Origin of the sequence: Halobacillus trueperi, assembly GCF_003386945.1 — a bacterium.
Lineage (GTDB): Bacteria > Bacillota > Bacilli > Bacillales > Halobacillaceae > Halobacillus > Halobacillus aidingensis.
Genome location: NZ_QUAE01000001.1, coordinates 342,549 through 457,891, shown reverse-complemented (window position 1 = coordinate 457,891; position 115,343 = coordinate 342,549). Strand labels below are relative to the sequence as shown.

Here is a 115,343-nt window from a genome sequence, read left to right as displayed (position 1 = left end):
TGCGGGGAATAGCTCGCTTTCCGCGGGAGCGCGGTGAGCCTCCTCGGATTGCGTCCTGTGGGGTCTCACCAAGCACTTTTTCCCCGCAGGAGTCTCCCTATTCCCCTCCGCCCCTTTATCAAATAAGTGTTTCGAAACCACTTCCGGTATAGGATGTTTTTACTGACAAGGAAAGTAGAGCTATATGAATTTCCATAACCGCTATTCTGGATAAAAAGCTTGCTATAGAGCGCTTAATTACTATAAATCAGGAATTGTGAAAGACATTCATCCTCGGGAAAGGGTTTCGTTTCACATATGCATCGAATGGGGTGGTTGGGAAGCTGCGAGACTCCCGTGGGAGAAAGGAGATAGGCGAGATCCCGCAGGACGAAGTACGAGGAAGCTTGCCACTCCCCCACAGGAAAGCGAGTAGCTTCCCAGCCACCCCTAACGCTCAACACGGCAAACGAACCCCGAAAAGTCTCGAAATCGAGTCTTCCGCAATCCTGCCATTTTCTTTAATAACGAGAAAAAGCATAGAGCCAGTGGGCTCCATGCTTTTTGCTTAGTTGAATTATTTTTTTCCTTTTACATAATCCGCGTCGAAAAGAAAGAGTCTCATTAATAGAATGAGAGATGGAATCAATAATAACAGTCCTGCGATAAACACGATGACCAAAGCGATCGCCATAGATTCGTTAGTCACACCACTCGTAATCGTCACGTAAGGGTAGAGCAAGTACGGCAAGTGAGAGGCTCCGTAACCAAAGAAGGCTATGAAAAATTGAATCATGACGGCGATGAACGCCCAGCCATAATACTTCCCTTGATATACGAGAAAGACAGCGATCATGAAAAAGGCTACGGATATTCCGAAGACCCACCATAATTCAATGGCTCTTTGGAAGTGATCCATGTTTTGCTGACTGAGTGCGATGAATGTCGTAAGACTGGCAATGATTGTCGGCGAGCTCCAAAACAATGCGTATTTTCTAAGGATTTCTAGCGCGGGCTTATCCCCTGCCCTGTTGGCATAATACGTCAAAAACATGGCGCTGATATAAAGAACACTAACGATGGCAAGGAAAACGACACTCCAGGAATAGGGACTGCTCAATAGTTTACCAAACAGCAGTTGAACGCCCTCTGAGGTCTCTTCGATGTATCCACCTTCGGAAATGGTAAGAGCTGTGGAAAGAGACGCCGGAATAAGCAGTCCTGTTGCTCCATATAAAAACATATAAAGAGAGTTGTCCTTCGATCCATAGTTTTCAAACGCATAGAAGGATCCGCGGATGGCGATCAGGACAATCGCTATACTTCCCGGAATGAGTAAGGTTTGTCCGAAGTAGTAAGCCATATCCGGGAAAAACCCGACAAGTCCAACGAAAAAGAATACAAAAAAGACGTTGGTCACTTCCCATACGGGTGATAAATAACGGGAAATCAGCTGGTTAATCAAATGATCCTTCTTCGTCATTCGTGCGTAATAGGCGAAGAAACCAGCTCCGAAGTCGACGGAAGCGACGATCAAATACCCATAAAGGAAGAGCCATAGTACGGAAATTCCTATCAATTCATAACTCATGCGTCACCCTCCTTACTTGCAGCGGCTGTCTGAGGATAACGATGTTCCAACTCCAATTCAGCCGGTTTTCCTTTGAAAATTTTCCGCAATGTGATGAGACATCCCATTCCAAGGACAAGGTACACAGCTGCGAAAAGGATGAACATCGAGAACACATACGGAGAAGTTGTCGCACCTTCTGCAACTGTCATGAATCCACGTAAAATCCAAGGTTGTCGCCCTACCTCTGCGTAAATCCATCCAAACTCAATCGCAAGCATTGTCAGTGGACCTGTAGCTACAATTCCCCATAAAAGAAGCGGGTTGTACTCGTTCCACTTTTTCATCTTCCAGAAAATAAGGAATAGGAGCGAGATACCAAGTGTATAGAAGCCGATGCTGACCATGAGGTCGAACATGTAGTGAATCCATAAAGGAGGCCGTTCCTGTTCAGGCGTTTCATTCAACCCTTCCACCTCAGCATTAAAATCACCGTACGCAAGGAAACTCAACGCGTTCGGAATCCGAATCGCATTTTCCACTTCATTGTTTTCATTCAACGTACCGAATACAACAAGGTCCGCGCCTTCTTCTGTTTCAAAATGCCACTCCCCTGCCGCTAGTTTTTCCGGTTGGTACTCTGCGAGGAATTTAGCTGATAAGTCTCCAGCAACAGCTGTCAGAATAGCAAATAAAAACGTCATCATAACCGTTAGCTTCAACGCTTTTTTATGATATAACGACCCTTTTTTCACAAGAATGATAAAGGCTGCAATTCCTGCGAGTACAGCAGCAGCTGTTAAATACGAGGAGGAAATGACGTGAAACACCTTTGTCGGGGTCGCAGGGTTAAACATCGCTGCGAGAGGATCAACCGCTGTAAAGCGTCCGTCCTCCATTTCGAATCCTTGTGGTGTGTTCATAAATGAGTTGACTGTCGTAATGAAGAAAGCAGACAGTGTTCCTCCGATGACGACAGGAATAGATAATAGCCAGTGATAGATCGGTTTCTTAAACCGGTCCCATGTATATAAATAAATCCCAAGAAAAATCGCTTCAAAGAAAAACGCGAACGTTTCCATGAATAATGGCAAAGCAATGACATTCCCTGCCAGCTGCATGAAACTTGGCCAAATGAGTGATAACTGCAAGCCAATCGCCGTACCTGTCACCACTCCGACAGCTACAGTAATCGTATAGCCTCGAGTCCAACGGCGGGCAAGCAATGTATAGTGTGGATCTTTTTTCTTAATTCCGATGAGCTCCGCAATCGATACGAGCACAGGAATACCGACTCCAAGCGTCGCGAAAATCGCATGGAAAAGCAGTGTCATAGCTGTAAGCGCCCGGCTCACTTCCACGGTTTCAAATCCAAACATCTTTGTTCCCCCTAACTAAAATCGGTCACTTCTACCGTTAGTATAAAGTGTGAAAACGGTTCATGGTCAGATGGTTGTTGACGATTTTGTGACATCCTTCACAAAGTGTCTAATTTATGAAAATCTTACCCGATCTTTTCCCTGCTGTCGAACATTATGCCTATACCTCCTCTTCCCTATTGATCATTTAAATTAACGTACGAATGCCGATGACCAGCACACCTCTTCTTCTGTTATAGCTCCCGATTGTGGAAGACTCAGTTCCGAGATAATCCGGGGTTCGTTTGCCACATTTGGAGTCGGGGGTGGTTGGGAAGCTACTCGCTTTCCTGTGGGGGAGCGCCGCGCTCCCACGGAAAGCGACTCATTCCCCGCAGCCCCCATCCACTCAACAAAAAGTCTCGAAACTGAGTCTTCAAGAATCCTGCCATTTAGTTCAACAAAAAATAGACACCGGGTTTCCGGTGTCTTTTTGAAACGATTATATGGCGTCGAGCATTTGGAACTGGGCTTTTACGAGGTCGTAGTACTCACCTTCTTGATCCATCAGTTCATCATGTGAACCCTGCTCAAGGATGCGCCCGTTTTCAAGAACAAAAATGTTGTCCGCTTCTCGTATGGTCGACAAGCGGTGGGCGATCATAATTGCCGTTCGTCCTTTAAGCAGTTTGCGAAGCGCCTGCTGGATTTTCAGTTCTGTCTCTGTATCGATACTAGCGGTTGCTTCATCTAAAATTAGAATTCTTGGATTGGCAAGAAGCGCACGGGCAAAGGACAGAAGCTGTCGTTCACCGGCGGATAGGATATTTCCGCGTTCTTCTACTTCTGTTTCATACCGATTGTTTAAGCGTTGAATAAAGTCATCGGCTCCGACGACTTTTGCCGCTTCGATGACTTCTTCATCGGAAGCATCGGGACGTCCGAAGCGGATGTTTTCCATGATCGTCCCTGAGAAAATGAAGGTATCCTGCAGGACGACACTGATCTGTTGGCGGATACTATCAATCGTGGCATCCTTCAAGTCTACCCCATCGATTTTGACCGAACCCTTGGTCGGATCATAGAAGCGACTGATCAAGTTCGCAATCGTCGACTTTCCAGACCCGGTATGGCCGACAAGAGCGACGGTCTCACCCTCTTTCATTTCAAGATTGATATTATGGAGGGCGATGCGTTTAGAATCATAGGCGAATTGAACATGATCAAATTCGATATGGCCCCTCATGTCTTTCAGTTCAATGGCATCTTTCTTCTCCTCCACGTTTGGTTCCTCATCCAGGAATTCAAAGATCCTTTCTGAGGCAGCCATCGCCATCAGAAGCTGGTTATACATCTGTCCTAAACGGGAGATCGGCTCCCAGAACATGCCAAGGAAGAAAGCGAACATGACAAAGTCACCTACTTCGATACTTGACTGCAAGATTAAATGAGCTCCATAAGCGACAAGGATGACTGTTCCGACTGCATTGCTCATTTCAACAAATGGTCGGAACATGGCACTTTTCCTTGCAGCTGTGTTCCAGGATTGGAAGTTATCTGTATTCACACCATTGAAGTACTCTGTATTTTCTTTTTCCTGAGAAAAAGATTGAGTAATGCGAATGCCCTGGAGACTCTCATTCAAGTGCGAATTCAACTTGGATTGTTGAATACGTACATTCTGCCAGGAGCGGCGAATGTTTCGGCGCAGCTTTGTTGAGATATAGAACATGATCGGCAGGATGACGAGAATCGCCAGCGCCAGTTTTGGACTGAAGACTAATAAAATGACGACAATTCCCGTCAACATGACCACGTCCATCAGCAGGTTGATGATTCCATTCGTAAACAATTCCTGCAGGGAGTTGATGTCATTCATGATCCGGACAAGGATCGACCCCGCGGACCTCGAGTCGAAAAACTTATGGGAAAGTCTTTGAACGTGGGAAAACAAGTGCTGCCTCAAGTCATAGATCACATTCTGACCGAGGATGTTCACATATTTTATTCTAAGCCCATTACCGATGTAACTGAGTAAATACATGATGGCAATTCCAACCACGAGTTGTATCAATAGATTGGTGTCCCTATCAGCAATCGCAATATCAATCGCTACTTGACCAATTAAAACGGGAACAACCAGCCTCACGATGGTGGATACGAGCATCGCAATGATCGCTACGGGCAGCAATGTTTTGGCATAGGGCTTCAAGTACTTAAGCAGCCGCCACATTTGAGCCCAGTTGAACGGCTTTTCAATCGCCTGGTCCTGCGTATATTTAAATCGATTCAAATGGGTGCTCGTTTCTGGTTCATGCTTTGGTTTGCGAGCCATGGTCTCCCTCCTTTTATGAAATTTTAGATGTCTTTAAAATTTTCTCTTTATCCTGGTATTGAATATCGTAGATTCGTTGATAAGGTCCTCCATTAGTAAGAAGATCCTCATGCGCTCCACGTTCCTTGACGGCTCCGTCTTCAAGAACGATGATTTCATCGGCGTGTTTCAATGAGGAAATACGGTGTGCGATGATGAAAGTGGTCCGCCCTCTCATCACTTCCTGCAACGCTTTTTGAATCTTGAACTCTGTTTCCATATCAACAGCAGACGTTGCATCATCCAGCACGAGAATCGCCGGATCAATGAGAATCGCACGTGCAATGGCAATCCGTTGCTTTTGTCCTCCGGAAAGTCCCATGCCACGCTCTCCTAAAAGGGTGTCATAGCCGTCCGGCATTTCCATGATAAACTCATGAGCCTGTGCCCTTTTGGCGGCATCAATGACATCTTCAAGCGTCGCGTCCGGATTTCCATAAGCGATGTTCTCTTTAATGGTCGTTGAGAAAAGAAAGGACTCCTGTAAAACAAAGCCGATATTTTTGCGCAGACTTTTCAATCCATAATCCTGGACCGGACGGCCGTCGACGAGAACTTCCCCTTTTTCAGGTTCGTAAAAACGGGTGATCAATTGAGTGATACTCGTTTTTCCTGATCCTGTAGCTCCGATCAGTCCGATCGTTTTTCCAGGAGGAGCATCAAAGCTTATATTTTTCAATGCAGAATCGTCATCTTCAATGTAAGTAAGAGTGACATCCTTGAATATCACATGACCTTGCAAACGATCTTGATGAATGGCTGAGTCCTTCTCACTTATTTCTTCTTCTGCTTCTAAAATTTCAAGCAACCGTTCACCAGAAGCTTTTGCCTGAGAGAAAAGGTTAATGACGAAACCTAAGTTCATCAAAGGGCCAAGAATATACCAGACTAGACTGAAAAATGCCACCAATTCTCCTAACTGCATCGAGTTGTTCATAACCATGTAGCCACCGTAGGCAAGCAGAGCGACAACGGATACGTTACCGATAAATTCCATCAATGGGAAGTAACGAGCCCATATGTTGGATGTTGTAATGAATTTGGATCGGTAATCTTCACTTCTGTTCGAAAAACGTCCGATCTCAAAATTCTCTCTTGAAAGAGATTTAACGGTATTCATCCCGCTAATATTTTCCTGCACCCTGGTATTCAGCTTCCCGAACGACTTACGGATCTTCCGGAATGCCGGGTGGACTTTGCGATCAAACCGGTACACCACAAGCGCTAGAAACGGCATTGCAGCCATTGTGACAAGGGCGAGGGGAATGGAGAAATAAAACATGACGCTCAAACTGATTACAATTAAAAGGAAGATTCGGATAAGTTCCGAAAATCCAACGGAAAGGAAGAAACGAAATCCTTCCACATCTGCCGTAAGTCTCGACATTAAATCTCCTGTCTTAGCATTGTCATAATAGCGGAAAGGAAGCCGCTGCAGTTTTTTATACAACTCATCACGCATCGTATATACTGAACGGATCCCGAAGAAGTCCCCTAAATACTGGTGATAATATGTAGCAAATCCTTTGAGGATCATGAGTGCGATAAATGCGATACATATATAAGGAATGAGACTGTACTCTTCCGCGAGAACGACATCATCGATTGTCACTTTCAACACGATTGGATATACGACGGTAATGATGGTCACGAAGAATAATGAAAACAGGGACCAAAAGAAATATTTTCGATACGGCCAATAAAATGCCTTTAGTTTTTTAAACGTATCCAAAGGTTTCCCTCCTTCTTATTTTTTAACGTAATATTAAATATATCGGGTTACGAAATAAATATCTACCCATTTGCAATAATTTTTTAAATTTTCTATCTAGAGGATGATTTTCCCTCATACAAAAGTTGTAGATGAACATTCACTAAAGGATATGGCGCGAAAATTTTTATCATTAGGTTTTAAGCTTTTATCGGTAAGATACAGTTTTTATCAGTGAGTGCCGGGCTTTTTTCGGTGAATTTCGTACTTTTATCATTAACTTTAATGATTTTATCAGTATCAACCCCTTATAAGAAGTGAGCACCCGCAGGACTACAGTACGACTCGGCTCACAGTGCTCCCCCAGAAAACGAGTGATTTCTAAGGTATGCTTTGAACCGAAACGAAAACAGACCGGAGATTCCGGAACTGAGTCTTCAAGTGTAGGGAGCTTATGGCAAAACAGCAGTGAGATTTAACAGGTCTAGAAAACACAGCCCTTCCATTCTTATGGAGGTTAATATCCTTCTATACCTTCTTCTTTCGTCATCTCCTCACGCTTCTCTCCATTCCAACCATTCTTTGTTATGGGCAGCCTCCAAAGAAATTTTGTGTCTTTAAATGTAAAACATTGAATTCTCCTGTCAAATTCCGCTATTCTAATAGAGGAGACCGGAAGATGGAAAGGAGTTTATTGATGAACTTATTTGAAGAAGGGTTAAATTTTAATTTTGATGTCCTCGTCGAGTGGCTGATCACGGGAGGACTGAAAATCGTTGTCATTCTCATCGCCTTTGCGATTATCAAGCCTTTAGGTACGAAAGCAATTGAAGCAGCGATTAATCGTATGAGTCAGCAGCGCAACATTACAGACGGAAGAAATAAAACATTACAGAAGGTTGCTGTGAACCTGTTTTCTTATGTATTACTATTTATCCTGATCATGATGTTATTAAGTGCGGTGAATATTGAAATCGGACCATTGCTTGCTGGTGCCGGAATTCTCGGTTTAGCGATCGGATTCGGTGCACAGGGGCTTGTTTCTGATATCGTTACCGGATTCTTCTTACTGATCGAGCGCCAGATAGAGGTGGAGGACTACGTCACAGCCGGCGGTTATGACGGGGTCGTTGAAGAAGTCGGTATCCGCACGACAAAAATACGCAGCTTTGATGGGACATTGAACTTTGTTCCGAACCGGAATATCGTCGGTGTCGCCAACCACTCCCGGGGCAATATGCGCGCGCTGGTGGACATCGGCATCGGTTATGATGAAAACATCGATGAGGCACTGGCCGTTCTGCAAAAAGTCGCGGATCAATTCTCAGAGGACGAGCGTTTTGTCGAGGGACCGAATGTGCTTGGTGTCCAGAGCCTCGGTTCTTCTGATGTGGTCATTCGTATCCTCGGTAAAACGGAAAACATGGAACAATGGGCGGTTGAACGTGATATGAGAAAAGCGATGAAAGAAGCCTTGGATGCTGCGGATATCGAAATTCCATTCCCACATCAAGTGTATATTCAAAAAGAGTCCTAATAACAGAAATAACCCGACCTCATGAGGTCGGGTTATTTTGATTCTTCTTTCCACATTTCCACTTTCTTAATTTGTCCTTTGACGAGGTCTACGATTTTAAATCGGTAGCCCTCTCCTTCGACTACAGTTCCTTCTTTTGCTTCAAAATCTTTTGTATAGATCCAACCTGAGATGGTATCAATATCAATGTGATCCAATTGAATATCAAAATAATCATTGATGTCCTGGATCGCAGTTTTGCCTTCAATCAAAAAGTGGCCATTTTTAAGCCGTTTGATATCGCGCTCTTCTTCTGCATCAAATTCATCGCGGATTTCCCCGACGATTTCCTCAAGAATATCTTCCACGGTCACAATGCCCGACGTTCCACCGTATTCATCAATGAGGACAGCCATGTGCGTATGATCTTTTTGCATCTTCACAAGCAGGTCGTGGATGGGAATATTCTCAAACACTTTCATGACCGGCCGTAAAAATGGCCTGAGCGTACTTTGATTTTCCGCATCATCATAAAGCAGTTCTTTCATATGGATGATACCGATAATTTCGTCTTTGCTGCTTTCGATTACGGGATAGCGGGTGTAGCGGTTGTGCTTCACTTCCCTTACCGCATTCGTCACCGACTGTCTTACATCAAGAACAGCCATCTCTGTGCGAGGGATCATGATCTCTTTCGCCGTCCGGTTATCAAATTCAAAGATACGATCGACATACGTATACTCGGATCGGTTGATTTCCCCTTTTTGATAGCTTTTCGTCAGGATGTGTCTCAGTTCTTCTTCCGAGTGTACTTCATCTGATTCACGAGCGGTCTGGAAACCGAGCATGCGCACGAAGATATTGGCCGATCCATTCAACAGCCAAATGAGTGGATACATTAATTTACTGTATAACATGAGTGGTCTGGATAAAAGCAAAGTAATACTTTCCGCCTTTTGGATCGCCATCGTCTTTGGAGCAAGCTCTCCGAGGACGACGTGTAAAAAGGTGATGACAAAAAAGGCGATCACAAATGAAAGGGTGTGGGTGAGGCCTTCTGGTAAATCAATTTGATCAAACAAGGGCCTCAACAAAACTTCAAGCGTGGGTTCCCCTAACCAACCGAGTCCAAGGGCGGTGATCGTGATGCCTAATTGGCAGGCACTAAGATAATAATCAAGATCACTGACGACACGGATGGCATTCTCCGCTTTCTTGTGACCTTCCGCTGCTTTTGCTTCCAGTCTTGTTTTTCTAACCTTTACAATGGCAAATTCACTCGCTACAAAAAAAGCAGTGAGCAGAATCAATATTACCACTGCCGTCAATTTAATCGTTATTTCCATCAAGGCCACTCCTTATAAAAAAGAAGGAGGAAACCTCCTCCTTCTCTCATCTATCCTCTATTGTTAACTGGAATGGCCAACCTATGCGCACTTTACAGCTCTCGAAGTGTTTTTTCAACGATATGGACGCCTACAGCAAGAGCCTCTTCCTTAGGTTTCAATGTCGATTGGTGAAGACCCGCTTCCGAATCGACGCCTAGCCAGAACATGAACCCTGGAATCTCTTTAACCATATAACCGAAATCTTCGCCGGTCATCGCCATGTTCGCCTCTCTGTACTGATATTCGGTCTCTTGCACGAGCTGTTCAAAGCGCTGCACTTGTTCTGCATCGTTGAACACCTGATGATAATTGGCTCCGTAATCGATGTGAATATCACAGTCATTCGCGATTTCATAGCCGCGCGCCACCTTTTCGATCTCCCCTTTCACCCTTTCCATCGCTTCTGGAGATAAGGTGCGGATCGTACCTTCCAACCGGGCCGCCTGGGCGATAATATTCTGCACCGTTCCCGCTTCGATTTTTCCGATGGTAATGACCGCGCTGTCCAATGGATCGACTCTGCGGGCGACGATTTGCTGCAAATGTGAAACGAATGCACTTGCTGTGACGACCATATCATGAGTCAAATGAGGAAAGGCCGCGTGTCCCCCGACGCCTTTGAAATCTATGAACAGTTCGCTCGTATTGGCAAACAGTAACCCAGGCTTTGAAGAAACGGAACCGACCGGTAGTTCTGGTGCCACGTGCAACCCGAAAATCACATCCGGCCGGTGCCTGTCCATCGCTTCCGATTGAAGCATCGGTTCTGCTCCACCTGGACCTTCCTCTGCAGGTTGAAATAGGAAAATGACATCATCATCGGCCGGATTCTGAGCGAGGCGGGTTAAAGCTCCAAGCGCGATGGTCATATGAAAGTCATGGCCACAGGCGTGCATACGTCCATCGTGGGTCGATTGGAAATCATACCCTGTCTCTTCCGTCAGCGGAAGTCCATCAATGTCGGCACGGTAGCCGATCGTTTTTTGACCGACGTTCCCTTTGACCTTTACAAAAATTCCTGTACGCCACGTTTCTACCGTCAAAGCTTCTTGAGGCAGTTGGTTTATATAATCCAATAAATACTGCTGTGTTTTGTACTCTTTGAAGCCAAGTTCAGGAATTTGATGCAGCTCTCTCCTGATTTTAGTCAACAATTCTTGTTTCAAAAGAATCCCTCCCTATACGAAGGGCCCTGCTCCAGGAGCAAGGCCCTTCCTTCTATTTCATCTGATCGAGAAAATTAGTTATCCAGTTTACGAAGTGCCTGCATGATTTCAGTCTTGGACTTCGTTTGATCGTCGATTTCTTTGATCACTTTCGCAGGTGTGCCGGCGACAAGTGTGTTTGCTGGTACATCTTCTGTCACAATCGCTCCAGCAGCAACGACCGCTCCTTCACCGACCGTTACGCCTTCAAGAACAACGGCATTCGCACCAATGACAACACCATCTTCAATGACGACCGGTTTCGCAGAAGGTGGTTCGATGACGCCTGCAAGGACAGCACCGGCACCGATGTGGCAGTTCTTCCCGACGGTGGCACGTCCGCCAAGCACGACGTTCATATCGATCATCGTACCTTCACCCACGACAGAACCGATGTTGATCATCGCTCCAAGCATGATGACCGCTCCGTCTCCAATTTCAACTTGGTCACGGATAACAGCGCCCGGCTCGATGCGTGCGTTGACCTTTTTCAAGTCAAGCAAAGGAATCGCTGAATTACGGCGGTCGTTCTCAAGCACATAGTCCTCGATTTCGTTTTCATATTTTTCGAGAATTGGCTGGATGACTTTCCATTCTCCGAAAATAACCCCGGAGTTGCCTGTGATGAAATCCTGCACCTGTTCACCAAATTCGATGTTTTCCAAATTTTCACCTTTCAAATAAACTTTGACCGGTGTTGATTTTTCACTATTTGATATGAATGAAATGATTTCATTTGCGTCCATTTGTTTCATGAGTAGTTCCTCCTTTATGTATCTTTCATCCTTTACTTTATCAAAGGGGGCCTGACTTTTTCAATCTTCTTTTTTTGGAATTCTGAGAATTAGTAGAAAACTTAGGACAGCGAGTACGAGTAATCCCATGTACACAAGGTGCAGACCTGATGTCAATCCATCCTGTAAAACAAGGAGAGCTTCCTCACTCAACTGCTTTCTCGTTTCCTCTCTAAGCAGGGAATTGGCAGAATCGACACTGAAAGACGCTGGAAGACTCGAACTTTCAATAGCATTTGCCACCTGGCTGTTCAAGATCCCTCCAAGCAAGGCGGCTCCAACAGCACTCCCAATCGTCCGCATGAACATATTGGTCGCGGTCGCAATGCCCCGTTTTTGCCAAACGACACTGTTTTGAATCGATACGATAAAAGAGGTCGACGATAACCCCATGCCAATCCCGATAAATAACGATCCCATCGCAGCAAACAAGGGTCCTTTTTCCGGACTGAGCATGGAAAAGATGATTCCTCCTATGATGAGCGAGACCCCGCCAAGGATGGCGGTCGGTCGAAAACCGATTTTCAAAATCAGGCGTCCGGCGACAGTTGCTGCGATCGGCCAGCCGATCGACATCGTCGTCAAAGTGAAGCCGGCAACGGTCGCTGATTGCTCCATAACCCCCTGGACGAAGGCCGGTAAATAGCTGCTCACCCCGATGAGGATCATCCCGGTCGTAAGTGAAGTGAGGTTGGCATAGCGGATGGAACGGATGTGCCATAAATCCATCGGCATCATCGGATCATCTGTTTTCCTCTCATGAAAGAAAAAGGCCAGAGCACCAATGAGAGCAACGACAATCATGGAAAGCATCGTCCATGACATCCAATCGATCCCTACCCCGCCTTCTACAAGGATAATCATCAAGGTGCTGACTGTGATAACGACCCACATAGAACCGGCAACATCCACACTCCTTTTTTCTTTGGAAACCTCTTCTTTAAAGAAAAAGAGAATCCCGAAAAGAGCAAGCAGGCCGAGAGGGATATTCATCCAGAATACATACGGCCATGAGAGGAGATCGACGAAGAAGCCCCCAAGCGCAGGTCCCGTCACAGCTGAGATGCCCCAGACGCTCGATAAATACCCCTGTATTTTCGCGCGCTCTTCTTTTGTATAAATATCACCAACAATCGTTGTCGCAATTGGCATCAAGGCTCCAGCTCCCAGTCCCTGGACGAGCCTTGCCCCGATCAGAACATTCATCGACGGAGCAAGAGCACAGAGGACAGCCCCCAGTAGGAAAAGGCTGATTCCGAGCATGAAGATCGGTTTACGACCGAAAACATCAGCCAACCGGCCGAAAAGCAGGACGGTCGCTGCATTCGTCAGGAGATACGCAGAAAACACCCAGCTGTATAAGCTGAACCCTCCAAGATCCGCTACGATACTCGGCATCGCCGTCGACACGATCGTCGCTTCAATCGCTGCGAGGAACATGGCGAGCATAATCGATGCAAGCACAAGTCCCCGTTTTTGTTTGTCTTTCTTCATATGTAGGTTCACCTTCAATACAAAAATAGATGACATCTTAGATGCCATCTATTCTATCATAATCGGTTTATTCACTTGCTTCTACCATTGTATGTTTGAAAGTTTCATGATAATGCTTGCTGAATTGTTTGAGGATTGTCCGACGTGTTACAATCCCGTCGAATTCCCCTTGTGGATTCGTCACGCAGACAAAAGGATAATCAATAAGCTTGTGCATCGCATCAATCATATTGTCATGAAGCTCTAGACAAGGCACTTCATCATCCATAACTTCACTAACCGTCATTTCAGACAGTCGGTTTAATTCAAATTGTTCAATTCCCAACGTTTCTTCCAAAATTTTCGTTTTGCTGATGACTCCCTGAAATTTAAACGTAGGATCCAGTACAGGTACCGCAGAATAACCAGACTTCACTAAAACCAAAAGCGCATGCTCGAGCGGGTTACCAATTTGCACGTGGGCTACTTTCTCTGATGGAATCATAAGTTCTGAAACGAGCGGGATCCTCAATGCTTCTTTTTCTAAACTAACCATGTTCTTATTCACTCCTCTTTTTCTTGAACATTGAAGGAGCAGAAAGAGACGCTCTTAAGACCATTACATATTCTAACACAATTTCTCCCTAAGCACGAACGCAATTTCCGACATTTCTCTCTCTCGCTTACTTCCGACTTCCTATTACCCCAATCACTGTTCCCGTTAAACCTATTTAAGTATCCAGTCTTTATAAAAACAAGAATCCGGCGTATAATGAAGACAGTTCATTACATTGGAGTTGAAAAATTTGCACACACACACCTTTACAAAGCGTGAAGAAATCGCCAATGCCATCACCCATGGGATCGGTGCCATTTTAAGCATCGCGATGCTCGTCCTGCTCATTGTGTTCGCAAGTATCGGCGGCAATGCCTGGCATATTACGAGTGTGACGATCTACGGGGCCACTATGCTCATTCTGTATGTATCCTCGACGCTCGTCCACAGTTTTCCACCAGGCCGGGCCAAGGATCTGTTTGAGATCTTCGACCATTCCGCCATCTATCTATTCATTGCCGGAACGTACACGCCAATCATGCTCGTTCCGTTACGGAGCACACTCGGATGGACGTTGTTCGGCATCGTCTGGGGAATGGCCATTCTCGGAATTGTTTTCAAAGTGTTTTTCGTCAAACGATTTGTTGTGATGTCCACGGTTTTCTATGTACTGATGGGCTGGTTGATCGTTCTCGCCTGGGGTCCATTGACAGCGGAAGTGCCTGTAGCAGGCATCACCTATCTCGTTGTAGGAGGCGTCATGTATTCGATCGGATCGATTTTTTACGTCTGGCGGAGCTTCAAATACCACCACATGGTCTGGCATTTGTTCGTTCTCGGCGGTTCGATCCTTCATTTCTTCTCGATTTTTTTCTATATCATCGGTTGATGGAAGACTCGCAGATGCACTCTGCGAGTCTTTTTTTATGGAGAATTCCCTTTCTACGCCTCAACGGGTCCCCCTGCAAGAATAAAAAAGAACTCCAATGATTTTCCATTGGAGTTCCTACATTAAGAGACGGTTTCCCCTTTTTCTACAATCTTCTTCCAATTCTCTCCTCCGTCTTCAGAGACATACGCTGCACCATTAAAGGTGTAAATCGCCATTCGATTGTCTGCTTCGGCAAAATACATGACAGCGTCTTCTTTCAAGTCGGGAAGTGGAACATCCGATGTGCCGGATTCACCAATTAAATAGGATGTCATGGTCGCTTCCCCAGTGTATAAGCCATAAAACAATTCATCTTCGTTAAAATATAGGCCTCCAGCTTGTCCAGACTCAGAAATCCTCTCAAAGCTCTGACCACCATTTTCGCTTAAGAAAACCCCTGAGTCTGTAGCTACGGCTACCGTTTCTCCATCTGTAGGGTGGACAGCCATTTGGAATACACCGCCTTCGATTCCTTCCGCCAGGATAGACTCCCATGTCGCGCCAAGATCTGTACTCCTATAAAATCCTTGATCTAATTGGGAATTAGGCTGCTCATTAAACACGTAAACAGATTCATTGGCAAACCCTGCTCCCATGACGTGAAAATCACTTTCCCCATCAAAAGCAAGAGCCTCTAAACTCTCTTCAGAAACTTTTCCTCTTTGTAGACCCAGCGGATTTTGAAGAGCACTGGAAGGAATCGGGTGTCCTGAAGACAGAAATCCGTCCTCCCTCACCTGGAATCCCATGTAATCATGAGGGTGATACACCGCTTCTTTCCATTGCCCCTCCTGAAAAATTTTGATTCCTGTGTGGGCGGCAAAAGCGAACCCCTCTTCCATATGGCCAAGACCGTGGACATGTCCGAGATTTCCTTCAAATGATTGTAAGTATTCGTGATTCTCCGCCTTATCTTCTGTGCTGTCCTTAGCTTCTCTTGCCTCTTCTTCGACTTCCTCGCTGCAAGCACCAAGAAAAACGGAAACTAAAAGAAGACTCAATGCAGCTTTTTTAACGTTTCCCATGTTTCCCCACCTCTTTTTAAAAATACCCCCGGGCAGTTTTACACCGGGGGTTGTATTTGCTATACGACGTCATAGCCTTGTTCTTCGACAGCTTCTCTCATTTCTACTTTATTGGCGCTATCTGCGTGGGAAACTTTTACGTTACCAGTATCCAGGTCCACGTTCACATCGTTTACGCCATCGACTTCTTTCAGTGCTCCTTCAACAGCACTCTTACAGTGTCCGCAAGTCATTCCTTCCACTTTCAATGTTGTTTCCATTTTCAACATCCTTTCATTTTCAGCTTTTTTGCTTCATCTTCAACAAGTCGAGGAATATGGAGGAAATTTACCCCTCTCCCCTATGAACGAATAATCACATTCTTTTTATATTTTTGCCCGCTTCAGTCTTAGTGAGTTTGTGACAACACTTACTGAGCTGAAGGCCATGGCGGCACCGGCTACCCATGGCGCGAGAAGCCCGAGGGCAGCGACCGGGATGCCTGCAGAGTTATAAGCTAGCGCCCAGAAAAGGTTCTGTCGGATATTGCTCATCGTTTTTCTGCTCAAGCGGATGGCCTGGCTCAAGTGAGCAAGGTCCCCACCCACAAGTGTAATGTCTGCCGTTTCAATGGCAACATCTGATCCGGTCCCGATGGCGATTCCGATATCAGCGGTCGCAAGAGAAGGGGCATCATTGATACCATCTCCCACCATGGCAACTTTTTCTCCACGTTTTTGCAGTTCTTTCACTTTTTCAGCTTTCTGTTCGGGAAGGACCTCAGCAAAGACTCCATCGATTCCGACTTGCTTGGCAATCGCATCAGCAGTACGTTTGTTATCACCTGTGACCATATAAACGTTGAGGTTCATTGCTTTTAAATTTGCAATCGCTAGTTTGGATGTTTCTTTCACTGTATCTGCTACGGCGATATAGCCTCTCAATTCCCTTCCGACGGCGATGAACATCGCTGTTTTCCCTTGTTGTTCCAGTGTAACCAAGGATTCTTCATACAAACCATAATTGATGTTTTCGCGCTGCATCAATTTTCTTGTTCCAATATAAACATGTTCGTCGTCCACCACGGCTTTAATCCCACGTCCAGGAATCGCTTCGAACTCCGCAGCTGCTGTTTTCGTGACACCCTTTTCCTCTCCGTATTGGACAATCGCTTCTGCCAACGGATGTTCAGATGATTTTTCTGCAGAAACGACGAGAGGTAATAAAGCTTTCTCATCATCAAAAGCTACAAAATCAGTCACTTCCGGTTTTCCTTTTGTGACGGTGCCTGTTTTATCTAATAGAATCGTCGTCAGTCGGTGGGTGCCTTCCAAATACTCACCGCCTTTGAACAAAATCCCCTGCTCAGCCCCTTTTCCTGTACCGACCATGATTGAAGTCGGTGTAGCCAGGCCAAGGGCACATGGACAAGCGATGACGAGCACAGCAATGGCAGCTTCCAAGGCAGGCGGCCACTCTCCCGGAGAGACGATGAGAAACCACACTAGGAAAGTCAAAACGGCAATACCTACGACAATCGGAACGAAAATTCCCGAAATCTGATCCGCAGTTCTTTGAATCGGTGCTTTCGATCCTTGCGCTTCTTCCACGATTTTGACGATGCCGGATAAAGCCGTATCTTTTCCTACCTTTTCCGCTTTCATTGTAATTGTTCCATTTTTATTGATCGTTGAGCCGATGACTGGTTCTCCTGCTTGCTTATCGACAGGGATCGATTCTCCTGTGATCATCGATTCATCGACAGAAGTGATGCCATTGATTACCGCCCCGTCCACAGGAATTTTTTCTCCTGGTTTAACGAGGATTTCATCGCCGACCTGAACATCATCGACAGGAACTTTTTCTTCTTTTCCATCGCGGATGACGGTCGCTTCTTTCGCCTGAAGGTTCAACAGTTTCGTCAATGCAGCTGTCGTGCGGCCTTTAGCAAGTGCTTCGATAAGTTTCCCCACAAGGATGAGGGTGATCAGGACGGCACTTGTTTCAAAATATAACTCAGGCGTGACCCCAGGATTCAACTGCCAGCGGATGGCTTCGACCAAACTGTAAAAGTATGCGGCCGAAGTTCCAAGTGCTACAAGGACATCCATATTGGCACTTTTATTAGACAGCGCCCGGTAGGCTCCTTTATAAAACTGGGCTCCGATATAGAATTGGACAGGAGTTGCGAGCAAAAATTGGAACCATGGGTTCATCAGCCACATGGGTACCGGAAGACCGATATCCCAAGGTAAGTGACCGACCATCGTGTACAGAAGCGGAAAAGATAACAGGGCTGAAATCCAGAGTTTCCGCTTTTTCTCTTTGATTTCTTCTTCCTTCTGCTCTTTTTGTTCCTCCCGGTTCTGCTTCGTAACCGCATGATAACCAAGTTTCTCTACTTTCCCAATGATGTCATCGACGGTCAGTGTGTTTGGGTCGTATTCAATGACACCCGCTTCTGTCGCTAAGTTAATGTTCGCCTCCCTCACACCACTTGTTTTAGACAATACCTTTTGTATTCTTGATGAACAGGCAGAACAGGTCATGCCTTGAATATCCAGCTCTACACGCTCTTTTTGCACACCATAGCCAAGCTTTTCGATCCTCGCCTGAATGTCTTCCGGCTGGACCTTTGACTCATCATAGTGGACATTCGCCTTTTCCATCGCGAGGTTGACGTTCGCCTCAACGCCATCCATTTTGTTGAGCACTTTTTCAATTCTTGTGGAGCAGGCGGAGCATGTCATCCCAGTGACCCCTACATTCATCTGTTTCTTATCTGCCATACTTATGCCCCCTTTACTTCGAGAACTGTCGGACAACTTTCATCAATTCATCGATGGCTTCGTCGCCATTGCCCTTTTGAATGGCATCTTTGACGCAATGATGCGTGTGACGCTCCAACAAGTTGTATCCGACTTTATTCAAAGCGTTGTTGATCGCTGATATCTGCACGAGTATATCAACACAGTAACGATCGTCTTCCACCATTTTCTGAATGCCGCGAACTTGACCTTCGATACGTTTCAAGCGGTTCAATACCGCCATCTTTTCATCTTGTGTCCTCGGTTTGACCGGTTGTTTCCCGCTATCTTCCGGAAGATGATTCTCTGTCATAACACCGCCTCCTTTGTTTACTATTATATACCCGGTATAGGTATTATAGTCAATTGTTTCACCTTGGTAATCCTTATGATTTTTACTCGTTTATTTATTTACTACCTTAGGGTATAGATATTTAAACTCCGAAATTATAGAGGTGATTGTTTTGTTGTCTACCATTTCTGTAATCGCTCTTGCAATTGGTCTTTTATGTTCTCTTATTATTACCGTGGATATCATGAGGCACCCACAAATGATGAAGATTATGAATATCGTCTGGCCGATCAATGGATGGTTTATGGGCCCTGTCGCCCTGTGGACTTATTTTAAATGGGGACGTCTGAAGAGTAAGGATAATGATAAAGAGGATCATCGAGGCAGACCTGCGAAAGTGTTTGTTTCCACGAGCCACTGTTCAGCAGGCTGTACCCTTGGCGATGCCGTTGGTGTACCGATTGTTGCTTTGACGGGCATGGTGATTGCTGGGTCAACCTTGTTCGCCCACTACACCGTTGAATTCGTGTTGGCGTACTTATTCGGCATCCTTTTTCAGTATTATGCGATCTATCCAATGAATGAAGATCTCGGTAAAAAAGGAGCCGTTTGGGCTGCTATTAAAGCTGACTCCTTATCGTTGATTGCTTTTGAGGTGGGAATGTTCGGTTGGATGGCCATCGTCCACTTCGTCCTGTTTCAGGAGCCACCGAAGCCGAACGAGGCTTCTTACTGGTTCATGATGCAGATTGCGATGATTTTAGGTTTCTTGACAAGTTATCCGGCTAACTGGGTGTTGGTGAGAAAAGGGATTAAGGAAGAAATGTGAAAAATGGATCGATGAATGGAAGCTGCAAAAAAATTTGTTAACAAAAATAAACGTCCAGGAGGGATACCCTGGACGTTTATTTCTTATTACCTCAAATATTTATCGTGCGAATCAATCATATCCGGATTGAGGCCCGTAGACGTCTGCGCATCTTTCTGCATCGATTGATTACAAGATTTACACACATAGGACGCCTTAGGGTTTTTACTTATCTTCATATATTGCGGGTCTGAACGGTCTAATTTATACGTTTTTTTGCAAAAGAAACACTTCTTTTCCATCCCACTCTCCCCTTTTTAAAAAGGAAATTTATTCAGCCACTGGCCTCCATCAAGGGTGACGACCTCTCCATTCATATAAGCCCCTTCTTCAGATAAAATGAACTTCGCAAGGCCTGCAATTTCCTCTGGCTTCCCTAAGCGGCCAAGAGGTACGGAAGCAAGGGTACGCTGGGCTGCTTTTTCCGATTGAAACAGTTTCTCAGCTCCACCCGTCCGTTCGATTGGCCCAGGTGCGATGGCGTTGGCACGAATGCTGTATTTTGTTCCCCATTCAACAGCGAGCGTACGGGTCATCGTAAGCACCCCTGACTTCGCAGAAGCGGAATGAATCACACCAGCACCCGCATTCCAAGCGTAGGTGGCGACGATGTTTAAAATCGACCCTTTGATTTCATTTTCAATCCAATACTTACCGACCGCCTGGCTGCAATAAAAGGTTCCATTTAAAACGATGTCGATGACGGAATTCCAACCGTTCGGAGACAGTTCTTCCGCAGGTGCAATGAAATTACCTGCTGCATTATTAACGAGATGATCGATCCTCCCGAAGGCCTCCACTGTTTCTTTGACCATCCGCTGGGTATCTTCTACTTCACGGACATCCATTTGAACCGTTAGGACATGATCCTCTTTTCCGGCTGCGATCTGTCTCTTCGCTTCTTCCAGCCGTTCTACATTCCGGCCGGTAATCGCGACCTTCGCTCCTTCTTGTACAAACCTTTCAGCCATATGCAGCCCCATCCCACTGGAACCACCTGTAACGATGACAACTTGATTTTCCATATGTAAAACCTCCTCTTCTTGACTACTTATGTAATTCAACATGAACAAACTGAATACCTGTTCATTTTTAAAATAAAGTATAAAAATTCGACGTTATCTTTCCTTCAGCCATGTTATAATGGCTGAAGAATTCAGAGGAGAGACGTCATGAAAATTACGAGAAGAACCTTCATCAAACGTACATTAGCAAGTGCTGCAGCCTTTATCGGACTCAATGCGTTCGGTTATTCGTATGCACGTTACATGGAACCGAATATGCTCGCCATCCGCCGCCATGAGATCGAACACGGGAAAATCCCACGGCATTTTCATAATTTCAAAGTCCTCCAGTTTTCAGACACGCACGTCGGCTTTCATTATGAATTGGATGATTTGGAGCGTCTCGTTGAAAAAATCAATGCAGAAAAAGCAGACCTCATTTTGTTTACAGGGGATCTTGTAGACGAACCGCACACCTACTCGTTTCCTCCCCGCCTCATCCAAATATTGAAGCGATTGGAAGCGAATCAAGGCAAGTATTGGATCTATGGAAACCATGACCACGGTGGCTATGGAACGGAAAAAATTCGTGATGTCATGGAGCAGAGCGGCTTTCAACTTTTACAAAATGAACATACCCTGATTGAAAATGGATCTGCGTCCTTCACGCTTGCTGGTGTCGACGACATCATGCTCGGCCAACCTGATTTAGAACAGACACTCGAGAATGTTCCCACAGATTCGTTCACCTTATTGATGGTGCATGAGCCGGATGTTGCGCTTGAGTATCAGCATTACCCCGTGGATGTCCAACTGTCCGGGCACAGCCATGGCGGACAAGTGCAGGTGCCTTTTTTCGGCTACCTTGTCACTCCGCCGTTCGCTGAGCATTTCGTCGAAGGGCACTACCCATTAGTGAACGGGTTCAACCTTTATGTAAGCCGCGGGATCGGAACGACAAGACTTCCTTACCGGTTTATGTGCCGCCCGGAATTTTCCGTGTTCCGATTGAAATCCACGCAATCAACCAAATAGAACTCTTACATTTTTGTGACAGATAGAAAACAAGTCTGTCCTTTTTCCTTTGGAGTGGTACACTGAAGACAATTTAGAAAGTTGGAGGATCTCATGAAATTAAGATTTTGGATCAGCATCATTTTTCTCATAACCATCACGGCGGCCTGTGGGTCGAAAGATGTCGGTGAATTATCAGCCGTGAATCAACACGGAAAAGAGGTATCCGTCCCCGAAGCGTATGCTGGAGATTACTGGGTTGCGGACTTCATCTTCACCAACTGTGAAACCGTCTGTCCTCCGATGACAGGGAATATGTCCAGGTTGCAAGCACAATTAGAGCAGGAAAATTTAGACGTTCAGCTCGTTTCTGTTAGTGTAGATCCAGCACATGATAAACAAGAAAAACTGCTGTCTTTTGCTGAGAACTATCAGCCGAATTATGAGCAGTGGGACTTTCTGACAGGTTATTCTTTTCAGGAAGTGAAAGAATGGTCCATTAAATCATTCCAGTCCCCCGTCAAGAAAATGGAAGATTCGGATCAGGTCGCTCATGGAACGAGCTTTTTCCTCGTTGACCCTGATGGAAACATTGCAGAAACTTACAGCGGAACAAAAGCTGAATCTGTCGAAAAAATCGTCGAAGATCTGAAAAAATATAAAAATGAATCTTGATATTGTAAAATGTTGTAAAATAGCAAAAAGAGAGCTATACTTGGATGGAAAGGAGATCATAGATGAAAGACAATCAAATATCCAACCGCGAATTAGCCGAATCCCTATTTATCGTCAATCGACATGCCAAAACAGCCCCAGAACCGAGGCATCTCTATGACATTAAAAAGCATACGATTGACAAACTCCTAAATGAAAACCGCGCCAAAAAGGTCGGACTCCATTTTTCCGACCATCCGAAATTCAGCCAGCAGCACTCGACCCTCCTCATTGAAATTGGTGGTTACTATTTCCATGTTCCTGCAACAAAGAAAGACTTTCAAGATTTGGAGCATTTAGGAAAAGTCGACCAGTCCTACCGGAACCCAAAACCCAAACTATCATTGTCGAGAGCCAAACGTACGCTTTACCATTATTTGAATTGGAAACAACCGAAAAAGCCAGCCTATTCATTCCAAGGCACTTCACAACCGAGTATGCTCGGCCAGCCGACAGGCAGCCCTTGGAACCAGCGTAGAAGAAGACGGCCGTAAACCCTTTTCGAGGTTTCATTTCTTACTAAATAAGGAATGGACAAATAGAGGAGGATGATAGGATGGCTGTAAGTGAAGTCGAAGATTTTTTATATCATTTGAAAAAGTATATGGAATACACAACGGAAATGCGTGCATCTTATGAGCACCTTTCAGAGCATCACAAGAATATCGTCGTAGATTCATCACCAACAAAAGCTGGGCCGGAAACGTTGTCCAAGCACGCCTATGACTGGCATGATGAGTTGTTCGAGCGATTAAAGAAGGAATAAAAAAATCCGCCACGGAGCGGATTTTTTTATTCCTTCTTTTTTATCCATCATGATTATTCCACTAAAGCTCCCTTTTCTGGAAGACCTAGTTTCGAGATAACCGGGGTTCGTTTGCCGGAATGGGATTCAGGGGTGGTTGGGAAGCCACTCGCTTTCCTGTGGGGGAGCGCCGAGCTTCCTCGGACTACGTCCTGCGGGATCTCGCCTATCTCCTTCTCCCACGGGAGTCTCGCAGCTTCCCAACCCCCCCATTCGATGCATGTGAGAAACGACCCCCTCTATCATGATGGGATGTCTACCTCCCCAATCAGAAACTGGTAAAAAGCGCTTCACATCAAGATTTCACGCTCGGAATGACCAATGGGGGCGAGTTTTAAATTATCTACTCCGTTTGAGCATACAAGCAGAGATTCTGAGAAGTGGTTTCGAGAGACCACACATGGTAAAGGGGCAGAGGGGAATGGCGAGACTCCTGCGGGAAAAAAGTGCATGGTGAGACCCCACAGGACGCAGTCCGAGGAGGCTCACCGCGCTCCCGCGGAAAGCGAGTCATTCCCCTCCGCCCCCATCTACTCAACAAAAGTCTCGAAATCGAGCCCTCAACTAACCTGCCATCAACTTTAATAACAGACCAGACGTTCATTAATGGAACCTGCTTTTTCAGAGGATGTGATGATCGATGATTTTTACGAGTTCTACGATTTCCGGTTTGGAAACTTGGGCATCGGCTCCCACGATTTCCCCTTTGTGACGAAGGTCATCCGTAATCAGTGAGGAGAAAATGACGACTGGGAGTTTGCTTAAGTCACTATGCCCCTTCAACAAACGAGTAAAGTGGTGGCCGTCCATACGGGGCATTTCAATATCAGTGATGATCAGCTGATATTCCTCTTCGATCGTTTTCCCTTCATCCAATAAATCTTCCAGATGTTCGTAGGCTTCTTTTCCATCCTCAAAAGAGATCGTATTTTCATATCCAGCTTCACTCAACGTTTCCTGGAGCATGGCACGAAGCATGCCGGAGTCTTCGGCGATCAGAATTTTCTTTTGTGAACGATCCCTCTGGCCTAGTTCGCGCAGCTGCTCCGCGTTAATACTGGATTCAGGATTGATATCTGCGACTACTTTTTCAAAATCAAGCAGCAAAAGCATGTCTTCATCCATTTTGATTACTCCGGTAATTTGCGTTTCCATCCCCTGGTACATCTTATTCGGTTTTTCTATCTGCTCCCATGAGATGCGGTGAATCTGTGTAACCGTATGCACATGGAAAACGATTTTTGTTTTATTGAATTCCGCCAGAATAAATTTATCCTGCTTCGGATTTTCGGATGGTGAAAACCCGAGGGCATGGGCTACATCTACGACCGGGACGACTTCCCCACGAATTTCGATAATCCCTTCCACCGACTTATGTGAATGAGGAATTTTTGTGACGGGTTGAGGGTTCAGGATTTCTTTTACTTTTATAACATTGATACCGAAACGGTTGTTGCCGATTCCGAATTCCACGATTTCCAATTCGTTCGTTCCACTTTCTAGTAATATGCCTTGATCCTGCTTCATGAAGCATCGTCCTTCCTTTGATAGAATCCATTCTTTATATCGTCTATCAAAGGCTAAATGTGAAGCCGTTGTCCTCGATTACTAAAAGCCTCTCATTTGTTCCCTATAAGCTCCCGTTTGTGGAAGACCCAGTTTCGAGACATTTGTTGAGTGAGTGAGGGCTGCGGGGAATGGCTCGCTTTCCGCGGGGCCCCACACGAGGTGGGGTCGTTCGATGTTGGCACAGGACGTGCCGAACTTAATCGAACTTCTTCTGTTCTCTTGAGACTCCTCGGACTGTGTCCTGTGGGGTCTCACCATGCAATTTTTTCCTCTTAGATATCCGGTTCCGGCGCCTAGCGGCTAGTGAGACTTCCCTCGCTTCTGTACGATAAGTCAACATCGAATCACTCCGCTCTCCGTGTTTCCTTTATCTCCGCCAGCTCAGTCCAGTCCATACGCCGCTGATCAAGGCGCCTCCACACTTAAGGCAGGAGTCCCCCCATTCCCCTCCGCCCCTTTACCATATAAGTGTCCCGAAACCACTTCTCGAATAAGTAGCTATCCAGCTTGATTGGAGTGTAAGAAAAAACTTCCATGCACAGGTTCATGAATCTTGAAAGCTTTGATACAGAGCGCTTTATGCTCCTAACAGTCGGATTGTGGAAGACAATCCAACTAGGTAAAGGGGTTCGTTTAACGCATACATCGAATGGGGTGGTTGGGAAGCTGCGAGACTCCCGCGGGAATGGATTGACTGGCGAGACCCCGCAGAGCTTTAGCTCGAGGAGGCTTGCCGGCATCCCCGCAGGAAAGCGAGTAGCTTCCCAACCACCCCTGACGCTCAACTCAGCAACGAACCACGAAACATCTCGAAATCGAGTCTTCAATAATCCTCCATATCCTTTAATAACGAAGAGCACAAAAAAAGAGCGGGAGGTCCGCTCTTTTTAGTCATTTCTTATGATGAGATAAACGATCAACCCAACTAAAGGGAAGAATAAGGTTGCGATAAGGACGACGAGGCTGTAGGCGGAACTTCTGCCTTTGCGGACAGAATCGCGATACGCCCATACACTCGTGATAATATTTAATACTAACAACCCGACCCCGAAGATCAGGAAAGTGAGAAATAAGATGCCGATTTCCATGATGTACCTCCTCTACTCCCGGTTCTAACTTTATTCTACGATCAAGAAAAGAGAAGGTTTCAAAATCAGGCTGCTTTTCTTTTGCTTCGTTTCGATAAGCGCGCGTAAAGTTTACGCATCCATGTTACGGTTACATACACTAACCCGAAGCTGCTGATCGCGAGCAGGCAGACCGACCAATAAGAAGCGGGCAGGGTTGAGGTTGTATCGGACATGGCGTAACGATCGACAAGCTGAAGGAATACGAGGGCTAGAAGAGTGCTTGTCACGTAGCTTGACAGGGTCTTCCAATGATTCAACATCATCCATTCGATAACCGGTTTGACGACCCACATGAGGGACAACATGAACAGAAAGACGAGTGAGAATTGAACATACTCCGGCTCCAGGCCGAAAACATCCAATAGATCGTGATCAAGCCAGCTAATGGTCTCTTCTAAAAACGATGGATCGAACCAATCCATAATATTCATCTTCTACCGCTCCTTGTTCTTTTTTTACCATTATGAACAAGGATAGAAAGGAATAAACTTCACCCCTCTAAAAGCTCTGGATGTTTGCTTTTCAACCACTTCAATCCTTCCCGGCGGCTCAAAGGACGAACGTCTTCCCGCTCGAGGTAATCTATAACAGCGCGTGCATCGGTTTTGCTGTATTCGCGAAGCGCCCAGCCAATCGCTTTTTCAATAAAAAATTCTTTCTCGTGCTTGAGGCTATCAATCGTTTCGAAAAGAAGGAGTGCATCTGTCTTTGCTTTATATTTCAACTGATGGAGGACGCTCGAGCGTCGTACCCATAGGTGATCCGACTCTCTCCACTCCTCTGTAAAGGGGCGGAGCTTGTCTTCGTATCGGAAGAAATATCCGCCGCACAAAGTGGAAGCAATCATATCGACCGTGTCCCACCACGGTTTTGTCATAAGCAATTGTTTGTATGTATCAATACTGCGTTCTGGAGCTTTCTTGATCCCCTTTTCAAGAAAAGCGAGAGCTGCATAGTGACATTCCCTTTCCGGCTTTTCAAAAAGCAGAACCGCTGCCTCCAAACGCTCCTCTTCCGTGATATCTTTGTATTTTTTCAGCAATGGTGCGAGGATTTGTTTCCGCTCAGGGGCTTTAATTCCGAAAAATGGATAGTGGTTCTTCATATAGTTCTCCATTGGAATTCGATTTTCTTCATTTCTATGTTCTTCAAACACTGTAGTTACAGCTTCACAAAATTCAGCAGCCTGGTTCATCTTCTCTCCTCCGTTTCTTTAAAAAGCCCCATCCCTATGATTAAGCAAAGGATGGGTGACACCAAATAAACGCAGCGCTCCCTAATTGAAACGACACCGCAGCTAGAGCCATGGACTGTAGTTCATCTTCAGAGGAGCGTGGTTTCAGGGATTGAAGTGTCCAGCCAACGGATAGCGCAGAAAAGATAACATGGGCAAGCACCCAGCCAAAAGGGCGCTTGTCTTTCCTTCCTTTCATCATGAAGAGGATGATGATACTAGCAAGCAGTGTAACCACTGCAAGGCCGAACAGCGTCTCCCCCGCCTCCCGTTCAAACCACAAGGCCATCATCCACTCACTTGCAAAAACCGTTCCAGTCTAGACGCATGAGCCTCTGCTTCTTCATATCCTTGAGCATACAAGTCGTGCAGACGGTCACGGTTCCGTTCAATCCGGCTCACTTTCAATGGTTTTAAAGGACGGATGACGAATGCTTCTCCGTTTTGTTCCGCTTCCTTCACTTTTTGCAGCTGCTGATTATAACGAACGTGCCTTTCAAGTAAAGCTTTTGCAAAGAGCGGGAACTGCCTGTACTTTCGGTTGAAGTACCAGCCGCCTTTCATCCTGCCTTTGATGTATCCATCGTTTCGCGTAAGCACGACAACATGCTTTTTGTTTCCATCCCGCTTGGAAGCCTGTATCGGTATGGGGTCGGCAATGCCGCCATCCATCAATTCACGTCCATCATACTGAATACTTGGGGCGACCATCGGCAACGAACTCGAGGCGCGAATGACTTTCAACAGACTTTCCCTGTCAGGAAATCGGTCATAAAAGACAGGTTCTCCTGTTTTCATATCAGTGGTTCCCACGACAAAACGTGTTTTTTGTTGAAGAAACGTGTCATAATCGAAAGGAACAAGCTGGTTAGGAAGCTTATCAAATATGAAATCCATTCCAAACAACTGCCGTTTTGTAATCATCCGTTTGTACGATATGTATTCGGGATGCGCCCCGTACTCGACAATCACCTCATAGTTTCTCCCCCGCTGTCTCGCGACATAAGAGCTGCCATTACATGCCCCTGCAGATGCACCGACAACATAAGGGATGTGAATCTCTTCATCAAGGAAAAAATCAAGCACGCCTGCTGTGTATGCGCCTCGCATCCCTCCGCCTTCAAGAACTAAACCGACATCATCCATAGATCAAACACCTTCCTTTTCACATTTGGTACCTATATCTATATTTTGCCATGTCCCATCGGAAAAGTAAAAAAGCAACCCAATCTATGCGGTTGCTTTTTGGTGTGATATCATCAGTTTACATAAGCATCGGAATCGTTTTTTCTTGTATGTTTTTCATCTATTTGACGTTCGATTTTTTCGATTGCTTCCTGATCGTTCAACAATTGTCGCTTGTTACGATCCACTAAGTCTTCAAAGGAAATTCGTTTATGGCTTCTCATTATACAACTCCTTTCATAGGCTTATTTTAAATTATAACAAAATTCAACAAATTTCACGTGATAATTGTTTGAACATTTTGTTAACTTTATGTAAAGAAGGAGAATACGCAGTGGAACACTTCATTAACCCAAAAGTGAAACAGATTGAAATATCGGGCATCCGACGTTTTTTCAACATGGTCTCCCACTATGAAGACGTGATTTCATTGACCATTGGACAGCCTGATTTCCCAACACCTCCGCAAGTGAAAGAAGCAGGGATCCAGGCCATCAGAGATAATCAAACCAGTTACACCCATAATGCCGGGATGCTTCCCCTCAGAAAAGCGATCCAGCAGCACGTGAAACATTCATACGGACTCCATTATGAAGCGGAAGAAGAAATCATCGTCACAATCGGTGCATCACAGGCCCTTGATATTACCCTTCGAACCATCATCCAGCCCGGGGATGAAGTGCTGTTGCCAGGTCCCGTTTATCCAGGATATGAACCGCTGATCCGCTTAGCTGGCGGGACCCCTGTGTTCATCGATACTAGTCAGGACGGATTCAAGTTGACGGGAGAAATGATTAAAGAAAACATCACTCCGAAAACGAAGGCTGTTATTTTGCCGTATCCATCCAATCCAACGGGGGTTTCTTTGACGGAAGAAGAGCTGCGGGGGATTGCAAATGTAATTAAGGAGCATCAACTCTTCATATTAGCCGATGAAATTTACAGTGAACTTGTATATGATCGGCCGCACACATCGATTGCAAGCTTTCCTGATGTTCGCGACCAGGTGATCGTCATTAACGGTGTATCGAAATCCCATAGTATGACCGGCTGGAGGATCGGCTACCTGCTCGCCCCTTCCTGGCTGAGCCGCCATCTATTGAAAGTCCATCAATACAACGTCTCATGTGCGACTTCGATCAGCCAGCATGCAGCTCTTGAGGCATTGACCAACGGAAAAAAAGACGCCGAATCGATGCGTAATGCTTATAAAGAAAGAAGAGCGTTCGTCGTCAGACGCCTCAAGGAAATGAACATTCCATATGCTGAGCCTAATGGGGCCTTTTACGTTTTCTTAAACTTTCCATTGAATGGAAAGACAACATTCGAGCGTGCCGTGCAGCTCGTCGAAGAAGCAGGAGTCGCACTCGTTCCAGGGGACGCCTTTTCAGAATATGGGAAAGGCTACATGCGCCTATCTTATGCCTACAGCATGGATACATTGGAAAAAGGACTCCAGCGCCTACAGGACTTTATCTTAAAAGGAGATTAACTTAGGTATTCATGTACGGTGGGAAGAGACGCTCCCCTCCTGCCACAAAGCTTTTTGAAATCCAGACATGAAAGAACTCATGGATGCAGGTCCCATGAGTTCTTTTAATTCGTCTTATTTTTTTGTACTTCATTCAAAAGGGCATCAAGTTGTTGACTGATTTTGACAGACTCCGGGCTTGCCAACCCTTTCTCAAACGCCACTTTCGTCATTTTTTTCCGCAAGTACTCTAATTCAGCAATACGAGGATCTTTGTCGGCCACTTGCACCATCGACTACCTCCTGACTTGTTCTTCCCTATTATTGTACATCTTTTATCCCAAAATGAAAAGAATGTGTGTTCGCATCCATTCTTGCACGAAAAAAATTATCTCAATTTTCTATACTTTTGTAAAGACTATCGGTAAAGGTTCTAAAATTTCGACAGAGGTTGATAAAATAAGATAAAGGCTGGAAGAGAGTTTACAATTTCGTAAAAGCCTTTCCACGCACCTTTTCTTTCCGTAACGATGTGGTAAAATTAAGGATGAGATATTCTATGTTCATCTAGAAAGGAAGATGAGTTTGTCTGAGCAATCTAAAAAAGAATGGTTGGAATGGTTGAAAGCCATTGCTGTCGCCATTACACTCGCATTTATATTACGAACATTTTTCTTCGCCACATCGATTGTTGAAGGGGCAAGTATGGACCCGACACTCAAAAACGGGGAACGCGTCATGTTCAATAAGATCATATATTATGTAGATGAACCCGAACGCGGGGATATCGTCATCATTGAGAGACCAGTAAAAAGTTATGTAAAACGAGTCATCGGCCAGCCGGGAGATACGGTGGAGATCCGTGATCATGAACTGTATGTAAACGGTGAAGAGCAGACGCAGGAATACTTGACGGAAGAGGCAGCGTCCTCGACTAGAGATTTTGGACCAATCGAAGTTCCAAAAGGAAAGTATTTCGTCATGGGAGACAACCGTTCCATCAGTAAGGACAGCCGGAATGGACTTGGCTTTGTCGAAGAAGAAGAAATCATCGGACGTACGGAGTTGATCATTTATCCATTCAATGAATGGGGCTTAACGAAATAAACAAACAAACGACCCGCCAGTCCTCTGGCGGGTCGTTTTATGTCCTCTAGAAAAGCTATGCATTCATTTAGTCGTGACTATTTTTTCTGGCAGCTGATGTAACGTTTCAATCAGTTGATCCAGCTTCCCTTCCACGCGGTGTAACAAGTAAAACGTCACCGCCACAGGGAAACCAACATCCGCTAATATCGAAATCCATGCATCAATCCCCATTCCATTCACCCCTTCCCCTAAATTTTATATAAGCTCCCGATTGTGGAAGACATAGTTTTGAGATAACCGGGGTTCGTTTGCCAAAATGGGAGTCAGGGGTGGTTGGGAAGCTACTCGCTTTCCTGTGGGGGAGTGGCGAGCTTCCTCGGACTACGTCCTGCGGGATCTCGCCTATCTCCTTCTCCCACGGGAGTCTCGCAGCTTCCCAACCACCCCATTCGGTGTATGAAAGAAACGATCCCCTATACTAAGATGTGACGTCTTCCGCCCCACTCGCAAGCAAGCATACAACACTCTATATCAAGCTTTCTCATCCAAGCATGGAAGTCTATATCCCTCTACTTTCGCTGTGTGCGAAAGCAGATGCTTCCAGAAGTAGTTTCGAGACACTTATTTAGCAAGGGGCGGAGGGGGATGGGGAGACTCCTGTGGGAAAAAAGTGCTTGGTGAGACCCCACAGGACGCAGTCCGAGGAGGCTCACCGCGCTCCCACGGAAAGCGACTCATCCCCCGCAGCCCCGATCCACCTCACACAAAAGTCTCGAAACTAAGTCAGCAGCAATCCTGCCATATGCTTGATTAACTCATGATGATTGATTTTGCTAAAAAGAGCCGCTAATGATAGTTAGCGGCTCTTTCGTTTTTTAGAATGAGATCTCAAAGACGTTGCGTTCGACAATACGTGCTTCTTTCTTCTCAACAAGGTCTCCCCCGTTGGAATAGAAGCAGCCTTGGGTCAGGATGGCATCCATTGCTGCATTGACCTGTGCAGGATCGACAGGTTCTACCGGGTCGTCCAGGCTGATGGTGACTGTCTTTCCTTCTTCATTCAAAAACTTAAGCTCCAGCTTTTTCATGTATTCTCCTCCTTTTTAAATTAAGATTCAGTCAAAACTGAGCGGTCATCACGGGCGATATCGACAAGAATGTGCTGCTGCAATGGGGATAGAGCGACAGATACTTCATGCAATTGTTCATCTGTAGCATCTGTTTTAATGTTGTTGAATGATTTACGTTTCAGAATCATGTTTCCGTCTTCATCAGTTCCTGTTGAAAAGACTAGCTGCAACCGACTGTCTACCTTCAATGTATTTACGGCCATCTGCTTCACCTCCTCTCACTTCTATAATCGAAGGAGGAGAGGAAAAAGTGTCGTCCGTACTCATTTTCTTTTATCTTTTCTACAATCTCTTTCTTGCTTCCGTTAACAAATGTTCATTTTTTAAATCTATCTGGATGTTGAGTTTCTATTTAATAAACACAAAAAAGCGTCCGGGGAAGGAGCCTGATGTGGATCCTTCCCCGGACGATTGTCTTCATTAAGTATCAACCGTTATCAAAAATCGTTAAACCTATGAGTCCTAATAATACAATTAGACTGACAAAAAACATGATAATTTCCATCTATGTTCCACCCCTCTTTCCTCTCTATCATAGCAAATATTTTAAGCGTTTGCTTTGCTTGTTTCCTATTCATCCTATATTTTTATCCTACCCTTAAAAGGAAAGGGAAACACAAGCTTTTTCACAATTCTGCCATAAAAAATTGAACAGATTGTGAAGTGTTGAACAAAGTGTGGATATCCTTTCCTTCTCCGTATATACTTAAATTGTAAGAAAGAGATCTTCTTACACAACATCATGTGAAATGGTGAACAAAGTATAATAAGGAGTGAGTTACATGTTGAATGAACTGTTACGAAACAACAAGGTTGTAGCGATGATCCTGACCGTCTTCCGTGTGTATCTAGGGTATGCCTGGCTGACTGCTGGAATTGGTAAAATCACGGGTGGATTTGAAGTGAGTAGTTTTCTGAATGGAGCGATTGCGAAGGCAGAAGGCGCGCACCCGGCTGTCCAGGGTTGGTGGGCCGCCTTCCTCGAACAATTTGCTCTTCCGAACCATGAGTTTTTCGCTTTCATCGTCATGTGGGGAGAAGTTCTCGTCGGCATCGCACTTATCCTAGGATTATTCACAAACGTAGCTGCTTTCGGTGGCATTCTCATGAACTTCGCCTTCTTATTCAGCGGAACGGTAAGCACGAACCCGCAAATGGTTCTGCTCACCATCTTCCTCCTTGTTGCCGGAGCCAATGCCGGACGCTATGGATTAGACCGCTGGGTCATGCCAATGCTCAAAAAACAAGGAACAAAACTTCCCCTTGGAAGAGGAAGACTTGCTCATCAATAATTCATCAAGCCCTATGGATTGCGCATAGGGCTTTTTTCGTTTATTTTACTTCCGGATGAGGTATGATGATTTTATACATAACTCTTTTGAGGACCGTAAAATGAGAGAGGTGCTCTATGACTACTTACATTTTCCGTTTTTTTATTTTTTGGTACATCTGCGGTGTTTTTTTAGTGACGTTTGACTTGCTTCCGCCTTGGCTTGAATGGGCGAACAGCGTTTTCTTGATTACCGCAGGGGTCGTCGCAGGGATTTATTTTTCAAAAATGTACGGCGTTTGGCGCGGTTTCATTTACAGCTTGATTATCATTGTGGTCAGTATTTATGTGGAACACTTAGGAGTAAAATACAATTTCTTATTCGGAGCCTATCATTACACAGAAAATTTCGGATTAAAAATTGCGGACACACCGATTACGATCGGTTTCGCCTGGCTTTTGATCATCGGCTGCTCTCATGAACTGGCCCGTGTATTATCGAGCGGATGGAACCTTTGGGCCAGCCGGTTCATTTTCGTTTTCACAGGTGCGCTTGCAGCGGTGACGATGGATCTCATCCTCGATCCGGTATCTTTCAAAGTGAAGGAATATTGGATTTGGGAAGATCCAGGCTTTTATTACGATATCCCGTTTTCTAACTTCTTTGGCTGGTTTGTTTTGGCTGCACTGTTTCACCTGATTTTCCTGTTCATTTATCGGAACACGGAAGAAAAAAACGTTCATCCCTGGCCTGGAAGGATGGTTCTGACGTTCGGTCTGATCATATTCCTGTTTCTCTGCATCGCGTTCACCGGCCGGTTGTATGGAGCGATTGTGTTCGTGAGTGCTCTTACAATCTTATGGTATGGCTTGTACTTTTGGAGGAGATCAAATGTTTCTACCCGCACGTAAAACATCATGGATACAGTGGGGGTTCACCCGCTTCAATCGGCTGTTTTTAAACTATCATTTCAACAACATCCAAATCCAGCACCCTTCTACCGTACCTGATGAGAAGACCTTGTTCCTTATCAATCATTCGACATGGTGGGATCCGCTTTTTATCTTTTATATCAACGATCGTCTTGTGAAATCAGAAGGATATGGCATGATGCATGAAGAGGGCATACGCCGCTTTCCTTTTTTTCGGAGGATTGGTGCTTATTCGGTGAACGGTGAGGATCGCCGACACCTGGTGCAATCCTTACGTTACAGCAGGCATTTGCTTGAACAAGGCAAAACGGTGTGGATTTTCCCTCAAGGAAATGAGCAGCCGCTCGAGAAAAGACCGCTCGAATTTTTTTCTGGAATCAGTTACCTTACTCAGCAATGTGCGGACATCAAGGTCGTTCCTGTTTCCCTATACTATGCGTTGGAGCATACAAAAAAACCGAATGCCTACATACGATTGGGAGAAGCTCTCCCCAAAGAGGAGTACGTGAGACTCCCTAGAAAAGAAATGACGCGTTATTTTGAATATGCGGCTACCAAACAGCTGGATGAATTACGCCAAGACGTCATCGAAGAAAATCTTCATTCCTTTAAAAAATTGTAATGGAAAGGGGGAATCGTCATGTCGCTATTTTTTATTCTATTCATCATCACGATCGTTTTGAATGTGTGGACCATTTTCAACAGCCTCTTCCTCTACCCTTTATCTGCGAAAAGAGACCTTGAAGAAAATCCGTCCGTTTCACTACTCGTACCGTTAAGAAACGAAGCAGACAATGTAGAAGGATTGATCCGGTCTCTGCGTTCGCTTACTTATCCAGACTTGGAAGTGATTCTGCTTGATGATCATTCGGAAGATGGCACGCTCGATAGGCTCAACGAACGGGTCGTTGATGATGAGCGTTTTACAGTGATTCAGGGAAAAGAGCTTCCTGAAGGTTGGAACGGAAAAGTTCATGCCTGTCACCAGCTTTCGCAGGCAGCCAACGGTGAGTACTATTTATTCCTCGATGCTGATGCGCGTGTAGCTCCTGGCGTTATTCAACAAACGCTCGCAATGATGCAGCAGAAAAAGGCGAGCATGTTAAGCGGGTTTCCGAATTACCCCAATGCCAACTTTCTAAGTCATATGCTCGTCCCGCTTCAACATATGGTCGTCCTGCTCCACCTCCCTCTATTTGTCGCCAACCGGACGACGAAGCCGATGTTCACAGCCGCGTGCGGAATTTTTATTATGATTGAGAAAGGTGCGTATGAAGCGATCGGAGGTCATGCATCCGTCAAAAGCTCCCTAGTTGAAGACGTACATATTGCGAGAGAAGTAAAAAAACACGGCTATAAGATGATTCTCGCGAATATTACAGAATCTGTTCTTTCCTACATGTACGATTCAGGACGAGAGACGTGGGAAGGCTTTAAAAAGAATGTGTACACAGGCATCGGACGTTCTCCAGGAATGGTCGTGTTTTTGACCTTATTTTATGCGGCCGTTTTATTAGCCCCCGCCGTCCTCGCGATCGTTGGACTTGTCACCGGAGATTATGCCTTTTTCCTCCCTTACCTGTTAACGGTTGCATTCAAGATGTATGTGGACGCACGGACCGGGCATCCGCTATGGCTATCCTTCCTGCTTCCAGTGGCTGTTGTGCTGCTGATTGCAATCATGATGGCGTCGATGTTCGTCCATAAACGAGGGGGAAAATATCAATGGAAAGGGAGGTTTTATCAATGAAAGTGGCCATCATCGGGGGTGGCCTCGGCGGCTTATCAGCTGCGGTCACCCTCGCCAAGCAAGGGGCTGATGTGAGGCTGTTCGAAAAAAACGAGCATTTTGGCGGGAAAATGATGAGCGTCGATGAAGCTGGATTTCATTTTGACTTTGGACCTAATACCATTACGATGCCTGAAGTGTTTCAGGATGTCATCCGACAAGGGGGCCTTGACCCACGGGAGGAACTTCCTTTTGCAAAAATCGTCACCCACACAAGAAATGAGTTCCACGACGGGACAACTTTTGATTTTTCTACAGACCAACCCTATATGCAGAAGCAGCTAGAAAAGCTGGACCCCAAAGGGCATGTGATGTATGAAGACTTTCTAGTAGAAATCGAACGCTTGTACCACCTATCACACAAGCACTTTTTACACAGGACCTTCAATGGTTGGAGCGACTACCTTTCCCCCTCCCTCGCCAAAAGCATGACGAAGGTCCGTCCGCTTGAATCCATGGACCATTTTTTCCAGCGGTACTTTTCAAACCCGAAAGTCATTCAGGCTTTAAATCGTTATTCCACGTACATTGGCTCCAACCCTTATCAAGCACCAGCCACGTTCAGTATGATCGCCCATCTGGAGTGGAATGATGGGGTTTATTTTGTACGCGGAGGCAACACGAGGATTGCGGACCGATTCGTTAAAGCAGCGGAGAACGTCGGGGTTCGGTTATACAGCGGAACCAAAGTAACAAAGATCCTCCACGAAAATCAAAGAGTGACGGGTGTGGAAACGGATGATGGGGAACGCTACGAGGCGGATCATGTAATCATGAACGGCGACCTCATTCAGGCTGTTCCCGAATTGATTGATCCAGAAGCGAGACGCACGATGACCAACCGAAAACTGAAAAGCTACGATCCTTCCATTTCCGCTTTTGTTATTATGGCAGGACTTGATACGAAAATCAGCCGCTTGAAGCATCATCATTTGTTTTTCTCAAGCGACTATAAAAAGGAATTCAATGTGTTAAAAAACGGCTATTACGCGGACGATCCCACCATTTACATTTGTACTTCATCCAAATCGGATTATTCCGTCTCGCCTCAAGGAGATAACTGTTTCATCCTCGTCAACGCCCCCGCTCTTAATGAAAAAGGCGGGTATGATAAACAAGCTTACAAAAACCATATTTATGATCGACTTCAGGACGCAGGCGTTCCCATCAAAGATTATATCCAGGTCGAAAAAGTCTGGGATCCCGCGGACATTCAGAGGCATTTTGGGGCCTATCGTGGATCATTATACGGACCATCTTCCAACACGAGATCCCAGGCATTCATGAGGCCGTTCAACAAATCCCAGGATCTTGATGGTCTCTGGTTTTGCGGCGGAAGTACGCACCCCGGCGGCGGGTCTCCGATGGTCGTGTTGAGCGGACAGAACGTTGCCAACCAAATTCTCGGAAAAATTGTCCATATCGAATAACCTCCTGCATACTCCTCCCCTTTTCAGCCAAGCTAAAAAGGGAGGTGTGCAGAATGGAAAAGAACAAACGCAACAAACCGCGAAAAGAAGAAAAACGTACGATCAACCCCGTAACCAATGACCTTGGTGTCGATCAGGATGAACAGGCGATGAATGGCGATTATGGCATGCTGGAGACGGAAGAAGAAGATCGCCTGCACGACCGGAAAAAATAAAAAAAGAGGAAAGCATAACGTCACAGCTATGCTTTCCTTTTTTAATCATGCAATAATAAAGTTTCATCCATTCTGAATAGTGAAGGATGCTTTTTAGAGGCAAGCTTTCGGATTTAACGAATTGTCACTTTCATTTGTTCTCGTTTCTTTTTTCTTTCAGCAGGGTCGATGACTGTATCATCGTACAAGTGACAAGCGACTTGATGGCCTTCTTCCGCTTCCTGCCATACAGGAGCTTTCTCACTGCACACATCCATCGCAAAAGGGCAGCGTGTCCGGAATACACAGCCACTCGGAGGGTCGATCGGGCTTGGTATTTCTCCCTCAATAATGACTTGTTCCCGTTCATCCTCAATATCCGGATCCGGAATGGGAATGGCTGAAAGAAGAGCCTGGGTATAAGGATGGAGAGGGGTAGCATACAACCGGTCACTGCTTGTTAACTCTACCAAGTGACCGAGATACATGACACCAATTCGATCTGATATGTGCTGCACCATGGAAAGGTCATGGGCAATGAACAAATACGTCAGGCCTTTTTCTTCTTGAAGCCGCTCCAGCAAGTTTACCACTTGCGCTTGTACAGAAACATCCAAGGCAGAAATCGGTTCATCTGCGATAATGATGTCCGGGTCAAGGGCCAGTGCGCGGGCAATTCCAATCCGCTGTCGTTGACCACCACTGAATTCGTGAGGATACCGGTTGGCATGATCGCGATTTAAACCGACTTCTTCAAGCAGTTCGTAAACACGTTCCATCCTTTCCTTATTAGAGGAAAAGAGTTCGTGAATCTCCATTGGTTCAAGGATGATCTCTGCTACGGTTGAACGTGGGTTCAATGATGCATAAGGGTCTTGAAAGATCATTTGCATTTGGCGTTTTAAAAGAAATTGTTCTTTCGGTGTACGATCGTGAACACTCTTCCCTTCATAAATAACTTCTCCACTTGTTTTTTCATAAAGGTTCATGATCGTGCGCCCTGTTGTCGACTTCCCGCAGCCGGACTCTCCGACAAGTCCGAGCGTCTCCCCTTTGTACAAGTCAAAGCTGACACCATCCACAGCTTTCAATGATTTTCCTTTTCCCATTTTGAAATGTTTTTTAAGATCTTTCACTTCAAGTGTCTTGTGCAGGCTCATGAGGGTTCCTCCGTCTCGCTCCAGTATCTTCTTGCGACACATAGTTCTTTTTCGTACACGGTTCCTTCCAAATCAATAATTTCAATACTCTTTCCAACGTTCGGAGAATGAAGCATCTTGTTTTCTCCATAATAAAAGCCGACGTGGTGAATGCGCCCTTGTCCTTCTTCGTAAGCAAAGAACAGGAGATCCCCCACTTGCAGATCATCCAAGGCTACGTTGGTTCCACTTTTGGCCTGGTCTGTCGCATCTCTTGGAATTTCGTAATGAAAAGCCTTGTGCATGTTGTAAGCAAAGCCGGAGCAGTCGTATCCGAAAGCACTCATCCCTCCCCAAAAATAAGGAAGGCCGACAAAGGCTTCTCCTGACCGGATGAGGTCCTCTCCGCTGCCTTTAGCTTTTGTTTCATGCTTCGTTTGCACAGCCACGTCTTCTGAAGCAAAATACCCAACACCATCCGGGTAAAGAACTTTTACGAATGTATCTTTTTCCTCTATGACAGGAAGAAACGTTAAATAGCTCACTTCCATGAGCGGTTCTTCTGCACCATTGTAAAGCCACGCTTGTTTCTTATGTACAACCGCCTGCTCGTTTGAATTCCAGTCGGCTTCATTTGTTTTGACCAGCTGACTTATAGGAATATACCCAGGATACCCTCGTTTGTCTTTTTTGGAAGACTGGGAAGGAACCACGACTTTTGCCCAGTCACCTATCCACTCATCCACCCAGACTTCTTCGCCTAACAGAAGTTGTGATTGGACAAGGTTCTCATCACACAGTTCGCGTTTTTGATCGTCATCCAAAACCTTCAGCCAGTCGCTCATAGAAGCTGATGCTGTAAGCGAAGTTTGATCGACTTCCCTCGGAGAATCAGGTGCTGTCCAAAGAGTCGCTACAGGTACACGCACGACTCTCTTCTCATTGTTTTCTTTTGTATGTGTCATCATTGACCTCCTTCTATAGATATGTCTTTATATGTTTACGGTTTGTTCGGTATTAACGTTGGCAATCCCCAGCCCGAAACCTTTCGAAAACGCAAGCATGGATTTGTCATATTGGACCCCGCCGTGAATAGGGTCATCCGTAAGCATCAATGGGGCATCAAAGTCTACCCTCGTTACATTGTTCTGACTTGCTGCAAAATGAGCGGCTGCCGTAATACCGAGCTTAGTCTCAATCATACTGCCGACCATGCACTCTACACCATAGGCTTCAGCCAGATGGTTGATTTTCACGGCTTGATGAATACCACCGGATTTCATTAGTTTGATATTGATTAAATCGGCGCTCCGTGTCTCTAATACTCGCCTGGCATCTGTCGGACTGAACACACTCTCATCCGCCATGATTGGTGTATAAGTATGGTCGGTGACTTGTTTCATCCCCTCTATATTCTGGGCATGAACAGGCTGTTCCACCAATTCTATAGGAAGGTGATGATCCTCCATTTTACGGATGGCATAAATGGCTTCTTTCGGTGACCACCCTTGATTCGCATCCAGCCTGATTCGAACCCCTTCTCCTACCCGCTTATGGATGTTCTGAATCCGTTCGATATCTTTTTCAATCGTATCTTTTCCTACTTTCACCTTTAAAATCTTAAATCCGTTGCTGACATAACGGGCCGCGTCTTCCGCCATTTCTTCCCGATCGTTTACACTGACCGTATAATCGGTTTCCAACTCACTCTTCGATCCGCCAAGCAATTGATAGAGTGGGAGTTGATAGATTTTTCCTAAGAGGTCGTGTAAAGCTATATCCACGGCAGCTTTCGCACTTGTATTCCCAATGCAGCAGCCCTGCAGCTTTTCGAAAAGATCCTCTCTATACGTGATGTCCTTTCCGATCAGAACAGGTGTGATGACTTTCTTTATCGTATGATCGATACTCGTTAAACTCTCTCCGGTAATCACAACCGTTGGCGGAGCTTCTCCCCACCCTTCGGTCCCATCCTCACCTATCACTTTTACGTAAATGGACTCAGCTACGGTAACCGTACGTAAAGCCGTTTTGAATGGGGTGTGTAAAGGGACCGCAATCGGATAAGTTTCTATAGACTGAATTCTCATGATCCTCCACCTTTCTTAATCGACACCTGGCTGTATCATTAGGGATTTCCTGTGACTTGATAATACGGCGTCTGTTCCAAATGGAATGCTGTAATGGGGCAGACAGTGACCAATCTTAAACCCTGCCAGCACAGGTTTATTCAGATGAGAAAAATAGTCTTCATAAACTTGTGATAAGGATAGGGTTTCTTTTGTTTTCTCTGTTTCCGTTCCACTAAAGTCTCCAAGGATGATCCCAGCCGCATCTTCAAGTTTGCCTGCAAGCTTCAATTGATTAAAAAAAGAATCCAAACGGTAGGGTTCTTCTCCGACATCTTCAAGGAAAAGTAATTTCCCCTTCGTATCAATCTCGTAAGGTGTGCCCATTGTATTTACAAGTAAAGATAGATTCCCACCCACTACTTCTCCTGATGCTTCTCCTTCTCCAATGACTTCTAAAGGAGAAAGATTCTCGTTGTAATGAATCACCTCAGGCTCAAACAGCTGGTGAAACATTTTTTCTGATTCCGCATCAAAGTCTTCTTTTCCAACATCCGAACAAAGCATTGGTCCGTGAAAGGTGACGAGTCCTGTTTCCTGACGAATAGCGGTATGTAAACATGTGATATCACTATAGCCCCAAAAGATTTTAGGGTTTTCTTTTATAGATGAATAATCAATATCCGCTACAATCCGTCCCGTGCCATATCCCCCACCAGCACAAAAGATGGCCGTAATTTCCGGATCTTGAAACATGTGATGGAAGTCTTCCAACCTCTGTTGATCATTTCCTGCTAGATAGCCATGCTTTTTATTTACATGGGCTCCTAGTTTCACTTTCAGACCTAAGCTTTCCAAAAAAGAAATGCCTTTGTCTAAGTTTTTAAGGTCCGGGGGACTTGCCGGGGCTATAACCCCAACGGTATCGCCCTGATTCAACCGTTCCGGCTTAATCATATTCATATTCCTCCAATGAAGGAAAAGAGGCGAAAGAATCGCCTCTTTTCAAAGAAAGTCTATTGTTTGTCTGCCCACTTCAACTCAAGGTAACCTACAGGATGACGAACGATATCGGATACGTTGTCTTTCTCAAGAACGACCTGGTTATAGAAATGAACAGGGAAGATCGGCATCTCTTCAAAAAGAAGTTTCTCTGCTTCATACATCAATTCCCAACGCTGTTCTTCATCCGCTTCATTTTTAGCATCGGCAATCAGCTGATCGTATTCTTCATTGGACCAACCTGTACGGTTCATGGAAGAATCCGTAGTGAAACTCTCAAGGAAGTTGATTGGATCGGCATAGTCAGCTAAGAAAGAACTTCTGGAAAGTTGGTGTTCCAAGGCTTTTTGTGCTTCAAGGAAGACGTTCCATTCCGCATTCTCCAGCGTAACTTCTACGCCAAGATTTTCTTTGAACATCTGCTGGATGGTTTCTGCAATTTTCTTGTTGTCCTCGCTCGTGTTATAGGAAAGGGTGATCGCTGGAAGTTCGTCGTACCCTTCTTCTTCCATTCCTTCTTGTAGCAACTGTTTCGCTTCTTCTACATTCGGTTCTACAAGTTTTCCATTGTGTTCACGGAAATCTTCCCCAGATGGACTTTCAAATCCATAAGAGACAAAACCATACGCAGGCTCTTCTTTATTTTTCGTCACATACTCGACGATTTCCTGTTGATTCACACTCATGGCGAGTGCTTTTCTTATCTTCTTATTCTGGAAAGGCTCTTCATTTACATTGAAACGGTAGAATGCTGTACCTGCCTGGTCCTGGATCGACACCTCTTCACTGTCTAACAGCTGCTCCGCCATATCAGACGGAATATTGGAAGTGTCAAGCTCCCCGCTTTCATACATTTGGTATTCCGTATTGGTATCATTCACCATCGCCCAGTGAACTTCATCAAGCTTCACAGTCTCGTGATCCCAATATTCTTCATTCTTTTTCATAAGCATTTCACTATCATGTTTCCATTCTGCCAATGCAAATGGTCCGTTTCCTACAAAGCTGTCTGCTTCCGCAAACCACTCTGGGTTTTCTGTTGCTACAGACTCATTGATTGGGAAAAACGCCGGGTTGGAAATGATATTTAAGAAATATCCGGTCGGTGCACTTAATGTCACTTTCAACTCTTTGTCACTGACCGCTTCCACCATCACATCATCGGCTGATCCTTCTCCATTGTTAAAGGCTTCTCCACCTTCAATGAAATAACCCAGGAAAGCTGCTGGTGAAGCCGTTTCAGGATCAAGAAGACGTTTCCAAGCAAACTCGTAGTCCCCTGCCGTCACGTCATCCCCATTCGACCACTTGGCATCTTCACGGATGAAGAACGTATATTCCTTGCCATCTTCGGAAATTTCCCATTTCTCGGCAGTTGCTGGTTCTGGAGTGTGGTCTTTGCCAAGACGCGTCAGACCCTCCATCAAATTGTTCAATGCATTCCAGGAAACCGCATCGAATCCTTGAGATGGATCGAAGGAGGTCGGCTCCTCTCCGTTATTCAGTAATAGCGTTTTTGTTCCTGAGTCACTTTCTCCTTCAGAACTACCCTCATCACTTTCTCCTGCACTTTCCGAAGCTGTACATGCAGCTAATAAAGCGACAAGTAAAACCCCCATAAAGACTGTCCACCATTTTTTCATACTCGTTCTCCTCTCTATATATTTAATAGGTTGATGCCATATATTTTTTTGCTCGCTCATCCTGCAGCCAACAGTCCACGTCATGTGTTCTGCTCAACTTAGAATGAAACGGATAAACCTTTGTGCACACTTCCATGGCCATTGGGCACCTGGCAGCAAATGGACACCCATCCGGTGGTGAAAACAAATCCGGTGGTGTTCCGTCTATCGGTATCAATTTTTCTCCTTTTTGATCCAAACGGGGCACAGAGTGAAGCAGACCCCTGGTGTAAGGGTGCTGCGGGGTATAAAAGATTTCTTTCCGTGTCCCTGTTTCAATAACTTTTCCGGCATACATGACCGCAATGCGGTCGGCTATTTTAGCTACAACCCCTAAATCATGCGTGATGAGTATGATAGAAACACCGGTCTGTTTCTGAATTTTTTGAAAGAGTTGTAAGATTTGAGCCTGAATGGTGACATCTAAAGCGGTTGTCGGCTCGTCTGCAATCAGTAGTTCAGGATCACAGATCAGCGCCATCGCAATCACGATTCGCTGCCGCATCCCGCCACTGAATTCGTGAGGATACTGTTTCATACGTTCGACAGGATTGGGGATTCCGACAAGAGTCAGCATTTCCATCGCCTGTTGATCCGCTTCTTTCCTTGAAATAGAACGATGTTGCCGCAGCCCTTCTGTCAGCTGGTCTCCAACGGTCAAGGTCGGATTCAAGGCAGTCATCGGATCCTGGAAAATCATCGAAATATCCACCCCGCGGATTTTCCGTACTTCCTTGTCCGAAAGCTGAGTCATATCCTGTCCTTTGAAAAGAATGGATCCATCCTTGATTTCACCTGGAGGCGTTGGGATAAGACGCATGATGCTGTTCGCTGTGACACTCTTCCCACAACCGGACTCTCCGACAATGGCAAGGGTTTCCCCGCGATATAATTCTAAATTTACGCCGCGCACGGCCTGTACCTCTCCCCCGAAGGTTTTGAACGATACATGCAGGTCACGGATGTCCAAGATTTTTTCCATTGATGTTTACCTCCTGAGCTTAGGATCGAGCGCATCCTGGAGACCATCTCCAAGCACGTTAAATGCGAACATTGTGGCTGAAATGAAGAATGCAGGAAAGAAAAGACGCCACCAATCTCCTGATAAGATGACACCCAGTGCATCATTGGCCATCATTCCCCAGCTTGCAAATGGTGACTGAATGCCTAAACCCAAAAAGCTTAAAAAAGCTTCTGCAAAGATGGCTGTTGGAACAGTAAGCGTCATCTGTACAATAATCGGCCCCATCGTATTCGGCAGCAGGTTCTTTTGAATAATCCGCTTCGTTTTCGCTCCAAAAGACTGGGAAGCCATGACAAATTCATTGTGTTTCAACTGCAGGACCTGTCCTCTGACAATTCGTGCCATTCCAACCCAGCCGGTTACCGTTAAAGCTATGATAATGGTTAAGAGACTTGGTCCCATGACCACAAGGAGTAGAATGACAACAAGCAGGTAGGGCAGTCCATAAAGGATTTCGATGATCCGCATCATGATATTATCAGTTCGACCACCTTTATAACCTGACAGCCCTCCATAAGCGACCCCTATGAAAAAGTCGATCAAAGCGGCCATCAATCCTACAAACAAGGAGATTCTTGCCCCGTACCACGTCCTCGTGAATACATCCCGTCCTAATTCATCTGTACCGAACCAATGGGTAAGCGATGGTGCCTGGTTCTGGTTTGGCAGGTTTTGAGTATCCACATCGTGAGGGGAAATCCAAGGCCCGATGACAGCCATGACGCCTAATAGGATAAGAAAAATGAGCCCTGACATAGCTAATTTATTCTGCCGGAGTCTTCTCCAAGCATCTTCCCAATAAGAAAGAGAAGGACGAACAACGGATTCCGCATCTTCTGTATTTTTCTGTTTCGGTTTAAACCATTCATCTGGAATCGATGAATGAGGCGTTTCTTCATTCTGTTTCTTCGCAGGAATCACATTACTTGCCTCCTTCTTTATGCAGCTTGATTCTAGGATCGAGAATTCCGTAAGCGATATCCACCAGGAACAACATCAATACAAGAAAGGCACTGTAAAAAACGGTCGTTCCCATAATGACTGGATAGTCTCGCTGGTTGATGCCTTCAACAAAATATTTGCCCATCCCCGGAATTGCAAAAATCTTTTCAATGACGAACGTTCCTGTCAACACCCCTGCAAGCAAGGTACCTAAAATGGTGACCACAGGCATGAGTGCGTTCTTCAATGCGTGCTTCACAATGATTTTGGCTGGCGACAGCCCTTTGGCCCGGGCCATCTTTATATAATCCTGTGTTAACGTTTCAAGCATGCTTGACCTCGTTAAACGGGCAATAATGGCCATGGGGCCGGTGGCAAGGGCAACAATTGGGAGGACCATATGTTGTGGGCTGCTCCACGTCGCAGCAGGGAGCACGCCTAAATTGACGGCTAACTGCTGGATTAACAATGTAGCTAATACAAAGTTAGGAATCGATATCCCGAGTACGGCAATGGTCATCGCTATGTAATCAATCACTCCATTGTGCTTCAATGCTGCAAAAACACCGAGGGCAACACCAGAAATTAACGCAATGAGGATCGTCCATACGCCTAACTCAGCGGAAATAGGAAAGCCTCGTCCTAATAATGAATTGACCGTCTCTGTAGGTTGTTTAATCGATGGACCGAAATCCAGTGTCACAATGGATTTTAAATACAACACGTATTGCACGACTAATGGTTCATCCAGATGGTAATGGGCCTCTAAATTTCTCTGGACAGCTTCGTTGGTTGTTCTTTCTTCATTGAACGGTGAACCCGGTAGTAAATTCATTAAGAAAAACGTGAGCGTTGCTATGATAAAAACAGTAACTATCATGTAAATGAAACGTTTCAATATGTATTTCGCCACGACTGGTCCCCCTAGCTGGATGTTGTCTGCATGGCAAGCTCTGTCATGACAAGCATGGCTTGGTATGCTTCCACTATGTTTTTGGCTTGAAACCTTACCGTTGTTGAATCTGGTTCGATTTCTGTACCAGGCATAAGATTTGCCCATTCGGCCTGGCCATAATTCATAAATTCAATCCTTAGAGTGGGCTGTTCTGGAGGTACGAGCGGCTCTACTCGGTTTCGGTTATGTATCGCTTCCGTCGTTCGTTTTTCCAGAAGTTCTCCTGCCTTTTTCGGCGTTAAACTTTTGACCGCGGATCGAGAAATGGTTTCTTTCACTGGTACTGTAACGATATTTGGAATCAGGGCTTCTGCTTCCATCGCTGCACAGTCATCCCCGGCAACCATCAAAACAGGGACACCGTAATAACCGGCCACATACGCATTAAATCCAAGCTCTCCCACGGCAACATCATTTATGTAAAAATTGCGAACCCCGAATGTCATCGAGTGTGAAAGAACCCCTTTTTGAGCTGCCCTGGCATGGTACCCTACAAATATAGCTCCAGAATAGGATTCATCTAATCCTTGAATCATAGATAGTGGCTTCACACTTCCAGTGATTAAGGAGGCATCCGGGTGAATCTCATCGATCAGTAAATTGTTCATCTTCGAATGGCTGTCATTGACTAATACTTCTTCTACATGGTTTTGAAATGCCGCTTCAATGACATGGTTCGTTTCTTCTGTCATGATCTTCCTCGCCCGTTCATAATTGTGCCGGGAAGAATCAACAAAGGTGTAATCGGGTACACCGGTTATTCCCTCCATGTCTACGGAGAGGTACAACTTCATGATCATCATCTCCTTTTTTGGTAATATTGTTAATTTTCATAAAATTTTACCAGTTGATGACAAATTTTGCAATAGGACTCTTCCTCCACTTCTATTTAAAGAGCCCTATGTCCAACACTAGGAGACCAGGGATACGGCTCATGAATCATAAACGGCCTAAATAAAAAACCTGGATTTAGACTCCAGGTTTCACATAGGCTTCTTAAATAATGACTGTTTTTCAAAGTAGTAATCAATGACTTCAAGTTCAGAATAAGGAATTTTTTTATCGCCAACAATTTGGTAACCACCAAATCCAATGCCTGTCAGTAATATCACATCACCCGGCCCAGCTAGATCAAGCGCTAAGTGGATTCCTTCCTCTCTGTGCAATCGGGTATAAATGTGCGGGGAGGTTGGCTGCTTGAATCCCCGACAAACATCGTTGACAACACCCTGTCGATCCGCATGTCCAGGCTGGTCGACGCTTACGATGATTTGATCAGCCACACTTTCGACTACCTTTGCCATGAGGGGCCGTTTATTAGGATCTCGTAATCCAATTCCAGTAATCATGACAATCAATTGCCGATGAGGGATTTGTTTGACGGATTCTAAGACATGAGCCAGCGCATCCGGGGTATGGGCGTAATCCAAAATAATCTGATAAGGTACTTTCTTTTCTACCATTTGAAAACGGCCTTCCGGTTTTCTAATGTGACTGATGACGGAAAGGATAGAGGCTATTGAAAAACCTACCTGATGACAGGCCGCAATAGCTGCAAGTAAGTTTGATACATTGTACTCGCCAAAAACCGGAGCATTAATCGAATATTTCGTGCCGAAAGCATCTAAAACGAAGGTCGTTCCTGTCCTGGTGGTCTCAATATGAGAAGCTTGAAGATCGGCAGGCTGACGAATGCCATAAGTTATGGCCGGTCCTTTGAACGTTTGGATGAGATCTTCAGCCATCAGGGGATCATCGGCATTGATGACGGCTTGAGCCGCTTGTTGAAACAACTTCATTTTCGCCTTTTTGTAGGCGTCCATCGTCTGGTGGAATTCCAAATGTTCCGGGGTGAGATTGGTGTGGATCGCTACATTGAAGTGAATCGTTTCTAATCGCTTTTGTTCAAGAGCAATGGAAGTAGATTCAATAACGGCTCCCTGCATCTTTTTCTCACAAAAATACTTCAATACTTTATGAATGTCCGGTGCTTCCGGAGTTGTCGGCACCGTCTGCTTGAAATCCGTTTTTTGCTGATCATCCCAGATGCCTGCTGTGCCAAGCGACCCTGTCCGGAATGAAAGGCTGTTTAAAATGGAATGTGTGAACGTCGCCACCGTCGTTTTCCCATTTGTTCCCGTAACTCCGATCGTATGTAAAGAATCTGAAGGAGAACCAGACACAATGGAAGACAACACAGCAAGCGCAGAGCGACTGTCTTTCACACAAACAAAACTAAGGTGTGGGTGATCGGCTGCAGAAAGATCCAGCACCTCTTTGTCCGTTCCGACAATCGTTTGTGCACCCGCTTCGATGGCCTGCTTTATAAATAAATGACCATCGTGATGTTCTCCTTTAATGCAAATAAAAGCATCTCCAGGTTCGATCTCCCTCGAATCATAGGACACGGAATGGATTTCCTGTCGATCAGGCCCCTTGAAAGAACCGTCCAATAGTTCGGTCAGGATGTACATTTTCTTCTTCATATCATCATCCTCTGTTCGCTAAAATCCGCTTTATTTCGATAAAGCAATATATAATTCGAATTTCCCATATTCGAGAATATCGAAACCTAACATCTCGAATTCGATATGTTTTCCATAAAAAAAGACAGCGCCGGACCGGCGCTGCCTTTTCTTATAAAAGAAGCTGGATTATAAAAGACGAATATGCGTGATTTTTGCTTGCGGGTTACTTTTCAAATGACTTTCGCGTGCTTTTTCTTTGTGCGAAGCATATACAGGGACTTGTTTCACTACGCCTGATTTGGCCTGGTAATAGATCAAGTATTTTTCTGCCATTCTACTCTACCTTTCCTGATTCTTTGTTGCTACAAGTATTCGCACGAATGGACAGGAATATACATGATGTGGGTCTTGCGCGCGATTGAGATGGTCTTGCGCGCGATTGAGATGGTCTTGCGCGCGATTGAGATGGTCTTGCGCGCGATTGAGATGGTCTTGCGCGCGATTGAGATGGTCTTGCGCGCGATTGAGATGGTCTTGCGCGCGATTGAGATGGTCTTGCGCGCGATTGAGATGGTCTTGCGCGCGATTGAGATGGTCTTGCGCGCGAATCACGCACTGAAGGCGTGATTCGCTCGAACAAAAAGAAGCAGAATCACTGCATGTCTGCAATGATCTGCTTCTTCTCTTGATCTGATACGTAATTGCGATAGTTGAACACTTGATATCCGTTTTTTCTTACAGTCGGCAGGATGGCCCGATACATTTTGGCGGCGCCTCCTACTGGTGTGCGTGAATACAAAGGGTAATCAGGTAATGTTTTCATCGCATTGTCATAGAAGGCTTCAGCATCGGCGGCCAAGTCTTCCCACATGCTGATAAAGGCTTGATTTACCTTTTTCTTTTTCAGGTCAAAAAAAGTGTAGCCATGATGGTCCATCACTTCTTGTGGTAAGTAAATACGGTCGATCTCCATGTCTTCACCTATATCTCTTAGTATGTTAGTAATTTGCATGGCGTAGCCGAGTTCAATCGCTCCTTGGCGGAGAGCAGCGACTTTTCCTGGAGCAATGACAGGCAGAAGCATCAGACCGACGGTACTTGCTACATGATAGCAGTAATCTAATAAATCCTCTTTCGTACGGATGGTGGTCGGATACAGGTCCATGCGTTGACCTTTGATCATGTCATAATAGGGCTCAGGATCGATGGAGAAGTGTCTGAACACATCATCGAGCGCGATCCAGGAAGGGTCTTTGAGTTCAAGTTTCCCTTCCATGAATTGATCAAATTGTTGGGAGAAAGATTCGAGTTCTGTTTTTGGGTTAATTCCTTCATCTACGATATCATCGACACGACGGCAAAAGGCATAAATCGCCCAAACCGCTCTTTTCTGCTGTTTGGGAAGCATAGCGAATGCTTTTGAGAACGTTTTGGAATGCTTCTCGATTACTTCGCGGCAATGGTCGTATGCTTGGTTCAAGTCCGTCATCACTAAACACCTCGCTTGTAATTATGCCTTTCTTTAACACCATATTGCAAATAATCTGCCAACAATTTTGATCCTTGCATGACAATTGGAACACCGCCGCCTGGATGAATCGAAGCTCCAACCGCGTACACATTCCCTAACGCGTACGGCTGCAGCTGCGGTCGGAACACCCCGGATTGGAAAAGAGTCGGTGCTATTCCGAAACTGCCTCCTGCATACAAACCTTCGCGTTCAGCATCTTCAGGAGTTCGGACGTGCATCCATTCGATATGTTTTTTCAAGTCCGGAAAACCGCGTGCTTCCATTTCATCGATGATGCTTTCAATCAACTGGTCTTTCTTCCCCCAATCCACCGACTTTCCTGTAGGCACAGGAATCAATGTGTAGAGCACACCTTTTCCATCAGGTGCGAGAGAAGGATCCACTAAGGAAGGATGGAAAGTATAAAACGACGGATCATCCGGCAATTGCTTTTCAACAAACACTTGCCGCATATGGCGGTCAAAGTCACGAGACATGAAAAACTGGTGGATGGAGTCGTTCTCATACGTGCGGTCAAGTCCCATATAAAGTAAGAGACAACCCGAGGAAGGAGTATATTTCCGTTGAAGCTGCTTTTCAGCGGGCATAATTTTGTCCATCAGAGGGAAATCACCGTTCAAGATCAATTCATCGAACTTGATTTTTTCTCCTCCTGCCGTTATGGATAATGCTCTATCCTTGTTTGTTTCTACACCTTCTACAGGCATTCCTTTATAAATATGAACCCCTCTTTTTTCCAACTCTTCCTCGATGATTTCAACAAGATGGGCGTAGCCGCCTTTCATGTACCAAATCCCATGCTCATGTTCACTGTAAGATACGAGCGAGTACATGGCCGGAGATTGTTCAGGATGACCACCGATGTACAACGTTTGTAGCGTATAGGCTTCGACGAGTCGCTCATCGTCAAAGTAGCTGCGCATCATTTTCTTAACGTTCTGATAAGCTTTTAACTTGATCAATGTTTTCAAGTTTTTACGGGAGAAAAAGCTTCGCTTGTCTACGAAGGATTTTTCGAGAAACTGCGCTTTCCCCTGTAAAAACCGTGTCCGCATATCGCTCAAGAACCGGTCGAAATGAATCTCATTGCCAGGGAACTTCTCCTTTAGTTCCGCTTTTTGTTTTTCGGTATCTGAATATTTGTTGAACGTCGTCCCGTCAGGAAAATGGATATTATAGAGAGGGTCGCAAGGAATCAATGGAATTCGGTCCCTGGAAATGCCGCCGTCTTCTAAAATACTTAAAAGCATCTCAGGCAGAAGAACGATCGTGGGACCCTGGTCGATTTTGAACTCGCCATGCCGTTCGTACGTAAGCCTGCCTCCGAGCACGTCTTTCTTTTCATAAATGGAGATCTTGCGGTCAGGGTCGTTGGATAAAAGCAGAGCCGTTACAAGCCCGCCAATGCCTCCGCCGACAATCGTCGTTTTTGTCATATCGGCTGCACCTCCTCTTCCCTGATCCATCCTGTCGTTATCCTGGCCGATTCAAGGATGGTCGGCAATCCGCTTCCTGGATGGGTGCCCCCACCGACGAGCCAGCAATGATCGAGTTCCTGAAACCTGTTGTGCGGCCGGAAGTACATCATCTGGGAAAGTTGATGACCAAGACTGAACGTCGCACCCTGGTGGACAAAATGATCGGTCTCCCACTGCTTCGGCGTGAGGACTTTTTCTTCAACGACGTGGCTGCGGATATCGGTGAACCCTGTTTTTTTCTCGATTTCGTCATAGATTAATGATTTGAATGTTTCCTGCTTATCGTCCCAGTCAATCTCAGAATAATTGTTCGGGACTGGAGCTAAAATATAGACGGCTGAATGCCCCTCAGGTGCGAGCGTCGGGTCAGTCACGCTTGCATTATGGATATAGATGGACGGCTCGTCGGACAATACGAGGTCTTTCGTCATCTCATTTACATTCTTCTGGTAATCTTCCGCAAAAAGAATCGTATGATGCGGCATATCGTACACTTTGTCAAGACCGACATAGATCATGAACGTCGAACATGAAAATTTCTTCTTTTGGAGCTTTTCTTTGGAATGGCGGCGCAGGACACCGTCATCGACTAAACGGGTCATCGCTTCAGCGAAGTCTGCATTGATGATATATTCATCCGCGTGTACCGTTTCCCCGGAGTCGAGGACAAGCCCCGTTATCTCCTTACCTGATACATTGATTTTCTGCACGCCTTCCTTCAGATGTATTTGTCCTCCGTGTTCCTCCGTCACTTCCGCCATCGCTTTCGACAGTTGATTGACCCCTCCGATCGGGTGAAACACTCCCCACTCATGTTCCATGTACGAGAGGATGGAAAAGGCTCCCGGACATTCCCACGGCGACATGCCTAAGTACTTCGCCTGAAATGTGAACGCGATTTTCAGCCGTTCATCAGTAAAGTAATCGGAAAGGACGTCATAGACCGATTTGCCGAGTGAAAGCTTTGGCAGTGCTTTCAGCGCCCGTTTACTCATATAGTCGGTCAGCTTGTTATGTTTCGTTTGTAAAAGGGGCATGAGTGCCTGCATTTTTTCCCTTGTGTCCTTCATGAAGTCTTCATAACCAGCCTCATTGCCCGGGAAATGCTCAGCGATCACCTCAAGCATTTTTTCCCGTTCCCGGTACATCGGCACCCTTTTTCCGTCGAATTGAAGTTCATACATAGGGGAAAGCTCTTTCAAATCCATGTAATCGTGAACATTCCTCCCGGACATTTCAAAGATCTCCTCCATGATTTGAGGCATACTCAAAAATGTCGGACCGATATCGAATGTATAATCCCCGAGCGTAAAATGACCGTTCCTTCCGCCCACATAGGATTGTTTTTCATAGACATGAACGTCATAGCCTTTAGCTGCAAGGATCATCGCTGAGGCTAAGCCTCCAGGTCCCGCTCCGATTATGGCGATCTTTTTCATAACCATCCACCTTCTCTCCTGAACTTCTACTATACAAACATTATACAAAATATGTACAAATGCAGCCATTGATCCAACTTCACCAATGTGCTCTGCCAATTTTTCCATTTCTTTATACTCATTTTTTACCCTTCAGGCGGATGTTATAACCCTCTACTTCAGTAAAGTACTACTTTCGCTTCTGTTTCTTGATATTCCTCCTTACGGTACAGGATGGTTTTATGACAAGGATAATAAAGGGAATCGAGGGGATAATATGGTCGAAGGAGGCATGGTTATGTATTCAAATCAAAGGATTTCCGGACCTTATTACCCTTCCCATTCGACCCACCACCCCCCACACAACCAATACAGCAACGAGCAATTGAACCATTGGTGTGAGGAACTTGATCAGTGTGATCATCACCAGGAGCAACAGTCGGACAGCATGCACCAAAAAAGTAAAATCACAAAACTTTCGCCCCCGACCTTCATGATTTGATGAAGGTGGGTAGATGACCATACACAGTCCCTCACTCGTGCATAGGCTACGAATGTAACAACAGGAGGTGAGCTTATGTACGGAGGCTATCCTTACGGAGGAAGACGGTGCCACAGACCACGACGTTACGGCAATAACTTCGCCTTGATCGTCGTATTGTTCATCCTATTGATTATCGTAGGTGCAGCATTTTACTGCTAACCACTGATTTGTGCTTGAAAAAGAAACGCCAAGCATAAGACGAGGGACGGGAGGATGTCCTTTCCACCAAACTTGTCCAGCGTCTTATGGAGAAAGTAGAGGTAGACGCTGAGGGAGGATGGGAGAAAAGACAACCCTCTCCCCTCTTTACAAGACTCATCTTTATTCTTTTTCCTAAAAAAGGACACAGCCTTATCGGCTGTGTCCTTTTTAATTAGTGGACCGGTTTGTTTTCGAAAACGGTGATTAACTCCTCAGCGGGCAGCGGCTTGCTGTAGAAATACCCCTGGATCTCATCACACTTTTCACTTTTAAGAAAATCCCATTGTTCGGCGGTCTCTACGCCTTCTGCAATCACCTTCATATTCAATGAATGGGACATGTGGATGATCGATTTAACGATGGCCTGGTTTTGCTCCTGGTTTTGCTCCTGGTTTTCACTGATGAAAACTTTATCGATTTTCAACTTACTCACAGGAAAACGGCTCAAGTATTTGAGTGAAGAATATCCCGTGCCGAAATCATCGATAGAGACATGGACACCTAGGTTCCGGAGTTCATTCAGCGTTTGGATGATATACTCTTCGTTGGTCATCGCCATGGATTCGGTAATTTCAAGCTCCAGATACATCGGATCGAGGCCGGTTTCTTCTAAGATCTGTTTCACCCGATGGACAAGGTCCTTTTGTAAAAACTGCAGGGCTGAGAGATTCACACCAACAATGACTGCCGGATACCCTTCTTCCTGCCATTGTTTATTTTGACGGCACGCTTCCCGTATGACCCAATCACCGATTTCGAAGATCTGGCCATTTTTCTCTGCGACCGGTATAAAGGTCGCAGGAGAAATCCTTCCTTTTTCCGGATGGTTCCAGCGAATCAAAGCTTCAAGGCCGACAATTTTTCCTGTGTGAATGCTTTTTTGTGGTTGATAATGCAGCTCCAGTTGATTGCCTTTTAAGGCTTTACGCAGTTCTGAATCGATGGAAAGCATTTGTTCAAACTCTTCACTGATCGATGTGTTATAGCAAAGGTAATCATTGCGATGCTTTTCTTTGACGGTGTACATTGCACTGTCTGCCTGCTTGATGAGATCTCCGGATGTCTTTCCATGCTCCGGATATAGGCTGATCCCAATGCTTACGGATGTGTACAGCTCATACCCGTCAATGACGACAGGCTTCCGGAAAGCTTCAATCAGCTTTTGCGCCAATGACTCTGCATCGGTCTGATGGTTCACATGCCTCTGCAGGACAAGGAACTCATCCCCACCCATTCGAGCAATGAACGTGTCTGCATCCTGATGCAATTTCAACCGCGAAGCACACGCTTTCAACAGTTCATCCCCGAAAGAATAACCGAGGGTGTCATTGATTTGCTTGAAATAATCCAGGTCGATGAAGTGGACAGCAAGCCCGTCCTTCTCTTCGATCGCCTCTTTGACCATATCCATGAAGTAATAACGGTTAGGAAGATCCGTCAGTTCATCATAATAGGACATGAATTCAATTTTTTTCTCGTTATGTACACGTTCGGTAATGTCCCGAACGATCGCCACGCGTAAAACACGATCTTCTTGCGGATAAGGATGGGCGAGAACTTCGATATAAAAAGGGGTCCCATCTTTTTTAATCGCCTTCAGCACATATGGCTGTTCGGGGTAGCTAAGAAAAAGCTTGTGCAGCGCTTCGTGTTCATCTTCTTCTGTGAGCGTGAACGCGTCCTGCTTCATAAGTTCTTCTTTTTCGTAACCGAACATGTGTGCAAGCGTGTCATCACAATCAATGATCTTTCCTTTTTCGTGAATGACCATCCCCTCGGATGGAACCGTTAACCGTTGATTCATCTTTTTCTTTACTTCGAACGTTTGATCGAGTATCGGGACGGCTTGGAGAAAAATGGCGTAAAGGGAGCTGTTTTTCTCCACCTGCCGGCATTGAACTTTATACAATGGACCTCCTGATGGGGAGAGATCCACCAATTTCGGGTTTTCTTCCTTTTTTAGCTGATGAAAATCAAGGAGGTCGACGAGTGACTGGGCATCCCCGTCGATCAATTCTCCCGCTTTGTCATTGAACCGAAGCAGTTCCCCTTCTTCATCTACAAAAAGCAGGGCATCATTCATTTGTTGAAAAATCCAATCATCTATAGGTAATGCAAGCTCTTTCAAACGGTCCGACATAAGTGTGCCCCCTAAACAGCTGTGTTCTAACCAATAATGATTCTTTCTCTAGGATAATGAAATTTCCCTTGAGCTTTGTCATGTTTCTTGAATGAGAATAAGAATGTCAATAATCCGATCCGTCCTAAGAACATGAGCAGCATAAGCACGACTTTTCCAAAGGAAGACAGGCCTGGCGTGATGCCGAGGGATAACCCAACGGTTCCGAACGCCGAACAGACCTCAAAAACGAGTTCATTCAGTGTAAAAGGTTCTGTGATGGTCAGAGTGATAACAGCGCTGAAGCAGACGAATAAGGCGACGATCGTGACGACAACCGCTTTATTCAAGTCTTCTGGATGAACTTCTCTTCTGAACAATCGGATATTGTTCCCGCCCCTGGCAAAGGTCAATACGAAGATGACCACAAGAGCGAATGTCGTCGTTCGGATCCCGCCTCCCACACTACTCGGGGAAGCACCGATAAACATCAAGGAAGACATGAACAGCTGGGTCTGCTCTGTAAATTGATTGATATCCATCGTGGAGAGACCACCACTTCTCGTTGTGACAGACTGGAACAAGGCATAAAAGAAAATTTCATGCCAGGACTTGTCAGTAAAGAAATGATTGCTTTCTAAAATGATGATCATGATTGTCCCTAGTACAACCAAGGCAAAGAAAGTAAAAGTCGTCAGTTTGGCAAACAATGAAAAACGAATCGTTTTCTCTTCATGATTTTGCATCAAATATTGTTTGACCTCGATCAGAACCGGAAAACCGATGGCTCCGGCAATGATGAGGATGATGTTGATGAATTGCACAAAATAATCGTCACGAAACGGGATCAATGATTGGCCCGTGATGTCAAAGCCACCGTTCGTCATCGCACTAATCGTACCGAAGAAACCCTGCAAATAAGCTTCGCCTGGTTCATAGTACTGAAGAAAATACGTACCCAGGACAAGGAAACCGACCAGTTCGATCACCAATACAACGATAACGATTTGTTTCACAAGTCTTACCATCCCGGCAAAGGACGTCTGGTTTTGGTCCGTCATAATTAAACGGCGTTCTTTCAAACCGATTTTCTTCCCGAGCATCAACCAGATCAACGTACCTAAGGTCATCACACCGATCCCTCCGAATTGAAGAACGATCGCCAGGATGAAATAACCCGTCGTACTGAACGTTTCCGCTGTCGGCAGGGTGGTCAAACCTGTGACACTGACCGCACTGACCGCCGTGAATAAAACATCGATAAATTCAACTTTGACCCCATCCCGATGCGCTACAGGAAGGGCAATCAATATAGAGGATATGGTCACCGCGACCATATAATATAATGCGATTAATTGGAATGGCGATAAGTCATTCAGCCATCGCAGGCTCTTTCTTCTCACCCACATAAAGTAAAACTCCTTTGATGTTGCCAGGTCTAATGGATGTCTATCACCACTATTAGTATAGCAGGATGTTCGACAAATTACTTCCGTTTTTTAAAAAATCTAAGACATTTGAACTAATACACACGTCGGAGGCGTCTGATATTCAGACGCCTCCAACCCTATGCTTATGCTTTTGATTCCTGGCCACGCTTTTTGAATTCTTCTAAGAGGTCTTCTCCCTGATAGCCTTCATCCATCAATTGCTTTAACACCCACTCCACTTGTTCCTGCTGCCGATCTACAATCGTTCCCATAAAGATGACATTCATACGGTCGCCGATCATGTTGACGTCAATCGGTTTCACGAGGAAAGTCGCCGGACGGTTGCTTTGTTTCGTAATCTTCACTTGTATGATGATTTCTTCTTGATTTTCTTTCATCGTTTCAAAGAAGTCGCGATAACTCTCATCGACGTACGCCTCAATCACCCAACGACCGTGATCATCTTCCCTGTTGATAATTAAACCGTCTTCGAGCTTGATGCGTCTTTGAGTGATATCCTCGTGCTTTTCTTCCACGATATCCAATGAAATCAGTTTAAAGGTTTTCATTCGAATGACCTCCGAGAATGATAATTATCTCCATTATAGAACACGGAGAGGACTGGAGCAAAGAGTGATTTCGACCTTTTTTTATCCACCGATGTAAGACATTTCGATTTTATTCTCTTTCATCGGCTTCCCTTGGGCCCTGTCGACTGAATATTGATCGGTACGACCTGTCCAAATCGCGAGCAAATAGTCCGTAATTGTTTCATCGTCTTCCCCATCACGAAGCATGGTTTTCAAATCATACCCGGATGAAGCAAACAGACAAGTAAACAAGTTTCCGTCTGCGGACAAACGAGCCCTCGTACAGCTCGAGCAAAACGCTTCCGTCACGGATGAGATTACTCCGATCTCTCCCGAACCATCTTCATAACGGTAACGGGAAGCCACTTCTCCATAGTAATTCGGATCCTGGGCCACAAGCGGCATTTCTTGATCGATTTGTTCGATGATCCATTTTTTCGAAACGACCGCATCCATATTCCAGCCATTGTGGTTGCCGACCTCCATGAATTCAATAAAGCGCAGCGTATCGCCGGTCCCTTTGAAATAGCGCGCCATCGGCAGGATTTGGTCTTCATTCATTCCTTTTTTCACGACCATGTTGATTTTGATTTTCAATCCCGCTTCTCTCGCCGCTTCGATTCCTTTCAACACCGGTTTCGTTTTGATGCCACGTCCATTCGTTTCCTGGAAAACGTGATCTTCAATCGCATCAAGGCTGATGTTCACACGATCAAGCCCTGCATCCTTCAATTTTTGAGCCTGCCTGACAAGAAAGACCGCGTTCGTGGTGACGGCAATATCTTCGATGCCATCGATTTCTTTTAACCGGCGCACGAGATCCGCAAGGTCTTTCCTCATCAAAGGTTCGCCTCCGGTCAGGCGTATTTTTTCCACGCCGAATTGGGCGAAGATCTTCGCAAGCCGTACGATTTCATCAAAACTCAGGAGTTCTTCTTTTGGTAAAAAAGCATAATCCGGACCGAAAATTTCTGCCGGCATACAGTATGTACATCGGAAATTGCATTGATCGATCACTGATATTCTTAAATCCTTGATGGGACGACCGAGTTGATCAATGATGTGTGAATCGATAAGATCACCCCTCCTCAAAATATTCTTGTCCGCTTTGATCTTCTAAAAGGATCGCTTCTACAGCATCTCCTTTTTTAAATCCTCTCGTTCCTCCGGGAAGCACAAGAAAGGCGTCTGTTCCAGCCAGGGATGTAACGACATTCGACTTGTCCATCCCCGCCGGAGAGACCATTACTTTCCCTTCCTCGTAGTGAATCTTCCCACGCACAAAACGGGTGAAAGGATTCGGCTTGGGGAAGTCCTCTCCGAGTGTTGCTTTGATACGTGTATGGAAAGGCTTGGGGTTTCCAAGCAACTTTTGTATGATTGGATAGGTGAATAGTTCAAAACCGACATAGCAGGCGGACGGATTGCCGCTTAATCCATAAAGCAGCTGACCATCAAGCTCAGCGACGGTCGTCACACTACCCGGGCGCATCGCAACTTTATTGAAAAGCACCTGAGCCCCTAGTTTTTCATAAATGTCCGGCATGAGGTCATAATCACCGACAGATACGCCTCCTGTCGTAATCAAAAGATCGTAATTGTTCAGAGAACGGGAAACAGCACTAAAACAAGCGTCAAAATCATCCACCAGTTTCCCTAAAAAGTGACCCTCCGCTCCTGCGCGTTCGATTTGGGATAAAATCATGGGAGCATTGGAGTTGCGGATCTTCCCTGGCTGAAGCGGTTCATCTACGTCAAGCAGCTCTGTTCCCGTTGCAAAAACGCCGATTTTCGGCTTTCGATAAACCTTCACCTCTGGATACCCGAATGTAGCGAGGAGTGCTTTGACACCAGGATTGATACGTGTGCCTGCCTCCACGAGCACCGCCCCCTCTTCTGTCTCCGATCCTTTGCCGATAATATTCTGGTCCTGATCCATCGATCGCTTTAATGTCATGTAAGAGACGCCTTGATCTTCATAGGTTTGGCAGATTTCAAACATTGCGACACAATCTGCCCCTTCAGGAATCTCTGCTCCCGTCATGATACGGACGGCTTCTCCTTTTTCTACCGCTTTACTTGCGAGCTGGCCGGCACCAATCGTTTCCGTTACATGGAAGTTGCCTGGATTTTCTCTCGATAAATCCTTCGTATCTTCTGAGCGTAAAGCAAATCCGTCGTAAGGAGATTTGTTGAAAGGAGGAACAGGATGCGTAGCCAGTAAGTCTTCAGCTAACCTGCGTCCATCACTTTTCTCAAGAGAGACGGTTTCGGACCTTCCTTTTTTTTTATAGTTCATAACCCTGTCGACAGCTTGTGGGACAGGGAGTGGGTTTCTATGTAAGTTCATCTTCGATCCTTCCTTTAATAACGTCTTCCTTTGAACATATAGGAATATTCGTATTTTTTCAAAGATTGTCTATGAATGCTATGAATGATTTATTTCTTTTCCCTAATGGCTTGGAAAATAAACCCGCATCTTGTAAATCGCTGGAAGGTTTTCGTCCTGATATCAGGATTTTCGTGTTATATCAGTATCTGACAATTAATATTAAAAGCCCGAAGCAACGGCTCCGGGCTGGGTCTTAGTTAAATGGGATCGTACACATTGACGACGTGGTTGATCGCTGTCTCATCCTGCTTTTTCCCACGTTTTTCTTCTTTACGCGCATGCTTTTTCTCATTACGCTTCGTTATTTTCTTATTCCCTGATGCCATGTTCATTCACTCCCCTCCTTCCTATTGTTCCAAGGAAGAAAGGATTTTATGACAAAACCTCTGCCTGTTAAGCAGAGGTTTCATTGGTTATATCAGTGTGTATTTGCTTTTCACATCATTGATTTTCTGTTCGATCTGCCGGCTGCGTCGTTTCGATTTCTCGACAGAGGCGACATTCGCACGTTCAATAATGATGGTAAAAAGAATCATATGGATTCTCATGTTTCTTCCTCCTCTTTTTACTGAGGCTAAGCGGTATCCTTCTCAACATTCAACCAGTTCATAAAAGCCATTCTCAGCAATTCTCCCATTGTCATCATCTCCTTAAAATTTGTAGGTGTTACATGTAACGGCTGAATGCAGATTTCCGATCAAGCCACTGGTCTTTCGCCGTCGGTCGGTACCCGGGTAACGGCTGACAACTTTTCTGCTTGTTTTTTGCGACGGTAATCGTAAAAATAAAAAATTGAATCGTCATGAAAATCACCTCATTTCAAAGTGTAATATTTATATCTAAAGAGTAAAATTACCCTTAGATAGCATAAGAAAAAGCCGCAGGGCATACTGCGGCTTTTCGAAGAAATTTCTCCATTAAAAAAGCCACAGGAATACAATATGCATCTCCTGCGGCTGGTATGAGTGCTTTTTTATAAAATAGTCGTAGATCTCAGATACGGATCTCCGCGCAGGTCGATGGTATGAAATTGTTTTGGTTTTGTGTCATCCAGTTTTTCATGTTTTCCGACCTCGCTTTCTGAGAAATTTTTCTTACACTGGAAATTATATAGGACGTTTTACGGAAAGTAAAGCCTATTTCCAAAATATTCTTGACTTTTTTAGTAGGGCAGAAAAATTCCTGCCCCATAACGCCCCTGCTCTGATTCAATGTATGAAGGGCCAGAGGAAGTTATGCCAACTCATCATCATCCTGCAAATATTTTTCGATTTTCAAATCCAATTCATGCAATCGCTTCAATGCTTCGCTTTTGTCCATTTGCTTGTAATGATGCAACCCCATCGGCTGCTCATCCTTTTCATCGGCTTTCGCTACAACATGTTGAAGCGGCGTTCTTTTTTGTTCAAGACCAAACGGCAGGTAGCTGTCCGTGTGGAGAAGAACAGCCACAGACACTTCCTTCGCGACGAGACGGTCTTCACCGAGACGGATCAGGAGCTTATGGGCCCGTTCCGCGCCCTTGATCGCATGGATATCGGACTTCCGGTATTCATCATAATCCCATTTTCCATCCCGGTACCACTCATAATGCCCCATGTCATGGAGCAAAGCTGATTTCGTAGCAAGGTCAGGGTCCACTCCCTTTTTCAATGCCATATCAAATGCGTATCCTGCAACGGTGACCGCGTGGTTGATTCCTGAGCGCTGCAAGTACTTTTGTGTAATGCGGTGTTTGAACACATCGACGAGTGTCACTCTTTTCATACGATCACCTCCGATTTTTTAAAAAAGATCATATCATGATTACCCATTTAGAACAAGATTCCACTCGTTGATTCGCAGCTTTCGGAGAGCTTGGAGTGGAAAGAATCTTTTCAGACGACGTTTAATACAGTCAGTGATTTCACATTCCTATGGAAGTTTACCCTATAATAGAAAAAGGAAACGATTCCGGGGAGGGATAAACATGACAAAAAAGAACGAAACGGTACTCATCACAGGCGTCGCTCAGGGCATTGGGCGTGGATTAGCTATAGCATATGCGGAAAAAGGATACCGGGTGATTGGCTGTGATGTGAACGAAGAAAAAGGCCGGGAAACGATAAAAGAAGTGGATGGTGTATTCGTGCGTTGTGATGTAAGTGATCCAGAAGAGGTCGAAATTCTTTTCCAAAAAATAAAAGAGCCTTTTTCCATTTTGATCAACAACGCCGGCGTTAGTGAATTCAAATCGATATTCGAATTGGACGTGAATGAATGGGACCATGTGCTGAATACAAACCTGCGCAGCTGTTTCCTTTTTTCAAAATATGCAGCTGAACGGTGGAAAAAGGATAAGATTCCTGGACGAATTGTAAATATGGCATCTACGAGGGCGTTCATGTCTGAGCCTGACTCGGAAGCTTATGCGGCAAGTAAAGGGGGCATTTTCGCGCTTACCCATGCAATGGCCGCTTCTTTATCTCCATACAAAATCCGGGTGAACAGCATCAGTCCGGGTTGGATTCATACAGGCGATCCTCATGAATTAAGAGATGTCGATCATGACCAGCACTTATCCAATCGTGTAGGTACGGTCGATGATATTGCAAAAGCTTGTTTTTATTTGACGGATCAGGAGAATGGTTTTGTGAATGGTGAAAACGTGACCGTTGATGGCGGAATGACTCGAAAAATGATTTATGAACATTGATGATAGCGAAATGTTTAGTATAAGTTTTGTAGGGGTAGTGATATAGCAACAAAACATTACGGAGGTGACGACAGTGAATGAGCTGTCTTCTTACCAAATCACATTGAACCGCCCGTTAAAAACAAACCAGATTATGAAAGTGTACAAAACGATTTCGAAAAATGGGTGTGACTTATACTTACATCAAAATCAGCTGATTGCTGATGCTGGGCACCTTCCGAAATTATTATCATTTTTTCTATTCATGGATAAGGAAGAGTCATTCGTCATGATCATCGACGGCGAGTGTGTCGATGATGTTTACAACGAAATCGAAGACGAATGGGAGGATCATATTGCGGAGAGTACGTGCCGCAGAAAATACAATGATGCGATGGTTGAAAACGAAACTTCTATCTTAGTATAACGTTTGTACAATTATCTTAATAACCGTTGTACGATGGAAATGTCGAATGATAGTGAACCTTCTTCCGAGCGAAGGAGTGATCATCTTTGATTTTACGACTATCCAGAGACTCCTTCGCATCCCTTTTATACATAAGACGAAAACCCGCTCCTTACAAGGAAGCGGGTTTCTTTTGGGCATACGTCTGTTCTTTTTTGTAAAAATTCATCCGGAACTGCAAAAATCCTAAGAGGATGATAAGAGAAAACGCCAAGAAAATGTTGCTGTAAACCGCCGTCGTGCCTTCAAACCCTAACCAGTTGAACGGCTGGTTAGGGTTGAATACGTCGAGCGCTTTTCCGATCAAAGCGCCACTTAGAGCACCGGATACGAAGTTGAGCAGGTTGAATACTCCCATACCAACTCCTGTTTCATTTTTGTGTAAAATGTTCGCCAGGATGTCAGCGGACGATGCCTGCACAAGTGGAAAGCTCATGTAAGCAATGATGATCGCTGCACTTACGATATACGGATGTGCGCCTACAAGTGTAGACAACACGACAAATCCGGTTCCTAGTAAACCCAGGGCCATATAAAGAACGAACGTGTTCCCTTTTGAATCGACCAGATTCCCACCTTTTTGTCCCATCAAAGCTGCACTCAATGCCCCTGGAAAAAGGACGAGACCGATCATCATCGTTCCAAGTCCATAAGCATCACGGAACATGATCGGCAGCATGAACATCATGCCGAACAAACACACGACACCGAGAAAACTTGTAATGATGGTGGCTCTGTACTGATTGCTTTTGAATAGATGAGCAGGTATAAATGGTTCGTCGATCGCCTTCATCCGCCATAAATTCAAAACAAAGAATAAAACCGTAAATAGGAATAACCATGTGATTCCCAGTGTAATTCCAAGCATAAGCGTGGAAATTACCCCAGCGATCAAAGCAGCACCGACATAATCGATGTACCCTTTTTTCGACTCTTCTTGAGGCAGGTTTTTACGCAAGAATGGCAAAGTAATGATAATCATCGCAGACGTTAAGAACAAATACCGCCAATCAAGAAAACCTGCAATAAATCCACCGGCAATCGGACCCACTCCTGAAGCGAAGGCCATGACAGACGAGACGATTCCCAGCACTTTCCCACGCTCATTTGGAAAATAACGAATCGGTGCCAAGAATACGAGCGCCGGAATCATTGCCCCACCTACCGCCTGGATCACTCTTGCCAGCAGGACCATCCCATAGTTTTGAGCAAAAAAGCCGAATAAAGACCCGGCACAAAAAATACTGAGTCCAAACGTAATCAACGTTCGATACGGATAGTAGTCGGCCAGTTTTCCGTAAGTAAGAGCCCCGACGGCATAGACCATAATATATCCTGTCATGACCCAGCTGACTTCCGATGGCATCAGTTGATACGTTTTTGCTATATCGGGAACAGCGATGTTGAACATCGTTCCATTCATCACTGACATCATCATAACCGCGCAAAGGGAGATCAATAATCCCTTTGGGTTACGTACTTGTTGTTCTTCTTGCATCTTTTGATCTCCCCTCCATTATTTCGTTACCCGAAATGATTTTACACGACATCTTTATTTAAAGCAACGGCCAAACGTTGGATATAGAAAATTCATTTGACCCTTGAGGAGGACTCAGTTTCGAGACTTTTGTTGAGTGGATAGGTCTCCGGGGAATGACTCGCTTTCCGCGGGAGCGCGGTGAGCCTCCTCGGACTGCGTCCTGCGGGGTCTCACCATGCACTTTTTTCCTCTTCAATATCCGGTTCCGGCGCCTAGCGGCTAGTGAGACTTCCCTCGCTTCTGTACGATAAGTCAACATCGAATCACTCCGTTCTTCGTGTTTCCTTTATCTCCGCCAGCTCAGTCCAGTCCATACGCCGCTGATCGAGGCGCCTGCACACTTAAGGTAGGAGTCTCCCCATTCCCCTCCGCCCCTTGATCATATAAGTATCTCGAAACTACTTCCAGAATAAGCAGCTTTCCAGCGTAATGAAAGTAATGGATTAAACTTTCAAACAAGCAGCCATTTGTATCCGAACGCTTGCGATAAAGGGCTTTTCAACTAGAATGTAGTGGTTATGGAAGACGCTCCATTCGTGTATGTGGGTTCGTTTCTCATATCCATCGAATGGGGTGGCTGGGAAGCTGCGAGACTCCCGCGGGAATGGATTGGCTGGCGAGACCCCGCAGTGCGAAGCACAAGGAGGCTTGCCGCCATCCCCGCAGGAAAGCGAGTAGCTTCCCAGCCACCCCTGACTCCCAATACGGCGACGAACCCCAGAATATCTCGAATTCAAGTCTTCCACAATCCTGCCCGATTGTTCAATAAGTTTTCATAACCATACTTCCTAAATTTAAATGGGCGGAAAATTCAGATATAATGGAGGAGAAACTTCAAAAAGGAGTGATTGGATGTACGATGTAGCGATTATCGGGGCCGGACCGGCCGGTGCCAGTGCCGGACTTTTCACCGCAAAAGCCGGGAAGAAAACGATTCTTTTTGATAACGGAAAAAGTATTACTGCCAAAGCATGGGTCGAAAACCATTATGGCGTCGATCCGATCGAGGGACCGAAGTTATTGGAGCAGGGACAGAAACAGGCTCAGAAATTCGGGGCAGACATCGTCCAGGATGATGTCGTCGCGATTGAAGAAAAAGGAGAACTCTATGTCATTCAAACATCCGATGGCAGTTATGAAGCGTCCCACGTCATTTTTGCGACAGGCATGTCTGTAAAAGCGGCGGAAGCATTTGGACTTGATGTTGTCGAAGGGACCGAGCCTCGCGTGGCAAAAATCATCGAAACCGACAAGCACGGACGTACGTCGAAGCCGAAAGTGTGGGCCGCTGGCACCGTTGCTGGTGTGAGTGTCCATACGATTGTTACATCTGGTGACGGAGCGAAAGTCGCCATCAATGTCATTAGTGAGCTGAACGGCAAGCGTTATGTCGACCATGACGTGCTGGGTAAATAATTTTGGAATATACAAAACGAAGCCCCCGATCTTATTGGACCGGGGGCTTGCTTTATGATTTTTTATCATCCGGCGGGTTGAACCGCCCTACTCCTAGTTCTCTTCCCTCTTTGTAAATCGCCTTCACAAAACTGATGACCATCATCAACATGATGATCGAAAATGGCAGGGCTGCGATGATCATCGTATTTTGCAAGGCCTGCAGTCCCCCTGTGTAAAGAAGAGCCAAAGCTGTGGCAGACAACAACCCACCCCATGTCAGTTTGATGGATGTTCCCGGTGTTTCAGAACCACCTGTCGTCATCATCCCGAGGACAAAGGTTCCTGAGTCTGCGGATGTGATGAAGAAGGTGGCAATCAGTGTCATCGCAACAATCGAAGCCAGCCATCCGAGCGGCACGTTCGAGAATACCCCGAACAATGATTCTTCTGTCGCTAGAGAAGAAATCGTATCAATAGCATTGTGCTCCAGTTGAATGGCTGTACCACCGAAGGTCGCAAACCATAAAAACCCGATAATGGAAGGGACGACGAGCACGGTAAAAACAAACTCTCGAATACTCCGCCCCCTTGAAACACGGGCGATAAACACACCGACAAACGGCGACCACGCGATCCACCATGCCCAGTAAAAAATCGTCCACGCATTGATCCATTCTCTTGTTTCCTGATTGAGGGGTGCAATACGAAAGCTCATCGTAGGCAAGTATTGAAAATAAGCGCCAATCGAACTTGTGAAGATGTTTAGGATGAACATCGTCGGTCCTACAATGAAGACGAGTAGGAAAAGGAGTCCGGCAAGCGCCATGTTCGCATTACTGAGAATTTTGATCCCTTTTCCTAACCCCGTCCAGGCGGAAATCATGAACAAAACGGTGACGATCGCTACGATAATGAATTGGACGACAATGCCGCTCGGAATATCAAAAAGATAAGAAAGACCTCCATTGATCTGCACGGCACCGAATCCAAGGGTTGTCGCGACCCCGATGACGGTCGCAATAACAGCAAGGATATCAATGACTTTTCCAAAAACTCCTTCCGCAGCCTTTTCCCCGATCAACGGTTTTAATGTGGCACTAATGAGCCCTGCATGACCGTGACGGAAATTGAAATAAGCGAGTACGAGAGCAACGATGCCGTAAATGGCCCATGCGTGAATGCCCCAGTGAAAGAAGGTGAACCGCATCGCATCTTTAATCGCCTGATCGGTCCCGGTCTCTCCCGTCGGTGAACTGATGGCATAGTGACTGATCGGCTCCGCCGTACCCCAGAACACGATCCCAATCCCCATTCCGGCACTGAAGAGCATCGCAATCCAGGTCGGACGTGAAAACTCAGGCTTCTCCCCTTTTTTTCCTAACTTGATTCTTCCAAGCGGTGTGAAAAGGAAAGTGAGGCAGACGAGCACAAAGAGAGTGACGACGATTAAATAATACCAGCCCAGCTTATTAGCGATAAAGCTTTTGACGTTCGTAGTCATCTGTTCTAAACCATCCGGCCAGACGATACCTATGATGACAAGCACAAGCATGATTCCAGCTGAAATTTTGAATACTGTATTGAATTTTTTCATCAGCAAGCGATCCCTTCCAAAAAAAGATTGTTAGAGATAGTATCTTTCCGCCTGCTTTTCCTATTCTCGCCCTGGAAGACTGAAAAATAAGAAAGTTGCTTTCCATTCTGATACCTGTCAGACTTGAATAGTTAAAGATGTAAGAATAACCGTAAACACGGATGATTTTTATAGAAGAAAAAATTACGGAGGTGAAGACGATGATTGAAGTACGTACGTCTACACTTGAAAACGAAGAATTGAACCGCGGCATATTCGCGAAAAGGGATATCGCTAAAAATGAGCTGATTCACCAGGCTCCCGTCATCCCTTACCCAAATGAAGAACACGTCCACATCGAAAAAACCCGCCTGGCTGATTATGCTTTCGAATATGGCGAAAACCACACCGCCTTTGTGCTCGGCTATGGAATGATGTTCAACCACTCCTACGAGCCGAACGCCAACTATGTCATCAATTTCGAGACACACACGTTTGACTTTTACGCCTTCAAAGACATCAAAGCGGATGAAGAAGTGTACATCAACTACAATGGTTTTGTTGATGAGCAGGAACTCCTTTGGTTCGATCAGGACGAAGAGGAATCTTAATAGAATATGAAAAACGGTCGTGACATTTCGTCACGACCGTTTTTATTAGCGGGGGCGGCGCTCCTGGATATCAATAGAGATTTCAAAGATGTTGATCATTCCGGTCATCTCCTTTGTTTTCTTGTTACCTTAAGTATAGAGCGCCTTCCTCTTCTTTCTAACGGCCGTTGGAGTGATTTCCCTTCATTCTCTGGACCGAAAAAGGACGGAGGAGAAATGACGGAACCGCTTCATCCTCCCGACCAGGGGATAGATACTGATAAATCGGTCAAACCCACTGATAAAAGTGCAAAAGCCAACGATAAAACCTCAAAAGCTACCGAAAAAACTTCAAAAGCCACTGATAAAACCTCAAAAGCTACTGATAAATATCCTAAACCACAAACAAGCAGCTCTAAGTAAACGCGCTCAAAAACAAAACGCCCGCGACCGAAGTCACGAGCGTTTCATTTTATACATTCAGCGAGGGCGGCGCTCCTGGATATCGATAGAGATTTCAAAGATGTTGATCATTCCGGTCATCTCCTTTGTTTTGTTGTTATCTTAAGTATAGACCGCCCCGCTTTTCTTTCTAACGGCCGTTGGAGTGATTTCCATTCATCCTCTGGACCGAAAAAAGACGGAAGCCACCTGCCCAGGTGGCTTCCGTCTTACGTCTGATGTTCAATCAAACCAGCCTTTGTTTCTGAACCAGATGAACATCCCGACCGCAACAGCAATCATGATTCCCCAGATAACAAAATAGCCGTATTCCGTCTGCAGCTCGGGCATGTTGGCAAAGTTCATGCCATAAACACCGACAATAAACGTCAGCGGCATGAAGATGACGCTGATCACAGTAAGAATCTGCATCGTCCGGTTCGTTTCATGGGAGTTCAGGGACAAGTAGCTGTCCCGGATATCCTGTGTCATTTCTCTGTTTGATGCGACCATGTCAGCTACTTTAATCAAGTGGTCATGAATGTCCGCAAAATATTCCCTTCGTTCAAAGACTCCATCCAAATGGTTGGTATTTAATATACGGTACAACAAATCTCTCATTGGGTGAATCGTCTGCCTTAATAACAGCAGTTCACTCCTTCGATCGAACAATTCCTCAAGCAGCTTTTCCATCGATAAATCTTTCGTGTTGTCTTCGATTTCGTTGATATGATCCTCAATTTTATAAATGATTGGAAAATAGTTGTCGACCACCTTATCGAGAATTTGATGAAAGACATAATACTCGTCAACATTTTCATGCTGTTTGGTATGTTTGACGATTCTTTTTGCTTGTTCCAGCGGTTCGTTCTTTTCTTTATGAAAAGTGACAATGGAACAATGACCGAGAAAAACGTTGATTTCTTCCCGCTCAAGTGTCTTCGGATTGACGGAATGAACAACAATGAAGCTGTGATCGTCATAATAATCGAGCTTCGGACGCTGCAGCCCGTGCAGACAGTCTTCAACCGCCAGAGGATGGAACTCGAAGGTTTTCTCTAAGAGCGTCACTTCCCCCTCGGTCGGTTGATTGAAGTCAACCCAATACCAGTCCCATTTTCGACTGGAAAGTTCTTCGATGGAAAGGTTGTCATGCAATCCAGTTTCTTTACTATAAGCCAAAACCTCAATCATTCGTTTCACCTGCCTATGTACGTCTTATTCTTTTATAACCGTAAACGAAAATATTCAAACAACCAATCACACTTATGGTACGATGGAAGAAAAGACGGAACGGAGGCAAGCGGATGCTGCAACGTTTGAAAAGCGACGAACAATTGAAAGGACAAAGGGTGACACTACGGCATATCACCGAAGAGGACATTCCTGTTTTGTACCAATTGATTTACAATGGCGATGAACCGGAATGGAAAAAATGGGACGCGCCCTACTATCCGCTTGAGCCTCATACACTCGAAAGCTATCGCAGTCACGAAAAAGCGCGCATCAACCGGCTCGGTCCGAATGAACCCGATTCACGACTCATCCTCGAAGTGGACGGGAAGACAATCGGAACCGTCACCTATTATTGGGAGCACAAACCATCTCTATGGCTTGAAGTCGGCATCGGCATCTATGATCCCGATTATTGGAACGGAGGCTACGGATCGGAAGCGCTTGAGATCTGGGTGGATTACCTTTTTCGGACTCTCCCCCTTGCCCGTGTCGGTTTGACGACATGGTCCAAAAATGAGCGGATGATGCGTGTTGGTGAAAAACTCGGCATGAAAGTCGAAGGCCGTTTAAGGAAATGCCGTATTTATGAAGGACAGTTTTATGATTCGATCCGTATGGGAGTCCTTAGGGAAGAATGGATGAAACGTGCGTAGAAGAACGCTTGGCCTAAACAGCCAAGCGTTTTCTTTTTTCCGGTGCTTCTAAAGCACTTGTCACTTGTTCCATTTCACTGCATAATACCTCATCCCTTTCGGAACACCCATGAGCATAAATTCCCCTTGAAGGACAAGCTCACGAACTCGATACTCGAAAAAGCTGTCCCCGACAACTTGTGATGTATTCCCGAGAACCTCTCCAATTAATCGAGCTGCTTTTATGTAACCATCTACATCACTCTCACCTTGCAAATTTTTTAACGATTGGATGAGAGTCGCATCAAAATAGTCTTCAGACATCGATTGGATGCCTCCCTCCCACACTCGGAGATTCGCATTCTCCTCGGATAAAGCCCGCCATTCGTCCCTGTAGGTTTCCATGCTTTCATCGGACAGGGGACTACTTGGGGAACGTTCCAACAAACTCACCAAACGAGCAGGAGAAAGCTCCCCTGTATGAAGCGGGAAATCTAAAGCGTCCGTTACTTGAACCGTATAGATTTCGTTGGGTTTGTTTTTCAAAAGATGCAACACAAACCGAAGCCCGGTCTGTTCATGGGCATTGTCACCGACCCAGATCGTGATCGGCACCCCAGTTGGAATGGAACGTAGATCTTCCATAACCTTCAAGGAATCTTCTACCATGTGCATCCACAGCTCATCGTCCATGACAAGATGATGGAACAGCCATTCCTTTCGCTTTTCGATACCTTTTTCTTTGTCCAAGTCCTGTATGGGACCGATGGAAAACATAGGAGAAAGAGCGATCACTTCTTCCTTTGTCTCCTCTTTTTGTCTCAGCGCTAGCTGCAATGAGCCTTTCGTAGATTCACTAAAGAGGATATGGACGTGCTCTACAACTTTCCCTGCCTCCCCTTGAAACGGATGCAGGCGGTCTTCACAGACACGTTCGGTTCTTTTTTTCATTTCTTTCAACTGATTGAGCCATTCTTCCTCTGAGATCTTCTCTTCTTCTACATAAGTAAAAAGGGTCCACTGATGGAGTAAAATGGTGCGCATCTCTTCTTCAGTCAACGCTTCAAGAATTCTTTTAATGGATCGATTCATTTGCTCTCTCCTTATCCCTTGGTAAAATGAAAAGCATTGAACTTCCTTCCCTACGATTGAATGAATCCATAAGTTTCATTTCATAAAAAAACGAACACCTGTATAGGTGTCCGCTTAACTCATCGATACACTGCTCATAAGACCAAGGTATAAGCACCACAAAACCATTGCACTGACAAAAAAAGTACCTGCCAGCGAGTTCCGCTTGATCATCACTCCTGTAAACAGCAGAAAAATAAAGCCTAAGGCCAAAGAGGAGATACTGATCAAATTGGGAGCGAGGGTTAAGGGGCCAAATCCTTCTACTGTCGTGAATATACGGAAAAGGACAGAGGGATCCTGCTGCTCCAACGTCTGCTTGATATTATGCGGCGTTTCCTGTTCGGTCATATATCCTGTAATCGTATAGATAAAAACGATGAGAAGACTTTCCGCTTTCCACCAGCGTCTCGGTGAGAAGCCTGCATCCTCTGCTACTAAACGCTTCATGAGAAAACCATTGACGAAGGCAAACAGCAGGAGAACGATAAACAGAAGATGTTTGACTAACAACGCTTGACCATAGGAAAGCATCCATGAACCTACAATACTCTCTGACAATAGTAAACTCATAGCAACACCCGTCAACGTAATCCATACGATGCAACCGATGGCTACCTTCGTAAACCAGCGTACAAAGGACTCCCACTGGTGCTCGTGATCAGAAAAAAAGCTGACCACGAGTAATATTCCGGACCATATCCCCACACCGATGAAATGAACCGTATGAAAAAGTGCTCCTTGAAAAGAAGCGGTGCTCGCAGAATGTCCGGTCACACTCTGAGTGAGAATCATCCCCGCGATAAGTAATAAACTGAACGAATAAGCGACCTTTGGCTGTTTCATCGTGTTCAGTAGAATGACATGAAGAATAGCCAATGATAATAGTAGAAGCCATGCCTGCCCTCCCTTTAATTGGGTGAGCACATGAAAAAGACTCGACAAAAAGCTTCCTTCCCGATATTCCTGAAGCATAACCGCCAACTCTATGATTGGAAATGCAGCTAAAACAGGTACAGTCAAAGCAATCAGTGCCCATGTCTTTCTACGCTGAGCAAGCTTTTCATCAGAAAATGACAAGAGGCCTGCCCCGATCAGAATGGAGAGACAAGCATAGAGACCTCCATTCGTTAACGCATGAATCATGATTTTTTCCTGATCCCCAGGAACACGAGTACAGCAGTAACCAAGATCCCGAATCCAAGTACAGGTACAATCCATACCATCGAATCGTTCCCCTGGTTAGACGCTGCGACTTGGTCACTTTCAGACGCTTCTCCGCTCCCACTTCCGCCTTCACCTGAAGCCGTTGCAGGTTCCTCTGTATTTGTGTCTTCTCCAGCGGTAGAAGCCTTATCCTTCACGGTATAATTAAACGTCAGCTCATTTTCCATGACGTGCCCGTCTTCACCGATGATGCTATAGAAGACCTCGATCTCCCCACTAGCTACTTCTTCAGGAATACTGAATTCGATGACATTTTCAGGGGAATGGGTATAGCTCTCTATTTCGAACTCTTCCCCATCATCATCTGTAATGGTCAAGGCCGTCGGTTCCTGGACTTTGGAATCAAAAGTCAGTGTGATGCCTGGGTTTTCTGATGTTAGCGCACCTCCTGATTCAGGTTCTGAACTTTCAAGGTGTGTATGCGCCTCTACCGTCATAGGCAGGGCAAGTACAATAAGTAAACAAAACATGGATATATATTTCATGGTCCTACTCCTTTTTCTCTTTTATAAAGACTACGAATAAAAAGGAGCAATGGTTCACTCCTCCTTCTAATTTATATCAGAGCAAAGGTTGTAATACCAGGAGAAAAGATGGACAATTTAGTGAACAGAAAAACCTCGGTTCATGAGCTGAACATAAACCAAGGCTTTGTCGGAACCCTGCATTTGATGGTTTTATTCAATTTTCTTTCCTTTTTCAAATGTATAAATACCACCACTGATCTTTTTAATACCACCATCCGAAACGAGCACAGATCCTCCGTCTTCCATAGCAAGGATCTGAAAACTCTCATTCTTTGTGATGAGGGTTGTTTCACTCTCATCCTCCGATTTGTAATGACACACTATCCTGTAGTTCTCCACGAGATTCAGAGCTTCCTTCCCTCCTGAAAGGGCCTTTCCGAACACTACAGCGCCAGCACTCTGACCGAAAACTACGCCTCCTCGTTTGTAAAAATCCAAAAGAACCCGATCGAATCCACTTTCATACATTAACCTTCGCAGCTTCAATGAACAACCTCCACTGATGTAGACACCAGCAAACATTTGAAGGTCCACGAATGACTTTCCGTCAAAGTCTGTCCACATCTCCAACTGAGAGATTCCATGTGGCTTCAGACATTTTTTTATGTAATGGAAACTCTCTTCATGTGGCCTTCGTTCCGGATCCCCTGCGACCGGAATATACAAAACAGCCTTTCCTTGCTCCGATTTTTCCGCGAACGATGCATGGGCCTTCATGTTCTGCTCTGCACTTCCACCACCTGAAAGAATCAATGCCCCCATACCACCACACCTTCCTTCTTATAAATCAGATACAATAGAGAAGCAGCCAAACCACTCGCAGTCCCGGATGTAATGAATACTATACTCATCATTTTCATCCCTAGAGAATGGGCAGGAAAAGTAAAAAAAGCAGCAAGCAACAACATGACAGCCCATACTCCAAAATACATGATCAACGAAAACTTTCTCTTGTGGAATAAAACCACCCCGCTTAATGCTATGAAATAGAGGAGGCCCAAGAGGAGCAGTAAAGGAAAGAACGGTTTGAATTTAGCAGCATAGACCAAATAATCGACGACGAGGATGTCTGAGGATGTTTTCACCTCTCCATGAACCCACTGGCTGAATACAGCAGAAGACCTCCATTCAAACGGATGATCTTTGATTTCACTTCCTTCATACAAAGCGGCGACCGTTGAAAATAAAAAAGTACATAGAGCGGCGACATACTGAACTAGAACTCTCATTATTATTAATCCCCCCACTTTTTACCAATTATTTCAAATGTTCAACAATTACTCAATCTTTTATTTAAACAAGCACGCGACTTACGTGATACGATACGATTAATGATTGATAGAAAAAAGGAGCCTGGTAACCATGTACAAAATTCTTACAGGAATCTTCTTATTAACAAGCATTTTTTTCGCTTACCTTTGGTTCGATACAACCAGATCCTCAGAGATCGACACTTTCACAAAAGATGCCGCGACTTCCGCTGTGTCCGAACTTCCCTATCGCATCGAGGACGTCACCCTGTCCTTTGACTCATTTCATAGCGAGGGAAGTGAAAAAGAAAGGTTTTATACGGAGAGTTTGCTCACCCGCAGCCTCCAGCAACTGACCGGAAATCAAAGACTATTAAATGCTGCCGAACGATCGAATGAATTGAAAAAAGGGTATTTCCGTGATTATTCCAATGAGTTGTTCAAGCTTCGATCGGTGATTACTACGGAATCATTTGAAGATGAGGATTCAGACAAAGTAGATGATATCACAGCCGCTTTAAAGCAGCTCCACACCGATGTGCAGTATATCGTGGAAAAAGACTCTTTTACGGTATCTGATAAAGAAAAAATGGAAGCACTGACAAAAACGATCCGCTCCTTTAATGAGAAGTTTCTATCGTAGGGGATCAATGGTAGTTATTAAACTATATGGCAGGATTGTGTAAGACTCAGTTTCGAGACTTTTGTTGAGTGGATGGGGGCTGCGGGGAATGAGTCGCTTTCCGTGGGAGCGCGGTGAGCCTCCTCGGACTGCGTCCTGCGGGGTCTCACCATGCACTTTTTTCCTCTTAGATATCCGGTTCCGGCGCCTAGCGGCTAGTGAGACTTCCCTCGCTTCTGTACGATAAGTCAACATCGAATCACTCCGTTCTTCGTGTTTCCTTTATCTCCGCCAGCTCAGTCCAGTCCATACGCCGCTGATCGAGGCGCCTGCACACTTAAGGTAGGAGTCTCCCCATTCCCCTCCGCCCCTTTACCGTGTGAGGCTCTCGAAACCACTCTCGGAATCACTGCTTGTATGCTCAAGAGAAATAGATAATTTGAAACTCCTCCCATTGGTCATTCTGAGCGTGAAAGATTGATTTGGAACGCTTTATGCCTGATCCTGCGTTGGGGTGGAAGACGCCCCATCTTGGTATAGGGGTTCGTTTCTCACCTACATCGAATGGGGTGGTTGGGAAGCTGCGAGACTCCCGCGGGAATGGATTGACTGGCGAGACCCCGCAGAGCGAAGCTCGAGGAGGCTTGCCGTCATCCCCGCAGGAAAGCGAGTAGCTTCCCAACCACCCCTGACGCCCAACATGGCAACGAAACCCGAAGACATCTCGAAACTGAGTCTTGAAGAATAGGGAGCTTATATGGAAGAGAAGAAATGATATAAAAAAAGCGAACGCCTCACCATGAGGGTTCGCTTTTCTTCTTATCCGAAATATGTGTTCAATGGAGGTACGATTTGCTTCTTACGGGAAACGACACCTTTCAAGACAGCCTGATTGCCATCAAGCTCTGTTTCGAAAGCTTTCGCAACCGCTTCTGTTTCGTTACCAACCGCAACCACTGTCGAGTCACTTTCAAGAATGTCTGTAACGACAAGCAGGAACAAGTCCAAGTCCTTTTCAGAAACGTTCTTTTCGATCGCTGCTTCAAGTTCGCTCTTACGGGAAAGCACATCATCTGTATCGACTGTGTTCACTTGAGCAATTTCTACTTTTTTATCGCCCATGTTGAACCCTTTCGCATCCAGGGAGATCAATTCTTCCGCTGTCTTGTCACTGATATCCGCGCCTGCTTTCAACATTTTAAGACCGTATTCTTCAGCATCGACACCAGCGATCGCAGCAAGTTCTTCAGCCGCTTTACGGTCTTCGTCTGTGCACGTCGGTGATTTGAATAATAGAGAATCGGAAATAATCGCTGACAGCATTAGTCCTGCCATTGGCTTTGAAACCTGCTGTCCTTTTTCCTTATACAACTTGTTTAAAATCGTTGCCGTACATCCGACAGGCTCCGCACGATAGTAAAGAGGTCCTTTTGTTTCGAAGTTTGCAATACGGTGGTGGTCGATGACCTCAAGCACCTGTACCTCGTCAATATCCTCAGCACTCTGCTGGCGTTCGTTGTGGTCGACTAGGATGACCTGCTCGACTTCTTCAGAAACACGCTCAACAAGACGTGGCGCATCGACATTGAACTGATCCAACGCAAATTGAGTTTCTCCGTTTACTTCACCAAGACGAACGGCTTCTACCTCTTCTCCAAGGGCTTTTTTCAGTTCAGCATACACAAGTGCTGAAGTAATCGTATCCGTATCGGGGTTTTTGTGCCCGAAAATCAATGTTTTGCTCACAAAAATCTTCCTTTCTTTATCAAGGGTATGTAGGATGTCTTGTCCGTTTCGATTATAAAATAGATTAGAGCCATAGTCCATCTTCTCCTACCATTACCCTTAATATGGAAAAGAAATTATTCTTTTTCGAACCCTTTTAGTAGAAAATAACCAAACAGAACTTGGATCACCGGCCCCACCGAAGGGTTGGTAATCATTGGATCGGGAAAAAGGGAGTCAATATGAATCACATAGGGAAACAACAGCAAATATAAAGAAGGAAATAGAAGAAACAATCCGTACCTTTTCTTCCATATCCAGCGTCCACCCATCTTCCTTTTTTTAATAAAAGCTGGGAGGGCGAGAAAAAAACCTATCGGAACGAAGACGAATTGTGAGAAAATAATATAAAAATAAAAATTTTCTGTTAGAACAGCCGTCCCCTGAATTTTAACCATGGCAAATGATGCGGATAACAAGTAACCAAAAATGGCCACACTCTGCATGAATACAAGCATTTTACCGTTCATGTAGCACCTCCATTCCCCTTATCATCTACCATATGTGAGTGGGTAGATTTTTTTACTAAATCATAGGTTTACGAGAAAAAAATAAGGGAATTTAGTAAAAAGGCATTTGAGATTTGTCTACACTATGTGTTAGAATTCCTAACATAAGAAAAAGTGAGGTACATATCCAGCACTATTCCGGATACACATCTCATAATAAAATTGTTAAAGAGAGGGTAATGTATGACTTACACAAAAGAGCAAATCATTCAGGAAGTAAAAGAAAACAACGTTGAATTCCTACTATTAGAATTCACAGATATGTATGGGGATACGAAAAATGTTGAACTACCGGCTGAAGAGCTAGAAATGGTCTTGGAAAATGAAGCCATGTTCGACAGTTCTTCCATTTCCGGTTTTTCCGATATCCAGGAAAGTGACATGTATCTCTATCCAGACTTAGATACATTCCTACTGCTTCCTTCTTTGGTCGATGAAGATCGCAGCGCGCGCTTCATTTGTGATATCTACAAGCCGGATGGCACTCCATTCGAAGGAGACCCTCGTTACATCCTTAAACGTGCAATGAAAGAAGCCGAAGATATGGGATACACAGTAAACGTCGGTCCAGAACCAGAATTCTTCCTATTCAAGCTGGACAAAGATGGTTACCCGATCCGCGAAATGAATGACCGCGGTGGATACTTCGATGCTTCTCCAAAAGATAAAGGGGATAAAGTACGTCGTGACATCGTTCGTACACTGAAAAAATTCGGTTTCGAAATGGAAGCTTCCCACCACGAAGTGGCTATGGGTCAGCACGAGATCAACTTCCGTTTTGACAACATGCTGAAAACAGCCGATAACATCCAAACGTTCAAAAACGTTGTAAAAGATATTGCAACAAACCATGACTATCACGCAACATTCATGCCTAAACCGATCGCAGGTGAGAACGGTTCCGGAATGCACGCACACCTTTCCCTATTCAGAGATGGCGACAGTGCTTTCTACGATGAAGATGCGAAAGATGGCGTTTCCAAAACTATGAAACAGTTCATCGCCGGTATTCTTCACCACGCTCGCGCGATTGCAGCGATTACGAACCCGAACGTGAACTCTTATAAGCGTCTCGTTCCTGGTTATGAAGCACCTGTAAGTATTGCATGGTCTCACTCCAACCGTAGCTGTATGGTCCGTGTACCAACAACACGTGGTCAAGGTACTCGTTTCGAAGTCCGTAACCCGGACCCGACAGCGAACCCTTACCTGACACTTGCGGTATTGATCCAAGCTGGTCTTGAAGGTATCCGTAACGAATATGATGCAGGTGAAGCAGAGAGCCGTAACCTGTACGAAGTTGAGGACGACAGTGTACCAACACTTCCTACAAACTTGAAAGAAGCTCTTTCTGCTCTTAAGAAAGACGAAGTTCTTCTTAAAGCTCTTGGCGACCACACGGCCAATGCATATATCGAAGACAAAGAAGATGAGTGGACTCAGTACTCCTTGCAAGTAAGCAAGTGGGAAATCGATAAATATATGAACAAGTAAGAATGAGAAAAGCAGCGCTCCGTTTTGGAGCGCTGCTTTTTTGTGTAGGCTCTTCGCTTCTTTTGCGCGCGACTCGACTTTCTTGCGCGCGACTCGGCTCTTCTTGCGCGCGACTCGGCTCTTCTTGCGCGCGACTCGGCTCTTCTTGCGCGCGACTCGGCTCTTCTTGCGCGCGACTCGGCTTTCTTGCGCGCGACTCGGCTTTCTTGCGCGCGACTCGGCTTTCTTGCGCGCGACTCGGCTTTCTTGCGCGCGAAAGGTCATCCTCAAATCGGATGACCTTTCGCATCATTTACTCATTAAATAACGATAGGACAGAACCAGGCCTCCCACGTAAAAAAACAGCGCGATGTATGCGGGCAGCAAGTGGATGAATGTCGTATAGCCGATCATGATATGTACAAATATCCCTGCGGCAAAGGCAGGGATCCCTCCGATCAGGAACATCCACCAAAACCAGCGTTTCCCCTGATGATACCCCCATAAAGCGCTCATCAGGACGAGAGATCCGACACTGAACAGTGCGCTTCCAAACCCGGCGCGGTCATGGGCGATGACGGGGATTAATCGTTCGTTGAAATTCTGAATCAGTTCAGGAGGCATGCAAAGATACTCAATATCGGTCGGGATAAAGACCCCTGTCACGCCGATATAGGAAATGATGATGCCACCAAGGACGAAAGAGAATCCGAGGATGACGAAGCAAAATTGTCCATAGACGCCGAGAAGCCACGTTCTGGCATTTCTTCGATTCTTCGAAGCTGGCTTTTCGGAGAGACCCCGGGATTTGATCCATCCCGTCACATATAACGGCAGGAGGATGATCCAGAATAACAGGTGCAGCCAGTCAAAATAGCCATATCCGATAAAAAAGAGAATGCCTAAAAAGCCTGCAATCGCAGCAAAGTCAATCGCTTGTTTCGCCCATTTTTCTCCCTTGGAAACAGAATACCTTGCCAGCCACATATAAAGCAGCCCACCGGAAATCATGGTGCCGGCGAGGGTCAGCCGGTCGTGGGCCATAAACCAGAGAATCCGTTCATTGAACAGAAGCAATTCTTGTCTGGATATTCCGAGGAACGTTTCATCATAAGGTAGGATGACCGAGGTCAAACTGAACACCAAGGCGAGGATGCCACCTAGAAAAATCGCCAGGCCGAAAAGAAAATACCACATCCAGCCAGTTTCCTCCTTGCCACCTTGAGCTCTTTCATCCAGCAGCGCTTCGTGAATCCGCTTCGGTAGTCCAGGACCTGCTTCGACGTATTCAGTAGAAAGAAATACCATACGGGCGCCAGCGGAAAGGAGGGCCATCGCATCTGCGGGTTCCTTCACTCCTCCGACTGTAACCACATCATATCCCTGCAGCTTTTCCAATGCCTTTTTGTGCGCTTCTAAATTATCTTCCCCACCAGATTCTTCTAAGACGAAGCCGGCGACTCCTCCAAATCTGTCTACCTCAGAAACATTCTTACTGGGAACTCTTAAAAAAACGGGTTTCCATTCTGAGAGTTTTCCAACTAGATTCGGCGACCACTTATCATGAGAAACACTGAATATCCCACGAAAAGGTTTTAGAGCTTCTGCCATTTTAACAATTTCATCTTGTGACCCTTGCAAATGAAAGAGATAAGGAATTTCTGCATCCGCCTTTTCCAGCCGACGAACAGTTTCCTCCAAACCAATCGACTCTCCGTGATCCGGAAGCAGCAGGCGACCCTCTTTCCTTTCAGGGAAATCCCCATTCTGCGGTTCCAGCGTCACCGGACCAACATCGATCATACTAAAACCTAAGTGACTGAATGCCTTCGTACCTGATAACCGCGGATCGATTTTTCCTGATAATCCAACAGGTCCACGGATTGGTTCGCCCCCAAGAGAAGTGGTGAGTTTCTCGGAAATTTCTTCTCTCCCAAGAAAATGGATGATAGACCTCCCTCCAGGAAGACAAGCGATCCGGTTCATATTTTTATGTATAAATTCTCTTGAAGTCACAGGGGCTAATTTTGACAGCCACGGTTTGAACAATACATGATAAGACCAATCCGGCATACAATCTTCCTTTTCTTTTATAATCAAAAGCTCCAGCTACAAAAAAAGAGGCACCGGAACCGGCACCTCTTTTTTCTACTTGATCGCATTCGGTCCGTGGAGCATCCGGTTCGTGCGATGCGTCCCATACCGATCTTTCAACTCGAGCCGCTTCAGCTCTCGTTTTAACTTGTTGTAGCTTTTCAGACGTGCAGCTTCCAGCTCTCCCTCTTCAATCGCTTGCTTCACCGCACACCCCGGCTCTTGTTCATGCTTACAATCTCTGAACTTACAAGACGCGCTCAGGCGATCGATATCAGAGAATGTCTGGTCCACCCCTTCTTCATCTCCACCCCATAACTGCAATTCACGCATGCCGGGTGTGTCAATGATATAAGTTCCGTTCGGCAGTTCAAACAGCTCTCTGTGCGTCGTCGTATGCCGCCCGCGCTGATCCTCTTCACGCACCCCTTGAGTCGCTTGTTTTTCCATGCCGAGCAAATGGTTGATGAGTGTTGACTTGCCGACTCCGGAAGAACCTACGAGCGAAATGGTTTCGCCAGTCCGTAATTCAGTGACAAGCTCTTCCATTCCTCCCCCTGTCAAACTATCGACTGCATAGACAGGAACGCCCGGCGCTACACTTTCGACTTCAGTAATATGATCAGGCACCGTGTCGCACAAGTCCCGTTTTGTTAAAACAACAACCGGGCTCGCTCCACTCTCATAAATTTGCTGAACATACCGTTCGATTCTTCTTGGGTTAAATTCCTGGGTCAAAGCGGTGACGATAAACACGGTATCGACGTTCGCCGCAATGATTTGCTCCTGATGACTTCCGCCCGCCTTTTTCCTGGACAACACGGTTCGCCGGTCCAGAACGCGGTGGATTTTCGCACGCGCCCCTGCATCATAAGGTTCAAAAACGACCCAATCCCCGACAGCCGGGTAATCTTTGTCAACCTGTACGGTATGATGAAACCTTCCGGAGACTTCTCCGTTCCGCTCCTGTTCATCATCCACAACGGTGTACAGGCCATGGGTCAGGCGGGTGATTCTTCCGATCTGTTCCCCTTCGTTCGTCTGTGCTTTAAAAAATACTGTAAAATCATTCCGTTTCATTCGATTCCTCCTGAATTTTGGAGGACGTTACGAGTGATGTCCTCCGTGATTTGATGGATTTGAGTTGAATTGAGTTGTTACGTTTGCCATAAAACATCACTCCTAACTTTTTGATTAGTTCCATTATATCAGAATTTTTTGCCAGTGGTTACGTTTATCCGCGGGAAACTGCTTTTTTCGCAGAAATGGCTGCAAAGGTAATGGTGATGGTGCACACGATGACGATAGCGAAGACCCCCTGCATCAAATCCCAAAACACCCAGCCGTCGATGAGTGCTGTCCGCATACTTTCAAAAATGTAAGTCGTCGGGTTGATCGTCGCCGCGATTTTCAGCCACTGGGCTTCAATCAGCTCATACGGGACGAAAGTGGTGCTTAGAAAAATGAGCGGGAAAAAGATGAACGTTCCCGCTTGTGCGGCCTGAGCGTTACCAGTCCGAAGCGCGACCCCGGCAGAATAGCCGGCAAACGCAAGCCCCCAGCCCACGGCAATCAGCAGCACAAACAAAATGCCCCCGAAACCTGTCACTACTTCAAGACCGAGCAAAAAGGCGATGCCGATGATCAGCAGTGTTTGCACGACGAGTTGAAGCATCCCGGCAATGATTGGTCCGAGAACGATCGCCAACCTTGAAGCTGGCGTCAGCAACAACCGGGAGAAAAACCCATTCTCAATATCCTTCACGATGCTCTGTCCGGCACCCCCGGCTCCACCAATGGCCGCAGATACAATCGACACAGGCAGAATGAACGCCAAATAGTTCGCCCCTTCAAATGTCGGGAGCTGGGAAATTCCGCTCAACCCGCCTTCATAAACAAGGAGGAAGAAAGCCGATATGATTAGGTTCGGGATAAAAGAAAACGGATTACGTAACGTCGTTTTGATGTTTCTTACGGTCATGAGCCACGTATCTTTCCATAGGTTATTCCCCATCCGCTCTCACTCCTTCCTTTTTCTCACTCGTGATCTTCAAGAAAATATCATCCAGCGTTGGTGAGGAGAGTTGGATGTCCTCGATTTCATAGCCTTCCTGATCAAACAGACGGACAACTTCAAGCAATTGCTTCGTCCCCTCTTCAACGTATATGAGCACCTTATTCTGACGATTGATCACATCAACGTCACCCATTTGTCCACGTAAGTACTCCACCGCCTCGGATTGCTGTTTTTCATCTTTCAATGTAAGGGTGATCAAATCATTTCCGATTTGTGCCTTCAATTCCTTCGGCGTGCCTGTGGCAACAATCTCTCCATCATTGATGATACTGATGCGGTGAGCAAGCGAATCGGCTTCCTCTAAATACTGGGTAGTAAGAAAAATGGTGGTGCCAACTTCCTCGTTCAGCCGTCGCAATTCATCCCAAATCGCCATCCGGTTCGAAGGATCAAGCCCTGTTGTCGGTTCATCGAGAAAAAGGATTTTCGGTTCATTGACGAGTGTCAGTGCAAGGTCAAGACGCCTGCGCATCCCGCCCGAATAGTTGCCGATTCTTCGTTCCGCCGCTTCTGTCAGCTGCACAATCTCCAACAGCTCCTGGGCCCTCTTTTTACCTTCTTCTTTACGGAAGCCGAAAATATTCGCTTGAAGCTCAATCATTTCCCTGCCTGTCAGATCAGGGTCCACACCTGTTTCCTGCAGAGCTACACCTATATAACGTCTCACTTTTTCCGGCTCTCGGATGACGTCGTGGCCGGCCACTTCTGCTTTTCCAGTAGTGGCATTGATGAGCGTCGTCAGAATTTGAACGGTGGTCGATTTACCTGCGCCATTCGGTCCTAGAAAAGCGAAAAATTCCCCTTCCTCTACTTCGAAAGAAACATCTTTTACCGCTTGGACGTTTCTTTTTTTAAACGTTTTTGTTAGGTGTTCAACAACGATTTTCCCATTCACAACAATCCCTCCAGTCATCAATCCATATCTTTACTATATACAAATGTCCTACCATATTCACTTTCCCACTCTCTCTTCCCCACATTCCCTCGTTCATCTAAATGGCAGGATTGTGTAAGACTCAGTTTCGAGACTTCTGTTGAGTGGATGGGGGCTGCGGGGAATGAGTCGCTTTCCGTGGGAGCGCGGTGAGCCTCCTCGGACTGCGTCCTGTGGGGTCTCACCATGCACTTTTTCCCACAGGAGTCTCCCCATTCCCCTCCGCCCCTTTACCATGGGAGTGTCTCGAAACCACTTCCAGAATAAGCGGCATGTATGCACAAGAAAAGTAGAGGAATATAAAATTCCGCGACTGCTATTTTATTCATAGATCCTTGATATAGAGCGTTTTATGCGTATACCTCAACGAAAGTGGAAGACCGTCCATCTGGGCTAAGGGGTTCGTTTCTCCCTTACATGGAATGGGGTGGTTGGGAAGCTGCGAGACTCCCGCGGGAATGGATTGGCTGGCGAGACCCCGCAGGACGGAGTCCGAGGAGGCTTGCCGTCATCCCCGCAGGAAAGCGAGTGGCTTCCCAACCACCCCTGACGCTCAAGAAAAGGCAAACGGACCCCGGTTATCTCGAATTCGAGTCTTCCAGAAACGGGAGCATTAGTGAAAGAAAGATAAATATGAGGGATTGGGGGTTTGAAGCTTTTTCAAACGGGGAATCTTTATTTTTACGTCACAACGGAAAACCGCCAAAACTAGACGGTTTTCACGGTTGAAACAGGGTTTCATAACGTGATAGAATCTTTAATAATAAGAATTTTCAGAATATATTTGAGGAGGTGAATACCATGGAGCTTATGCAGGTGTATCCTTGGTTGATGCCGGCCCTTTTGATCATCAGTATCGGTACGTTGTTCGGTTCATACTTAATGTTTAGAGCAGAAAAATACATGATGTTGATCGCAATTGGGATGGTACAGACGCTGATCAGTACGATGCTTGCGACAAGTGTCGGGCCGCTTTTGTTCGGTATCGGGTTGACACAGTTCTACGTCGGAATCGTCAACATGAAAAAGGTGAAAGGCTATGAGACATGAGGAATCATCGTCTCATAGGTCTTTCACCTTTTTTTCTATATATATACAAAGATCTCCAAGCGTCGGAAATTGGGCTAGCTCTCGGTTTTTTGCCAGTTCCTGATGGCTGTTCGCAGGTAAATCCCAATGTTGAACGAGGGCAGCAAACGTCTTCAGAAATTTGGTACGGTCATTTTTTAAAACGGTGGCAAGCTTCACATTGGTCGTTAAGTGCTCCAGCGGATGTTCATAGGTTTCATCGCTATACAAATGCACATAATAAACGACACTTCGATAAATCGCTACGGTTGTTCTCGGGTCCTGGATCTTCTTCTCTTTTTCTTTCTTTGACTGAAAAGCTTTGAAGCTGTAGACTTCTCCCATTACCCCCACCTCAATCTTTTTTCTATGAGGATATATTTCTTTTTTTCTATTCCTTATTCCTTCAAGAGCGCAGATAATCTTTGTAAAAGTTTCACCCTCATGAATTTTCGACTGTTGTGGTATCCTGTAGAAAAGAGCTTTTTTAAGTGAGGGAATTGCTTATGATGAAGAAAAACGTGTGGTGGATCGGCTTGGTCCTTTTTTTGTTAGTCGGGTGCAGCTCGAATGCAGATGCAGAGGACACGTTGAATATGAATTCGCTTGAAGGGGATGATCCCCTAACCGATGAAGAAGGAGCGGAAGCCATTGGAAATAAGATGCAGCTCACCCTCGATGGCGCTTCCTATCCATTCACGGCCAAAGACTATCCCATTCTATCTCAATTTGTACATAATTTTGATCAACCGGAACAACAACTGCGCAAGCTTCCTTTTTCAAAAATAAAAGAGGACCAGTACTTGGTGGAGTTTGCCTGTCATGAACAGCGTTGCTCGCATTTGATGATTGATTTTGAACAGAAGCACTCTTTTTTAATGAGTGATTTGAGCAAGTTGGTTTCAAGCCACGTTTCTCCTGACCAGCAGTATGTGGCCTTCCTTTTCGAACGTACGTATGAAAAAGAAGCGATGCACCAGCTCGTCGTCATGGACCTTCATACGCTCGAACCGATTGAACTGGAACCAGGGGAAGACCACCTCCTCCCGAAACCGAATCAGTATCAATACGCCATCCATTCTGTTACTTTTATGGATGAAGAACGATTGCAAATCACCAGTAACGATCCAGTGGCAGGTTCCGATACCAAGGATCCGGTCCGGACGCAATGGATCTACAAATAGGAGGCCACGTTCATGAATGAAACAATAGAAACACTTTTGAATCACCGTTCGATTCGAAAATTCAAAGATACACCCGTGACTGACGAGCAGCTGAGCACCATTTTGTCTGCCGCCCAGCAAGCGTCAACCTCAAGCTACATGATGGCTTATACGATCATCGGGGTAACAGATGAAAAGAAAAAAGCTCAACTTGCAGAAATCACCGGGCAGGGATACGTGAAAGATAACGGGCATTTGATGATTTTCTGTGCCGATCTTTACCGTCATACCCTCCACGCCTCTTCAGATCAGTATGAAGAAATGCTTGCCAACCTTGAGAACAGTGAGCATTTTCTCGTTTCAGCGATTGACGCAGCGCTTGCTGCCCAGAACGCGGCGGTTGCTGCAGAATCGATGGGGCTCGGCATTTGCTATATCGGAAGCATCCGTAACCAGCTTGATAAAGTCGATGAAATACTCGGACTGCCAAAGCATGTCCTTCCGCTTTTCGGCATGGTCCTCGGCGAACCCGATCACCAGCCTGATAAGAAACCCCGACTTCCTAAAGAAGCGGTTTATTTTGAAAATGAATACAAGCGCGAACACAAAGATGAACTGGGAGCGTTTGATGAACAGATCGGCGCGTACTATCAGTCGCGTCAGACGAATACAAGGAATGATTCCTGGACCGATCAAATGCTGCGCCGCTTCACAAAACCGATGCGGATGGACGTCACAAGCATCGTGAAAAAGAAAGGCTTTAACAAGCAGTAAGAGGAGTTGCCGTCTATGTATGAAACGATTGCTCTCAACATAAAAAGTGCCGAACGGATCGCCGTACTGACTGGTGCCGGCGTTTCGACAGCGAGCGGCATCCCTGATTTCCGCTCGAGTGAAGGATTATGGACAGAAAATCATGAGCGCGAGTATTACATGTCCACCGATTACTTTTTCCATGATCCCGAGGATTTTTGGAAAAAGTACAAGGCGATCTTCCGGATGAAGCTGTTAAAAGACTACCAGCCGAACCTTGTCCATCAGTTCATCAAGGATTTGGAAACCGATGAGCGGGAAGTATCGGTCATCACACAGAACGTCGACGGGCTTCATTCGCTTGCCGGCAGCTCCCGTGTCCTTGAATATCACGGAACGTTAAACCGATCGAGCTGTCCGAACTGTGGCAAGTCCTATTCTTTGGATGATGTCATGAAAGTAGCTGTGCCGGTTTGTGAGGATTGCGGATCGGTTTTGAAACCGGATGTCCTGCTGTTTGGTGATATGATCACCGCTCACGATGAGGCCGAGTCGATCATTGAAAAAGCGGACCTCCTGCTCGTCATGGGAACATCGCTTTTCGTGACTCCTTTCAACCTGCTGCCGTATCTTGCCTATGAACAGGAAAACACGACGACCGTTCTCATGAACAATGAACCAACAGATAAAGACCACCTTTTTGACTATGTCGTGCACGAGGATTTGTCAAAAGCCATAACGAAAATAAAAGAAAAGATGTAAAAAAGCCTCCTTCGCTGAAGGAGGCTTTTTCCATTATCTGTATGACCTGGTACACCAGAATATGGATGTTATGCTAAGCCTAGTTTTTTGATGACAGGCTTTAATGTCAGTCCTTGGACGATCAATGAGAAGAGGACGACGGAAAAGGTGAGCAGCAGGACTTGTTCACGGCCGTCAAAATCCATCGGCAGACTCAAGGCAAGTGCGATGGAGAGACTTCCTCTTAATCCACCCCAGTTGATGAGGATTCTTTCTTTGGATGACAGTTCTTTCACCCATCCTGTTCCAATATAAACCGCGATGGTACGTCCGACGAGGACAATAGCGATTGCTCCGACAATATATCCCCAGTTGCCCGCAAGATCGATGTTCCGTATTTCAAGACCGACCATCAGGAAGATCAGCGCATTGGCAAGCAAGGTGACACTATCCCAGAACGTATTAAGGTTCGTCTTCGTTTCTTCCGACATGCCGATCTTCGCTCCGTAATCGCCGAAGACGAATCCACCGACCACAACGGCGATGACGCCCGACGTATGGAAGTGTTCAGCGATGAAGTAACTTCCGAAAAACAGCAGGGCACTGAAGGCAACTTCCAACGGGTAGTCATCATAGACACGAATCACTTGAGAGAACACATAGCCTAAGATCAGTCCGATCAGGGCGCCACCGACCGCAAATTTCAAGAACATGAACACCCCGCTGCCAAGTCCGGCCCAGCCCATTTCAATGTAAGTCAGCAAGTAGATGCTGGCGATTTTGAAGAGGACAACGGCAATACCGTCATTGAACAGCGACTCCCCCTCCATAATCGTCGACATTTTTTGTTTTACTCCGAGAGACTTGAAGATGGAGAGCACACTGATGGGATCGGTCGCACTCATAAGCGCAGCAAATGTAAACGCAACAGCAAGCGGCAAGTCCAATAGAAAATAAGACGCGGCCCCGATGGTAAGCGACGATATGAAAGTCCCTAAAAACGCGAGCCCCATGACCGTCTTCTTTTGTGAAAACAGATGGTGGAAAGGCAGTTTCAACGTCGCATCACCAAGCAGAATCGGAAGGAAAAGCGAGATGACGGTCGCCTGGAACACTTCCGACTGTGTGATGTAGCTTTCCGCTTCCTCAATGAACGGCAGCTGTGTCAATCCGAGGACGAGACCCACAAGAACAAGAGCCACCGAGTCAGGTTCCTTCAAAAGTTTGGCGATCGCGATAACCGTGACAGAGATGGCGAGTAACAGTAGAATTTGAATGAAAACATCATGAAATCCGTGCATGAGAAACCCTCCCAGTATGAATGGCGCTATAATTAGTCTTACCCTTCTTACTCCCCACTTACCCATAAAAAAACGGACGTAAAAACGCCCGCGCTGCGGTTATTCTTTAACGAACAGCTGATGATCTGAAAGTATGATGGCCAATTGGTCTTCGATCTCGTCCACATCTTCCGACAAAAAGTGATTAAATACCATCGCAAAAATCAGAGGTTCCTCGTCTTTTGAAGACACATATCCAGACAGTGAGGAAACACCTGTCAACGTCCCTGTTTTCGCTCTGACATTTCCCTCCGCATTGGTCCCCTGCATCCTGTGGCGCAACGTGCCCCCTGCGAATCTCTTTTCATTACCAGCAACAGGAAGCGATTGTAGGAATTCAGGGAACCATTTCTTCTCTTGCACACGGTAAAGCAATTGGGAGATTTCGTTGGCAGGGATTAAATTTGTGGACGACATTCCCGACCCATCATTCAGTTGAATGGTCGCCATATCCACACCTAAACGCCGCATTTCTGCTCCCACAACATCCAGCCCTTTTTCCCAGCTTCCTTCATCATGAACGACCTTGCCCATTTCCTTCACTAATACTTCTGCATGTCCGTTGTTGCTGAGCTTCATAAAGGGGAGGAACAACTCTTTTAAAGGCATGGACGAACGCTCATACAAGCGTGTGGCATGCCCAGGAGTTTCAGCGATCCTGGTATGTGACCCCTGTACACGAATCCCTTCTTTCATTAAGGACTGGTGAAAAAGTTCAGTGACGAGCCCTGTCGGTTCAAATACTGCAATCCACGACTTAGATACAGGATCATCGATCTCCACCGTTCCCTCTACAATGATGCGATTGGTTCCATGCTCCCTCTCAACCTTTAATTCATCTTCTTCTCTTGTTTTACCGGTCTTTGTTCTGTTCACGATTTCCACATATTTATTATCTGGGGTGACTTCGATTTTCCCCGGTTGCCCTACTTTATTTGCAGGAGAGACGCTGATCAACACGGTCCCTGCATCGTAATCCTCATCCGGAGACACGGTCAGCGCAGACACTTGTGAAGCATAGTACTCACTTTCCTGCGACCATTGAATACCATCAGATAAACGGATATCGTCATACCACGTATCATCCGCTATGACATCTCCTGTAATTTCCCGAACTCCCGTTTCTCGTAAAAAAACAGCCATATCACTCAAGTCTTTTGCTGTTAAGGTCGGATCCCCTTTTCCCTTTACATAGAGGTTTCCTTCCAGTTTACTGTCCTCCATATCCCCGTCCGACCATAATTCTGTTGCAAACGTGTACTCAGGTCCAAGCGTTTCCAATGCTGCAGCTCCTGTGAACAACTTTGTATTCGAGGCAGGTGTAAGACGTAGGTGAGCATTCTTTTCATAAACAACCTCTCCTGACTTGGCATGTCGAATGCTCACTCCTGCGATCGCCCCATGAAGAGCTTCATCTTTTAACAAATCGTCAATTTTATCTTTCAATGACGTCTCCCCTTCCGAGACCTCCTTTTCTTCTTCCAACGTTGAATTAAAAAACAACATCATGATGATGGTAAGAAAAGGGATGACCAGCTGCGTTCTCTTTGTTGTCGACATCTTTATGTACAGGCCTCCTAAAAATCTTGCCTATGTTTATAGTAGCAGAGCAGACAGATTTTGTAACTTTCTCTTCTTCTATACTCCCACATGTTAAAAGCTATTATGATAGTGAATGAGAAATGAAGTAAATGTATTTACCCATCCAACTCAGCTTCAAGGAAATTTCTTTTTTATCTTCCTTTTCCATTCATATGAATTCATTCATGGTCCCTTGTAACACTTACGAATCCTCATCCTACAAATCCCCTTTCAACGACTAAGCATATTGTTATCCATTTGATACCATCCTTGATAGAGTACCTTTTGAAGGAAGAGGTGCCGATATGAAAATAAAACTTATATTGGCCATAGGCGTTGTGCTAGCAGCGTTGCTATGGTTCTTAAATGATGGAAAAGAGGAAAAATCAAAAACCACCGAAGACGACTGTTCCGGTGATCGGTTCTGTTCGTTTGAAGAGTTGACTGAAGTCTATGAGGAAGGAGAAGACTGGGTCATTGCCACAAGTACGGAAGGTAATCAGCAATGGCTGGTCAGCGCAATCCATGGCGGTGGGATCGAAGAAACAACTTCATCCTTAGCTGAGGCGATTGCGAGAAAATCTTATCCCTATTACGCATTCAAAGGAAGATTAGCCTCTGATAATTTCAGAAACTTACATATCACTTCCACAAACTTTAATGAGCCCCAAGCGCTTGAAATGGTTGCAAAGGCCGATCATCACATTTCCATTCACGGGGCAGGTGGAGATGAGCGAAAGACACTGATTGGCGGCCGGGATAAAGAATTAATGAAAGTCGTGGAGCGCCATTTAGAGGAAAAGGGATTTGCCGTCGAACAAGCTCCTGAACACCTGGACGGCGATCACCCTGACAATTACGTCAACAAGACGAAGACAGAGAAAGGCGTGCAGCTTGAGATCACACGCGGACAGAGGAAGGCGTTTTATAAGAATGGAGACATCAGTTACTCATCAAGGAAAGATGCTTCTAATGAGACGGAAGACTTTAAAACGTATGTAAAAGCGATAAAAAGGGCGATGGAAGAATACAAGGAATAACAGATGTAACGCTCCACCTCTGTGGTGGAGCGTTTTCCTGCTGGGAATGATCAACTCAGCTATGATCCTTTTTCCCATTTGAAATCCCCATTCTCGATCATTTGTAAAAGGGAATTTTGTCCTTCTACTTTATATTCAGCGCTGAGATCCTCCCCATCCATACTCCCCATGATACGGAGCGCGTCATCCCCGACGATGATCCGAACCTCGTCTTCATAGGAATCCACTTTCAAGTAGATGGAATAGAGATGGCGGGAGAGTCCCTCATCTGTAGTCACAAGCGTCATTTTCGAGGGGCTTTGCAGGATTTTTTTTATCTCTTCAAGGTTTTCAAGCGTGACGGATTTGAATTCCCTCTCCTTTTCATCATAGATTGTCATTTCCGTCACCTGCTGTGCATCACTGAGTTCAGCGGGAATCGCTTCTGCGAATGTTGTAGTTGTTGGTTTGTTCACAAAATAAAACACAGCAGGAGTGACTAGGAAAAAAGTGATCACCATTCCTGTAACCAGCCCTGTCTTTTTTCTAAAGAGTAAGGAAAAGAAGGCCAGTGCCGCTCCCCCTAAAATGATGATCAATAAAATAACATTTCCAATTTCAACACCATCATCCAAATAAGCCCCTGACCATCCAACACCAAGCAGTGTAGCGACAGCTATGAACGGGAGTGCGATGAGCATGACTTTACGCAGACGTTCGTTTATCAAAAAAACCCTCCGTTAGTTGAATTGAAGAAAAGAATTTAACAGCGTTTTCTGCTAGCCTGTGGTAACAATAAATTCCCTAATAAAAGGCCCCCTCCAAAATTCCCTTAATATCCCCCAAATGCTGGATAAGGGATAGTCCAGAAACAAAAACGTAAAAACTACTGAGAACAAGCACTTTCTTCAATGATTTCCCTTGGAGGACCTCCACACCCAGCCAGAAGATCGCTACCATGATGGATGTGAAAAAGAGGTGATACTCCATAGCTTGACCATCAATACGATCGGCCAGTGCTTCCGTTCTCCATTCATACCCTTCAGGTGGTTGATAGGTGACCCTCTCTTCTTCGAATCCCCACATATTCAAAGACTGTACAACCACTGCGTTCTCCTGCTTTTCCACCACTTCATAACCGAGTGGAAAGTACCCGAGTGGATAAGCGAGAAAATAGGATAAGAAAAATGCGGCCATTAGAAACGCGATGTAAAGTAGGACCCGTCTTACTTTATTCAACATTTCTTCACTCATGGTCATACCTCCTTACTCGTATATCCCTCTCTTGAATTTCTTTCCTTCTTATACGATTAAAGCCGGGAATCGTTTCACACCCTTATTCAAATGCACACAAAAAAGAGATTGAACCTTATGAATCCCCCCCCCTGCTTTCTTACGCACACGCCTTACACAATAAATGAATGACACATTCATTAGCTGAATTGTATTTTCACAAAGCTTCTCACATGATTCTTAGATCTCCTACTCATACTAACTTCAGGAGGAGTCTCGGATGAAAATTGCCATTTTATCACTATGCTTACTAATCGCTGCACCGTTCATTCAAGAAGAGAATTTATCCATCACTTATGACGGGGAACAATTGATGTCTGTGAACCGGGAAGACTTCACGGACGTGATGTTAGGCAAGCCCTTTGTGAATCAAGAGAAAACCAACCGATTAGTGGATCAACTGGAAGAAAAAATCTACCGTGAGCCAGTCCCTGCAAAAATCGGGAAAGCAGAGGAAATCATTCCCGGTGAGGCGGGACGTAAAGTCGATCAACAGAAATTCACGGAAGATCTTTACCACTATCTGCACAGCACCGGGAAAGCTACAATCCATGTGCCTACAATTCTTGCTCACCCTAGAGTCGATGGTGAATTGCTCGCAACAATCCGCACGAAACAGATCGGCCAATATGTGACCTATTTCAATAAAAATAATAAAGAACGCTCTCACAATATCCGTTTGGCTGCCGAAGCCCTGGACAGTCATGTTGTCTTTCCTGGCGAGGTTTTTTCTTTCAATAAAGTTGTAGGAAAAAGGACGGTGGAAAAGGGATACAAGAAAGCCCCGGTCATCGTCAAAGGAGAAGTGACAGAGGGCATTGGCGGTGGGATCTGCCAGTTGTCTTCCACACTGTTCAACTCGGTGGACTTAGCCGGAGTTGAGATTATGGAACGCTATTCGCATAGTAAACGTGTTCCTTATGTGCCGGAAGGGAGAGACGCGACAGTGAGCTGGTATGGTCCTGATTTCACGTTTAAAAATCAGTATAATCAGCCTCTGCTCATTCGCTCAAAGGTAGTTGGGGGAAAAATGATTGTAACGGTATATTCATCTGATTTAATAGATATGGAGCCGAGAAACGGGGAGCAGGAAGCAGACGAATGAGAGGGATTAAAACATCCAGTGCCAGGGGCCCCTGCTGAGGGTCTGGCACCTTCATTTTTTAAAGAGATCAGACCGATAGCGAGCCGCGGAATCCCCTCGCCTTATAATAGGACTCTGCTCCGTTGTGATACACGAAGACGTGACCGAAACGGCGATCGCAAAAAAGCGCACCTCCAAGCTCCCGAATGTCCTCAGGAGTGTGTATCCAGCTTGAAGTCTTTACATCAAATTCCCCGACCTTCTGCAGCGCTCGGTACTCTTCCTCAGTCAAAAGTTCGATCCCCATGGATGTGGCAAGATCCAACGCGCTTGTTTCCGGCTTATATTTCTTCCTTGATTCCAAAGCTGCACGGTCATAGCAGACACTCCTGCGTCCTGTAGGGCTTTCTTTTGAACAATCGTAAAAAATGTAAGCACCTTTCTCCTGATCGTAATCGACAACATCCGGTTCGCCGCCGGTTCTTTCCATTTCGTTCAGCGACCAAAGCTTTTCAGGAGTCTCTTCAAGTTTCTTCTTGATTTCAGACCATTCCAGCCCTTCGTGGCGGTTCATGTTCTTTTCAAAACGTTCTTCCAATGCTTTAAGTATTTCTTCTTTCCCCTTCAGTGAAAGCTCCTTTTTACTACCGGGCTCCGTTTTCTTTGTCATGGTTGTGCCTCCCTTCAAAATAGTGGATGTCCTCTCTATCTTACTATAAAAATCCATTTTCTTCTCGACGACCCTTACTCATAAAAAATAGACGGATCTCCTATAACCTAAAACCGCTTCAAGCCCTATCAGGATATGTTCGATCACCCTCCAATTGGCTTTTGTTAAAAGTTTTTCTCAGCATTTTTTCATTCATATTCCCAACCTTCCAATCCCTTATATTTTATAAAATCACATCAAATACCCGTTTAGGTATGGTGGGAATCGGTTATGAAACAACTGTGAGCTAAATAAGAAAATCCTGGAGATCGGAGTTGATCCTACTATCATTTGAAAAAATGGACAAGCTTCCAAAAGCAGCACAAGCAGTCATTCATAAGAAAGACCATTCAAGGAAAACTATCTGATGAGATTAATTTTTCAAGGAGGAATTTCAAATGGCGGATACAAAAGTGGCCATCATAGCAGCGAACGGAAGTTTATTTGATGCCTATAAAGTTTTTAATGTTGCCTCAGCAGCTGCAGCTTCTGATGCGGAGGTAGGCATCTTTTTTACTTTTGAGGGACTAAACTTAATCCATAAAGAAGGACACAAGAACCTGCCTTTACCTGAAGGAAAGGAACATTTCCAAGAAGGATTTCAAAAAGCGAATGTCCCTTCCATTGAAGAATTGGTAGGCATTGCTCAAGAAATGGATGTAAAACTGATTGCGTGCCAAATGACCATGGATGTCATGAGTTTAGAAAAAGAGGATTTCGTAGAAGGCATCGAAGTCGGCGGCGCTGCGTCTTTCATTGAGTATGCCAAAGATGCAAACATTTCCTTAACTTTCTAAACAAAGGAGGCTCCATAGTGACCGTTAAGCACTTATCGACAAGCGACTTGGCTGAAAAGATGGAAAATAATGAGAAAATGTTAATTTTAGATGTACGAAATACCGATGATTTCGATGAATGGAAAATGGAAGGCGGTCAAGTCGAAGTGATCAACGAACCTTACTTCAACCTGCTCGATGACATCCGATCCCTTGATGGGAAATTGGAAAAAAATCAAGAAGTGGTCGTCGTCTGTGCGAAAGGGAACTCTTCTCAAATGGTTGCCGAAATGCTGGATGAAGAAGGGTATGAAGATGTGTATTCATTAGAAGGCGGCATGCAGGCATGGGGAGAAGACCTCGAACGTTAGAGGGTCTACATGTTAAGGATGACCGCTTACAGATACCTCCCCTATGAATAAATAGGAGGAGCTGGTACTCGACACGAACGGTCGTGTGTTTCTTATATGAAAAGGAGGATGACAAATGGAAGCAAATGAAGTGTTAGATGCAAAAGGGTTGGCATGTCCGATGCCGATCGTGAAAACGAAAAAGGCAATGGAAAAACTTAATACCGGTGAGGTTCTCGAAGTCCAGGCTACAGATAAAGGGGCTAAAAGTGATATTGCCGCATGGGTGAAATCCGGTGGTCACGAGCTCTTAAAAGATGCAGAGGAAAACGACGTCTTAAAGTTCTGGATCAAAAAAGGGTAAATCCAGGGGCCGGCTGGTCCCTGTTTTTTTAAGAAGGTGGAAATATGGAATATAGCATGCTTTTTTTGATCATCATTTTTTTGATTGGCTTTGTCGGTTCATTCATATCCGGCATGGTCGGCATTGGCGGTTCCATCATCAAATACCCGATGCTGCTTTATATTCCTTCGTTAGTTGGACTTTCCGCTTTTACCGCTCATGAAGTTTCCGGTATCAGCGCAGTCCAGGTTCTTTTCGCTACAATCGGAGGCGTATGGGCCTACAGAAAAGGCGGTTACCTCAATAAAAAACTTATTCTCTATATGGGGATCAGTATATTGATCGGAAGCTTTATCGGAGGGTACGGATCCCGTTTCATGTCCGATGAAGGCGTTAATCTCGTGTATGGTATTTTAGCCATCACAGCGGCCGTCATGATGTTTCTCCCGAAAAAAGGCGTCGATGACATTCCATTAGATGAAGTGACATTCAATAAATGGATCGCTGCCTCCTGTGCTTTCCTTGTAGGTATCGGGGCAGGAATAGTAGGAGCTGCCGGGGCCTTCATCCTCGTTCCTATTATGCTGATTGTTCTTAAGATCCCGACTCGGATGACCATCGCTTCTTCCCTTGCGATCACATTCATTTCATCCATCGGAGCAACGACAGGGAAAATCTTGACTGGCCAAGTCCTGTTGTTCCCTGCCGTAATTATGATCATCGCCAGTTTAATCGCTTCTCCACTCGGTGCGAATGCAGGGAAGAAAGTGAACACAAAACTATTACAGATATTTCTAGCCTTACTCATTTTAGGCACAGCCATAAAAATTTGGTTCGATATTCTTACATGATCAAAAAAATCTGCCGCCGGCTCTGAACAGCCGGCGGCAGATTTTTCATCTATCGTTTACAAAAATACAAAATACATAATAAACAATCCACCAAGCGTGTACATGATCGGGTGGACCTGTTTCCAATCCCTTTTCGCGATCATAGCAAATGGATAAAGAATAAAGCCAAGCGCAATCCCTGTCGCGACACTGAACGTGAGCGGCATCATGATGATCGTGACGAATGCCGGCACGACGATTTCAAACCGGCTCCAATCGATTTCTTTCACCTCTGTCGCCATCAGAGCACCGACGATGATTAGTGCAGGTGCCGTCACTTCTGGTGTAATGACACCAAGGACAGGCGAAAAGAACAACGCGATAAAGAAACAGATCGAGATGACAACGCTCGTAAATCCTGTACGGCCGCCGACAGCAACCCCAGCAGAAGATTCAACGAATGAAGCGGTCGTCGATGTTCCAAAAATCGCTCCCGCCACGCCTGAAGTAGAGTCAGCCAATAATGCACGTCCTGCGTTCGGAATTTTGTTGTCCTTCATGATTCCAGCCTGACTGGCCACAGCAATGAGCGCCCCGGCTGTATCGAAGAAAGCGACAAACAAGAAGGTGAAAATAACAGCTAAGACTTCCGGTCTAAAGATATCCCCTAAATGCTGAAACACCACGCCAAAGGTTGGCTCAAGGCTTGGAATCTCCCCTACTACGGAGCTCGGCACATCCACTAAACCAACGACCATCCCTATAATGCTCGTAATGACAATCCCGTAAAAAATACCTCCACGAATGCCACGCACAAGCATCATCAGCGTTATGATAAACCCGAACGCAGCAAGAGCTGTCGTTGGAGAAGTCAACTGGCCGATCGATACGAACGTTTCCTCGCTCCCGACAACGATGCCGGCATTTTTTAAACCAATGAATGCAATGAAAAAGCCGATGCCACCTGCAATCGCATGTTTCAAGTCTTTCGGAATCACATTGATGATTTTCTCGCGGATCTTCAAGAGACTCAAAATCATAAAGATGATTCCAGCGATGAAGACGCCGGTTAAAGCGACCTGCCATTCAATCCCCATCCCGATGACAACAGAAAAGGTGAAGAATGAATTGAGCCCCATACTCGGCGCAATTCCTACAGGAAAGTTTGCCATAAGCCCGATTAACAGCGATCCGACAATCGCAGATAAAGCGGTAGCCGTAAAGAGCGCTCCTTTATCCATCCCTGCCTGACTTAAAATGATCGGATTGACGACTAATATATAGGCCATGGAAAGAAATGTCGTAATTCCAGCGAGCGTTTCTTTTTGAACATTCGTTTCACGTTCTTTGAATTGAAAAAAGTTTCTCATGATGTCCCCTCCTACAAACGAAAAAAAGCACCGGTCATCTACCGGTGCTTATACATAGGGAAAGAAACATAGACGTTCCTCCCCTTGTAGACGAGCTATTTCCGGTAGCTGGTAGAAACGTTCAGGCCGTATTCCTGAATTTATACAAGGTGCTGCATCTGTTTTTAATTATAGGGAGAATCATACCAACCCAATAGAGATGGGTCAATGAATATAGAAAATGTTCGGGAATTCACTTTTTTCTGATTTCTCAAATCATCTCTGCCTCCTCAACTCCCGGTCATACCATATTCCATCCATCCTTCTCTCTTTCGCTTTCTCCCAGGATGGGAATAAGAGATTAAAATAAACAGATTTGTGGTAGAACTGTAAGATAGATAAATATAAGAAGTGATTCGATTCCATCAAGTGATTGGAGTGGCAAAATGAAAAAGCCAGACATACAACGTTATTTTTTTATGACCAAACGGGAAAGGCGGAATGAACTCAACCAAACACTATGGTTGATGCCCCTTCGTTATATCGGGGTAGCCCTTGCGTTATCCGTGCTGAGTGCTTTCTTTGATACTTATTTAGATATACATAAACATTTGCCGGATGGCATGGTGTTCAACGGACCGACGACGAGGCTGTTAATTACGACACTTATTGGTGGCGTTTTAACTCTAAGCGCCTTTACAATCAACTCTTTGTTGGTTGCCTTGACTACCCTGAGCGGGCAGTTTTCCTCCCGAATGGTATTGAATTTCATCAGTGAACCTCCCACTCAACACGTGCTCGGAATTTTTAACGGGAGCTTCATTTATGTCCTATTAAATATTCTTTTCTTGAGCAATAGTTCTAATGAAGTGTATTTCGTTATCCCTCTGTTTTCCGTCATGGTCACTTTCGTGGCTGCTGTCACGTTCATCTATTTCGTAAACCATACTTCTACATGGCTTCAAGTCCACAACATTACATCGAATATGAAAAAGACCACAAGAAATACGATTAGGAGTTCATTATTAGAGGAAATCGGACCATACAGGAGCACAGTAGGAGAGGAATATAGTGACGAAAGATGGGCCGATCGCGAAGTAAACACCATTTATGCAAGGAGATCTGGACACCTGCAATCCGCTAATTTCCAAAAAATTATCGAAGAAGCTAAAAACGATGATATTGTCATTGAATTAAGAGTGTCGATTGGTCAATTTATTCTAGAGAATACTCCCCTTTTTGATTACAGGCAGGGCAGCCACACGTTTGATGAAGAAAAGTATAGAAAGCTTGTTCGCGTGGATACGAAAAAAACCGAAATTCAAGATTTGGAGTTCGGGCTGGAAAAGTTAGTGGAAGTCGCTGTGAAAGGTTTGGGGAATAACGACCCATTAACTGTGAACAACACATTGTATCAGATCACAGAGTTGTTGAAAGAAATAGGGAACGCTACAAGCTTCTCACCGATTTTGGTAGACGATGAAAATCACGTAAGGTTGAGGCTCAAACACGATGGGTTTGATTATTTCCTCTATAAGAGTTACGGGTATATTCGAGAATATGCCAGTCAAAATTCCACCGTCATTATCACAATCATGGAAATGCTCAGTCTTTTAGCAGAGTCCATGAATCGCAAAGTTCACGAAGACATTTGGGATTTCGCAGAGAGTACGATAAAAGGTTACCAAAAGTACTCTCTTTATAAAGAAGATTGTTATTACATCTTAAAACACTTAAAAGCAGTCGCTGCACATACCGACCATACAGAAGCATATTCACAATTAGAAGAAATGCTTTCGAAAAAGGTGTTCTCATAGCTTAGGTGCCTGACCTCACTCTCCTAAAAGGATGACCGAGTAGAGGTCAGGCATCATCATTGGATTCATATTGCACCAGTAAAAATCCCCAGGATCATCATAAAAGTCTACAGGTTTCTGTGAATTTTATGATTTATAAAGTTTGTTTCGGTCCATCGGCTGGGGCGGTTTTTCCATCCAACCTCTTTCGATCATAAGCTTCTGTCCTTCATCCCCGAACTTTATGACATCAGCAATAAAGCGGCCGTATTGAACGGCTAAATCCTTCCGCATCGAAACAGACAAGGCGTCTCCAAGCTTAGAAATAGCCACTTGGTTTGAAGCACTGATTAAAAACAGGATCAACCGTTCAGAAAACGGAGAAGTGGTTGAGTTCGTTACTTCTATAGGAACAGGTGAACCAATATGGTGCTCGTTTTCTTTCAATAAATGATCCAGCGTTTCGATCTGGTTTTCAGCAAGTTTCTTCCCTTTTAATAAATAATTCTTGATTTCCTTATCTTTCGTCACTTGTAAAAACCCAATCAAAAGGACAAGCCCCATCCCATTTCTCTCAATATCCTGGAAAATCTCTGCCAGCTCTAAGACGTTTAATGGTCTCTTTTCCCCTAACCACGTGTTGACTAACGAAGGTTGATGCTCGATAAACTCCGCTTCTTTTGGATACTCGATCTTCGGAGGTCGGTCGAAGATTCCTTTGGCAAGCATCAAGCTTAACACTTTCCTATGTAATTCCGTTTCACGGGATTGGCATTCCTGCAGCAACGCGTAGATATCCATTCGAGTAACTTTCGTCAGAGCGTTCGCATAATGAGGAATGGTGATTTGACCCCCTCGATAAACAAAGCTCAAGGCGTATAAGTCTGTAAATAAAGCGGGAGCGGAAAGGTCAACATCCTTATCCGAAAAACCTTTGGGAATAGGAAATTTTTCTTCATTAAAAATGGCTTCCACGTTTCCTATAGTATAATCAACAATATTCAAAGCTTCTTCTACCATGGGTTTAATTTCAACATCTTGAAGATTTTGAAGGAAATGTTTATAAAAACAACGGACAGCCGTGCTTTGGATATAAGTTTTCCAAAGAATTGTAATGTCTGCTGAGCTTAACTTTACGAAATTATGCTTATCTTCCATGACGGCAACCTCCTATTGAATCATTCAAGAAATAGTATGTCCCATATAGGAAGATTAATTGCAATCCTCCCCACGCCACGAAAGCTTTTACTGAAAAAGCCGGTCACAGAATCTAAAAAGAGAGGAAGCCTAAAAGCCCCCTCTCCTTTCTCATTCCTTTAAAAATCAGCCGGCAGTTTTTCTTTTCCCGGCAGGAAATATTCACTTAATGCTTGCTGTAAAGTAGCCAGCGTCTCTGTTTGCTGATTGAAGTTGACCCCACTATTTGTAATCTCTCGTACCGTTTCTTTCCTGAGCCCTGTTATGACCGTTTTACAACCCATCATCGCTATACCGTCAAGGAGCTTCATTAATTCAATCGTACTTTCTTTATCCATCGCTGCAACACCGGATAAATCCATAATTAATGTTTCAATCCTCAATTCAGATACTTTTACTAACACTTTATCTTTGAGGGTTTCGATACGGTTGGTATCCAACGCCCCTATGAGCGGGAGGATACAGATGGAGGCATCGATAGGAATGATGGGAACAGAAAGATTCTTCACGAGTTCCTGTTGCGCTGTAAGCAGGGAGTCCTTGTATGTAGAGAAACTGATGAAGAACGAATTCAAAAATTCATCGACGCGGTTATTGATCGCGTGTTCCAATTGAAAAAAATACCGGATTTGCTTATTCTCATTCATTTCATAAAATTTTTCAATCATACCCCATAGAGTTCTGCGGATCGCCTGTATCCATTCTAACTTGAATGACAGGTCAATGGAATGCGTAGCCCAGGCAATGCCCTCTTTTTTGGCAAAATTCCTCAATGCTTCATCTTCGCCATCAATGATATAAAAAACAAGGTGATGCGCATTGTTCACAAGATCGATGTTCCCTACAGTTAAAATATCATCAATCTTGTCTTTCACATTCACGGCTTCGTTCAGAAGGGTTTGTTCGAAGATTTGATTATTTTTCTCGAAGAATCCTTTTAATTGATCGGAGTAATCATAAGTTAATTCCATGCTTTCACCCTTTCTTAGTTTTCACATCTTGATCTGTGATTATTTTTATAGGATACAAGCGGGGACAAGGAAAGAAAAATCCTGACTTATATTCGTTATCATACCACTTCTTCCATCTTCATGGTAGGAATAAAAATAGTATCCGACCCCGAACCCATAAAACGCTTTCATTCACTTAGACTGATGATTGATCACGATCGATAATTTATAATTGGCATGCCTGTTCAAATCTACCAGGAACTGATCCAATTGGTTATGGGAAACAAATCGGCACTCCAACATATAGCATCCCTCTCCACTGATTTTGTAATGATTCTCCACATGCTTCGTTTGGGTTTCAACAAAATTCAGATAAGGATGATGCGAGGTACTTTGGGTTATAACCGTAATAAAAGCATGGACGGCATACCCGATCTTCTTCTTGTTCACTTTTACTGTATACCCCTCGACAACGCCTTGTTCTTCCAGTTTTGCCACCCTTGTCGCGGCCGCTTGGCCTGTCAAATGGACTTTATCTCCTAATTCTTTCATCGTCATCCGGCTGTTGTGCGTCAATTCCTGTATGATTTTCAAATCTGTATGATCCAGCATGTTGATTCTATCCTTTCATAAATCAAGTGAAAACACATAAAGACTTGATTTTATCTATGTCGTTCCCCTTTTAACTAAGTATAAAATAGACTTAGACCTAAGAAAAGGAGTTTTCATATGGACATCACACACATTCGAAATGCGACACTTATCGTAAAATACGCGGGCAAAAAATTTTTAATAGACCCTATGTTAGCAGAGAAAGGAGCTTATCCTCCCTTCCCGGATTCGGTTCGTCAAGATCAAAACAACCCATTGGTTCCTTTACCTACTTCACTGGACCAAAAGATAAAGGATGTAGATGCCGTCATTGTCACCCATTTACATTTGGATCACTTCGATGATGCAGCTAAAAAAGCACTGCCAAAAGATATGAAAATGTTTGTTCAAAATGCAGAAGATGCGGCAGAAGTGAACAACAGCGGTTTTCAAAATGTTGAAGTGCTTACAAGAGACACAGACTTTCACGGTATCCAATTAACGAAGACAGCTGGAGAACATGGAAGGGGTGACATTCTCGAGTTTGCCGGGCAAGTCTGTGGCGTCGTCTTCAAACACCCGGATGAAAAAACGTTATATGTTGCAGGAGACACCGTATGGTATGAAGGTGTGCAAAAAGAAATCGACCAGCACCAGCCGGATATTATCATAGTCAATGGCGGGAATAACCAATTCCATCAAGGGGGATCACTTGTCATGGGGAAAGAAGATATCCACGAAGTGCATAAAGCTTCCCCTGATGCCGAAATCATTGTCGTTCATATGGAAGCTGTTAACCACTGGACATTGTCGAGAAAAGAACTAAAAGATTATACGAATAACGTAGGAATGGACACACATGTCAGGATTCCTGAAGATGGAGACTCCTACTCCTTTTGAAGCACTTTTCTATTGATCGTGCCAGCATCCCATCCGCCAGGGATGCTGGCTTTTTTTCTACCTAACTGCGGCGGGACCAGATGACAACAGGAATGAGGAGGAGTGATAAGAGCCCTCCTCCGATAGATAAGATGGCGAAACTTGAATTCGCTGCCACCATTCCCGAAAGGGCACCACCGGAAGCACCGGCTAAGGCGATAAACACATCTAGTGTCCCTTGTGTTTTCGCACGTGTTGCAGGCCCAGTCGAATCCACAACTTGTGCTGTACCGCTGATCAAACCGAAATTCCATCCCAACCCCAGCAATGAAAGGGCGATAATTAATAGAAACACAGAATCATCAGGTGCGGAAGCGGCTACTAAACCAGCCAGTAATAATATGATACCAGAAGCTATACTCATAGCTGTCCGCCCTATTTTATCAACCAATACCCCAGTGATCAGGGATGGAAGATACATCGCTCCAATATGAAAGCCGATGACCATTCCCACTTCACTCAAACCATGTCCATGATTTTTCATATGGACAGGGGTCATCGTCATGATGGCGACCATCACAAGCTGGGTTAACACCATAACCGTCGCCCCGACCGCAAGACCTTTTTTGTCTGAATGACTGTTTATAAGATCCGGACCCATGTGTTGATTGTTTTCTTTGTTATACGAAGCGATTCTTTTGGCCATATCCAGCGGATCCGGCCGCAGCAGCATAAAAAGCACAATACCTGCCAGGATGTAAGCCGCTGCCGATAAAACAAATGGCCCTGCCAGTGCTGGAATTCCGATGGAACGAGCGATCTCCCCCATGATTCCGACTAAATTCGGTCCTGCTACAGCTCCAAATGTTGTCATGACCATTGTAATACTTACAGCTGTAGCCCGCTGCTTTTGACTGGCCAGGTCTGTGCCTGCATAACGGGCCTGCAAATTGGTTGCCGTGCCTGCACCGTAAACCAAAAGAGAAGCAAATAAGAGAAAGACACTATGGAAAACGGCTGCAAACACTACCCCGATCGAACCAAGACCGCCTACAATAAAGCCTGCCGATAAACCTGTGCGACGTCCATACCGCTGAGAAAGTCTTCCGACGATTAAAGCGGCTCCCGCCGATCCTAAAGTGAATAAAGCGGCCGGAACCCCAGCAAAAGCATCCGTACCGAGCATTTCCTGTGCTAACAAAGCTCCAACGGTAATCCCCGCCGCAAGACCAGCGCCTCCAAAAATTTGCGATATACTCACAACAACCAATACTTTTCTATACATTCTTTTTAACTGCTCAGGAGAAGCTATGTAATCCTGAACGGGATCTTGCATGCTGCCGGACATCTCCACACCTTCCCTCTTTGAAACATTCATGCCAAAACGAAGCAGCTCTTTCATTCAACTAAATAATTGAATAGTTGTATATTAGTGAGAAATGTATCGATTGTCAATCTTTTTAAACCACCAATAAATTACATCTTCTTCCCCCTTCTTGATCATGATTCTTTACAATACACATTCCCTAATGATATTATTCAACCATTCAGTTAAATAGTTAAATGTAAGGAGATGGAGTGTAAACATGGATGCAAGATCATTCAAAGATACCATCTACAATGAATTCGCCCGGATTGGAAAAGTTTTATCCAGCCCGAAACGATTGGAACTGCTCGATTTGCTTTCTCAATCACCGAAATCTGTCGAAGTGTTATCCAAAGAAACGAAAATGTCGATGGCTAATACATCAAAACACTTACAGGCATTACTGGACGCTCGTTTAGTGAGCTATAAAAAGGAAAAAAATTATGTCATTTATCAACTGGCAAACCCTGACGTTACGAACCTTCTTTTCTCCTTAAAATCCATCGCCGAAGCACAAATGGCTGATGTGAATCTTTTACGGGAAAGCTTTATAAAAAGAGGCGAAGACCTGGAAACACTGGAGCTTGAGGACTGGGTCGAACGCAAGAAAGAGGACAGCCACATACTGATTGATGTCCGCCCGAAAGCAGAGTATTTAAGCGGCCATCTGGATGGAGCGATTTCCATCCCCATGGAAGAGTTGAATGATTATATCCGCAATCTTCCGAAGGATAAAAAAGTGATCGCATACTGCCGCGGTCCATACTGTGTCTATGCAACTGAAGCGGTGGAGTATTTGAAAGCAGAAGGCTTTGATGCCGCCCGATTGGAAGCAGGTATTCATGAGTGGAACCAATATAAAGAACAGCATACCCACTAAACCGTCCACTACCTCAATATTGTTGACCTTATATTTAAACTCCCCATTGTGGAAGACACGGTTTCGAGACTTTTGTGTAGAGGTTCGGGGCTTCGGGGGATGAGTCGCTTTCCGCGGGAGCGCGGTGAGCTTCCTCGGACTACCCGTCCTGCGGGATCTCACCAAGCACTCTTGTCCCGCAGGAGTCTCCCCATCCCCCGAAGCCCCTTGCCTTACAAGTATCTCGAACCCCCTCCATAAGGGTCGAAGTTTGCAATATTACCATTTGGATAAGAGAGTGTACATTCTACAGTGAAAGCCTGTTACAAAGCACTCCTATACATTATGGGTGGTGGAAAACACCAATCCCGGAAAGGGGTTCGTTTTCACCTTCATCAAATGGGGGTGTTGGGAAGCTGCGAGACTCCCGTGGGAATGGATTGGCTGGCGAGACCCCACAGAGCGAAGCTCGAGGAGGCTTGCCGCCATCCCCACAGGAAAGTGTTCAAATGTGGAATCGCCCTGGTAGACACGACTGGCATAAGCCGAACAGCAACGGAATGTGCTCTTTCATTCCGTTGCTGTTCGGCTTATGACGCGAGTGTCTGGGTGATGGAGCTGGACGAGTAGCTTCCCAACACCCCCTGACTCTCCATACATCAAACGAACCCCGTAATCTCGAACCTAAGTCTTCCACCATCCTGCCAAATACTTTAATAACAAATAAAGGAGGGATACCCTATGAGAAATGTGCAAGTAGGTGTCAGAGAAAATATTGTTCAATTTGTATTACTAGTGGTGATCAACCTGTTCGTCGGGTCGATGGTAGGTTTGGAGAGAACCATTCTGCCGATTATAGGAGAAGAACGATTCGGATTAGCATCCATGAGCGCTGCCTTATCCTTTATCGTCAGCTTTGGTTTTTCAAAAGCGATCGTCAATTTCTTCGCAGGGGATCTGGCCGATCGGATGGGAAGAAAACAGGTGCTGCTCGTGGGCTGGGGGATCGGGTTAATCGTTCCGATCCTGGTGATTTTCGCTCATGCCTGGTGGGTCGTCATTGTCGCCAACATCTTTTTAGGGATTAACCAAGCACTCACATGGTCGATGACCGTAAACATGAAGGTCGATCTCGCTAAATCCACACAGCGGGGATTAGCCGTCGGCTTCAACGAATTTGCCGGCTATATCGGTGTAGCGATTATGGCCGTTGTATCAGGGTATGTGGCTTCTACTTATTCATTAAGTCCGGAGCCCTTCTACATTGGAATCGTCCTCGTCATCATTGGATTTATTTTATCTCTTATTGTCCAAAATACGGATCAGCATGTGAAAACACAGGCAAAACAACACAAGATCGAATCTGATCCTGTTTCCACATGGGAAGTTTTCAAGCGTACATCATGGAAAAACCCTGATTTAGCAAGCAACAGCTTAGCTGGACTGACGACGAACTTAAAAGACGGCATGGCATGGGGGCTCTTCCCGATCTTTCTTGCTGCCGGTGGCTTAAGTGTCGGTCAGATCGGTACGGTGGTTGCCGTATATCCAGCAGCCTGTGGGTTGTTTCAATTATTCACAGGGGTTTGGAGCGATAAAATCGGACGTAAAAAATTGATTGTACCGGGCATGTTTGTTCAGGCATTCTCGTTATGGTTCATCTTACTCGTGGATAGCTATTCCCTTTGGATCATCGGTGCCGCCCTCCTGGGTATCGGTACAGCCATGGTTTATCCGACCATTCTCGCTTCCATAAGCGATGTCGCCCATCCAGAATGGCGCGCCACATCCATGGGTGTTTACAGGTTTTGGAGAGACAGTGGCTACGCCTTTGGTGCACTCCTTGCCGGAATCATTGCTGACATGATCAATGTCGACTGGGCCATCGGTCTTGTCGCCCTTCTCCCGCTCCTTGCTGGAATTATTGCCTGGACGAAAATGAAGGAAACACTTCAATCTTCAGCGTAAGCCAAATGCCAACCCAACTCTGTTATTTTTCAAGCAGAGCCGGGTTGGCATTTTTTTATGACAAATCATTCCAAAATTATGTTTTCTATACCAAAATAAGGGAATATTCTTACTATTGTTTCTATTTCTCACAGCTTAGGTGTCGTGAACGTATCGTTTGGTATTTCATTTCCCTTAAGGAGGAAAAACATGACATATAACCGGGCAGTAGCGTACACAGGAAATGGTGGAGTGACGGTGAAAGAGATTGATTTTCCAGAGTTGGTACTTAGAGACGGACCAGGAGTAAACCCGCAGAATGTCGGCCGTAAATGTGAACACGGGGTTATTTTGAAAGTGGTTTCCACGAATATTTGCGGCAGTGATCAGCACATGGTCCGCGGAAGGACGACGGCTCCGGAAGGACTTGTGCTCGGACATGAAATTACAGGTGAAGTGATTGAAACCGGCCGGGATGTCGAGTTTGTCAAAAAAGGCGACCTCGTTTCGGTTCCTTTTAACATTGCCTGTGGCCGCTGCCGGAACTGTATTGAAGGAAAAACCCACATTTGCTTACACGTAAACCCTGACAGACCGGGTTCAGCTTATGGCTATGTCGATATGGGAGGCTGGGTCGGCGGGCAGGCTGAATATGTCATGGTTCCTTATGCCGATTTCCAAGTACTGAAATTTCCTGATAAAGACGAAGCCATGGAAAAAATCCTCGACCTCACAATGCTTTCGGACATCTTCCCTACCGGATTTCACGGCGCCTATACAGCTGGAGTGAAAATGGGATCCACGGTTTATGTCGCCGGTGCAGGTCCTGTAGGCTTAGCTGCCGCTCATTCCGCCCAATTACTTGGAGCTTCTGTTGTCATCGTAGGGGATTTGATAGAAGAACGGTTGGCCCAGGCACGCAGCTTTGGCTGTGAAACCATCAACATCAGCAAGCATGATGACATTTCCGAACAGATTGAGCAGATTCTCGGGGTTCCGGAGGTGGATGCAGCCGTGGACTGTGTCGGTTTCGAAGCTCATGGACATAACCACCAGGAAGCTCCTGCCGCTGTCCTTAATGACATTATGGATGCGACCAAAGCTGGCGGAGGTTTAGGCATCCCCGGTCTTTATGTAACAGAAGACCCCGGCGCCTCTGATGAAGATGCCCGCAGAGGGTCATTAAAACTGGACTTTGGTCTCGGATGGGCGAAAGCTCAATCGTTTGCCACAGGGCAAACACCCGTTATGCAATATCATCACGGATTAATGATGTCGATTTTGAAAGGAAAAGCAGACATCGCAAAAGCCGTAAATGCTACAGTGATTCGTTTAGAAGACGCTCCACGTGGTTATGAAGAGTTTGACAGCGGGGTAGCGAAAAAGTTTGTCCTCGACCCGCACAACCTGATCCGCAGCTAATGATTGAACGTCTCTACCCCCTATAGAGGGATAGAGACGTTTTTTCCTTTTCAACGCCCTCCCTAAGTATGAATGGGTTCTCTACATACGGGGCGCCATAAAAAAAGAATAGATATCAAAAAAAGCTGACTAGTACATCTAGTCAGCTTCCCCCCATCATTCAGAGGCTACCTTTTCTTTCAATGCTTTCACTGTACCGGTATGGACTCCTTCATGGTATAGCGTGAAGTTAAGGATTTCTCCTACCGTTGGCAAAGATAAGAAAGCTTGTGCCGCTTCGTCTTCCAACTGTCCAGTCAGTAATTCCTTCAGCTGCACCGGCTGCTCCTTAAGCACTTGCTTCAGCTCATCAAGAGAAGGAACCTCCCCCTGCCAATCGGCTGGTTTTGTTCCGGGTGCAAACAACTCTATGTAACGGGAAGGGGTTTCAATCGTTTTGCCTCCAAACTTAGTCAGCAATGAGTTTTGCACCACGTATATGTGCCCGAGGTTCCAGCGGATCGTGTTTTTGAATCCTTCTGGTTGTTCATCTGCCTCTTCCTCTGTGACACTTTCCAATATCTTTAATGTGGCTTGTCTTACCAGGCTGATTTGTTTAAACAGCTGTTCTTCATTCATATGAACATCTCCCTTCTACCCTATTATTCTAGCTACCTCCCCTGCTATTCACAACTAAACTGCTCGGGTCAAAGACCATGGCCTTTGTAGAAAATACAGGAGATCTCACGCTATATTTCCAGATTTAAAAAACAGAAATCTCCTGTTTATCTTTCAGGAGATTTCTCTATGTGAAAAGGGACATGTTCTTTATATTTAAGTATGCATATTTCCAACAAGCCAGCTTCTCGGTTGATAAAAACCAACAGGAATTTGAATGAGCGTCGTTTCTCCGGAGCTCTCCAACTGATACATCTGATCACAAGCCTTCCCATCATACCCAAGCAGCGGATGGCCGTTCATACCAAGGGCACTGGCGGTTAACAACAACTTTTGAAGGAGCATGCCTGCTTCCATCTGCTGAATCCGGTATCCCCTGTACCCGAGTTCCTTTTTGTAATGGGTTCGTTCACCTACGATATGAAAACAGATCGGCACTTGATGGAGATTGACGTTATCGACTTTCATCGCTTTCTGCAACGGGAGACGAAAATCGCCTTGATGTATTTCAATCAACGAATGGGTCCGGGCATTATATCGATAGGCGCCGTCAGCCAACTCTTCCACACCGTGAAAACATCCATAAATAGAAAGAGAGGATCGGCCGTTTTTTGAATAAAGGTCTGTATGGGATGTTTGGACTGCCTCTTTAAGAAGCAATGCAAGATGCTTTAATGGAATCGTTTGTTTGATAAAGTCCAGTTCTGGCGAGTGCCGCTTCCGGCAGACCTCAGCCATGTCGTAGGTCAATGGTTCAACTTCCGGTAACGGGTGGCTGCGGTAAAAATCCCGAACCTCTTCTTTTTCTTTTAAAAGCCCGAACTGTGCTGGAGAGTCGAACATGGAATGCTGGTTCATTTTTTTAATGGACGGGAAGTCCAGGACACTTTTTGAACGTTGATAATGGCTCGTGTGAACGGCTGGGATTTCTCTGCCCCCTTCAGATGCTGACCATTGATTAACAAAGGAAGAGGTCCGATCTGTAAAAGGGATAACGGCATAGGTGCTCTCCTCCTCGTCATCCAGGCCAAGCAGGTGATTGATGGAGCGATCCACAAATTGAAAATGTACGTTAGTAAAAAACTGGACACAAGAACCCACTTCCCGGCATTGACCGAGCAGCGCACCTGCATCGAGTCCTTGAAGACGATAGGCGAAGTGGTTGTATTTGAAAAAGTTTTTCCAGAACATCGTCGTCACGAACAGAACACCCTTCGCTTCGGACAGATCCGAGAGGTTTCCAAGTGCCTCTGTTATAAAAGCATCGAAATTCCCCTCACGAATCAAAAGCAGACGGTGGTGTGCGGCATCGTAATGGTAGACGCCATCCGGGAACCCTTCCATTTTTAAATAAATGTACAATTCACTCGGATACAATCCTCCCCCCGAAGGGACGAACCGACGGAACGCATGGATGGTTTCGGGGTGGGGCCCTTCTGCTGAAGGGACCGCTGTTTCACTGTAGCGGGCAAGCCCGTACGTGTACCAGAGAAAAGCACTGAGCCTCGTACGTTCACTCTTTGAAGCTAAATCATCTTCCTGTAACGACAGCGGAATTTCACTGTCGAGCGGAACCTCCTGTAAATGCTCGTAGAGTTTATAAGGGAGCGGAGCATCCTCCCATGCCGCTTCCCAATCGGCCGGGATAACCCGCTCACTCTGAAATTGTAAATCATGCAAGAACCTGTCAAGATCCATCACAAGCCTCCTTCAGCCATCAAGGAAATGGATGCGGATATGGGTTAAGATCCTCTGGAGTGAGGTTTCGATCGGTATAACCAAGCTTTTTCGGCACCTCGAAAACTCTGTTCAACCCCTCAAGACGCCTGAGGTGATGTCCGAAAGTCATCGGCAGCATGCCCGGGATTAAAACTTTGACGCAGTGCAGTCCATTCCTTTCTAATTCGGAAGTCGTCTGGTCGACAACGATGACATCCAGATTCAAATTTCGCAAAACTCCCAGGATTTCCTTTAAATCTTCGGTCAGATCAGGATGAGTCCGCTTCCGATGGAAAGCTTCTTCAAACGTTTGGAGAGTGCGGTCCTGATGCAGCAAAAATCCGAGACGTTCTTCTGCTTCAGGAAGTCCATACACCATCCCGTGATCATCCATTTTCTTCACAAGGAAAGAATCGTAAAGCATTTTCCTATACGTCTCTTTATTCTTTTTGAATTCTTTATTTAAAGGCTCGATCATGCCGACACTTTCAAATACGGCACTTTTCACAGCTTTGACAGGATCCAGATGGGCCCCGGCGGCACAGATCAAGTTCAAATTCCCCGAATCCGCCTTTCTGTTTTTGATGATGGTCAGAATACAAGGGATGCCGTGTTCCATCGTCGCGTTATATAAATAAAGGTCGTAGCCGGCGACCTCTCTCATCCGGTCGATCATCAAATGCAGTTCCTGATCTCCAGATGAGTAGGGATCTATGCGCGGAAGAGGAAGTTCTGCATACCAGGACATGAGAAAAGAATCGCGCTCCAGGACTTCCATGATTCCATGGAAAACGGCTTCTTCCCTGCTTCCTCCGATGGCACATCCGTTGGAGGTTTCAAAAATGTACCCGCCCCCGCAGCCCATGCTGTAGTACGCAAGCCTTTCCGGCACTAAGATCGACGTGTTTTGTAATAATGAATATCCCCATACCCAGTTCATTTTTTTATCCGGATGATATGGGGTGAAAGGAAAATCTTTTTTAGCATATTGTTCATCAGAGTGGACGCCGACATCCAGAGGGTTAAGCGCTGAGCGTAGGTTGCTGTAACTGTCATATACACGCGTTCTTTTCCCTTTCGGATCCATTCCACAGAAGCGTTCCAAACCTTCCAGGATGGCGGTCCTTTCACTGGCAGCATAGGAATTCGTCCTCCCTGCCGATCCTTCATTACCGTTCATGAGCGGAAGATTCACGATCACATCAGCGAACGGTGTTTCAAAATCGATCATTTTATGATTGAGAATTCCTGTACGCGGGTCGAGGTAATCCTTGGTCAAAAAGGTGCTCAAATCCTCCATCGACCTTGTTCGGTAACTGCCTTCCGTGATTTTCATACTCGGCTTCATGGGGACCCCAGCAAGGTAAGGGGAATCCTCTACGGCTCTGCCGCAATACGGACATTGGGAATCTGGTAAAAAGAAATGACGCGAGCTTTCCAATGTCTTCATGTTGACCAGATGGACGGCCTGTTCTGTTAAGAAGCGTTTCCCTTCGCTCCAACGCTGGACCTCATTTTTGATAAAACAAGTCATCTGCAGGATCCCGTTCAGTGAAACCCATTCATCCTGTCTTGCCCGTGTATCCTCCACAAGTGTCTGTTGAATGTTCCAGAGGTCTTCGCGATCGCTCGCTGTCATGACTCTTCTCAAATCCGCACACTGCGAACATCCCTCATTCCCCGGGCGTACCAACGGCCCGATGACTCCTTCACCAAAAACAACAAAGCCTCTCAGCCAATCGATGCCATATTCCCTAGCGATTCTTTCTCCCATGAGAGAGGTCCCCGGATTCCAGCCGTCCTCTAATACAACAAGCAAATCCGTGTTATCCGGAACTTTTTTTTCAAAACTTGGGATACAGGCCACTTCATAATCCGCCTTCAGTTCCTTGACAACGCAATCAAGCAGAACGCCTTCGCCTACCGCCGTAATCAAAGCGCTCATTGGCTATCCTCCTTATCCACCCATACCCCGTAAAACTCGATCATCCCATTCCTCCCGAAAGGGTCCATGGAAATTTTGACGAAGGAAGGTTTGTTTCGTCGTTTTTCGAGCTGCGCGACTGCACTACGAAGGAGCTTTTGATTATCTCCCGCTTCCATAGAAGGAAGGTCAAAAACGTCTGGAGATTCATTTTCAAAATAGAGCTGGGAGCAAGAAAGGAAAGAATAAGCAGAGGGAAGGCCATTATTCTGCTGCTCCATGACGAGAAGGAATAACGCCTCGCGGACAGCCATCGACTGATCCAGCGCGACCGTCCCCCGCCATTTGCTGTTGAGCGTTTTCACCCACACCACAGGAAATCCGAAACCATCTTCTGAAATGGCAAGTTCCGGTTCCTTATCCATCGTCTTGAGAACCTGCCAATAATAGCGGCAATGCTCATCTTCGATCTTGTTTAACGTAATCTTTCTTGCTTTTTTGACTTTGTGATGGTCCTGGATCATCCATACGTTTTCAACCGCTTTTTGCAAAGCCCTGAGGCAGGCTTCTGTTCGATTTTCTCCGGCACCGACGTGGAAGGCACTTTCAGAAACCGTTTGCGGTGCCTCTGCATGAAAATCAAAACTTTGTAGGATTTCCCTTTTCAGGGGCTTCACATACGCTTCC

At 45.4% G+C, this 115,343-nt stretch carries 119 protein-coding genes and 1 riboswitch (1 of these 120 only partly in view); of the genes, 41 read left to right on the top strand and 78 right to left on the bottom strand.

What is annotated here, in order from left to right:
• Nucleotides 1–556: 556 nt before the first annotated feature.
• The 4 genes from DYE48_RS02375 to DYE48_RS02360 all read right to left on the bottom strand — a co-directional run bounded on the left by DYE48_RS02375 (nt 557) and on the right by DYE48_RS02360 (nt 7,013).
• Nucleotides 557–1,570, bottom strand: a complete 1,014-nt coding sequence (locus DYE48_RS02375) for a cytochrome d ubiquinol oxidase subunit II (RefSeq protein WP_115822229.1) — start codon at nt 1,568–1,570, stop codon at nt 557–559.
• The gene (locus DYE48_RS02370) at nt 1,567–2,928 is read right to left on the bottom strand and encodes a cytochrome ubiquinol oxidase subunit I (protein WP_115822228.1); all 1,362 of its coding nucleotides are present in this window, start codon (nt 2,926–2,928) and stop codon (nt 1,567–1,569) included. Before DYE48_RS02370 ends, DYE48_RS02375 begins: the two co-directional genes overlap by 4 nt.
• A 481-nt stretch (nt 2,929–3,409) precedes the next feature.
• On the bottom strand, nt 3,410–5,242 hold the full coding sequence (locus tag DYE48_RS02365; protein ID WP_115822227.1) for an ABC transporter ATP-binding protein: 1,833 nt from the start codon (nt 5,240–5,242) through the stop codon (nt 3,410–3,412).
• A gap of 13 nt (nt 5,243–5,255) precedes the next feature.
• The gene (locus tag DYE48_RS02360; protein ID WP_115822226.1) at nt 5,256–7,013 is read right to left on the bottom strand and encodes an ABC transporter ATP-binding protein; all 1,758 of its coding nucleotides are present in this window, start codon (nt 7,011–7,013) and stop codon (nt 5,256–5,258) included.
• A gap of 658 nt (nt 7,014–7,671) precedes the next feature.
• On the opposite strand from DYE48_RS02360, the gene DYE48_RS02355 reads away from it, so the two are divergent.
• Complete coding sequence (locus DYE48_RS02355; protein WP_425269278.1) at nt 7,672–8,529, top strand: mechanosensitive ion channel family protein; 858 nt, start codon at nt 7,672–7,674, stop codon at nt 8,527–8,529.
• A 32-nt stretch (nt 8,530–8,561) separates the two neighbouring features.
• On the opposite strand, the gene DYE48_RS02350 is transcribed toward DYE48_RS02355, so the two are convergent.
• The 5 genes from DYE48_RS02350 to cbpB form a co-directional block, all read right to left on the bottom strand.
• Nucleotides 8,562–9,854, bottom strand: a complete 1,293-nt coding sequence (locus tag DYE48_RS02350; RefSeq protein ID WP_115822225.1) for a hemolysin family protein — start codon at nt 9,852–9,854, stop codon at nt 8,562–8,564.
• A 92-nt stretch (nt 9,855–9,946) separates the two neighbouring features.
• A complete protein-coding gene (locus DYE48_RS02345) occupies nt 9,947–11,062 on the bottom strand; it encodes an N-acetyldiaminopimelate deacetylase (protein WP_115822224.1) in 1,116 nt (371 codons plus the stop codon).
• Between the two features lie 74 nt (nt 11,063–11,136).
• Entirely contained in the window at nt 11,137–11,856 is a 720-nt protein-coding gene (gene dapD, locus DYE48_RS02340) for a 2,3,4,5-tetrahydropyridine-2,6-dicarboxylate N-acetyltransferase (RefSeq protein WP_089652739.1), read from the bottom strand.
• A 60-nt stretch (nt 11,857–11,916) separates the two neighbouring features.
• Entirely contained in the window at nt 11,917–13,389 is a 1,473-nt protein-coding gene (locus DYE48_RS02335) for an MDR family MFS transporter (protein WP_115822223.1), read from the bottom strand.
• Nucleotides 13,390–13,456: 67 nt separating this feature from the next.
• Nucleotides 13,457–13,924, bottom strand: a complete 468-nt coding sequence (gene cbpB, locus DYE48_RS02330; RefSeq protein WP_115822222.1) for a cyclic-di-AMP-binding protein CbpB — start codon at nt 13,922–13,924, stop codon at nt 13,457–13,459.
• A 250-nt stretch (nt 13,925–14,174) separates the two neighbouring features.
• Between cbpB and trhA the strand changes: the two genes are divergently transcribed.
• Nucleotides 14,175–14,813 carry a PAQR family membrane homeostasis protein TrhA gene (gene trhA / locus DYE48_RS02325; RefSeq protein ID WP_115822221.1) on the top strand — a complete coding sequence of 213 codons (639 nt, stop codon included), beginning with the start codon at nt 14,175–14,177 and terminating at the stop codon, nt 14,811–14,813.
• A 122-nt stretch (nt 14,814–14,935) separates the two neighbouring features.
• Here trhA and DYE48_RS02320 read toward each other — a convergent pair whose 3' ends face one another.
• The 4 genes from DYE48_RS02320 to DYE48_RS02305 form a co-directional block, all read right to left on the bottom strand.
• Complete coding sequence (locus DYE48_RS02320; protein WP_115822220.1) at nt 14,936–15,880, bottom strand: F510_1955 family glycosylhydrolase; 945 nt, start codon at nt 15,878–15,880, stop codon at nt 14,936–14,938.
• 59 nt (nt 15,881–15,939) lie between these two features.
• Nucleotides 15,940–16,140 carry a cation transporter gene (locus DYE48_RS02315; protein ID WP_089652734.1) on the bottom strand — a complete coding sequence of 67 codons (201 nt, stop codon included), beginning with the start codon at nt 16,138–16,140 and terminating at the stop codon, nt 15,940–15,942.
• A 105-nt stretch (nt 16,141–16,245) separates the two neighbouring features.
• A complete protein-coding gene (locus DYE48_RS02310) occupies nt 16,246–18,648 on the bottom strand; it encodes a heavy metal translocating P-type ATPase (protein WP_115822219.1) in 2,403 nt (800 codons plus the stop codon).
• Between the two features lie 13 nt (nt 18,649–18,661).
• Entirely contained in the window at nt 18,662–18,979 is a 318-nt protein-coding gene (locus DYE48_RS02305; RefSeq protein ID WP_089652732.1) for a metal-sensing transcriptional repressor, read from the bottom strand.
• Between the two features lie 154 nt (nt 18,980–19,133).
• On the opposite strand from DYE48_RS02305, the gene DYE48_RS02300 reads away from it, so the two are divergent.
• Nucleotides 19,134–19,787: a DUF4396 domain-containing protein gene (locus DYE48_RS02300; RefSeq protein WP_244199349.1), complete on the top strand. Its 654-nt coding sequence runs from the start codon at nt 19,134–19,136 to the stop codon at nt 19,785–19,787.
• Between the two features lie 86 nt (nt 19,788–19,873).
• Here the strand turns inward: DYE48_RS02300 and DYE48_RS02295 are convergent, their stop codons facing one another.
• Both DYE48_RS02295 and fadH read right to left on the bottom strand, forming a co-directional pair.
• The gene (locus tag DYE48_RS02295) at nt 19,874–20,068 is read right to left on the bottom strand and encodes a DUF2197 domain-containing protein (protein WP_115822217.1); all 195 of its coding nucleotides are present in this window, start codon (nt 20,066–20,068) and stop codon (nt 19,874–19,876) included.
• A 15-nt stretch (nt 20,069–20,083) separates the two neighbouring features.
• Nucleotides 20,084–20,851: a 2,4-dienoyl-CoA reductase gene (gene fadH / locus DYE48_RS02290; RefSeq protein ID WP_115822216.1), complete on the bottom strand. Its 768-nt coding sequence runs from the start codon at nt 20,849–20,851 to the stop codon at nt 20,084–20,086.
• A gap of 147 nt (nt 20,852–20,998) precedes the next feature.
• Between fadH and DYE48_RS02285 the strand changes: the two genes are divergently transcribed.
• From DYE48_RS02285 to DYE48_RS02270, 4 genes are all read left to right on the top strand, one after another.
• Complete coding sequence (locus DYE48_RS02285) at nt 20,999–21,865, top strand: metallophosphoesterase (protein ID WP_115822215.1); 867 nt, start codon at nt 20,999–21,001, stop codon at nt 21,863–21,865.
• 93 nt (nt 21,866–21,958) lie between these two features.
• Nucleotides 21,959–22,519, top strand: coding sequence for an SCO family protein (locus DYE48_RS02280; RefSeq protein ID WP_115822214.1), 561 nt, complete (start codon nt 21,959–21,961; stop codon nt 22,517–22,519).
• A gap of 62 nt (nt 22,520–22,581) precedes the next feature.
• Nucleotides 22,582–23,052 (top strand): YkyB family protein, encoded by a 471-nt coding sequence (locus DYE48_RS02275; protein ID WP_089652726.1) that lies wholly within the window; start codon nt 22,582–22,584, stop codon nt 23,050–23,052.
• A gap of 62 nt (nt 23,053–23,114) precedes the next feature.
• Nucleotides 23,115–23,324, top strand: a complete 210-nt coding sequence (locus DYE48_RS02270; protein WP_089652725.1) for a hypothetical protein — start codon at nt 23,115–23,117, stop codon at nt 23,322–23,324.
• 660 nt (nt 23,325–23,984) lie between these two features.
• Here the strand turns inward: DYE48_RS02270 and DYE48_RS02260 are convergent.
• The 7 genes from DYE48_RS02260 to DYE48_RS02220 all read right to left on the bottom strand — a co-directional run bounded on the left by DYE48_RS02260 (nt 23,985) and on the right by DYE48_RS02220 (nt 28,705).
• On the bottom strand, nt 23,985–24,890 hold the full coding sequence (locus DYE48_RS02260; RefSeq protein WP_115822212.1) for a chemotaxis protein: 906 nt from the start codon (nt 24,888–24,890) through the stop codon (nt 23,985–23,987).
• A 929-nt stretch (nt 24,891–25,819) separates the two neighbouring features.
• Nucleotides 25,820–26,020, bottom strand: coding sequence for a PLDc N-terminal domain-containing protein (locus DYE48_RS02245; RefSeq protein WP_115822209.1), 201 nt, complete (start codon nt 26,018–26,020; stop codon nt 25,820–25,822).
• 65 nt (nt 26,021–26,085) lie between these two features.
• Complete coding sequence (locus tag DYE48_RS02240; protein ID WP_115822208.1) at nt 26,086–26,493, bottom strand: hypothetical protein; 408 nt, start codon at nt 26,491–26,493, stop codon at nt 26,086–26,088.
• 59 nt (nt 26,494–26,552) lie between these two features.
• Nucleotides 26,553–27,257, bottom strand: coding sequence for a DNA alkylation repair protein (locus tag DYE48_RS02235; protein WP_115822207.1), 705 nt, complete (start codon nt 27,255–27,257; stop codon nt 26,553–26,555).
• Nucleotides 27,258–27,297: 40 nt separating this feature from the next.
• Nucleotides 27,298–27,585: a hypothetical protein gene (locus tag DYE48_RS02230; RefSeq protein ID WP_115822206.1), complete on the bottom strand. Its 288-nt coding sequence runs from the start codon at nt 27,583–27,585 to the stop codon at nt 27,298–27,300.
• Nucleotides 27,585–28,442 (bottom strand): patatin-like phospholipase family protein, encoded by an 858-nt coding sequence (locus DYE48_RS02225; protein WP_115822205.1) that lies wholly within the window; start codon nt 28,440–28,442, stop codon nt 27,585–27,587. Before DYE48_RS02225 ends, DYE48_RS02230 begins: the two co-directional genes overlap by 1 nt.
• Nucleotides 28,443–28,555: 113 nt before the next feature.
• Nucleotides 28,556–28,705 (bottom strand): FbpB family small basic protein, encoded by a 150-nt coding sequence (locus DYE48_RS02220; RefSeq protein WP_089654755.1) that lies wholly within the window; start codon nt 28,703–28,705, stop codon nt 28,556–28,558.
• 110 nt (nt 28,706–28,815) lie between these two features.
• Here DYE48_RS02220 and DYE48_RS02215 point away from each other — a divergent pair, with 110 nt between their 5' ends.
• Nucleotides 28,816–29,973 (top strand): aminotransferase A, encoded by a 1,158-nt coding sequence (locus DYE48_RS02215; protein ID WP_115822204.1) that lies wholly within the window; start codon nt 28,816–28,818, stop codon nt 29,971–29,973.
• 104 nt (nt 29,974–30,077) lie between these two features.
• Here DYE48_RS02215 and DYE48_RS02210 read toward each other — a convergent pair whose 3' ends face one another.
• Nucleotides 30,078–30,245, bottom strand: a complete 168-nt coding sequence (locus DYE48_RS02210; RefSeq protein WP_115822203.1) for an aspartyl-phosphate phosphatase Spo0E family protein — start codon at nt 30,243–30,245, stop codon at nt 30,078–30,080.
• A gap of 292 nt (nt 30,246–30,537) precedes the next feature.
• Between DYE48_RS02210 and lepB the strand changes: the two genes are divergently transcribed.
• On the top strand, nt 30,538–31,059 hold the full coding sequence (gene lepB, locus DYE48_RS02205; protein ID WP_089654757.1) for a signal peptidase I: 522 nt from the start codon (nt 30,538–30,540) through the stop codon (nt 31,057–31,059).
• Nucleotides 31,060–31,122: 63 nt separating this feature from the next.
• Here lepB and DYE48_RS02200 read toward each other — a convergent pair whose 3' ends face one another.
• The 3 genes from DYE48_RS02200 to DYE48_RS02190 form a co-directional block, all read right to left on the bottom strand.
• On the bottom strand, nt 31,123–31,266 hold the full coding sequence (locus DYE48_RS02200; RefSeq protein ID WP_089654787.1) for a YvrJ family protein: 144 nt from the start codon (nt 31,264–31,266) through the stop codon (nt 31,123–31,125).
• A 650-nt stretch (nt 31,267–31,916) separates the two neighbouring features.
• A complete protein-coding gene (locus tag DYE48_RS02195) occupies nt 31,917–32,129 on the bottom strand; it encodes a DUF2922 domain-containing protein (RefSeq protein WP_089654758.1) in 213 nt (70 codons plus the stop codon).
• A 20-nt stretch (nt 32,130–32,149) separates the two neighbouring features.
• Complete coding sequence (locus DYE48_RS02190) at nt 32,150–32,374, bottom strand: DUF1659 domain-containing protein (RefSeq protein ID WP_089654759.1); 225 nt, start codon at nt 32,372–32,374, stop codon at nt 32,150–32,152.
• Between the two features lie 579 nt (nt 32,375–32,953).
• Between DYE48_RS02190 and DYE48_RS02185 the strand changes: the two genes are divergently transcribed.
• The 6 genes from DYE48_RS02185 (at nt 32,954) to DYE48_RS02160 (ending at nt 37,808) form a co-directional block, all read left to right on the top strand.
• Nucleotides 32,954–33,463 carry a DoxX family protein gene (locus tag DYE48_RS02185; protein WP_115822202.1) on the top strand — a complete coding sequence of 170 codons (510 nt, stop codon included), beginning with the start codon at nt 32,954–32,956 and terminating at the stop codon, nt 33,461–33,463.
• 116 nt (nt 33,464–33,579) lie between these two features.
• Nucleotides 33,580–34,353: a carotenoid biosynthesis protein gene (locus tag DYE48_RS02180; protein ID WP_115822201.1), complete on the top strand. Its 774-nt coding sequence runs from the start codon at nt 33,580–33,582 to the stop codon at nt 34,351–34,353.
• Nucleotides 34,334–34,996: a lysophospholipid acyltransferase family protein gene (locus tag DYE48_RS02175; RefSeq protein WP_115822200.1), complete on the top strand. Its 663-nt coding sequence runs from the start codon at nt 34,334–34,336 to the stop codon at nt 34,994–34,996. The genes DYE48_RS02180 and DYE48_RS02175 overlap by 20 nt, the downstream gene beginning before the upstream one ends.
• Nucleotides 34,997–35,014: 18 nt before the next feature.
• Nucleotides 35,015–36,124: a glycosyltransferase family 2 protein gene (locus DYE48_RS02170; RefSeq protein ID WP_115822199.1), complete on the top strand. Its 1,110-nt coding sequence runs from the start codon at nt 35,015–35,017 to the stop codon at nt 36,122–36,124.
• Nucleotides 36,121–37,593 (top strand): phytoene desaturase family protein, encoded by a 1,473-nt coding sequence (locus tag DYE48_RS02165; RefSeq protein ID WP_115822274.1) that lies wholly within the window; start codon nt 36,121–36,123, stop codon nt 37,591–37,593. The genes DYE48_RS02170 and DYE48_RS02165 overlap by 4 nt, the downstream gene beginning before the upstream one ends.
• Nucleotides 37,594–37,646: 53 nt before the next feature.
• The gene (locus DYE48_RS02160) at nt 37,647–37,808 is read left to right on the top strand and encodes a DUF4021 domain-containing protein (RefSeq protein WP_115822198.1); all 162 of its coding nucleotides are present in this window, start codon (nt 37,647–37,649) and stop codon (nt 37,806–37,808) included.
• A 113-nt stretch (nt 37,809–37,921) separates the two neighbouring features.
• On the opposite strand, the gene DYE48_RS02155 is transcribed toward DYE48_RS02160, so the two are convergent.
• The 11 genes from DYE48_RS02155 to DYE48_RS21075 all read right to left on the bottom strand — a co-directional run bounded on the left by DYE48_RS02155 (nt 37,922) and on the right by DYE48_RS21075 (nt 49,401).
• Nucleotides 37,922–38,947: an ABC transporter ATP-binding protein gene (locus tag DYE48_RS02155; protein ID WP_115822197.1), complete on the bottom strand. Its 1,026-nt coding sequence runs from the start codon at nt 38,945–38,947 to the stop codon at nt 37,922–37,924.
• On the bottom strand, nt 38,944–39,891 hold the full coding sequence (locus DYE48_RS02150; protein ID WP_115822196.1) for a C40 family peptidase: 948 nt from the start codon (nt 39,889–39,891) through the stop codon (nt 38,944–38,946). The genes DYE48_RS02155 and DYE48_RS02150 overlap by 4 nt, the downstream gene beginning before the upstream one ends.
• Before the next feature lie 27 nt (nt 39,892–39,918).
• A complete protein-coding gene (locus DYE48_RS02145) occupies nt 39,919–41,016 on the bottom strand; it encodes a dipeptide epimerase (RefSeq protein ID WP_115822195.1) in 1,098 nt (365 codons plus the stop codon).
• 15 nt (nt 41,017–41,031) lie between these two features.
• Entirely contained in the window at nt 41,032–41,952 is a 921-nt protein-coding gene (locus DYE48_RS02140; protein WP_425269277.1) for a S66 peptidase family protein, read from the bottom strand.
• Between the two features lie 59 nt (nt 41,953–42,011).
• A complete protein-coding gene (locus DYE48_RS02135; RefSeq protein WP_115822193.1) occupies nt 42,012–43,640 on the bottom strand; it encodes a peptide ABC transporter substrate-binding protein in 1,629 nt (542 codons plus the stop codon).
• 22 nt (nt 43,641–43,662) lie between these two features.
• Nucleotides 43,663–44,661 (bottom strand): ABC transporter ATP-binding protein, encoded by a 999-nt coding sequence (locus DYE48_RS02130; protein WP_115822192.1) that lies wholly within the window; start codon nt 44,659–44,661, stop codon nt 43,663–43,665.
• A 6-nt stretch (nt 44,662–44,667) separates the two neighbouring features.
• Nucleotides 44,668–45,621 (bottom strand): ABC transporter permease, encoded by a 954-nt coding sequence (locus DYE48_RS02125; RefSeq protein ID WP_115822273.1) that lies wholly within the window; start codon nt 45,619–45,621, stop codon nt 44,668–44,670.
• A gap of 4 nt (nt 45,622–45,625) precedes the next feature.
• Nucleotides 45,626–46,558: an ABC transporter permease gene (locus DYE48_RS02120; RefSeq protein ID WP_115822191.1), complete on the bottom strand. Its 933-nt coding sequence runs from the start codon at nt 46,556–46,558 to the stop codon at nt 45,626–45,628.
• 11 nt (nt 46,559–46,569) lie between these two features.
• Nucleotides 46,570–47,394, bottom strand: a complete 825-nt coding sequence (locus tag DYE48_RS02115) for a M55 family metallopeptidase (RefSeq protein WP_115822190.1) — start codon at nt 47,392–47,394, stop codon at nt 46,570–46,572.
• A 189-nt stretch (nt 47,395–47,583) separates the two neighbouring features.
• Nucleotides 47,584–49,086: a UDP-N-acetylmuramoyl-L-alanyl-D-glutamate--2,6-diaminopimelate ligase gene (locus DYE48_RS02110; protein WP_115822189.1), complete on the bottom strand. Its 1,503-nt coding sequence runs from the start codon at nt 49,084–49,086 to the stop codon at nt 47,584–47,586.
• Between the two features lie 168 nt (nt 49,087–49,254).
• Nucleotides 49,255–49,401: a hypothetical protein gene (locus DYE48_RS21075; RefSeq protein WP_167449425.1), complete on the bottom strand. Its 147-nt coding sequence runs from the start codon at nt 49,399–49,401 to the stop codon at nt 49,255–49,257.
• A 66-nt stretch (nt 49,402–49,467) separates the two neighbouring features.
• Between DYE48_RS21075 and DYE48_RS02105 the strand changes: the two genes are divergently transcribed.
• A complete protein-coding gene (locus DYE48_RS02105; protein WP_115822188.1) occupies nt 49,468–49,695 on the top strand; it encodes a hypothetical protein in 228 nt (75 codons plus the stop codon).
• A gap of 25 nt (nt 49,696–49,720) precedes the next feature.
• Here the strand turns inward: DYE48_RS02105 and DYE48_RS02100 are convergent, their stop codons facing one another.
• Genes DYE48_RS02100 through DYE48_RS02090 form a run of 3 tightly spaced genes read right to left on the bottom strand, consistent with a single transcriptional unit; the run spans nt 49,721 to nt 53,516 of the window.
• On the bottom strand, nt 49,721–50,557 hold the full coding sequence (locus DYE48_RS02100; protein WP_115822187.1) for a phytoene/squalene synthase family protein: 837 nt from the start codon (nt 50,555–50,557) through the stop codon (nt 49,721–49,723).
• Nucleotides 50,558–50,559: 2 nt separating this feature from the next.
• Nucleotides 50,560–52,035, bottom strand: a complete 1,476-nt coding sequence (locus DYE48_RS02095; protein WP_115822186.1) for a phytoene desaturase family protein — start codon at nt 52,033–52,035, stop codon at nt 50,560–50,562.
• Entirely contained in the window at nt 52,032–53,516 is a 1,485-nt protein-coding gene (locus DYE48_RS02090; RefSeq protein ID WP_115822272.1) for a phytoene desaturase family protein, read from the bottom strand. The genes DYE48_RS02095 and DYE48_RS02090 overlap by 4 nt, the downstream gene beginning before the upstream one ends.
• Nucleotides 53,517–53,793: 277 nt before the next feature.
• On the opposite strand from DYE48_RS02090, the gene DYE48_RS02085 reads away from it, so the two are divergent.
• Together DYE48_RS02085 and DYE48_RS02080 are read left to right on the top strand one after the other, a co-directional pair.
• A complete protein-coding gene (locus DYE48_RS02085; protein ID WP_115822185.1) occupies nt 53,794–53,997 on the top strand; it encodes a hypothetical protein in 204 nt (67 codons plus the stop codon).
• 75 nt (nt 53,998–54,072) lie between these two features.
• Nucleotides 54,073–54,198, top strand: coding sequence for a YjcZ family sporulation protein (locus DYE48_RS02080; protein ID WP_089654777.1), 126 nt, complete (start codon nt 54,073–54,075; stop codon nt 54,196–54,198).
• A gap of 214 nt (nt 54,199–54,412) precedes the next feature.
• Here DYE48_RS02080 and DYE48_RS02075 read toward each other — a convergent pair whose 3' ends face one another.
• From DYE48_RS02075 to DYE48_RS02050, 9 genes are all read right to left on the bottom strand, one after another.
• Nucleotides 54,413–56,380, bottom strand: a complete 1,968-nt coding sequence (locus DYE48_RS02075) for a sensor domain-containing protein (protein WP_115822184.1) — start codon at nt 56,378–56,380, stop codon at nt 54,413–54,415.
• A 26-nt stretch (nt 56,381–56,406) separates the two neighbouring features.
• The gene (locus DYE48_RS02070; RefSeq protein ID WP_115822183.1) at nt 56,407–57,768 is read right to left on the bottom strand and encodes a TrkH family potassium uptake protein; all 1,362 of its coding nucleotides are present in this window, start codon (nt 57,766–57,768) and stop codon (nt 56,407–56,409) included.
• A gap of 164 nt (nt 57,769–57,932) precedes the next feature.
• Nucleotides 57,933–58,358 carry a YwpF-like family protein gene (locus tag DYE48_RS02065; protein WP_089654780.1) on the bottom strand — a complete coding sequence of 142 codons (426 nt, stop codon included), beginning with the start codon at nt 58,356–58,358 and terminating at the stop codon, nt 57,933–57,935.
• Between the two features lie 81 nt (nt 58,359–58,439).
• Entirely contained in the window at nt 58,440–59,453 is a 1,014-nt protein-coding gene (gene moaA, locus DYE48_RS02060) for a GTP 3',8-cyclase MoaA (RefSeq protein ID WP_089654790.1), read from the bottom strand.
• A 4-nt stretch (nt 59,454–59,457) separates the two neighbouring features.
• Complete coding sequence (locus DYE48_RS02055; protein ID WP_115822182.1) at nt 59,458–60,729, bottom strand: molybdopterin molybdotransferase MoeA; 1,272 nt, start codon at nt 60,727–60,729, stop codon at nt 59,458–59,460.
• Nucleotides 60,730–60,968: 239 nt separating this feature from the next.
• On the bottom strand, nt 60,969–61,103 hold the full coding sequence (locus DYE48_RS21465; protein WP_279629291.1) for a hypothetical protein: 135 nt from the start codon (nt 61,101–61,103) through the stop codon (nt 60,969–60,971).
• Between the two features lie 81 nt (nt 61,104–61,184).
• Complete coding sequence (locus tag DYE48_RS21460) at nt 61,185–61,319, bottom strand: hypothetical protein (RefSeq protein WP_279629290.1); 135 nt, start codon at nt 61,317–61,319, stop codon at nt 61,185–61,187.
• A 118-nt stretch (nt 61,320–61,437) separates the two neighbouring features.
• Nucleotides 61,438–61,575, bottom strand: coding sequence for a hypothetical protein (locus tag DYE48_RS21070; protein ID WP_167356131.1), 138 nt, complete (start codon nt 61,573–61,575; stop codon nt 61,438–61,440).
• Nucleotides 61,576–62,004: 429 nt separating this feature from the next.
• Complete coding sequence (locus DYE48_RS02050) at nt 62,005–62,538, bottom strand: HD domain-containing protein (protein WP_115822181.1); 534 nt, start codon at nt 62,536–62,538, stop codon at nt 62,005–62,007.
• Nucleotides 62,539–62,740: 202 nt separating this feature from the next.
• Between DYE48_RS02050 and DYE48_RS02045 the strand changes: the two genes are divergently transcribed.
• Nucleotides 62,741–63,466, top strand: coding sequence for an SDR family NAD(P)-dependent oxidoreductase (locus tag DYE48_RS02045; RefSeq protein WP_115822180.1), 726 nt, complete (start codon nt 62,741–62,743; stop codon nt 63,464–63,466).
• A 73-nt stretch (nt 63,467–63,539) separates the two neighbouring features.
• Nucleotides 63,540–63,872 (top strand): hypothetical protein, encoded by a 333-nt coding sequence (locus DYE48_RS02040; protein ID WP_089654784.1) that lies wholly within the window; start codon nt 63,540–63,542, stop codon nt 63,870–63,872.
• A 151-nt stretch (nt 63,873–64,023) separates the two neighbouring features.
• Here the strand turns inward: DYE48_RS02040 and DYE48_RS02035 are convergent, their stop codons facing one another.
• Nucleotides 64,024–65,409, bottom strand: coding sequence for an MFS transporter (locus tag DYE48_RS02035; RefSeq protein WP_115822179.1), 1,386 nt, complete (start codon nt 65,407–65,409; stop codon nt 64,024–64,026).
• An 894-nt stretch (nt 65,410–66,303) separates the two neighbouring features.
• On the opposite strand from DYE48_RS02035, the gene DYE48_RS02030 reads away from it, so the two are divergent.
• The gene (locus DYE48_RS02030; protein ID WP_115822178.1) at nt 66,304–66,867 is read left to right on the top strand and encodes an FAD-dependent oxidoreductase; all 564 of its coding nucleotides are present in this window, start codon (nt 66,304–66,306) and stop codon (nt 66,865–66,867) included.
• 52 nt (nt 66,868–66,919) lie between these two features.
• Here DYE48_RS02030 and DYE48_RS02025 read toward each other — a convergent pair whose 3' ends face one another.
• Nucleotides 66,920–68,443, bottom strand: a complete 1,524-nt coding sequence (locus DYE48_RS02025; RefSeq protein ID WP_089651140.1) for a glycine betaine uptake BCCT transporter — start codon at nt 68,441–68,443, stop codon at nt 66,920–66,922.
• 200 nt (nt 68,444–68,643) lie between these two features.
• On the opposite strand from DYE48_RS02025, the gene DYE48_RS02020 reads away from it, so the two are divergent.
• Nucleotides 68,644–69,033, top strand: coding sequence for an SET domain-containing protein (locus tag DYE48_RS02020; RefSeq protein ID WP_089651119.1), 390 nt, complete (start codon nt 68,644–68,646; stop codon nt 69,031–69,033).
• A gap of 6 nt (nt 69,034–69,039) precedes the next feature.
• Nucleotides 69,040–69,435, top strand: a complete 396-nt coding sequence (locus DYE48_RS02015) for a hypothetical protein (protein WP_115822177.1) — start codon at nt 69,040–69,042, stop codon at nt 69,433–69,435.
• Nucleotides 69,436–69,696: 261 nt separating this feature from the next.
• On the opposite strand, the gene corA is transcribed toward DYE48_RS02015, so the two are convergent.
• The gene (gene corA / locus DYE48_RS02010) at nt 69,697–70,647 is read right to left on the bottom strand and encodes a magnesium/cobalt transporter CorA (protein ID WP_115822176.1); all 951 of its coding nucleotides are present in this window, start codon (nt 70,645–70,647) and stop codon (nt 69,697–69,699) included.
• A gap of 113 nt (nt 70,648–70,760) precedes the next feature.
• Here corA and DYE48_RS02005 point away from each other — a divergent pair, with 113 nt between their 5' ends.
• The gene (locus DYE48_RS02005) at nt 70,761–71,342 is read left to right on the top strand and encodes a GNAT family N-acetyltransferase (protein WP_115822175.1); all 582 of its coding nucleotides are present in this window, start codon (nt 70,761–70,763) and stop codon (nt 71,340–71,342) included.
• A 60-nt stretch (nt 71,343–71,402) separates the two neighbouring features.
• Here the strand turns inward: DYE48_RS02005 and DYE48_RS02000 are convergent, their stop codons facing one another.
• The 5 genes from DYE48_RS02000 to DYE48_RS01980 form a co-directional block, all read right to left on the bottom strand.
• Nucleotides 71,403–72,413, bottom strand: coding sequence for a DUF1835 domain-containing protein (locus DYE48_RS02000; RefSeq protein ID WP_115822174.1), 1,011 nt, complete (start codon nt 72,411–72,413; stop codon nt 71,403–71,405).
• 114 nt (nt 72,414–72,527) lie between these two features.
• Complete coding sequence (locus tag DYE48_RS01995) at nt 72,528–73,598, bottom strand: copper resistance D family protein (RefSeq protein ID WP_167449424.1); 1,071 nt, start codon at nt 73,596–73,598, stop codon at nt 72,528–72,530.
• On the bottom strand, nt 73,595–74,164 hold the full coding sequence (locus DYE48_RS01990) for a copper resistance CopC family protein (protein ID WP_115822172.1): 570 nt from the start codon (nt 74,162–74,164) through the stop codon (nt 73,595–73,597). Before DYE48_RS01990 ends, DYE48_RS01995 begins: the two co-directional genes overlap by 4 nt.
• Before the next feature lie 192 nt (nt 74,165–74,356).
• Nucleotides 74,357–74,968, bottom strand: coding sequence for a Type 1 glutamine amidotransferase-like domain-containing protein (locus DYE48_RS01985; RefSeq protein ID WP_115822171.1), 612 nt, complete (start codon nt 74,966–74,968; stop codon nt 74,357–74,359).
• On the bottom strand, nt 74,956–75,435 hold the full coding sequence (locus DYE48_RS01980) for a DUF4306 domain-containing protein (RefSeq protein WP_115822170.1): 480 nt from the start codon (nt 75,433–75,435) through the stop codon (nt 74,956–74,958). The genes DYE48_RS01985 and DYE48_RS01980 overlap by 13 nt, the downstream gene beginning before the upstream one ends.
• Nucleotides 75,436–75,568: 133 nt before the next feature.
• Here DYE48_RS01980 and DYE48_RS01975 point away from each other — a divergent pair, with 133 nt between their 5' ends.
• Nucleotides 75,569–76,099, top strand: a complete 531-nt coding sequence (locus DYE48_RS01975; RefSeq protein WP_115822169.1) for a hypothetical protein — start codon at nt 75,569–75,571, stop codon at nt 76,097–76,099.
• Between the two features lie 798 nt (nt 76,100–76,897).
• Here DYE48_RS01975 and DYE48_RS01970 read toward each other — a convergent pair.
• Together DYE48_RS01970 and DYE48_RS01965 are read right to left on the bottom strand one after the other, a co-directional pair.
• Nucleotides 76,898–77,824 (bottom strand): manganese-dependent inorganic pyrophosphatase, encoded by a 927-nt coding sequence (locus tag DYE48_RS01970; RefSeq protein ID WP_115822271.1) that lies wholly within the window; start codon nt 77,822–77,824, stop codon nt 76,898–76,900.
• Between the two features lie 116 nt (nt 77,825–77,940).
• Complete coding sequence (locus tag DYE48_RS01965; protein WP_115822168.1) at nt 77,941–78,333, bottom strand: hypothetical protein; 393 nt, start codon at nt 78,331–78,333, stop codon at nt 77,941–77,943.
• A gap of 222 nt (nt 78,334–78,555) precedes the next feature.
• Between DYE48_RS01965 and DYE48_RS01960 the strand changes: the two genes are divergently transcribed.
• Nucleotides 78,556–79,866 carry a glutamine synthetase family protein gene (locus DYE48_RS01960; protein ID WP_089651107.1) on the top strand — a complete coding sequence of 437 codons (1,311 nt, stop codon included), beginning with the start codon at nt 78,556–78,558 and terminating at the stop codon, nt 79,864–79,866.
• A 288-nt stretch (nt 79,867–80,154) separates the two neighbouring features.
• On the opposite strand, the gene DYE48_RS01955 is transcribed toward DYE48_RS01960, so the two are convergent.
• The 4 genes from DYE48_RS01955 to DYE48_RS01940 form a co-directional block, all read right to left on the bottom strand.
• Entirely contained in the window at nt 80,155–81,918 is a 1,764-nt protein-coding gene (locus DYE48_RS01955) for a dihydroorotate dehydrogenase (RefSeq protein WP_115822167.1), read from the bottom strand.
• Between the two features lie 75 nt (nt 81,919–81,993).
• The gene (rsgA, locus tag DYE48_RS01950) at nt 81,994–83,019 is read right to left on the bottom strand and encodes a ribosome small subunit-dependent GTPase A (protein ID WP_115822166.1); all 1,026 of its coding nucleotides are present in this window, start codon (nt 83,017–83,019) and stop codon (nt 81,994–81,996) included.
• Nucleotides 83,020–83,173: 154 nt separating this feature from the next.
• Entirely contained in the window at nt 83,174–83,953 is a 780-nt protein-coding gene (locus DYE48_RS01945) for an ABC transporter permease (RefSeq protein ID WP_115822165.1), read from the bottom strand.
• Nucleotides 83,943–84,911 (bottom strand): ATP-binding cassette domain-containing protein, encoded by a 969-nt coding sequence (locus DYE48_RS01940; protein WP_244199348.1) that lies wholly within the window; start codon nt 84,909–84,911, stop codon nt 83,943–83,945. Before DYE48_RS01940 ends, DYE48_RS01945 begins: the two co-directional genes overlap by 11 nt.
• A gap of 840 nt (nt 84,912–85,751) precedes the next feature.
• On the opposite strand from DYE48_RS01940, the gene DYE48_RS01925 reads away from it, so the two are divergent.
• Nucleotides 85,752–86,000 carry a hypothetical protein gene (locus tag DYE48_RS01925; protein ID WP_115822162.1) on the top strand — a complete coding sequence of 83 codons (249 nt, stop codon included), beginning with the start codon at nt 85,752–85,754 and terminating at the stop codon, nt 85,998–86,000.
• Nucleotides 86,001–86,012: 12 nt separating this feature from the next.
• Here DYE48_RS01925 and DYE48_RS01920 read toward each other — a convergent pair whose 3' ends face one another.
• A complete protein-coding gene (locus DYE48_RS01920; protein ID WP_115822161.1) occupies nt 86,013–86,363 on the bottom strand; it encodes a hypothetical protein in 351 nt (116 codons plus the stop codon).
• Nucleotides 86,364–86,524: 161 nt separating this feature from the next.
• On the opposite strand from DYE48_RS01920, the gene DYE48_RS01915 reads away from it, so the two are divergent.
• Genes DYE48_RS01915 through DYE48_RS01905 form a run of 3 tightly spaced genes read left to right on the top strand, consistent with a single transcriptional unit; the run spans nt 86,525 to nt 88,696 of the window.
• Nucleotides 86,525–87,202, top strand: a complete 678-nt coding sequence (locus DYE48_RS01915) for a hypothetical protein (RefSeq protein WP_115822160.1) — start codon at nt 86,525–86,527, stop codon at nt 87,200–87,202.
• A gap of 12 nt (nt 87,203–87,214) precedes the next feature.
• Nucleotides 87,215–87,955, top strand: coding sequence for an oxygen-insensitive NADPH nitroreductase (gene nfsA, locus DYE48_RS01910; protein WP_115822159.1), 741 nt, complete (start codon nt 87,215–87,217; stop codon nt 87,953–87,955).
• A 15-nt stretch (nt 87,956–87,970) separates the two neighbouring features.
• On the top strand, nt 87,971–88,696 hold the full coding sequence (locus DYE48_RS01905; protein ID WP_115822158.1) for an NAD-dependent protein deacylase: 726 nt from the start codon (nt 87,971–87,973) through the stop codon (nt 88,694–88,696).
• A gap of 68 nt (nt 88,697–88,764) precedes the next feature.
• Here DYE48_RS01905 and DYE48_RS01900 read toward each other — a convergent pair whose 3' ends face one another.
• Nucleotides 88,765–89,976, bottom strand: coding sequence for a cation:proton antiporter (locus DYE48_RS01900; protein ID WP_115822157.1), 1,212 nt, complete (start codon nt 89,974–89,976; stop codon nt 88,765–88,767).
• A gap of 99 nt (nt 89,977–90,075) precedes the next feature.
• The gene (dacB, locus tag DYE48_RS01895) at nt 90,076–91,575 is read right to left on the bottom strand and encodes a D-alanyl-D-alanine carboxypeptidase/D-alanyl-D-alanine endopeptidase (protein WP_115822156.1); all 1,500 of its coding nucleotides are present in this window, start codon (nt 91,573–91,575) and stop codon (nt 90,076–90,078) included.
• 326 nt (nt 91,576–91,901) lie between these two features.
• Between dacB and DYE48_RS01890 the strand changes: the two genes are divergently transcribed.
• Entirely contained in the window at nt 91,902–92,636 is a 735-nt protein-coding gene (locus DYE48_RS01890) for a poly-gamma-glutamate hydrolase family protein (protein WP_115822155.1), read from the top strand.
• Between the two features lie 59 nt (nt 92,637–92,695).
• Here DYE48_RS01890 and DYE48_RS01885 read toward each other — a convergent pair whose 3' ends face one another.
• A complete protein-coding gene (locus DYE48_RS01885) occupies nt 92,696–93,343 on the bottom strand; it encodes a hypothetical protein (RefSeq protein ID WP_115822154.1) in 648 nt (215 codons plus the stop codon).
• 76 nt (nt 93,344–93,419) lie between these two features.
• Nucleotides 93,420–93,869, bottom strand: a complete 450-nt coding sequence (locus tag DYE48_RS01880; protein ID WP_115822153.1) for a hypothetical protein — start codon at nt 93,867–93,869, stop codon at nt 93,420–93,422.
• A 259-nt stretch (nt 93,870–94,128) separates the two neighbouring features.
• Between DYE48_RS01880 and DYE48_RS01875 the strand changes: the two genes are divergently transcribed.
• Entirely contained in the window at nt 94,129–95,013 is an 885-nt protein-coding gene (locus DYE48_RS01875) for a VanW family protein (RefSeq protein WP_115822152.1), read from the top strand.
• 67 nt (nt 95,014–95,080) lie between these two features.
• On the opposite strand, the gene DYE48_RS01870 is transcribed toward DYE48_RS01875, so the two are convergent.
• Nucleotides 95,081–95,662, bottom strand: a complete 582-nt coding sequence (locus DYE48_RS01870) for a DUF4256 domain-containing protein (RefSeq protein ID WP_115822151.1) — start codon at nt 95,660–95,662, stop codon at nt 95,081–95,083.
• A gap of 437 nt (nt 95,663–96,099) precedes the next feature.
• Between DYE48_RS01870 and DYE48_RS01865 the strand changes: the two genes are divergently transcribed.
• From DYE48_RS01865 to DYE48_RS01850, 4 genes are all read left to right on the top strand, one after another.
• Entirely contained in the window at nt 96,100–96,498 is a 399-nt protein-coding gene (locus tag DYE48_RS01865) for a DsrE/DsrF/DrsH-like family protein (protein WP_115822150.1), read from the top strand.
• A gap of 17 nt (nt 96,499–96,515) precedes the next feature.
• Nucleotides 96,516–96,848, top strand: a complete 333-nt coding sequence (locus DYE48_RS01860; RefSeq protein WP_244199347.1) for a rhodanese-like domain-containing protein — start codon at nt 96,516–96,518, stop codon at nt 96,846–96,848.
• 115 nt (nt 96,849–96,963) lie between these two features.
• On the top strand, nt 96,964–97,191 hold the full coding sequence (locus DYE48_RS01855) for a sulfurtransferase TusA family protein (protein ID WP_115822149.1): 228 nt from the start codon (nt 96,964–96,966) through the stop codon (nt 97,189–97,191).
• Nucleotides 97,192–97,235: 44 nt separating this feature from the next.
• The gene (locus tag DYE48_RS01850) at nt 97,236–98,021 is read left to right on the top strand and encodes a sulfite exporter TauE/SafE family protein (protein ID WP_115822148.1); all 786 of its coding nucleotides are present in this window, start codon (nt 97,236–97,238) and stop codon (nt 98,019–98,021) included.
• Nucleotides 98,022–98,077: 56 nt separating this feature from the next.
• Here the strand turns inward: DYE48_RS01850 and DYE48_RS01845 are convergent, their stop codons facing one another.
• Entirely contained in the window at nt 98,078–99,370 is a 1,293-nt protein-coding gene (locus DYE48_RS01845) for an NCS2 family permease (protein ID WP_115822147.1), read from the bottom strand.
• A 67-nt stretch (nt 99,371–99,437) separates the two neighbouring features.
• A riboswitch (purine riboswitch) is annotated at nt 99,438–99,538 on the bottom strand.
• Between the two features lie 257 nt (nt 99,539–99,795).
• On the opposite strand from DYE48_RS01845, the gene DYE48_RS01840 reads away from it, so the two are divergent.
• Entirely contained in the window at nt 99,796–101,166 is a 1,371-nt protein-coding gene (locus DYE48_RS01840) for a DUF2254 domain-containing protein (RefSeq protein ID WP_115822146.1), read from the top strand.
• Between the two features lie 126 nt (nt 101,167–101,292).
• On the opposite strand, the gene DYE48_RS01835 is transcribed toward DYE48_RS01840, so the two are convergent.
• The 3 genes from DYE48_RS01835 to DYE48_RS01825 all read right to left on the bottom strand — a co-directional run bounded on the left by DYE48_RS01835 (nt 101,293) and on the right by DYE48_RS01825 (nt 103,904).
• Nucleotides 101,293–102,303: a DUF3231 family protein gene (locus DYE48_RS01835; RefSeq protein WP_115822145.1), complete on the bottom strand. Its 1,011-nt coding sequence runs from the start codon at nt 102,301–102,303 to the stop codon at nt 101,293–101,295.
• Between the two features lie 158 nt (nt 102,304–102,461).
• The gene (locus DYE48_RS01830; protein WP_115822144.1) at nt 102,462–103,313 is read right to left on the bottom strand and encodes an STAS domain-containing protein; all 852 of its coding nucleotides are present in this window, start codon (nt 103,311–103,313) and stop codon (nt 102,462–102,464) included.
• 171 nt (nt 103,314–103,484) lie between these two features.
• Complete coding sequence (locus DYE48_RS01825; protein WP_115822143.1) at nt 103,485–103,904, bottom strand: Lrp/AsnC family transcriptional regulator; 420 nt, start codon at nt 103,902–103,904, stop codon at nt 103,485–103,487.
• Nucleotides 103,905–104,021: 117 nt separating this feature from the next.
• Here DYE48_RS01825 and DYE48_RS01820 point away from each other — a divergent pair, with 117 nt between their 5' ends.
• On the top strand, nt 104,022–104,783 hold the full coding sequence (locus DYE48_RS01820) for an MBL fold metallo-hydrolase (protein WP_115822142.1): 762 nt from the start codon (nt 104,022–104,024) through the stop codon (nt 104,781–104,783).
• A 61-nt stretch (nt 104,784–104,844) separates the two neighbouring features.
• Here the strand turns inward: DYE48_RS01820 and DYE48_RS01815 are convergent, their stop codons facing one another.
• Nucleotides 104,845–106,110: an MFS transporter gene (locus tag DYE48_RS01815; RefSeq protein WP_115822141.1), complete on the bottom strand. Its 1,266-nt coding sequence runs from the start codon at nt 106,108–106,110 to the stop codon at nt 104,845–104,847.
• Nucleotides 106,111–106,348: 238 nt separating this feature from the next.
• Between DYE48_RS01815 and DYE48_RS01810 the strand changes: the two genes are divergently transcribed.
• The 3 genes from DYE48_RS01810 (at nt 106,349) to fdhA (ending at nt 110,356) form a co-directional block, all read left to right on the top strand.
• Nucleotides 106,349–107,008 (top strand): ArsR/SmtB family transcription factor, encoded by a 660-nt coding sequence (locus DYE48_RS01810; protein WP_115822140.1) that lies wholly within the window; start codon nt 106,349–106,351, stop codon nt 107,006–107,008.
• Between the two features lie 720 nt (nt 107,009–107,728).
• Nucleotides 107,729–108,955, top strand: coding sequence for an MFS transporter (locus DYE48_RS01805; protein WP_115822139.1), 1,227 nt, complete (start codon nt 107,729–107,731; stop codon nt 108,953–108,955).
• 189 nt (nt 108,956–109,144) lie between these two features.
• A complete protein-coding gene (gene fdhA / locus DYE48_RS01800; RefSeq protein WP_115822138.1) occupies nt 109,145–110,356 on the top strand; it encodes a formaldehyde dehydrogenase, glutathione-independent in 1,212 nt (403 codons plus the stop codon).
• A 156-nt stretch (nt 110,357–110,512) separates the two neighbouring features.
• Here the strand turns inward: fdhA and DYE48_RS01795 are convergent, their stop codons facing one another.
• The 4 genes from DYE48_RS01795 to DYE48_RS01780 all read right to left on the bottom strand — a co-directional run.
• Nucleotides 110,513–110,974, bottom strand: a complete 462-nt coding sequence (locus DYE48_RS01795) for a DinB family protein (protein WP_115822137.1) — start codon at nt 110,972–110,974, stop codon at nt 110,513–110,515.
• 195 nt (nt 110,975–111,169) lie between these two features.
• Nucleotides 111,170–112,711 (bottom strand): SagB/ThcOx family dehydrogenase, encoded by a 1,542-nt coding sequence (locus DYE48_RS01790; RefSeq protein WP_115822136.1) that lies wholly within the window; start codon nt 112,709–112,711, stop codon nt 111,170–111,172.
• Between the two features lie 19 nt (nt 112,712–112,730).
• Nucleotides 112,731–114,677 (bottom strand): TOMM precursor leader peptide-binding protein, encoded by a 1,947-nt coding sequence (locus tag DYE48_RS01785; RefSeq protein ID WP_115822135.1) that lies wholly within the window; start codon nt 114,675–114,677, stop codon nt 112,731–112,733.
• On the bottom strand, nt 114,674–115,343 hold the 3' end of the coding sequence (locus DYE48_RS01780) for a bacteriocin maturation protein (protein WP_115822134.1). The gene runs 1,262 nt beyond the window's last position; only the last 670 of its 1,932 coding nucleotides appear in the window; its start codon lies off the right edge, out of view — the gene reads right to left on this strand; its stop codon occupies nt 114,674–114,676. Before DYE48_RS01780 ends, DYE48_RS01785 begins: the two co-directional genes overlap by 4 nt.

Coding starts and splice junctions, on each gene's coding strand:
- DYE48_RS02375 (WP_115822229.1), bottom strand. CDS start 1,570: ATGAGTTATGAATTGATAGGAATTTCCGTACTATGGCTCTTCCTTTAT.
- DYE48_RS02370 (WP_115822228.1), bottom strand. CDS start 2,928: ATGTTTGGATTTGAAACCGTGGAAGTGAGCCGGGCGCTTACAGCTATG.
- DYE48_RS02365 (WP_115822227.1), bottom strand. CDS start 5,242: ATGGCTCGCAAACCAAAGCATGAACCAGAAACGAGCACCCATTTGAAT.
- DYE48_RS02355 (WP_425269278.1), top strand. CDS start 7,672: ATGGAAAGGAGTTTATTGATGAACTTATTTGAAGAAGGGTTAAATTTT.
- DYE48_RS02350 (WP_115822225.1), bottom strand. CDS start 9,854: ATGGAAATAACGATTAAATTGACGGCAGTGGTAATATTGATTCTGCTC.
- dapD (WP_089652739.1), bottom strand. CDS start 11,856: ATGAAACAAATGGACGCAAATGAAATCATTTCATTCATATCAAATAGT.
- DYE48_RS02335 (WP_115822223.1), bottom strand. CDS start 13,389: ATGAAGAAAGACAAACAAAAACGGGGACTTGTGCTTGCATCGATTATG.
- cbpB (WP_115822222.1), bottom strand. CDS start 13,924: ATGGTTAGTTTAGAAAAAGAAGCATTGAGGATCCCGCTCGTTTCAGAA.
- DYE48_RS02320 (WP_115822220.1), bottom strand. CDS start 15,880: ATGGGAAACGTTAAAAAAGCTGCATTGAGTCTTCTTTTAGTTTCCGTT.
- DYE48_RS02315 (WP_089652734.1), bottom strand. CDS start 16,140: ATGGAAACAACATTGAAAGTGGAAGGAATGACTTGCGGACACTGTAAG.
- DYE48_RS02310 (WP_115822219.1), bottom strand. CDS start 18,648: ATGGCAGATAAGAAACAGATGAATGTAGGGGTCACTGGGATGACATGC.
- DYE48_RS02305 (WP_089652732.1), bottom strand. CDS start 18,979: ATGACAGAGAATCATCTTCCGGAAGATAGCGGGAAACAACCGGTCAAA.
- DYE48_RS02295 (WP_115822217.1), bottom strand. CDS start 20,068: ATGGAAAAGAAGTGTTTCTTTTGCAAAAAAACGTATAAATTAGACCGT.
- fadH (WP_115822216.1), bottom strand. CDS start 20,851: ATGGAAAATCAAGTTGTCATCGTTACAGGTGGTTCCAGTGGGATGGGG.
- DYE48_RS02285 (WP_115822215.1), top strand. CDS start 20,999: ATGAAAATTACGAGAAGAACCTTCATCAAACGTACATTAGCAAGTGCT.
- DYE48_RS02280 (WP_115822214.1), top strand. CDS start 21,959: ATGAAATTAAGATTTTGGATCAGCATCATTTTTCTCATAACCATCACG.
- DYE48_RS02275 (WP_089652726.1), top strand. CDS start 22,582: ATGAAAGACAATCAAATATCCAACCGCGAATTAGCCGAATCCCTATTT.
- DYE48_RS02270 (WP_089652725.1), top strand. CDS start 23,115: ATGGCTGTAAGTGAAGTCGAAGATTTTTTATATCATTTGAAAAAGTAT.
- DYE48_RS02260 (WP_115822212.1), bottom strand. CDS start 24,890: ATGAAGCAGGATCAAGGCATATTACTAGAAAGTGGAACGAACGAATTG.
- DYE48_RS02245 (WP_115822209.1), bottom strand. CDS start 26,020: ATGGAAATCGGCATCTTATTTCTCACTTTCCTGATCTTCGGGGTCGGG.
- DYE48_RS02240 (WP_115822208.1), bottom strand. CDS start 26,493: ATGAATATTATGGATTGGTTCGATCCATCGTTTTTAGAAGAGACCATT.
- DYE48_RS02235 (WP_115822207.1), bottom strand. CDS start 27,257: ATGAACCAGGCTGCTGAATTTTGTGAAGCTGTAACTACAGTGTTTGAA.
- DYE48_RS02230 (WP_115822206.1), bottom strand. CDS start 27,585: ATGGCCTTGTGGTTTGAACGGGAGGCGGGGGAGACGCTGTTCGGCCTT.
- DYE48_RS02225 (WP_115822205.1), bottom strand. CDS start 28,442: ATGGATGATGTCGGTTTAGTTCTTGAAGGCGGAGGGATGCGAGGCGCA.
- DYE48_RS02220 (WP_089654755.1), bottom strand. CDS start 28,705: ATGAGAAGCCATAAACGAATTTCCTTTGAAGACTTAGTGGATCGTAAC.
- DYE48_RS02210 (WP_115822203.1), bottom strand. CDS start 30,245: ATGGTGCAAGTGGCCGACAAAGATCCTCGTATTGCTGAATTAGAGTAC.
- DYE48_RS02195 (WP_089654758.1), bottom strand. CDS start 32,129: ATGAAAAAGCTGGAGCTTAAGTTTTTGAATGAAGAAGGAAAGACAGTC.
- DYE48_RS02190 (WP_089654759.1), bottom strand. CDS start 32,374: ATGGCCGTAAATACATTGAAGGTAGACAGTCGGTTGCAGCTAGTCTTT.
- DYE48_RS02185 (WP_115822202.1), top strand. CDS start 32,954: ATGTTGAATGAACTGTTACGAAACAACAAGGTTGTAGCGATGATCCTG.
- DYE48_RS02180 (WP_115822201.1), top strand. CDS start 33,580: ATGACTACTTACATTTTCCGTTTTTTTATTTTTTGGTACATCTGCGGT.
- DYE48_RS02175 (WP_115822200.1), top strand. CDS start 34,334: ATGTTTCTACCCGCACGTAAAACATCATGGATACAGTGGGGGTTCACC.
- DYE48_RS02170 (WP_115822199.1), top strand. CDS start 35,015: ATGTCGCTATTTTTTATTCTATTCATCATCACGATCGTTTTGAATGTG.
- DYE48_RS02165 (WP_115822274.1), top strand. CDS start 36,121: ATGAAAGTGGCCATCATCGGGGGTGGCCTCGGCGGCTTATCAGCTGCG.
- DYE48_RS02160 (WP_115822198.1), top strand. CDS start 37,647: ATGGAAAAGAACAAACGCAACAAACCGCGAAAAGAAGAAAAACGTACG.
- DYE48_RS02155 (WP_115822197.1), bottom strand. CDS start 38,947: ATGAGCCTGCACAAGACACTTGAAGTGAAAGATCTTAAAAAACATTTC.
- DYE48_RS02150 (WP_115822196.1), bottom strand. CDS start 39,891: ATGACACATACAAAAGAAAACAATGAGAAGAGAGTCGTGCGTGTACCT.
- DYE48_RS02145 (WP_115822195.1), bottom strand. CDS start 41,016: ATGAGAATTCAGTCTATAGAAACTTATCCGATTGCGGTCCCTTTACAC.
- DYE48_RS02140 (WP_425269277.1), bottom strand. CDS start 41,952: ATGATTAAGCCGGAACGGTTGAATCAGGGCGATACCGTTGGGGTTATA.
- DYE48_RS02135 (WP_115822193.1), bottom strand. CDS start 43,640: ATGAAAAAATGGTGGACAGTCTTTATGGGGGTTTTACTTGTCGCTTTA.
- DYE48_RS02130 (WP_115822192.1), bottom strand. CDS start 44,661: ATGGAAAAAATCTTGGACATCCGTGACCTGCATGTATCGTTCAAAACC.
- DYE48_RS02115 (WP_115822190.1), bottom strand. CDS start 47,394: ATGAAGTTGTACCTCTCCGTAGACATGGAGGGAATAACCGGTGTACCC.
- DYE48_RS02110 (WP_115822189.1), bottom strand. CDS start 49,086: ATGAAGAAGAAAATGTACATCCTGACCGAACTATTGGACGGTTCTTTC.
- DYE48_RS21075 (WP_167449425.1), bottom strand. CDS start 49,401: ATGGCAGAAAAATACTTGATCTATTACCAGGCCAAATCAGGCGTAGTG.
- DYE48_RS02105 (WP_115822188.1), top strand. CDS start 49,468: ATGTGGGTCTTGCGCGCGATTGAGATGGTCTTGCGCGCGATTGAGATG.
- DYE48_RS02100 (WP_115822187.1), bottom strand. CDS start 50,557: ATGACGGACTTGAACCAAGCATACGACCATTGCCGCGAAGTAATCGAG.
- DYE48_RS02095 (WP_115822186.1), bottom strand. CDS start 52,035: ATGACAAAAACGACGATTGTCGGCGGAGGCATTGGCGGGCTTGTAACG.
- DYE48_RS02090 (WP_115822272.1), bottom strand. CDS start 53,516: ATGAAAAAGATCGCCATAATCGGAGCGGGACCTGGAGGCTTAGCCTCA.
- DYE48_RS02085 (WP_115822185.1), top strand. CDS start 53,794: ATGTATTCAAATCAAAGGATTTCCGGACCTTATTACCCTTCCCATTCG.
- DYE48_RS02080 (WP_089654777.1), top strand. CDS start 54,073: ATGTACGGAGGCTATCCTTACGGAGGAAGACGGTGCCACAGACCACGA.
- DYE48_RS02075 (WP_115822184.1), bottom strand. CDS start 56,380: ATGTCGGACCGTTTGAAAGAGCTTGCATTACCTATAGATGATTGGATT.
- DYE48_RS02070 (WP_115822183.1), bottom strand. CDS start 57,768: ATGTGGGTGAGAAGAAAGAGCCTGCGATGGCTGAATGACTTATCGCCA.
- DYE48_RS02065 (WP_089654780.1), bottom strand. CDS start 58,358: ATGAAAACCTTTAAACTGATTTCATTGGATATCGTGGAAGAAAAGCAC.
- DYE48_RS02055 (WP_115822182.1), bottom strand. CDS start 60,729: ATGAACTTACATAGAAACCCACTCCCTGTCCCACAAGCTGTCGACAGG.
- DYE48_RS21465 (WP_279629291.1), bottom strand. CDS start 61,103: ATGAACATGGCATCAGGGAATAAGAAAATAACGAAGCGTAATGAGAAA.
- DYE48_RS21460 (WP_279629290.1), bottom strand. CDS start 61,319: ATGAGAATCCATATGATTCTTTTTACCATCATTATTGAACGTGCGAAT.
- DYE48_RS21070 (WP_167356131.1), bottom strand. CDS start 61,575: ATGACGATTCAATTTTTTATTTTTACGATTACCGTCGCAAAAAACAAG.
- DYE48_RS02050 (WP_115822181.1), bottom strand. CDS start 62,538: ATGAAAAGAGTGACACTCGTCGATGTGTTCAAACACCGCATTACACAA.
- DYE48_RS02045 (WP_115822180.1), top strand. CDS start 62,741: ATGACAAAAAAGAACGAAACGGTACTCATCACAGGCGTCGCTCAGGGC.
- DYE48_RS02035 (WP_115822179.1), bottom strand. CDS start 65,409: ATGCAAGAAGAACAACAAGTACGTAACCCAAAGGGATTATTGATCTCC.
- DYE48_RS02030 (WP_115822178.1), top strand. CDS start 66,304: ATGTACGATGTAGCGATTATCGGGGCCGGACCGGCCGGTGCCAGTGCC.
- DYE48_RS02025 (WP_089651140.1), bottom strand. CDS start 68,443: ATGAAAAAATTCAATACAGTATTCAAAATTTCAGCTGGAATCATGCTT.
- DYE48_RS02020 (WP_089651119.1), top strand. CDS start 68,644: ATGATTGAAGTACGTACGTCTACACTTGAAAACGAAGAATTGAACCGC.
- DYE48_RS02015 (WP_115822177.1), top strand. CDS start 69,040: ATGAAAAACGGTCGTGACATTTCGTCACGACCGTTTTTATTAGCGGGG.
- corA (WP_115822176.1), bottom strand. CDS start 70,647: ATGATTGAGGTTTTGGCTTATAGTAAAGAAACTGGATTGCATGACAAC.
- DYE48_RS02005 (WP_115822175.1), top strand. CDS start 70,761: ATGCTGCAACGTTTGAAAAGCGACGAACAATTGAAAGGACAAAGGGTG.
- DYE48_RS02000 (WP_115822174.1), bottom strand. CDS start 72,413: ATGAATCGATCCATTAAAAGAATTCTTGAAGCGTTGACTGAAGAAGAG.
- DYE48_RS01995 (WP_167449424.1), bottom strand. CDS start 73,598: ATGATTCATGCGTTAACGAATGGAGGTCTCTATGCTTGTCTCTCCATT.
- DYE48_RS01990 (WP_115822172.1), bottom strand. CDS start 74,164: ATGAAATATATATCCATGTTTTGTTTACTTATTGTACTTGCCCTGCCT.
- DYE48_RS01985 (WP_115822171.1), bottom strand. CDS start 74,968: ATGGGGGCATTGATTCTTTCAGGTGGTGGAAGTGCAGAGCAGAACATG.
- DYE48_RS01980 (WP_115822170.1), bottom strand. CDS start 75,435: ATGAGAGTTCTAGTTCAGTATGTCGCCGCTCTATGTACTTTTTTATTT.
- DYE48_RS01975 (WP_115822169.1), top strand. CDS start 75,569: ATGTACAAAATTCTTACAGGAATCTTCTTATTAACAAGCATTTTTTTC.
- DYE48_RS01965 (WP_115822168.1), bottom strand. CDS start 78,333: ATGAACGGTAAAATGCTTGTATTCATGCAGAGTGTGGCCATTTTTGGT.
- DYE48_RS01960 (WP_089651107.1), top strand. CDS start 78,556: ATGACTTACACAAAAGAGCAAATCATTCAGGAAGTAAAAGAAAACAAC.
- DYE48_RS01955 (WP_115822167.1), bottom strand. CDS start 81,918: ATGCCGGATTGGTCTTATCATGTATTGTTCAAACCGTGGCTGTCAAAA.
- rsgA (WP_115822166.1), bottom strand. CDS start 83,019: ATGAAACGGAATGATTTTACAGTATTTTTTAAAGCACAGACGAACGAA.
- DYE48_RS01945 (WP_115822165.1), bottom strand. CDS start 83,953: ATGGGGAATAACCTATGGAAAGATACGTGGCTCATGACCGTAAGAAAC.
- DYE48_RS01925 (WP_115822162.1), top strand. CDS start 85,752: ATGGAGCTTATGCAGGTGTATCCTTGGTTGATGCCGGCCCTTTTGATC.
- DYE48_RS01920 (WP_115822161.1), bottom strand. CDS start 86,363: ATGGGAGAAGTCTACAGCTTCAAAGCTTTTCAGTCAAAGAAAGAAAAA.
- DYE48_RS01915 (WP_115822160.1), top strand. CDS start 86,525: ATGATGAAGAAAAACGTGTGGTGGATCGGCTTGGTCCTTTTTTTGTTA.
- nfsA (WP_115822159.1), top strand. CDS start 87,215: ATGAATGAAACAATAGAAACACTTTTGAATCACCGTTCGATTCGAAAA.
- DYE48_RS01905 (WP_115822158.1), top strand. CDS start 87,971: ATGTATGAAACGATTGCTCTCAACATAAAAAGTGCCGAACGGATCGCC.
- DYE48_RS01900 (WP_115822157.1), bottom strand. CDS start 89,976: ATGCACGGATTTCATGATGTTTTCATTCAAATTCTACTGTTACTCGCC.
- dacB (WP_115822156.1), bottom strand. CDS start 91,575: ATGTCGACAACAAAGAGAACGCAGCTGGTCATCCCTTTTCTTACCATC.
- DYE48_RS01890 (WP_115822155.1), top strand. CDS start 91,902: ATGAAAATAAAACTTATATTGGCCATAGGCGTTGTGCTAGCAGCGTTG.
- DYE48_RS01880 (WP_115822153.1), bottom strand. CDS start 93,869: ATGAGTGAAGAAATGTTGAATAAAGTAAGACGGGTCCTACTTTACATC.
- DYE48_RS01875 (WP_115822152.1), top strand. CDS start 94,129: ATGAAAATTGCCATTTTATCACTATGCTTACTAATCGCTGCACCGTTC.
- DYE48_RS01870 (WP_115822151.1), bottom strand. CDS start 95,662: ATGACAAAGAAAACGGAGCCCGGTAGTAAAAAGGAGCTTTCACTGAAG.
- DYE48_RS01865 (WP_115822150.1), top strand. CDS start 96,100: ATGGCGGATACAAAAGTGGCCATCATAGCAGCGAACGGAAGTTTATTT.
- DYE48_RS01855 (WP_115822149.1), top strand. CDS start 96,964: ATGGAAGCAAATGAAGTGTTAGATGCAAAAGGGTTGGCATGTCCGATG.
- DYE48_RS01850 (WP_115822148.1), top strand. CDS start 97,236: ATGGAATATAGCATGCTTTTTTTGATCATCATTTTTTTGATTGGCTTT.
- DYE48_RS01845 (WP_115822147.1), bottom strand. CDS start 99,370: ATGAGAAACTTTTTTCAATTCAAAGAACGTGAAACGAATGTTCAAAAA.
- DYE48_RS01840 (WP_115822146.1), top strand. CDS start 99,796: ATGAAAAAGCCAGACATACAACGTTATTTTTTTATGACCAAACGGGAA.
- DYE48_RS01835 (WP_115822145.1), bottom strand. CDS start 102,303: ATGGAAGATAAGCATAATTTCGTAAAGTTAAGCTCAGCAGACATTACA.
- DYE48_RS01830 (WP_115822144.1), bottom strand. CDS start 103,313: ATGGAATTAACTTATGATTACTCCGATCAATTAAAAGGATTCTTCGAG.
- DYE48_RS01825 (WP_115822143.1), bottom strand. CDS start 103,904: ATGCTGGATCATACAGATTTGAAAATCATACAGGAATTGACGCACAAC.
- DYE48_RS01820 (WP_115822142.1), top strand. CDS start 104,022: ATGGACATCACACACATTCGAAATGCGACACTTATCGTAAAATACGCG.
- DYE48_RS01815 (WP_115822141.1), bottom strand. CDS start 106,110: ATGTCCGGCAGCATGCAAGATCCCGTTCAGGATTACATAGCTTCTCCT.
- DYE48_RS01810 (WP_115822140.1), top strand. CDS start 106,349: ATGGATGCAAGATCATTCAAAGATACCATCTACAATGAATTCGCCCGG.
- DYE48_RS01805 (WP_115822139.1), top strand. CDS start 107,729: ATGAGAAATGTGCAAGTAGGTGTCAGAGAAAATATTGTTCAATTTGTA.
- fdhA (WP_115822138.1), top strand. CDS start 109,145: ATGACATATAACCGGGCAGTAGCGTACACAGGAAATGGTGGAGTGACG.
- DYE48_RS01795 (WP_115822137.1), bottom strand. CDS start 110,974: ATGAATGAAGAACAGCTGTTTAAACAAATCAGCCTGGTAAGACAAGCC.
- DYE48_RS01790 (WP_115822136.1), bottom strand. CDS start 112,711: ATGGATCTTGACAGGTTCTTGCATGATTTACAATTTCAGAGTGAGCGG.
- DYE48_RS01785 (WP_115822135.1), bottom strand. CDS start 114,677: ATGAGCGCTTTGATTACGGCGGTAGGCGAAGGCGTTCTGCTTGATTGC.